At 44.1% G+C, this 115,343-nt stretch carries 96 protein-coding genes, 2 tRNA genes and 1 pseudogene (2 of these 99 running past the window's edge); 62 read left to right on the top strand and 37 right to left on the bottom strand.

Features of this window, described 5'->3' with window-relative positions; translation table 11 throughout:
* The 8 genes from AB4249_RS13375 to AB4249_RS13410 form a co-directional block, all read right to left on the bottom strand.
* On the bottom strand, nucleotides 1-692 hold the 5' portion of the coding sequence (locus AB4249_RS13375) for an ABC transporter ATP-binding protein (RefSeq protein WP_017063264.1). It extends 304 nt beyond the left edge of the window; only the first 692 of its 996 coding nucleotides appear in the window; it begins with the start codon at nucleotides 690-692; its stop codon lies off the left edge, out of view.
* Nucleotides 693-766: 74 nt separating this feature from the next.
* Nucleotides 767-1,750 carry an ABC transporter ATP-binding protein gene (locus AB4249_RS13380; RefSeq protein ID WP_017063265.1) on the bottom strand — a complete coding sequence of 328 codons (984 nt, stop codon included), beginning with the start codon at nucleotides 1,748-1,750 and terminating at the stop codon, nucleotides 767-769.
* Nucleotides 1,751-1,752: 2 nt separating this feature from the next.
* Complete coding sequence (locus tag AB4249_RS13385) at nucleotides 1,753-2,778, bottom strand: ABC transporter permease (protein ID WP_017056648.1); 1,026 nt, start codon at nucleotides 2,776-2,778, stop codon at nucleotides 1,753-1,755.
* A 2-nt stretch (nucleotides 2,779-2,780) separates the two neighbouring features.
* Nucleotides 2,781-3,767: an ABC transporter permease gene (locus AB4249_RS13390; protein WP_017059409.1), complete on the bottom strand. Its 987-nt coding sequence runs from the start codon at nucleotides 3,765-3,767 to the stop codon at nucleotides 2,781-2,783.
* A 169-nt stretch (nucleotides 3,768-3,936) separates the two neighbouring features.
* Nucleotides 3,937-5,619, bottom strand: coding sequence for an ABC transporter substrate-binding protein (locus AB4249_RS13395; RefSeq protein WP_017056650.1), 1,683 nt, complete (start codon nucleotides 5,617-5,619; stop codon nucleotides 3,937-3,939).
* Nucleotides 5,620-6,330: 711 nt separating this feature from the next.
* Nucleotides 6,331-9,720: a response regulator gene (locus AB4249_RS13400; RefSeq protein WP_017063266.1), complete on the bottom strand. Its 3,390-nt coding sequence runs from the start codon at nucleotides 9,718-9,720 to the stop codon at nucleotides 6,331-6,333.
* A 216-nt stretch (nucleotides 9,721-9,936) separates the two neighbouring features.
* Nucleotides 9,937-10,959, bottom strand: a complete 1,023-nt coding sequence (gene rsmC, locus AB4249_RS13405) for a 16S rRNA (guanine(1207)-N(2))-methyltransferase RsmC (RefSeq protein WP_017066801.1) — start codon at nucleotides 10,957-10,959, stop codon at nucleotides 9,937-9,939.
* Nucleotides 10,960-11,069: 110 nt separating this feature from the next.
* Nucleotides 11,070-12,155, bottom strand: a complete 1,086-nt coding sequence (locus tag AB4249_RS13410; RefSeq protein ID WP_372103558.1) for an AI-2E family transporter — start codon at nucleotides 12,153-12,155, stop codon at nucleotides 11,070-11,072.
* A 76-nt stretch (nucleotides 12,156-12,231) separates the two neighbouring features.
* Here AB4249_RS13410 and AB4249_RS13415 point away from each other — a divergent pair, with 76 nt between their 5' ends.
* Entirely contained in the window at nucleotides 12,232-12,357 is a 126-nt protein-coding gene (locus AB4249_RS13415) for a hypothetical protein (protein WP_004734537.1), read from the top strand.
* 140 nt (nucleotides 12,358-12,497) lie between these two features.
* Here AB4249_RS13415 and hemL read toward each other — a convergent pair whose 3' ends face one another.
* Nucleotides 12,498-13,793, bottom strand: coding sequence for a glutamate-1-semialdehyde 2,1-aminomutase (gene hemL / locus AB4249_RS13420; RefSeq protein WP_010436060.1), 1,296 nt, complete (start codon nucleotides 13,791-13,793; stop codon nucleotides 12,498-12,500).
* 296 nt (nucleotides 13,794-14,089) lie between these two features.
* Between hemL and erpA the strand changes: the two genes are divergently transcribed.
* From erpA to AB4249_RS13435, 3 genes are all read left to right on the top strand, one after another.
* Nucleotides 14,090-14,431 carry an iron-sulfur cluster insertion protein ErpA gene (erpA, locus tag AB4249_RS13425; RefSeq protein WP_004734539.1) on the top strand — a complete coding sequence of 114 codons (342 nt, stop codon included), beginning with the start codon at nucleotides 14,090-14,092 and terminating at the stop codon, nucleotides 14,429-14,431.
* A gap of 271 nt (nucleotides 14,432-14,702) precedes the next feature.
* The gene (locus tag AB4249_RS13430; protein ID WP_017059405.1) at nucleotides 14,703-15,827 is read left to right on the top strand and encodes an efflux RND transporter periplasmic adaptor subunit; all 1,125 of its coding nucleotides are present in this window, start codon (nucleotides 14,703-14,705) and stop codon (nucleotides 15,825-15,827) included.
* A gap of 10 nt (nucleotides 15,828-15,837) precedes the next feature.
* Nucleotides 15,838-18,930, top strand: a complete 3,093-nt coding sequence (locus AB4249_RS13435) for an efflux RND transporter permease subunit (RefSeq protein WP_017063268.1) — start codon at nucleotides 15,838-15,840, stop codon at nucleotides 18,928-18,930.
* Nucleotides 18,931-19,014: 84 nt separating this feature from the next.
* Here the strand turns inward: AB4249_RS13435 and AB4249_RS13440 are convergent, their stop codons facing one another.
* The gene (locus AB4249_RS13440) at nucleotides 19,015-20,304 is read right to left on the bottom strand and encodes a peptidoglycan DD-metalloendopeptidase family protein (protein ID WP_372103561.1); all 1,290 of its coding nucleotides are present in this window, start codon (nucleotides 20,302-20,304) and stop codon (nucleotides 19,015-19,017) included.
* Between the two features lie 129 nt (nucleotides 20,305-20,433).
* On the opposite strand from AB4249_RS13440, the gene tyrS reads away from it, so the two are divergent.
* Both tyrS and AB4249_RS13450 read left to right on the top strand, forming a co-directional pair.
* Nucleotides 20,434-21,621, top strand: coding sequence for a tyrosine--tRNA ligase (gene tyrS / locus AB4249_RS13445; RefSeq protein ID WP_372103564.1), 1,188 nt, complete (start codon nucleotides 20,434-20,436; stop codon nucleotides 21,619-21,621).
* A 381-nt stretch (nucleotides 21,622-22,002) separates the two neighbouring features.
* Complete coding sequence (locus tag AB4249_RS13450; protein WP_102331940.1) at nucleotides 22,003-22,848, top strand: magnesium transporter; 846 nt, start codon at nucleotides 22,003-22,005, stop codon at nucleotides 22,846-22,848.
* 125 nt (nucleotides 22,849-22,973) lie between these two features.
* Here AB4249_RS13450 and dacB read toward each other — a convergent pair whose 3' ends face one another.
* Both dacB and AB4249_RS13460 read right to left on the bottom strand, forming a co-directional pair.
* Nucleotides 22,974-24,407 (bottom strand): serine-type D-Ala-D-Ala carboxypeptidase, encoded by a 1,434-nt coding sequence (gene dacB / locus AB4249_RS13455; protein ID WP_372103567.1) that lies wholly within the window; start codon nucleotides 24,405-24,407, stop codon nucleotides 22,974-22,976.
* A gap of 112 nt (nucleotides 24,408-24,519) precedes the next feature.
* Nucleotides 24,520-25,557 (bottom strand): porin, encoded by a 1,038-nt coding sequence (locus tag AB4249_RS13460; RefSeq protein WP_102331942.1) that lies wholly within the window; start codon nucleotides 25,555-25,557, stop codon nucleotides 24,520-24,522.
* A 513-nt stretch (nucleotides 25,558-26,070) separates the two neighbouring features.
* Here AB4249_RS13460 and greA point away from each other — a divergent pair.
* Nucleotides 26,071-26,544, top strand: a complete 474-nt coding sequence (greA, locus tag AB4249_RS13465; RefSeq protein ID WP_008222155.1) for a transcription elongation factor GreA — start codon at nucleotides 26,071-26,073, stop codon at nucleotides 26,542-26,544.
* A gap of 125 nt (nucleotides 26,545-26,669) precedes the next feature.
* Here the strand turns inward: greA and yhbY are convergent, their stop codons facing one another.
* Complete coding sequence (gene yhbY / locus AB4249_RS13470) at nucleotides 26,670-26,966, bottom strand: ribosome assembly RNA-binding protein YhbY (protein ID WP_004738252.1); 297 nt, start codon at nucleotides 26,964-26,966, stop codon at nucleotides 26,670-26,672.
* Between the two features lie 114 nt (nucleotides 26,967-27,080).
* Here yhbY and rlmE point away from each other — a divergent pair, with 114 nt between their 5' ends.
* The 17 genes from rlmE to AB4249_RS13555 all read left to right on the top strand — a co-directional run bounded on the left by rlmE (nucleotide 27,081) and on the right by AB4249_RS13555 (nucleotide 45,374).
* On the top strand, nucleotides 27,081-27,710 hold the full coding sequence (gene rlmE / locus AB4249_RS13475) for a 23S rRNA (uridine(2552)-2'-O)-methyltransferase RlmE (RefSeq protein WP_017059396.1): 630 nt from the start codon (nucleotides 27,081-27,083) through the stop codon (nucleotides 27,708-27,710).
* Between the two features lie 107 nt (nucleotides 27,711-27,817).
* A complete protein-coding gene (gene ftsH, locus AB4249_RS13480) occupies nucleotides 27,818-29,785 on the top strand; it encodes an ATP-dependent zinc metalloprotease FtsH (protein ID WP_017068905.1) in 1,968 nt (655 codons plus the stop codon).
* An 88-nt stretch (nucleotides 29,786-29,873) separates the two neighbouring features.
* Nucleotides 29,874-30,704, top strand: a complete 831-nt coding sequence (folP, locus tag AB4249_RS13485) for a dihydropteroate synthase (RefSeq protein ID WP_102393175.1) — start codon at nucleotides 29,874-29,876, stop codon at nucleotides 30,702-30,704.
* A gap of 21 nt (nucleotides 30,705-30,725) precedes the next feature.
* Nucleotides 30,726-32,066, top strand: coding sequence for a phosphoglucosamine mutase (glmM, locus tag AB4249_RS13490; protein ID WP_017059393.1), 1,341 nt, complete (start codon nucleotides 30,726-30,728; stop codon nucleotides 32,064-32,066).
* 294 nt (nucleotides 32,067-32,360) lie between these two features.
* Nucleotides 32,361-32,693, top strand: a complete 333-nt coding sequence (gene secG, locus AB4249_RS13495; RefSeq protein WP_017059392.1) for a preprotein translocase subunit SecG — start codon at nucleotides 32,361-32,363, stop codon at nucleotides 32,691-32,693.
* A 16-nt stretch (nucleotides 32,694-32,709) separates the two neighbouring features.
* A tRNA-Leu gene (locus AB4249_RS13500) sits at nucleotides 32,710-32,794 on the top strand.
* Between the two features lie 53 nt (nucleotides 32,795-32,847).
* Nucleotides 32,848-32,924: transfer RNA gene (locus AB4249_RS13505), tRNA-Met, on the top strand.
* Between the two features lie 234 nt (nucleotides 32,925-33,158).
* Nucleotides 33,159-33,614 (top strand): ribosome maturation factor RimP, encoded by a 456-nt coding sequence (rimP, locus tag AB4249_RS13510; RefSeq protein WP_004738265.1) that lies wholly within the window; start codon nucleotides 33,159-33,161, stop codon nucleotides 33,612-33,614.
* A 35-nt stretch (nucleotides 33,615-33,649) separates the two neighbouring features.
* The gene (nusA, locus tag AB4249_RS13515) at nucleotides 33,650-35,137 is read left to right on the top strand and encodes a transcription termination factor NusA (protein WP_017059230.1); all 1,488 of its coding nucleotides are present in this window, start codon (nucleotides 33,650-33,652) and stop codon (nucleotides 35,135-35,137) included.
* Between the two features lie 22 nt (nucleotides 35,138-35,159).
* Nucleotides 35,160-37,850, top strand: a complete 2,691-nt coding sequence (infB, locus tag AB4249_RS13520) for a translation initiation factor IF-2 (protein WP_017059231.1) — start codon at nucleotides 35,160-35,162, stop codon at nucleotides 37,848-37,850.
* 134 nt (nucleotides 37,851-37,984) lie between these two features.
* On the top strand, nucleotides 37,985-38,398 hold the full coding sequence (gene rbfA / locus AB4249_RS13525) for a 30S ribosome-binding factor RbfA (RefSeq protein WP_017059232.1): 414 nt from the start codon (nucleotides 37,985-37,987) through the stop codon (nucleotides 38,396-38,398).
* Nucleotides 38,398-39,351, top strand: a complete 954-nt coding sequence (gene truB, locus AB4249_RS13530) for a tRNA pseudouridine(55) synthase TruB (RefSeq protein WP_017059233.1) — start codon at nucleotides 38,398-38,400, stop codon at nucleotides 39,349-39,351. Before rbfA ends, truB begins: the two co-directional genes overlap by 1 nt.
* 218 nt (nucleotides 39,352-39,569) lie before the next feature.
* Entirely contained in the window at nucleotides 39,570-39,839 is a 270-nt protein-coding gene (gene rpsO, locus AB4249_RS13535) for a 30S ribosomal protein S15 (RefSeq protein WP_010436144.1), read from the top strand.
* A gap of 378 nt (nucleotides 39,840-40,217) precedes the next feature.
* The gene (gene pnp, locus AB4249_RS13540; protein ID WP_017059234.1) at nucleotides 40,218-42,338 is read left to right on the top strand and encodes a polyribonucleotide nucleotidyltransferase; all 2,121 of its coding nucleotides are present in this window, start codon (nucleotides 40,218-40,220) and stop codon (nucleotides 42,336-42,338) included.
* Between the two features lie 124 nt (nucleotides 42,339-42,462).
* Complete coding sequence (gene nlpI / locus AB4249_RS13545; protein WP_372103570.1) at nucleotides 42,463-43,386, top strand: lipoprotein NlpI; 924 nt, start codon at nucleotides 42,463-42,465, stop codon at nucleotides 43,384-43,386.
* A gap of 153 nt (nucleotides 43,387-43,539) precedes the next feature.
* On the top strand, nucleotides 43,540-43,947 hold the full coding sequence (locus tag AB4249_RS13550) for a MarR family winged helix-turn-helix transcriptional regulator (RefSeq protein WP_017056675.1): 408 nt from the start codon (nucleotides 43,540-43,542) through the stop codon (nucleotides 43,945-43,947).
* A gap of 89 nt (nucleotides 43,948-44,036) precedes the next feature.
* The gene (locus tag AB4249_RS13555; protein ID WP_372103573.1) at nucleotides 44,037-45,374 is read left to right on the top strand and encodes an MATE family efflux transporter; all 1,338 of its coding nucleotides are present in this window, start codon (nucleotides 44,037-44,039) and stop codon (nucleotides 45,372-45,374) included.
* 85 nt (nucleotides 45,375-45,459) lie between these two features.
* On the opposite strand, the gene AB4249_RS13560 is transcribed toward AB4249_RS13555, so the two are convergent.
* The 3 genes from AB4249_RS13560 to AB4249_RS13575 all read right to left on the bottom strand — a co-directional run bounded on the left by AB4249_RS13560 (nucleotide 45,460) and on the right by AB4249_RS13575 (nucleotide 49,578).
* Nucleotides 45,460-46,338, bottom strand: a complete 879-nt coding sequence (locus AB4249_RS13560) for a U32 family peptidase (protein WP_372103576.1) — start codon at nucleotides 46,336-46,338, stop codon at nucleotides 45,460-45,462.
* Between the two features lie 18 nt (nucleotides 46,339-46,356).
* Nucleotides 46,357-47,370 carry a peptidase U32 family protein gene (locus AB4249_RS13565; protein WP_017068227.1) on the bottom strand — a complete coding sequence of 338 codons (1,014 nt, stop codon included), beginning with the start codon at nucleotides 47,368-47,370 and terminating at the stop codon, nucleotides 46,357-46,359.
* A 168-nt stretch (nucleotides 47,371-47,538) separates the two neighbouring features.
* Entirely contained in the window at nucleotides 47,539-49,578 is a 2,040-nt protein-coding gene (locus AB4249_RS13575; protein ID WP_017059239.1) for a bifunctional diguanylate cyclase/phosphodiesterase, read from the bottom strand.
* A gap of 258 nt (nucleotides 49,579-49,836) precedes the next feature.
* Between AB4249_RS13575 and AB4249_RS13580 the strand changes: the two genes are divergently transcribed.
* From AB4249_RS13580 to deoD, 12 genes are all read left to right on the top strand, one after another.
* The gene (locus AB4249_RS13580) at nucleotides 49,837-50,364 is read left to right on the top strand and encodes an SCP2 domain-containing protein (RefSeq protein WP_029235120.1); all 528 of its coding nucleotides are present in this window, start codon (nucleotides 49,837-49,839) and stop codon (nucleotides 50,362-50,364) included.
* Nucleotides 50,348-50,851: a GNAT family N-acetyltransferase gene (locus AB4249_RS13585; RefSeq protein WP_017059241.1), complete on the top strand. Its 504-nt coding sequence runs from the start codon at nucleotides 50,348-50,350 to the stop codon at nucleotides 50,849-50,851. The genes AB4249_RS13580 and AB4249_RS13585 overlap by 17 nt, the downstream gene beginning before the upstream one ends.
* A gap of 198 nt (nucleotides 50,852-51,049) precedes the next feature.
* Complete coding sequence (locus tag AB4249_RS13590) at nucleotides 51,050-51,448, top strand: DNA polymerase III subunit psi (RefSeq protein ID WP_017063280.1); 399 nt, start codon at nucleotides 51,050-51,052, stop codon at nucleotides 51,446-51,448.
* A complete protein-coding gene (rimI, locus tag AB4249_RS13595; RefSeq protein ID WP_017063281.1) occupies nucleotides 51,441-51,896 on the top strand; it encodes a ribosomal protein S18-alanine N-acetyltransferase in 456 nt (151 codons plus the stop codon). Before AB4249_RS13590 ends, rimI begins: the two co-directional genes overlap by 8 nt.
* A gap of 172 nt (nucleotides 51,897-52,068) precedes the next feature.
* A complete protein-coding gene (gene prfC / locus AB4249_RS13600; protein WP_137001813.1) occupies nucleotides 52,069-53,649 on the top strand; it encodes a peptide chain release factor 3 in 1,581 nt (526 codons plus the stop codon).
* A gap of 105 nt (nucleotides 53,650-53,754) precedes the next feature.
* Nucleotides 53,755-53,910 carry a DUF5363 family protein gene (locus AB4249_RS13605; RefSeq protein WP_017066983.1) on the top strand — a complete coding sequence of 52 codons (156 nt, stop codon included), beginning with the start codon at nucleotides 53,755-53,757 and terminating at the stop codon, nucleotides 53,908-53,910.
* On the top strand, nucleotides 53,891-54,703 hold the full coding sequence (locus AB4249_RS13610; protein WP_102319908.1) for a TatD family hydrolase: 813 nt from the start codon (nucleotides 53,891-53,893) through the stop codon (nucleotides 54,701-54,703). Before AB4249_RS13605 ends, AB4249_RS13610 begins: the two co-directional genes overlap by 20 nt.
* A gap of 204 nt (nucleotides 54,704-54,907) precedes the next feature.
* On the top strand, nucleotides 54,908-56,170 hold the full coding sequence (locus tag AB4249_RS13615) for a NupC/NupG family nucleoside CNT transporter (protein ID WP_017058833.1): 1,263 nt from the start codon (nucleotides 54,908-54,910) through the stop codon (nucleotides 56,168-56,170).
* 520 nt (nucleotides 56,171-56,690) lie between these two features.
* Nucleotides 56,691-57,467 carry a deoxyribose-phosphate aldolase gene (gene deoC, locus AB4249_RS13620; protein WP_010436196.1) on the top strand — a complete coding sequence of 259 codons (777 nt, stop codon included), beginning with the start codon at nucleotides 56,691-56,693 and terminating at the stop codon, nucleotides 57,465-57,467.
* Between the two features lie 223 nt (nucleotides 57,468-57,690).
* On the top strand, nucleotides 57,691-59,019 hold the full coding sequence (deoA, locus tag AB4249_RS13625) for a thymidine phosphorylase (RefSeq protein WP_017063283.1): 1,329 nt from the start codon (nucleotides 57,691-57,693) through the stop codon (nucleotides 59,017-59,019).
* A 76-nt stretch (nucleotides 59,020-59,095) separates the two neighbouring features.
* Nucleotides 59,096-60,316, top strand: a complete 1,221-nt coding sequence (locus tag AB4249_RS13630) for a phosphopentomutase (RefSeq protein WP_136977832.1) — start codon at nucleotides 59,096-59,098, stop codon at nucleotides 60,314-60,316.
* 65 nt (nucleotides 60,317-60,381) lie between these two features.
* Nucleotides 60,382-61,101: a purine-nucleoside phosphorylase gene (gene deoD, locus AB4249_RS13635; RefSeq protein ID WP_017063285.1), complete on the top strand. Its 720-nt coding sequence runs from the start codon at nucleotides 60,382-60,384 to the stop codon at nucleotides 61,099-61,101.
* A 127-nt stretch (nucleotides 61,102-61,228) separates the two neighbouring features.
* On the opposite strand, the gene AB4249_RS13640 is transcribed toward deoD, so the two are convergent.
* Nucleotides 61,229-61,840: a YtjB family periplasmic protein gene (locus AB4249_RS13640; protein ID WP_372103579.1), complete on the bottom strand. Its 612-nt coding sequence runs from the start codon at nucleotides 61,838-61,840 to the stop codon at nucleotides 61,229-61,231.
* Between the two features lie 109 nt (nucleotides 61,841-61,949).
* On the opposite strand from AB4249_RS13640, the gene serB reads away from it, so the two are divergent.
* On the top strand, nucleotides 61,950-62,930 hold the full coding sequence (serB, locus tag AB4249_RS13645; protein ID WP_017058828.1) for a phosphoserine phosphatase: 981 nt from the start codon (nucleotides 61,950-61,952) through the stop codon (nucleotides 62,928-62,930).
* A 122-nt stretch (nucleotides 62,931-63,052) separates the two neighbouring features.
* Here serB and AB4249_RS13650 read toward each other — a convergent pair whose 3' ends face one another.
* On the bottom strand, nucleotides 63,053-65,398 hold the full coding sequence (locus AB4249_RS13650) for a PilZ domain-containing protein (protein ID WP_372103582.1): 2,346 nt from the start codon (nucleotides 65,396-65,398) through the stop codon (nucleotides 63,053-63,055).
* 161 nt (nucleotides 65,399-65,559) lie between these two features.
* Here AB4249_RS13650 and radA point away from each other — a divergent pair, with 161 nt between their 5' ends.
* The gene (radA, locus tag AB4249_RS13655) at nucleotides 65,560-66,939 is read left to right on the top strand and encodes a DNA repair protein RadA (protein WP_017063288.1); all 1,380 of its coding nucleotides are present in this window, start codon (nucleotides 65,560-65,562) and stop codon (nucleotides 66,937-66,939) included.
* Nucleotides 66,940-67,173: 234 nt separating this feature from the next.
* Nucleotides 67,174-69,261 (top strand): elongation factor G, encoded by a 2,088-nt coding sequence (fusA, locus tag AB4249_RS13660; RefSeq protein WP_017058825.1) that lies wholly within the window; start codon nucleotides 67,174-67,176, stop codon nucleotides 69,259-69,261.
* A gap of 250 nt (nucleotides 69,262-69,511) precedes the next feature.
* Here the strand turns inward: fusA and AB4249_RS13665 are convergent, their stop codons facing one another.
* Nucleotides 69,512-69,724, bottom strand: coding sequence for a VF530 family DNA-binding protein (locus AB4249_RS13665; protein WP_012604684.1), 213 nt, complete (start codon nucleotides 69,722-69,724; stop codon nucleotides 69,512-69,514).
* A 45-nt stretch (nucleotides 69,725-69,769) separates the two neighbouring features.
* Nucleotides 69,770-70,720 carry a LysR substrate-binding domain-containing protein gene (locus tag AB4249_RS13670; RefSeq protein ID WP_372102527.1) on the bottom strand — a complete coding sequence of 317 codons (951 nt, stop codon included), beginning with the start codon at nucleotides 70,718-70,720 and terminating at the stop codon, nucleotides 69,770-69,772.
* Between the two features lie 103 nt (nucleotides 70,721-70,823).
* Here AB4249_RS13670 and AB4249_RS13675 point away from each other — a divergent pair, with 103 nt between their 5' ends.
* Nucleotides 70,824-71,030, top strand: a complete 207-nt coding sequence (locus AB4249_RS13675) for a DUF1127 domain-containing protein (RefSeq protein ID WP_372103585.1) — start codon at nucleotides 70,824-70,826, stop codon at nucleotides 71,028-71,030.
* Between the two features lie 130 nt (nucleotides 71,031-71,160).
* On the opposite strand, the gene AB4249_RS13680 is transcribed toward AB4249_RS13675, so the two are convergent.
* From AB4249_RS13680 to AB4249_RS13700, 5 genes and pseudogenes are all read right to left on the bottom strand, one after another.
* Nucleotides 71,161-72,066 carry a LysR substrate-binding domain-containing protein gene (locus tag AB4249_RS13680; RefSeq protein WP_017060828.1) on the bottom strand — a complete coding sequence of 302 codons (906 nt, stop codon included), beginning with the start codon at nucleotides 72,064-72,066 and terminating at the stop codon, nucleotides 71,161-71,163.
* Between the two features lie 338 nt (nucleotides 72,067-72,404).
* Complete coding sequence (locus tag AB4249_RS13685) at nucleotides 72,405-74,093, bottom strand: AMP-binding protein (RefSeq protein WP_372057921.1); 1,689 nt, start codon at nucleotides 74,091-74,093, stop codon at nucleotides 72,405-72,407.
* 93 nt (nucleotides 74,094-74,186) lie between these two features.
* Nucleotides 74,187-74,330: pseudogene (locus AB4249_RS13690) on the bottom strand (helix-turn-helix domain-containing protein); the annotation flags it as partial.
* Nucleotides 74,331-74,466: 136 nt separating this feature from the next.
* Nucleotides 74,467-75,153 (bottom strand): transglycosylase SLT domain-containing protein, encoded by a 687-nt coding sequence (locus AB4249_RS13695; protein ID WP_157939983.1) that lies wholly within the window; start codon nucleotides 75,151-75,153, stop codon nucleotides 74,467-74,469.
* A 101-nt stretch (nucleotides 75,154-75,254) separates the two neighbouring features.
* Nucleotides 75,255-76,121: a LysR family transcriptional regulator gene (locus AB4249_RS13700; RefSeq protein WP_372103588.1), complete on the bottom strand. Its 867-nt coding sequence runs from the start codon at nucleotides 76,119-76,121 to the stop codon at nucleotides 75,255-75,257.
* A gap of 321 nt (nucleotides 76,122-76,442) precedes the next feature.
* On the opposite strand from AB4249_RS13700, the gene AB4249_RS13705 reads away from it, so the two are divergent.
* The 14 genes from AB4249_RS13705 to AB4249_RS13770 all read left to right on the top strand — a co-directional run bounded on the left by AB4249_RS13705 (nucleotide 76,443) and on the right by AB4249_RS13770 (nucleotide 88,154).
* The gene (locus AB4249_RS13705) at nucleotides 76,443-76,652 is read left to right on the top strand and encodes a Flp family type IVb pilin (RefSeq protein WP_372103591.1); all 210 of its coding nucleotides are present in this window, start codon (nucleotides 76,443-76,445) and stop codon (nucleotides 76,650-76,652) included.
* A 103-nt stretch (nucleotides 76,653-76,755) separates the two neighbouring features.
* Nucleotides 76,756-77,238 (top strand): prepilin peptidase, encoded by a 483-nt coding sequence (locus tag AB4249_RS13710; RefSeq protein WP_102428930.1) that lies wholly within the window; start codon nucleotides 76,756-76,758, stop codon nucleotides 77,236-77,238.
* Complete coding sequence (locus tag AB4249_RS13715; protein WP_372103594.1) at nucleotides 77,235-78,065, top strand: pilus assembly protein CpaB; 831 nt, start codon at nucleotides 77,235-77,237, stop codon at nucleotides 78,063-78,065. Before AB4249_RS13710 ends, AB4249_RS13715 begins: the two co-directional genes overlap by 4 nt.
* A gap of 38 nt (nucleotides 78,066-78,103) precedes the next feature.
* Nucleotides 78,104-79,420 carry a type II and III secretion system protein family protein gene (locus AB4249_RS13720; RefSeq protein ID WP_372057959.1) on the top strand — a complete coding sequence of 439 codons (1,317 nt, stop codon included), beginning with the start codon at nucleotides 78,104-78,106 and terminating at the stop codon, nucleotides 79,418-79,420.
* Nucleotides 79,417-79,893: a hypothetical protein gene (locus AB4249_RS13725; RefSeq protein ID WP_017060819.1), complete on the top strand. Its 477-nt coding sequence runs from the start codon at nucleotides 79,417-79,419 to the stop codon at nucleotides 79,891-79,893. The genes AB4249_RS13720 and AB4249_RS13725 overlap by 4 nt, the downstream gene beginning before the upstream one ends.
* Complete coding sequence (locus AB4249_RS13730) at nucleotides 79,893-81,134, top strand: hypothetical protein (protein WP_017060818.1); 1,242 nt, start codon at nucleotides 79,893-79,895, stop codon at nucleotides 81,132-81,134. The genes AB4249_RS13725 and AB4249_RS13730 overlap by 1 nt, the downstream gene beginning before the upstream one ends.
* Nucleotides 81,131-82,408 (top strand): CpaF family protein, encoded by a 1,278-nt coding sequence (locus AB4249_RS13735; RefSeq protein ID WP_102428928.1) that lies wholly within the window; start codon nucleotides 81,131-81,133, stop codon nucleotides 82,406-82,408. Before AB4249_RS13730 ends, AB4249_RS13735 begins: the two co-directional genes overlap by 4 nt.
* Entirely contained in the window at nucleotides 82,408-83,316 is a 909-nt protein-coding gene (locus AB4249_RS13740; RefSeq protein ID WP_198599063.1) for a type II secretion system F family protein, read from the top strand. The genes AB4249_RS13735 and AB4249_RS13740 overlap by 1 nt, the downstream gene beginning before the upstream one ends.
* Nucleotides 83,313-84,152, top strand: a complete 840-nt coding sequence (locus tag AB4249_RS13745) for a type II secretion system F family protein (RefSeq protein WP_017060815.1) — start codon at nucleotides 83,313-83,315, stop codon at nucleotides 84,150-84,152. Before AB4249_RS13740 ends, AB4249_RS13745 begins: the two co-directional genes overlap by 4 nt.
* 9 nt (nucleotides 84,153-84,161) lie before the next feature.
* Nucleotides 84,162-84,887 (top strand): lipopolysaccharide assembly protein LapB, encoded by a 726-nt coding sequence (locus AB4249_RS13750; protein ID WP_102428926.1) that lies wholly within the window; start codon nucleotides 84,162-84,164, stop codon nucleotides 84,885-84,887.
* Nucleotides 84,884-85,375 (top strand): TadE/TadG family type IV pilus assembly protein, encoded by a 492-nt coding sequence (locus AB4249_RS13755; RefSeq protein ID WP_017060813.1) that lies wholly within the window; start codon nucleotides 84,884-84,886, stop codon nucleotides 85,373-85,375. The genes AB4249_RS13750 and AB4249_RS13755 overlap by 4 nt, the downstream gene beginning before the upstream one ends.
* Nucleotides 85,372-85,941 carry a tight adherence pilus pseudopilin TadF gene (tadF, locus tag AB4249_RS13760; RefSeq protein WP_017060812.1) on the top strand — a complete coding sequence of 190 codons (570 nt, stop codon included), beginning with the start codon at nucleotides 85,372-85,374 and terminating at the stop codon, nucleotides 85,939-85,941. Before AB4249_RS13755 ends, tadF begins: the two co-directional genes overlap by 4 nt.
* A 2-nt stretch (nucleotides 85,942-85,943) precedes the next feature.
* Nucleotides 85,944-87,464 carry a pilus assembly protein TadG-related protein gene (locus AB4249_RS13765; RefSeq protein ID WP_017060811.1) on the top strand — a complete coding sequence of 507 codons (1,521 nt, stop codon included), beginning with the start codon at nucleotides 85,944-85,946 and terminating at the stop codon, nucleotides 87,462-87,464.
* 6 nt (nucleotides 87,465-87,470) lie between these two features.
* Entirely contained in the window at nucleotides 87,471-88,154 is a 684-nt protein-coding gene (locus AB4249_RS13770) for an OmpA family protein (RefSeq protein WP_372103598.1), read from the top strand.
* 68 nt (nucleotides 88,155-88,222) lie between these two features.
* Here the strand turns inward: AB4249_RS13770 and chrA are convergent, their stop codons facing one another.
* On the bottom strand, nucleotides 88,223-89,368 hold the full coding sequence (gene chrA, locus AB4249_RS13775) for a chromate efflux transporter (RefSeq protein WP_372103601.1): 1,146 nt from the start codon (nucleotides 89,366-89,368) through the stop codon (nucleotides 88,223-88,225).
* 101 nt (nucleotides 89,369-89,469) lie between these two features.
* On the opposite strand from chrA, the gene AB4249_RS13780 reads away from it, so the two are divergent.
* A complete protein-coding gene (locus tag AB4249_RS13780) occupies nucleotides 89,470-90,396 on the top strand; it encodes a LysR family transcriptional regulator (protein WP_372103603.1) in 927 nt (308 codons plus the stop codon).
* A gap of 268 nt (nucleotides 90,397-90,664) precedes the next feature.
* Here AB4249_RS13780 and AB4249_RS13785 read toward each other — a convergent pair whose 3' ends face one another.
* The 8 genes from AB4249_RS13785 to ebgR form a co-directional block, all read right to left on the bottom strand.
* A complete protein-coding gene (locus AB4249_RS13785) occupies nucleotides 90,665-92,005 on the bottom strand; it encodes an MATE family efflux transporter (RefSeq protein ID WP_372103606.1) in 1,341 nt (446 codons plus the stop codon).
* Nucleotides 92,006-92,397: 392 nt separating this feature from the next.
* Nucleotides 92,398-94,803 carry an alpha-glucosidase gene (gene ygjK, locus AB4249_RS13790; RefSeq protein WP_372103609.1) on the bottom strand — a complete coding sequence of 802 codons (2,406 nt, stop codon included), beginning with the start codon at nucleotides 94,801-94,803 and terminating at the stop codon, nucleotides 92,398-92,400.
* A 15-nt stretch (nucleotides 94,804-94,818) separates the two neighbouring features.
* Nucleotides 94,819-95,883 carry a protein YgjJ gene (gene ygjJ, locus AB4249_RS13795; protein WP_372103611.1) on the bottom strand — a complete coding sequence of 355 codons (1,065 nt, stop codon included), beginning with the start codon at nucleotides 95,881-95,883 and terminating at the stop codon, nucleotides 94,819-94,821.
* A gap of 427 nt (nucleotides 95,884-96,310) precedes the next feature.
* Nucleotides 96,311-97,744, bottom strand: coding sequence for an amino acid permease (locus AB4249_RS13800; RefSeq protein ID WP_017066968.1), 1,434 nt, complete (start codon nucleotides 97,742-97,744; stop codon nucleotides 96,311-96,313).
* Between the two features lie 574 nt (nucleotides 97,745-98,318).
* Nucleotides 98,319-99,743, bottom strand: a complete 1,425-nt coding sequence (locus AB4249_RS13805) for an amino acid permease (RefSeq protein WP_372103614.1) — start codon at nucleotides 99,741-99,743, stop codon at nucleotides 98,319-98,321.
* Between the two features lie 142 nt (nucleotides 99,744-99,885).
* A complete protein-coding gene (locus AB4249_RS13810; RefSeq protein WP_017066026.1) occupies nucleotides 99,886-100,338 on the bottom strand; it encodes a beta-galactosidase subunit beta in 453 nt (150 codons plus the stop codon).
* 3 nt (nucleotides 100,339-100,341) lie between these two features.
* Entirely contained in the window at nucleotides 100,342-103,458 is a 3,117-nt protein-coding gene (gene ebgA / locus AB4249_RS13815) for a beta-galactosidase subunit alpha (RefSeq protein ID WP_372103617.1), read from the bottom strand.
* 324 nt (nucleotides 103,459-103,782) lie between these two features.
* Nucleotides 103,783-104,766: a transcriptional regulator EbgR gene (gene ebgR, locus AB4249_RS13820; RefSeq protein ID WP_017069515.1), complete on the bottom strand. Its 984-nt coding sequence runs from the start codon at nucleotides 104,764-104,766 to the stop codon at nucleotides 103,783-103,785.
* Nucleotides 104,767-105,159: 393 nt separating this feature from the next.
* Here ebgR and galE point away from each other — a divergent pair, with 393 nt between their 5' ends.
* From galE to galM, 4 genes are all read left to right on the top strand, one after another.
* Nucleotides 105,160-106,170, top strand: coding sequence for a UDP-glucose 4-epimerase GalE (galE, locus tag AB4249_RS13825; RefSeq protein WP_136978116.1), 1,011 nt, complete (start codon nucleotides 105,160-105,162; stop codon nucleotides 106,168-106,170).
* Between the two features lie 227 nt (nucleotides 106,171-106,397).
* Complete coding sequence (locus tag AB4249_RS13830; RefSeq protein ID WP_372103620.1) at nucleotides 106,398-107,450, top strand: UDP-glucose--hexose-1-phosphate uridylyltransferase; 1,053 nt, start codon at nucleotides 106,398-106,400, stop codon at nucleotides 107,448-107,450.
* A gap of 241 nt (nucleotides 107,451-107,691) precedes the next feature.
* Entirely contained in the window at nucleotides 107,692-108,852 is a 1,161-nt protein-coding gene (gene galK / locus AB4249_RS13835; RefSeq protein ID WP_048612261.1) for a galactokinase, read from the top strand.
* Nucleotides 108,853-108,963: 111 nt separating this feature from the next.
* Nucleotides 108,964-110,043, top strand: a complete 1,080-nt coding sequence (gene galM / locus AB4249_RS13840; protein WP_248366597.1) for a galactose-1-epimerase — start codon at nucleotides 108,964-108,966, stop codon at nucleotides 110,041-110,043.
* Between the two features lie 219 nt (nucleotides 110,044-110,262).
* Here the strand turns inward: galM and AB4249_RS13845 are convergent, their stop codons facing one another.
* Nucleotides 110,263-111,261, bottom strand: coding sequence for a substrate-binding domain-containing protein (locus AB4249_RS13845; protein WP_372099648.1), 999 nt, complete (start codon nucleotides 111,259-111,261; stop codon nucleotides 110,263-110,265).
* Nucleotides 111,262-111,458: 197 nt separating this feature from the next.
* Between AB4249_RS13845 and AB4249_RS13850 the strand changes: the two genes are divergently transcribed.
* Nucleotides 111,459-111,791, top strand: a complete 333-nt coding sequence (locus AB4249_RS13850) for a tRNA-binding protein (protein WP_017060796.1) — start codon at nucleotides 111,459-111,461, stop codon at nucleotides 111,789-111,791.
* Nucleotides 111,792-111,837: 46 nt separating this feature from the next.
* On the opposite strand, the gene AB4249_RS13855 is transcribed toward AB4249_RS13850, so the two are convergent.
* On the bottom strand, nucleotides 111,838-112,392 hold the full coding sequence (locus AB4249_RS13855; RefSeq protein ID WP_004734419.1) for a gamma-glutamylcyclotransferase family protein: 555 nt from the start codon (nucleotides 112,390-112,392) through the stop codon (nucleotides 111,838-111,840).
* Between the two features lie 308 nt (nucleotides 112,393-112,700).
* On the opposite strand from AB4249_RS13855, the gene AB4249_RS13860 reads away from it, so the two are divergent.
* Entirely contained in the window at nucleotides 112,701-113,885 is a 1,185-nt protein-coding gene (locus AB4249_RS13860; protein WP_372099651.1) for an NnrS family protein, read from the top strand.
* A gap of 67 nt (nucleotides 113,886-113,952) precedes the next feature.
* Here the strand turns inward: AB4249_RS13860 and AB4249_RS13865 are convergent, their stop codons facing one another.
* The gene (locus AB4249_RS13865; protein ID WP_372103624.1) at nucleotides 113,953-114,960 is read right to left on the bottom strand and encodes an adenosine deaminase; all 1,008 of its coding nucleotides are present in this window, start codon (nucleotides 114,958-114,960) and stop codon (nucleotides 113,953-113,955) included.
* 355 nt (nucleotides 114,961-115,315) lie between these two features.
* Between AB4249_RS13865 and AB4249_RS13870 the strand changes: the two genes are divergently transcribed.
* Nucleotides 115,316-115,343, top strand: partial view of a DUF3622 domain-containing protein gene (locus tag AB4249_RS13870; protein ID WP_372103627.1) — the beginning only. It continues 290 nt past the right edge of the window; the window shows 28 of its 318 coding nt (coding positions 1-28); the start codon lies at nucleotides 115,316-115,318; its stop codon lies beyond the right edge, outside the window.

The raw sequence follows: 115,343 nt of genomic DNA on the forward strand, positions 1-115,343 counted from the left end.
GCGATGTAACGAGCGGTTGCGATATCGTGAGTGATGTAAAGCAGAGACATTTGCTTCTCGAACTTCATCTCTTCCATCAGGTTCAAAACACCGGCACGAATCGATACATCAAGCATTGAAGTTGGCTCATCGGCTAGTACAACTTCGGCACCTACCGCGATGTTGCGGGCTAGGTTGACACGTTGACGTTGGCCGCCAGACAGTTGGTGAGGGTACTTCTTCGCCGTCTCTTTTGGTGGGATCAGGCCCACTTGCTCTAAAAGATCGTAAACACGTTCTTCTAGTTCTCTCTTATTGCCCGGGGTTACCTTCTTGTGGATCAACAGTGGTCGAGCAATGTGGTGGAAGATATTGTGTGTTGGGTTCAATGAACCAAACGGGTCTTGCCATACCATCTGCACGCCTTCACGGTAGTGCATAAGATCTTTTCTGCTTGAGATCTCTTGGATATCACGACCTTTGTATTCGATCGTGCCGCCTGAAGGTGCGTACATTTTTGCGATCATTTTTGCGGTTGTTGATTTGCCTGAACCAGACTCACCAACCACTGCTAGGCCACGGCTTTTGTACATCTTGAATGACACGTCGTTAATCGCACGCATCATTGGGGTTTGAATGGTGGTACTGCTTATTGGGAAGTCTTTTACGACATTCTTGCCTTCTACCAATAATTGACCGAAATCTTTGCTCATAATTGTCTCCAGAATCCTTATTCGCTTTGCTTGTTTTTAGGCGGTCGAGCCGCCTTGTTCGTTATTCACGCAAGCTATAGCTTCCTTTGTACTATTGGGTCACCGTACAGGTGGCAGTTAGACAAATGTCCCGGGTCGATAGAACGCAGCTTGGTTGGCACCTTGGTACACTTTTCATGTACACGGTCACAACGAGCTTGGAAACGACACCCTTCAGGGATCTCTAACAGGTTCAGAGGGTTACCCGGAATACCTGCTAACTTTGTCTTTGGCCCTGTCAGTGGAGGGAAAGAACTTCCCAGCCCTTTGGTGTAAGGGTGGTAAGGGTTTTCTAGAATATCTTGAGAGTTAGCCACTTCGATTAGCTCACCTGAGTACATGATGCCGATGCGGTCAGAGAACTCGACCATCAATGACAAGTCATGGGTGATGAACAGAATTGAGAAGCCAAATTCTTCTTTTAGTGCATAGATCTTTTGTAGGATTTCGCGTTGCACAACCACATCAAGTGCGGTTGTCGGCTCATCCATAATGATCAGCTTTGGATTCAGTGCTAACGCGATAGCAATAACCAAGCGCTGACGCATGCCGCCAGAGAATTGGTGAGGATAGTCACTCAATCGGCTCGGGTGAATATCGACGATTTCAAGTAGACCTTCAGCACGCTGCTTAGCTTGCTCGCGAGTCATGTTGGTGTGACGCATGATTACGTCACAGAACTGCTCTTCCATCGGTAGTACTGGGTTGAGTGCGTTCATCGCGCTCTGGAATACCATCGACATCTCACTCCAACGGAACGACTGCATACGGTCATCACTGTATTCAAGGATGTTCTCACCGTTGAAGATAACCTCACCACCACTGATGTAAGCGGGCGGCTTATGAAGACGCATAAGAGAGAAAGCGACCGTTGATTTACCACAGCCAGATTCACCAGCTAGGCCGAAGACTTCACCTGGAGCGATGTCGAAACTTACGTTGTTACACGCACGAACATCGCCAGACTCTGTGATGTAATCCACGCATAAGTTGCGGATAGAAATTAGTGGTTCAGACATGATTATTTATCTCCGCTCCAAAGTGCATTTTGTGGTGGTAGTTCTGGTTCACGTTCTTCTTTGTCTTGAGCTGCTAGTTTCTTCCAACGCTTCATGCCTTTGTGAGAACGCAGTTGCGGGTTAGCAATTTCATCGACCGCGAAGTTAAGTAGAGCAAGGCCAGTTACAAGTAGTGTCAGTGCGATACAAGGAGCCAGCAGTTCCCACCAAGCGCCAATCAGCATTGATGAAGAGGTTTGAACGTTGTAAAGCATGATGCCCCAGCTGATTGTGTTCGGGTCACCAAGACCTAGGAACGAGATGGTTGCTTCCATCATGATTGCGTACATCACCGAACCGATGAAGCTTGCGCCAACGATAGAGATAAGGTTTGGCAGAATCTCTACGAAGATGATGCGGAATGAAGATTCACCCAAAACTTCAGCGGCTTTTACAAACTCTTTTTCACGCAGTGCTAAGGTTTGGGAGCGAACAACACGGGCACCCCAAGCCCAAGACATAAAGCCGATAACCAAGGTTATGGTGAGTGGCCCTGCCTCACCGATAAAGGCTGCTACTACGAACAGTAATGGGTATTGAGGGATTACCAACATGATGTTCATTGCGGCTGTTAGAACGTCATCGACACGGCCACCGAAGTAACCTGCAGAAACACCAATAACAGTTGCGAGTAAACATACGGTTAGACCCGCACCAAAACCTACAGCAAGAGATACGCGTGCGCCGTATACCACTTGAGACCAAACGTCACGACCCATACGAGTTGTACCTAGTACGTGGTCTGCCTTTTTAGACATGATCAATGTACGACGGTCGTCTGCTAGATTTTGAGCAACCCAGCCATCAGGGTTAGTTTGTGCAGACTTCACCACGAAACCAGGATATTCGTGTGGGTTACCTGTACGCTTGTCTGGTACATGTTTGGTGATTAATGGAGCTGCAATCGCGCCAAGAATAAAAATACTTAGGATGATGACGCCTGTTAGGGCCATCGGGTTACGCCAAATGAGTTTTAGAAAGTCTTTCATGATTATTTACCACCCTTACGAAGACGAGGGTCAAGAACAACGTAAAGCATGTCTGCAACTAGGTTAAAGAACAGCATGAATAGCGTCATGATAAGCAGCTGACCTTGCAGTACTTGGTAGTCACGAGCGTTAATTGCGTTGAAAAGTACGCTGCCAAGACCCGGGTAGTTAAAGATGATTTCGATAATTAACTGACCACCGATTGCCATACCTAGCGACATTGAAAGGGCTGTCACACTAGGTAGCATCGCGTTACGAGCTGCGTAGTTGAATACCACTCGGTTTTCGCTCAGGCCTTTGCCTTTCGCCATGGTGATGTAGTCTTCGGCTAGTAGGTTGATCATGTTGTTACGCATGTTTACTAGGAAGCCACCAATTTGAACAACAGAAGCACAGAACAGTGGTAAGAAGGCGTGGTAAGCGACATCTTTAATGAATGCCCAGCTTGTCCAATCAGGTATAGTACCAGCGGTGTAGGCATACCCTGTTGGGAACCACTTCAAGCCAATTGCAAAGGTAAATAGTGCAATCATCGCGATAACAACTTGAGGAACGGCTTGTAGAATCAGCATCCCTGGCGTTACGAAGGCATCGTACTTACTGCCGCGTTTCCACGCTGCGAAAATACCTAGGATTGAACCAATCGAGAAAGAAAGAATAACTGCGGTGCCGGCTAAGAAAAGCGACCAACCGAATGCTCCACCCAACAGTGTGTTTACAGAAAGTGGGTAGAATTGAATTGATGTACCAAGTTCCCAGCTAAGAATGTTCTTCATGTACGCCACGTATTGAACTAAGTAGCCACCATCAACGAAGCCTAATAGTTCTTTCATTGCAGCAATACGCTCTGGAGTAACTTGTACAGAAGCGTTCGCAAACATCATGGTAACTGGGTCACCAGGCATTGCTCTTGGAATAATAAAGTTTAACGTCGCAGCAACTAATAGCGCGACAAAATAAAATGACAAACGTCTTAAAAAATAACCCATAACTCACACCTTACTCACCCAGATTGTTTCCCTGTTTCTGGATTCAGGTCGCTCCTAGCGAAATTTGGAACGAAAAATCCCCTGACGACTAGCGCCATACTTTCAATTGAGAGTGTGGGGATTTTTATAAGCGGCGTAAGAGGTTACGCCGCAAGGATTGAACGATTACTTATTTAACTGGTTTTAGGTCCAGTACATGAAGTAGACGCTCTGGAATACCAGCCCAAATGTTTGGACGGCCTTTTGGATTTTCTTCGTTCCACCAACCAGTGAAGCGAGTTGTGTTGTATTGGTACATGTAAGCACCAGACATCACAGGGATTGTCACTTGGTCTGCAGCGATGATTTGCTGGATACCGTGTGCAATGTCTAGCTGCTCGTTCTTATCAGCTGTTTTGTAGAAGCTGTTTAGAAGACCATCTAGCTTGTCGTTTTTGTAGAAGTGCATTGCGAAACGAGGCATACCATCACCAGATTGTAGTGATGAGTTGTAAGCACTGTTCCAGTACGTGTATGGATCCGCACCGTGGAAGTAGTTTGTGTATGCTACGTCGTATGTACCTTCAAGCATTGCTTGGTTGTAAACAGAGAAGTCAGGTGTACGAGCTTTTGCTTTAATACCGATTTCGTTTAGCTGTTCTACCGCTAGTTGAACTGTGTTGTTGAAGTCAGTCCAGCCGTTTGGCGATTGAATCATTAGTTCGAAAGACTTGCCTGATGGAGTGTCAACAAAACCATCTTTGTTTACATCTTTGAAGCCAGCGTCAGCAAGAAGCTTCTTCGCGCCTTCAGCGTTGTAAGTGTTGAAGCCTTTATACTTGTCATGAGTTTTTTCATCAGACCAAGCTTCAAACGCGTAGCCAAGACCCGATGCGAAATCGTTTACAGTACCGCCACCGTAGAATGCGATGTCGATGATAGTTTGACGGTCAAGAGCCATAGAGAAAGCACGACGGAAGTCAACGTTGCTCAATGCTTCATGCTTCGCAGCATCAGGGTGCTTGAAGTTAACGATGAATGCCTGTGTACCTGCTGGCGGGTACCAGTAGTGGTGTTTAGGGCTAGCTGCTGCGTATGTACGATCGATATCTGGAACGAAAGAAGACGTCCAGTCCATTTCACTGTTTACAACTTTACCTAGGAATTGGTCGTTGTTCGCAATTTGTGGAACACGTAGACAGTCAACATCTAGGTTGTCTGCATCCCAGTAGTTCGGGTTTGCACACTGGATGTATAGCTGCGCTGTAAACGTATCGATTTCTGTAAATGGACCAGAACCTACCGGGTTCTCATTGGTAAACGTTGATGGATCTTTAACGTCTTTCCAGATGTGCTTAGGTACTACAGGTACTTTAGCAATCTCGTAAGGTACGTTTGAGTTTGCTTCTGTTAGTGTGAACTTAACTTGGTTGTCGTTCAGTTTTTCTACAGAAGTTACCCAAGAGTTGATACCAGATTGGTCAAGCTCTGGCTTCTCTTTTACAAGGTTGAAAGAAAAAACAACATCATCAGCAGAGAAAGTTTCTCCGTCTGACCATTTAACACCCTTACGAATGTCGAAAACAACGCTCATCAGATCATCTGACATCTTGAAGTTTTCAGCTAGACGGAACACTGGAGTGTTACCGTGCATTTCGTTAAATACTACTAGCGGCTCATACATGAAGTCAGTTGTAGTATGTAGGTTAGTAGCACCAAGGTACGGGTTAAAGTTACGTACGAATGTAGTGTACTCTTTCGGGTGAACGGTCAGTTCACTGCGTTCTGCAGCGGTTGCTACTGATGCAAAACCTGTTGTAGCAGTTGCAATAATTGCTGTTGCTATTGCTGTTTTTTTTATATTGGCAAGCATAGCTGTTCCTTACTATTTGCTTTCATTTCACTAATGGATTGAATGTTATCTGTCGCTAAATTGTTTAGTAGATACACACTCTGGTTAAAGGCCTACCTCTTCTTCGTTGCTCCAGATTCATCGTTGATTCTGAGAAGTGGTAAGAGTGGCCTGTAGGCCTTTGGCAGGAGTAAGAAAACACCTTATCGATGAATTAATCAAACTCGTTTCCCGTCAAAAATGTTAAAAACACACAACCCCACGTCATTAACGTCAAAATAGGTTGCTTTGGTGGTTTTTCGTACGCAATTGTTAAAGTGATGTGACTCGCATTTGGTTTTGAGGTTCTTGCAGGTTGTAAGTGGCCACTAACTTTAAAGGCTTTTTATTATAATGCCTTACCCTACGTTGGTATAATTGTAGATCTCGGTCACTTGCCAGTTTTACGTTAAATTTCCCTAGAAAATTAAATCTGCCGTTCTGTTGTGACTCGCTTCTCAAACTGCAACAAAGAGTCAGATAACGGTCAGATATGATTGAGAATAGAACGAAAAGTACTGACGGTTACCAGCACGCACTGTGAGTAATTAGCGTGAATTTCCCCTTGTTTAAAGGCGTAAAAAAAGTGCGTTGCAAGCGTTGGGATTCTACTTTTTGTGATTATTAGGCGTACAAAAAAGCCCACGCTAGGTGGGCTCCATTATTCAAAGTATCGTGATGTTGGTTCAGGGATTAACTGGTCAGTAGTTTCTGAAGTTTATCTCTTAGCATCTCAATATGGGTTCTTTCTGGCGTCTGTTCTTTACAGTGTTCCAGTATGAATTCGATTGAGCTCAGTACCGTTCGCCAGCGAGGGGTTTTCGGTAGGGTTTCTACGCGTAGGTATTTGTCTAGCGTTCGAGTTTGCAGCGTACTGCGGTCTAAGTAGACGCGCCACAAGCCACTCTTCTCGGCGAAAGCGAACTTGGTTTCACCAGTCACCGATTCCCAGTAGATGATGGCATTAGTCATCGCATCGACCAGTACCTCGCGCATTAACTCTTGCTTGTTTTTACCTTCACCGGTTGCCTTGTCAGCAAGACGAGTAAATTCTCCGCCAAGCTCCTTCAACTGTTGCAACTTATCTTTGTCGCCTTCAAAGGCATAACTAGAGAGAGCTTCAACCGCCGTTTCAAGGTTATTGATTCGGTTTGAGTTAACACCACCACCTACATTGAAGATATACATGGTGTCGAGCCCTGAGCCTTCAGGCAGCTTAAGGATGTCACTTGGTATGCGCTGACGTGTATCGTCTATATAGATATCAATATCACCGCAGTAGTGGGCTTGTTCTACCTTAAGGTATTTAGGCGCAATGATCTCGTCGGCCATTGAGCGTTTAAGTTGTTCTTGTCCGCGTCTGAATAGCTTCGCCGCAGCTTCGTTAGCAAAGCGAATACGTTGGTCGTCACGAATACAGATGATGGCTTCAGGTGCCGATTCTAGTTGCTCTAATAAGCGGCCTTGAGTTTCTAACAAGTTAGCCTCAACCATCGCTCTATGTTTGAGCTCGAGTTGCAGTTGGTCGTTTTCAAGGCGTCTTTGTTCAGCTTTGCTTGCTGATAGATGTGCTGTAATTCGAGCCGCTAGTTCTTGTTTGTTGAACGGTTTAGACAAGTAGTCATTGGCGCCAGCTTCGAAACCTCGAACACGGTCTTCTGCTTGGTTGAGTGCCGTTAGCATGATGATTGGCAACTGAGCATGATCGTATTGCTTACGCAGTGCTTCACAAACCTGATAGCCGCTCATTCCTGGCATCATGATGTCGAGTAGAAGCAGCTCTGGCTTCTCTTTCTCAATCAGTTCAATGGTTTCAGGGCCATCACATGCAGTACGTACTCGATAACCTTCTAACTTCAAGAAGCTGTCTAATACTCGCAGGTTAACCGGCTCATCATCGGCGATAACCAATAACGGGCCATCTGGGTTTTCACTGATAACACTATTTTCTTGTTGGCTGTTATCAATTAAATCAGGCGCTTGGAAGTGCGAGTAGTGACCTGATTCGTTGTAACTGTCTAACTCATCTTGAGTAGCTAGGGGCAGGGTAAAGCTAAACGTAGTGCCGAGCATTGGTTGGCTACTAACGTACAGTGAACCGCCCATTAGCTCGATCAACTGACGACTGATCGATAATCCAAGCCCTGCACCTTGGCGGTAGTTACTCGCATCTTGGCCTGCTTGAATCAATGGCTCAAAGATGTGCTCAAGGTACTCGGCCGGTATACCTTGGCCAGTATCGACAACTTGTACACGAATGTTGTCATCGATAACGCTGGCAGAGATAACAATTTTACCTTCTGAGGTGTACTTGATGGCATTGCCGACCAAGTTATACATCACTTGCTCAAGTCGTTGAGGATCCGATGAAACCAGACCTAAATCACTTGGGACTTGGTTAATAATACGGATTGGCTTATTGCCCAATAGGTGATGAGACAACTCTAGGACCAAGCTGGTGGCTGCCGACAAATCAACGGCTGATTTCTTAATATCTAAGCTGCCATAGCGCATCTTGTGATAATCAAGCAGATCATCAACCAAGGTCGCCAATCTCTGACCGCTATTGATGATGATATCCAACTGATATTTCTGATTAGCAGGAATAGGGCCGTTAGCTCCAGATATCAACGCTTCAGCGATACCCACCATGCCATGCAGTGGTGTTCTCAATTCATGTGAAGTAGTCGCTAAGAACTCATCTTTGAGTTTATTTGCCAGTTGTAACTCTTCGTTTTGCTTTTGAATGGTCTTAAGGTTGTCCTCAAGCTCATCGTTTTGGCTTTTGATGAGCTGCATTTTTTCACGAATAGATCGCTGCATTCTTTCGAAGCTCACCGCGAGTCGGCCTATCTCATCTTTGCGCTCGGTATTGATCATGGTTTCATCGAGATCACCCGCCGATACTTTTTCGGCAGCCCACGTCAGTTTAAGCAGTGGGGATGTGATGAAGTTAGACAGATAGTGCGATGCAACGACTACCAGAATGATCGCCGTTAGCATCACGATCACGAAGATCTTTTCTAACTGATGAATACGGGCAAACGCCTCTTTCTCTGGCAGCTCTACGACAAGAGCCCATGTTGCGTATTTCAGTTCAATTGGCGTATATGCCGCGATGATCGCTTGATCTAGGGTGTTGTCGAAGGTGCCAACCGCTGTTTCGCCAGCCAATGCTTTATCGACAACATCAAGGCTCAAGTTGATAGATTCTTGTGAATGAGCAAGGCTACGCGGCAGGTGATCATCACCTACAAGCAGCGTTTGAATATTCGAACTCTTGTTGAGATCCGCAATCAACTTAGTAATGCCGTTGATTGGTAGCCTAAACATCGCGTAACTGTGTAGGTAGCCTTGTTGAACGATAGGTGCGCCTAGCCATGCGGTCTGTTTGCCATTCTCGTCTTTAAAGTCAGAAACGATAACCGGCGTGTAATCTTCGTTAGATTTGCGTCGGTCGGTTACGTCTTTGGCTAGTCGTTGAAAGGTAATACCTAGGTTGGAGTCCTTGTATTTTCCTGTCAGCAGATTGGTGCCGTAATCGTCATTTTTAAAGACGGAATAAGCGACGTTACCGTTGATATCAACTAAGAGAATATCGTCAAAATCAGAGCGTTTAAGCAGTTCTAGGTAAGCATTATGGTAGCGCTTGTGGAGCAGGCGATAACGCTCGCTGCCAATAAAGCTGCTGGATTCAGGGAGGATCGACGTTTTGATTTGATCGCCAGAGCCTTGAATATAGCGCTGCTGTGCATTACTGCGTGCCTCGTCAATATCTAACCCCAATCGTTGAAATGCATTGATCAAACCATAAAATCGCCCGCCACTGGCATTGGCCAATTCTGAGCGAACAAAGCCCATCACTTGGGATTCTTGAGCTTGTAGGTAATCGACAATTTGCTGCTGCTTAGTATCACGAACCGAAACAAGGTGTGAGGTGCTTTGTTCCTGGAGATCCTGACTGTGCGATTGGAGGAAAAATATCGCGATAAGTGTCACAGGGGTAATACTGAGGACAAGAAATGCCAGCATTAGGGTATTTTGAAGGCGCTTAAACTTCTGCTTACGATAGAATCTAAACATAAATTGGGTACTACTTTCCTTTGATGTACTGCTAAAAGGGGCGAAAACAAGTACAGAGAATAGAATTAACGGGTTCCAATTTAACGAAATTAACGAGTTTTTTTACTTTGACAAGTAAGTGGTATTTAAAGCGTGTGCAAAAGCTCATTTTTATAGAGTTTTGACAAAAATATGAACAGACAGCGCAGATCATGACCCTGCGCTGTGCTAGAGAGGTTATTTGTTTGCGTGATAGATCGCGAATTTAGTGGTCTTATTTAGAGTCGCGCATTTTCCAAACGCTTGTTCAATAATTGGAATGTATTTTAAGAAACTATTCGCAACAATAATCATCTCACCAGAACGCTTCAAATGCTTAGGAGCCTGAGAAAGTAAGGTCTCAGTCGCGCTGTAGCTAGTGTCTAAACCTGAATGGAATGGTGGGTTACTGATGATGAACTGATAGTCTTCTGCAGTATCAGAATAGACATCGGATGCGAAGACTTTACCCGTTAAACCATTCGCTTCTAGCGTTGCTTGGCTTGATGCCACGGCAAATGCACTGATGTCGCACATTTCTAGCTCGATATCTGGGTTACGAGATGCCATCACCGCGCCCAATACGCCTGCACCACAGCCAAAATCCAGTACCTTGCCTTTTAGTTTTGGCAGAGTATCTAACAGAAGTTGGCTACCGACATCGAATTGACCGTGACTGAAGACGCCAGGAAGGCTTTTTACCGTAAGTGATTGCTCACCAATGTTAACCGTGTAGGTCTTAAACCAGTCTTGCAGGTTGAACGCTTGTGGTTGCTCGAAGCATTGACCCCAGTAGAAAGAGCAACGACGCGCTGAATCGTATTTAACAACTTTGCCGTAAGGAGCAAACATCTTCTCGATGCTTTTCACGCCTGAACGGTTTTCACCAACCACGACGATCTCGGTATCTTTGCCTAGCTTGGCAAATAGCATCGCCAACAAAAATTCCGCTTCCGCTTTGGCTTTTGGCCAGTACAACATCACTAAGTCGGCTTTAGTCTCTTCGGTAAACTCCGCACCATAAAAACGTTGGATGGTGTTGTAGCCTTCTAATTGACGGTAGTAGCTGTAATTAGAAGTAAACACAGAGACAGATTCACAATGCTTCGCTAACTCAACAGGGAACAAGTCTTCTGCCTCACCGGCAACTAAAACATGTTTGCCTTCAAAGTAGGCGAGTTGGCGTTGAGCAATCTGGCTTGGTGCAATATAAGCTGACATAGGACACTCTGTTGAATCGTTAGCAAAAAATGAGGGCGGATTTTCGCATAATCCGCCCAAAGCTTGAAGTGTTTAATACGGGTTCGCCAATCAAGTTGACGTCAAGTTCGTTAACTCTTGTCTTGCTGGTTTAAAAAGTCCTTAAACTCTTCATCGTAGATGTTGAATAGGACAATGGTAATCGCAAAAATCAATGGTCCGTAGATAAGACCAATTAGGCCAAACAGTTGAATACCACCCAATAGTGAGAAGAAGATCATCAGGGTATTCATGCCTGCACTGCCTTGCATTAGCAGCGGACGCAGAAGGTTATCAATTGAACCAACAATCGCTACACAGTAAACCGTTAGGAAAATCGCCCACGTGGTATCACCAGTTAGGAACAAGTAGGTTGCTGCTGGAATCCAGATTAATGCGGTACCCACAACTGGGATGAAAGAGGCAAAGCCCATCATAGTACCCCAAAATAGACCTGGGAAACCGGCAATCCACATACCTAAACCGCCGGCAAAACCTTGCGCTATTGCGGTTAAGAATGAGCCCATTACTGCTGATTTAGATACTTGTTCTATCTCTGTTAGAAGTTTGTCTTCTTGGCTACGAGACAGCGGCAGAATATGACGAACCGCACTGATGATTTTGTCATGATCTCTTAATAAGAAGAACAAAACGAACAGCATCAAGAAGAAATCCATCAAGAAATTGGTTGCGTCACCTAAGATTTTGGCACTGATACCAACTAGCTTAGAACCAAAGCTGGTCGCAAACTCACCGACTTTTTGTGCGATGGCTTGGGGCTCAATGTTGTCGAAAGGCAGGTAGTTATTCACAAATGACAGCGCTTTGACCACTAACGGATGAGCAAACAGAGTCTGAATGCCACCGTGGGTCACCCATTGGTAAGTATTCTGAGAGAACAGAGAACCTTGCTGAACAATTGCTGCGAATACTGCCAATAAAGGGATAACAATAATGAAGGTCAGTATGATACAAGACAGCAGAGAGACGATGTTTTCTTTATTCGGGAGCTTTTTTTCAAGCCACTCATGGATTGGGAACATCAATAGTGAAATGATAAAGGCCATCACGATAGAGTTAACGTATGGCTCGATAAGCAAGTAACAAGCATAAGCCGCCGCGAGTAGGGCAATGATGATCACCCAGTGGCTGGAATTGATTTTGAGTTTTTCTGACACGGTAATGGTCTCTATATTTGCGTTCTGAGTTTATAATGGCTGCAAAACAGAGAGTTAGCAATGAGGAGTTTTGATAATGGGATGCTGTAATAAAGATAAGAAATGCCAAGACGAAGAACAGCAAACAAAAAAAGAGATCCCTTGGTTCAGAATGTTCCTTGGTACCTTGATGTTGTTGGTTTTCCTTTTCTGGGAACGTTAATGCTTTTGGTTCAGCTTTAGCCTTAGTCGACGGCTAAATAAGCTGTCATATTTGTGGCTGGTGAGCGCGATATATAAAAAAGGGCTGCATTTAATGCAGCCCTAAATTCAATCGGTTAGCGACTTATAAAGTGCTTTCGATTATTTGCTTTCAGCAGCAATGATCGCAAGAGAGCGGTCAGCAGCTTCTAGTGTTGCATCAAGTTCTTTTGAACCATGAGCAAGAGAAGTAAAGCTTGCTTCGAATGCTGAAGGTGCAAGGTAAACACCGTGATCTAACATTAGGTGGAAGAAGCGCTTGAAGCGTTCTACATCACACTTAGTTACATCTTCGTAGCACGTCACAGTTTCTTGGTCAGTGAAGAAGAAACCAAACATACCGCCAACTTGATGAACTAGCATCGGGATGCCGTGCTTGTCAGCAAGTTGCTTGAAGCCTTTTGCCAACTGCTTAGTTTTTGAAGCTAGACGCTTTTCGTTGCCTTCTTCTCGTAGAAGGTTCAAACATGCGTAGCCAGCAGCCATTGCAACAGGGTTACCTGAAAGCGTACCCGCTTGGTAAACAGGGCCAGTTGGTGCGATGTATTGCATCACGTCTTTACGACCACCGAAAGCACCGACAGGCATGCCGCCGCCAATCACTTTACCAAGACACGTTAGGTCTGGCTTGATGTTGTAGTAAGCCTGAGCACAACCTTCAGCAACGCGGAAACCTGTCATTACTTCATCAAAGATTAGCAATGCACCTTCTTGATCACAGATTTCACGTAGACCTTCGTGGAAGCCTTCTACAGGAGGGATACAGTTCATGTTACCCGCTACTGGCTCAACGATGATACAAGCGATCTCGCCTTTGTTTGCTGCGAAGATTTCACGTACTGAATCTAGATTGTTGAAGGTTGCTGTTAGCGTTAGTTTCGCAAAATCAGCCGGTACGCCTGGAGAGCTTGGTTGACCTAAAGTCAGTGCGCCAGAACCAGCTTTTACAAGTAGGCTGTCTGCGTGGCCGTGGTAGCAGCCTTCAAACTTAAGAATTTTGTCACGACCAGTGAAGCCACGAGCTAGACGAATCGCGCTCATTGTTGCTTCTGTACCTGAGCTCACCATACGTAGCTGTTCCATTGATGGAACCATCTCAGATACAAGTTCAGCCATTTTGATTTCAGTTTCGGTTGGAGCACCGAAGCTAAGGCCGCGTTGAGCTGCTGCAATCACAGCATCACGAATAACAGCGTGGTTGTGACCAAGGATCATTGGCCCCCAAGAGCCAACGTAATCGATATACGCTTTACCATCAGCATCAAAAATAAGTGGGCCATCAGCGCGTTCAACGAAGATTGGAGAACCACCTACGCCATTGAATGCACGAACTGGAGAGTTTACGCCACCAGGAATAGTTTGCTGTGCTTTTTCGTACAGCTCTGCTGATTTGGTCATTGATATATCCTCTTTTGACTGTCGGACCAATTGGCACGCATTGTACCTATCCCTAATCCAACTAGGAATGCTTTCGCCCAGATAATCACCCGAATCTGGTTGTTTTGTGTGGTTACACGTTTTAATTGTTAGATATTGGTGAGTTTACAGCAGTAAAAGGACCGATCCTGTGGTGAATACTTGAACGTTTCAGTCAGGTATTAGATAATCACCGGAATATAAGAAAATACTCAACAACTATGGTCTCGAATTAGATTTGTATCATGTTGTTTTTGACACAGGTAAGAGAGGTTGTCGTGAGCGAAGTAAATATCCCATTGTCTTTTTCTGATGCAGCAGCTACCCGCGTACAAACGCTAATTGCTGAAGAAGAAAACCCAGAACTAAAACTGCGTGTATACATTACAGGTGGTGGTTGTAGCGGTTTCCAATACGGCTTCACATTTGATGAAAAAGTAAATGATGGCGACACTACAATTGTAAACAGCGGTGTAACGCTGGTTGTTGATCCAATGAGCCTACAATACCTAATGGGCGGCATGGTTGATTACACTGAAGGCCTAGAAGGCGCACGCTTCTTTGTGAACAACCCGAACGCTACAACAACATGTGGTTGTGGCGCATCATTCAGCGTATAGCATGAGTTGAAAATAGCTTGAGCTCAAAGCTGTATTAGATACATTTCAAACGCCGAACTTATGTTCGGCGTTTTTGTTTTTACTTAGTAACTTATTACTTTTCAAAGCATTCCTCTCATTTTTAGTACACGGCATATTTTTTAAACTGTCGATAGCGTCCAACTTCGTTGAGGATTGGTCTGTTAAGGTTACCTTTGTGCATAAGGAAGTTGCACATCACGCTATTAAGCCAACTAGCGCGCCTGAATGACATCGGACAAAAGGATTTGTTATGCCCACTCTATTTTCTAACTCACCACTTTTTCAGAAATTGAAGCAGCCGTGGCTGGTTTCTCTGACTCTAGTCGTGTTGTTGTCGATCTGGCTTGGTTTAGGCGTAGGGCAAGCAGAAGAGTCGCCTGAGAAAAAAGCAACAGAAATTCCGCTGGCTAAGGTTTCCTTTCAAACCTTCACCTCATCACCGACCTTCAAAACGATTGATCTCTATGGAAGAACGGCGCCCGATAGGCATGCTCGTCTAGGTGCAGAAGTCGCGGGTAAGATTGTCAGATTGAATGTTGTTAAGGGGGGGATGGTTAAAGCAGGACAAGCCATTGCCCAGATAGATAAGGGTGATTTAGAGATTCAACTAGAGCGAGCATCTGCGTTATATCGCTTGAAGCAGAAAGAGTTCAAAGCGGCGCAGTCACTGAAGAAAAGAGGACTGCAAGGTGAAATCGCCTACACCACAGCTGAGGCTTCATTAACAGAAGCAAAAGCCATGATGCGCAATGCGGAATTGGCTTTAAAGAATACTGTGATTACTTCGCCTTTTTCGGGTGTGGTTCAAGATTTGATGGTGGAGCTCGGTGATTTCGTTAGTGTTGGCGATCCTGTTGCTGGCGTGATTGACCTCGATCCTTTGGTTATTGAGGCGGATGTCAGTGAGCGTCATATCCAACATTTGCTAGTCAATCAATCTGCTTTGGTTCGTTTGTTAGGGCGAGAAGAAGCGGAAGGCCGTTTACGCTATGTTTCTCGTATCTCTTCTGTTGCTACTAATACCTTCCCAATCGAGATAGAAATCGATAACTCTAAAGGCCTATTACCAGCAGGTGTCAGTGCCGAAGTTAAACTCAACCTAGAAACAAGAGATGCAATAAAGATAACACCGGCGATGCTAGCATTGGATGAGGCGGGTAACCTAGGGGTCAAAACCTTGGTTTCAGTCGATGACTCACCAACGGTGAAGTTTGTAGGCATTCAGCTAGTAAAGGCCGAACAAGATGGAGTTTGGCTCACAGGACTTGGACAACGCGTCGATATCATCACAGTAGGCCAAGGGTTTGTGCGTGATGGTGATTCGGTGATTGCTGTTGAGCAAGTCGCTGAACTCTCTAACGTAACCGCAGAGTAGGAGATAACCGATGTATTCAATTATTGATGCAGCCTTGTCTCGTGCTCGAACAATGCTCTCCCTTTTAGCGTTAATCCTTGTAGCCGGTGTCGTCACCTATATCACGATACCTAAGGAATCGAGCCCAGACATTACCATCCCAATTATCTATGTTTCGGTCGGGCACCAAGGGATCTCGCCAACGGATGCAGAACGTTTATTGGTTCGACCTATTGAGCAAGAGCTGAGGTCGATTGAAGGCGTAAAAGAGATGACAGCAACCGCAGCAGAAGGGCATGCCTCTGTTGTGTTGGAGTTTAATGTTGGCGTCGATCTCACCAAAGCAATGGCCGATGTGCGTGACGCGGTTGATCTGGCTAAACCAAAACTACCAGAAGACAGTGACGAACCGACCGTAAATGAGGTGACGCTGGCTTCTGAGCAACCTGTTTTGTCTGTTGTGCTATTCGGTACCGTTCCTGAGCGCACCATAGTGCAAATTGCCCGAGAGCTTGGAGACAAATTAGAAAGCTATCGCCAAATCCTTGAAGTCGATATTGCGGGCGATCGCGCTGACATCGTCGAGATCATTGTCGATCCGTTATTGATGGAGAGCTACAGCTTAGATCAAGCGGATATCTATAATCTGATCGCTCTGAACAATCGAGTGGTGGCCGCAGGTTTTGTTGATACTGGCTACGGACGTTTTTCTGTCAAAGTCCCTTCGGTATTTAACTCCTTAAAAGACGTGCTTGAGTTGCCTATTAAAGTGGATGGCAAGCAGGTGGTCACTTTTGGCGATGTCGCTACGGTTCGTCGAGCGTTTCGAGATCCTGAAAGTTTTGCTCGTTTAGATGGCAAATCTGCGGTGGTGTTGGATATCAAGAAGCGTGCAGGTGAGAACATCATCGAAACCGTTGAGCTAGTCAAAGCGGTAATGGCTGGTGCTCAGCAGCAAGCGGAATGGCCAAATAACCTGTTGGTCAAATACACCTGGGATGAATCTAAAGATGTGAAGATCATGCTTAATGATCTGCAAAACAATATCTTATCCGCCATTATTCTGGTGGTGATCGTTATCATCGCGATTCTTGGTGTGCGTACCGCTTTGTTAGTGGGTATTTCCATTCCAGGCTCATTCCTAACCGGGTTATTGGTTCTTTCGGTGTTTGGCTTAACCGTCAACATCGTAGTGCTGTTCTCTCTGATTATGGCGGTGGGGATGCTAGTAGACGGTGCGATTGTGGTGACCGAATTTGCAGACAGGCGAATGCAAGAGGGTGAAGGGCGCAAAGCCGCTTACCGAGATGCAGCGAAACGGATGGCGTGGCCGATAACCGCATCGACTGCCACAACCTTAGCCGCATTTGCTCCGTTACTGTTTTGGCCTGATGTGACGGGCGAATTTATGAAGTTCTTACCACTAACTCTGATCGCGACTTTAACTGCATCATTGATCATGGCGTTGTTGTTTGTGCCCGTGCTGGGCGGTTTGATTGGCAAACCTCAATACGTATCGTCTAAAAGCCAAGCTCGAATGGTCGCACTGCATAATGGTGACTTTTCACAGGCTACTGGTTTAACCAAGGCTTACTACCACACGCTTTCTTTAGCGATTAAACACCCCTTTAAGATTTTGTTCAGTGCGGCACTGCTCGCGGTTGCAGTTGGTTTTACTTATTCAAAAGCGGGTCTAGGTGCAGAGTTCTTCCCAGAAGTTGATCCGCCATTCTTTAATGTCAAAGTTCGCTCGCATGGGGATCTGTCTATCCAAGAAAAGGATGACATCATGCGTGATATTGAACTGATGATGCTCAATCATGATGAGTTCGATACCGTTTACACGCGTACTGGTGGTGACGACCAGATTGGTTTGATCTCAATTACGCCTGTTGACTGGCAATATCGACGCAGCGTTAAGGCGATTATTGATGAGTTGAAGGTACAAACCGATCAATACGCTGGTGTTGAGATTGAATATAAGTTCCCTGATGCTGGGCCTCCGGTTGAAAATGACTTAGTGATTGAGCTGTCGGCAAGAACTCCAGAGCAGCTCAATCAGGCTGCAAAAATTGTGAGAGGTTGGGCTGATGGAAATAAAGCACTGACCAATATCAGCGATACTGCGAGTAAAGATGGCATCGATTGGAAGGTGGATATTCGCCGCGACGATGCTGCGCGCTTTGCAGCTGATGCGACCTTAGTGGGTAATACCGTTCAATTCGTGACTAATGGTCTCAAGATTGGTGATTATCTGCCCGATGACTCTTCAGAAGAGGTCGATATCTTGGTGCGCTACCCTAATGATAAGCGTGATATCGGGCGCTTCGACCAGCTTAGGGTGAAAACGCCAGCAGGTTTAGTACCTATTACTAATTTCGCTCAGATCGTTCCCGACCATAAGCAAGACACCATTAAACGCCTTGATGGCAAGCGTGTGGTGAACATCATGGCGGATATGGAAGAAGGGTATAACCTTGCTCTCGAACTACCAAAGATCGAACAAGCATTGAGTGAGCTAGGGCTGCCGAGTAGCGTGGAATTTCGCATCCGTGGTCAAAACGAAGAACAAGAAAACTCGTCAGCCTTTTTACAAAGTGCTTTCTTGGTTGCTTTGGCGGTAATGGCTTTGATTCTGATTACTCAGTTCAATAGCTTCTATCAAGCGTTTTTGATTCTGAGTGCTGTATTGTTTTCGACCGTTGGCGTGTTCGTTGGCTTACTGATCTTCCAACGTCCGTTTGGCATTGTGATGTCGGGAATTGGGGTAATAGCGCTCGCCGGCATAGTCGTGAACAACAACATCGTGTTGATTGATACTTATAATCAGCTCATCAAAAGAGGCTTGGACAAGCGAGATGCGATTCTAAGAACCGGTGTTCAGCGTTTAAGGCCAGTAATGCTCACGACGGTTACGACTATCTTAGGTTTAATGCCGATGGTGTTAGAGATGAACATCGACCTGATTAATCAAAAGATAGAGTTTGGCGCGCCAAGTACACAATGGTGGTCACAGCTTGCGACCGCTATTGCTGGTGGTTTGGCGTTTGCCACGGTGCTGACTTTAGTATTAACCCCTTGTTTGTTAATGCTTGGACGGAACAACAAACCTGAAAAACAGTAGCTAGTTGTGGTATGTGAGCATAAAAAAGAGCGCCTTGATGGGCGCTCTTTGCATTTTTCTATTTTGCAGTGAAGCTACAAACGCCTAGTTAGTCGCTAGTAACTGACCGTATCGCTCAAGGTTTCTTAATCGAATCTCTGAGTTGGCAATAAAGGTTGCTTTTGCTTTACCAGTTAACGACTTGGATTGAGGCAATTTCACGGTACGCGCATTTTTATGTACGCCATTAACCAAGAATTCATAATGTAAGTGCGGGCCAGTCACACGGCCTGTACCGCCCAAAGTACCAATGGTTTGGCCTTGTTTTACGCGCTGACCGGTTTTCACCATACGTCGCTTCATGTGCAGGTACTTGGTGATGTAGGTGTTGCTGTGGCGGATGAACACGTAGTTACCATTGAATTGGTTGTAACCTGACTTCTGAACAATACCGTCACCGGCTGCCCAGATAGACGTGCCAACAGGGGCTGCGTAGTCAGTACCGCGGTGAGCTCGAATCTTACCGGTTACTGGGTGTCTCCTGGTAGGGTTAAAGTTCGATGTTACGCGACGAAAATCAATTGGTGAGCGCAAGAACGCCTTCTTCATCGCACGACCATTTTCATCGAAGTAGTTGCCGCTTTTATCATCCAATACCGCGGTAAATGAATCGCCTTGGTTTTTGAACACGGCTGCCATGATCTTACCGCGACCAACTACTTCACCTTCAACCACTTTCTCTTGGTATAAGATTTTGAAGCTGTCGTTCTTACGAATATCTAACGCAAAGTCGATATCCCAACCGAAGATGCCGGCCAGTTCCATAATTTGGTTTGCGGTTAAACCTGCGCTGACGCCAGCGTTCCAGAAGTTAGAGGTGATGTTGGCTTCGGCATAATTGTATTGGTATACCACTTCTTTTTTGTCGAAACTTGATGAGAAAGAATCGCCAGATTTAGTGATCTTGAAGCTTTCAAACGCACTAAGTTGTCGTTTTAACTGAATAAGGTCGTTGTTTTCATCAAAGCCGAACTGCAAGACATCACCAGGTCTTAGGTTAGACAGCTGCTTCTTAATATCATTATTGGTATTGAGTAGCGTGATCAGCAGACGGTATGAGAGGCCAATACGTTCAAATAAAACAGAGGTGCTTTCGCCAGAGCGAACGGTGTATTTCTCCCAATTGAGCACTGCCGTCGGTGGAGCGTCACTTGAGCTAATAAGTGCAGAGGCATTGATAGTCAGTGGGTAATGTTTTCCCACAACTAAAGCGCCCGAATCGTCACGCAAACTGTTGACGTCGGGGAGTAAGAAAATCGCGACGAAAATTATGGCACTAAAAAATGCGATAAAAGCCCGGTGCAAAATAGGAAGGCGTGCAAAAATAGACAACATGTTCCGGTTCGTTCTGTAAATATTATGAAAATCGACGACGGAATAGTGTAACTGGTTTCAAAATACATCGCTATTCAAGTAAGATGTCTAATTAATGTATTTTTGCCAAATCTGTGGGAGTGAACAAGAATGGCGAGTATTGAAGCTGCACTAGCCGAGATCAAACGTGGCGTAGAAGAACTAATTCCAGAAGACGAGCTGATTGCTAAATTAAAAGAAGGTCGTCCTTTACGCATTAAACTGGGTGCCGATCCAACGGCTCCAGATATTCACCTAGGCCATACGGTTATCTTTAACAAGCTTCGTGCTTTCCAAGAGCTTGGTCATGAAGTGACATTCCTGATTGGTGATTTCACTGCAATGGTTGGTGACCCATCAGGTAAAAACTCAACACGTCCACCGCTAAGCCGCGAAGACGTATTGAAGAATGCTGAAACTTACAAAGAGCAAGTATTCAAAATTCTAGATCCTGCGAAAACACAAATTCGTTTCAACTCTGAGTGGCTATCTGACCTTGGCGCAGAAGGTATGATTCGTCTTGCTTCTAACCAAACTGTTGCTCGTATGCTTGAGCGTGATGACTTTAAAAAGCGTTACGCTGGTGGTCAACCAATCGCTATCCACGAATTCATGTACCCACTTCTACAAGGTCACGACTCTGTTGCACTAGAGAGCGACGTTGAGCTTGGCGGTACTGACCAGAAGTTCAACCTGCTAATGGGCCGTGAACTGCAAAAAGCAGCAGGTCAAAAACCACAAGCGGTACTGATGATGCCACTACTTGTTGGTCTAGACGGCGTTAAGAAGATGTCTAAGTCTGCACATAACTACATCGGTATTAGCGAAGCACCAAGCGAAATGTTTGGTAAGATCATGTCTATCTCTGACGATCTAATGTGGAGCTACTACGAGCTACTTTCTTTCCGTCCACTTGAAGAAGTGGCAGAGCTGAAAGCTGGTGTTGAAGCGGGTAAAAACCCACGTGACGTTAAAGTACTTCTGGCTAAAGAGATCATTGCTCGTTTCCACAGTGAAGCAGATGCTGATGCAGCAGAGCAAGAGTTCGTTAACCGCTTTGCTAAAAACCAAGTTCCTGATGAAATGCCGGAGTTTGAATTCGAAGCAGGCCTGCCAATTGCGAACGTTCTAAAAGAAGCGGGTCTTGTAAACTCGACTTCTGATGCGATGCGTATGATCAAGCAAGGCGCTGCTAAGCTTGAAGGCGAGAAGATTGAAGACAGCAAATTCGTGCCTGAAGCAGGTACTGCCGTTTACCAAGTAGGTAAGCGTAAGTTTGCTCGTATTACTATTAAGTAATAATGCACATCAATAATTGAACCAAAGGCATCCACGGATGCCTTTTTTATTGACTTAAAATTGACGAAACTTTGAAACGCCTATTGCTACACTATGCGCGCTGTCAAATTGACAGTAATTCTGGAGATTTTTATGAACAATACCGACCATCCTCCTAGTTTGAATGGAGAAGAATAACCTGTCTCGGTATTGATCTATTGTCCTGCCGTTCAGGTAGGGTATCTTTGTTTCCCCCCGCATTCTTTTCCACACACTAGATTCTAACAAGTAGACACATCAGTAGCTTTCAGCTCTTGGTGCGCTTAGCTGTACGCTCTTGGTGTATTAGCTATAGGCTATTTGTTTTGATGGTCGTTACCTTTGCCAATCGGGAGATTCGCCATGACGGTAATGAACAACACTTTTTTATCTATTGAAGCTCTGTACTCAGAGCAAGACATCCAAGCTGTATCGAATGCATTTCAACAGTACGGACGTGAACAACAAATTAATCTTTTGAATCGAATGCCGCTCGAAGATGCGGTGCTAGTGCTGGGGCAATGCTCTTTGAGTACGATTCAGACTTTACTTAGTGAGCTAGAAGAGCAGGGCTTTGAGAAGCGCTCTCGACATCTAGCTCACCAACTAGGGCTGATCTACTCTGAGGTAGAACCTCAACAGGGTTACCTTTCGACTGGCGTCATGAGCCACGTCAGGCAGCGTATCGGTTGGATTATTTCGTTAGCACTATTGGGAATCGTCTCAGGGCTTATCATTGCTCAGTATGAAGACATTCTCAGTCAGTTGGTACTTTTGGCAATCTACATGCCGGTAATTGCTGCTGCTGGTGGTAACACCGGAACACAAGCAGCGACTTTGGTGATCCGAGCCTTAGCCACAGGTGAGTTGAAAAAACGCCAATGGGCTAACGTTCTATGGAAAGAGTTTAGAGTTGCTATTTGTTTAGCTTTAGCGATTGCTGTAGTGATGATTGGACGTATTTTGCTCTTTAGTGAAAACCAAGCGACAGGTGGTTATGATATCAACATGATTGCGTTAGCTATTGCGGTAGCGCTGTTTATTCAGGTGACCATATCAACCGTGCTGGGTGGCGGATTGCCGATAGTTGCTAGGCTATTTAAGCTTGATCCAGCGGTGTTAGTGAGCCCAGTGCTTGCTTCCATAGTTGATATCTCAGGAATGTGGATCTACTTCACTGTGGTTAACTCATTCCTCGGTATCGCTTAGCTCCTATAAAAATAGGCACCTATAAAAATAGCTAAATACATCTGAGAAACAAAAATGGCGCTGAAGATTTAAGGTCTTCAGCGCCATTTTTATTGTTTGAGTAGAAGTTTACACAGAGCTAAGCATTACTTAGATTTGCTTTGTGTTTGACTGAACTCGACCACATCTTTGTAGAAAGCACGCTCAAACTGGGTGATAGGTGCTTCCACTGGTTTGTCTGGATCTTGTTCTTCAGGGAAGTAATCACGGACAAATTGTACAAACAGAGAGTTTGGTTTTCCCGCTTTATCTAATCCGTATCCCGCCATGTTGTAACTGCCGTATAGAGAACCACTCTTGGCGATAATGTTGCCTTGAATCGGTGCTTTTCTCATGCTCTGACGGTATTTGAGCGTTCCATCAGTGCCAGATGTAGGCATAGCCTCAATCAGGCTGAGCTGTTGATCGTTTTCCCAGATATAACGAAGCACTTGAGCCATGGTCTGTGACCTCATTCGGTTATTTCTGGATAACCCTGAACCATCGACGAGCTGCGCTTTACTGAGGTCAATATTAGCCTTGGTCAGCAGTATCTGTTTTATTGCTTCAGTGCCGTTATTGAAGCTGCCCGGTTGAACATAAAATGTTGCTCCTAGCGTTTTAGTTAGATTATCTGCGATAAGGTTATCTGACTTCTTGAGCATGATATCGAGCAGTTCAGGAAGCTTTTCTGAGTTGTGACTAGCGACTAACGTGGTTTTGTCTGCTTGCGCTTTTTTACCAATAATCACATCACCTTTTACTTCTATTTTCAGTTCTTTGAGAAGCGATGTAACGACTTGATAGGTGTAAAGTTCTGGATTTTGAATCGCGAACTTGAGTGGCAGTGGCTTTTTACGCTCAACCAAGCAACCAGAGAGCTTGTAAGCGTTATCTGGTGTGGTGATGAGCTCCAAGTCGCATTGTGTTGCCTTCTGCCCAGAGCGAGTTACCGTGGCAGCGGTGGTTGTCACGTCTATCGGATAATGGGATGGAATATAGACGCGAGTGCTACCGTTATCTTTTGTATAAATAGAGGCTTGTGCACAGTTGCTGTCTAAGGTCATCGCACTAGAAGGCGCGCTGTAACAAACGCCTAGAATGTCCCAAGGCCACCCCACCGCTCGTTGATAGCCTGTATAAGCCGTGTTATCGAGGTATAAGTTGCCTTTGATGGTTCTGGATTGCGACTTAGCGTACTGAGCTAACAGGCTTTTTAGCTGTTCACGTTGTAGAGTTGGATCTCCGCTAAATGAAATGATTGAATCATTGCCAGAACGAAGAATGCTAGTCGTGTAATGAAAGTCATCTCCCAACTCTAGCTTGGCCGCTAAAGCCGTCACCAGTTTTAACGTGCTGGCTGGTGGATAAAAGTCATCGCTATTGGTATTAAGCTCGCTTGAATCATTGCTTAACGATTTGATGATCAAACTCGTACTACTACCATCGGGCAGTGTTTTTAGAGGGGCGTATGCGAAAGCGTTAATCGAGAAAACGCTAATGGAAAAACTACATAGAAGTAGAGTTGGTAGAAGGCGCATAGAAGATTTTCTTGGATGGCTGATTTTTTCAGTATACAGATATAAAAAACGCCCGCTAGAGAGCGGGCGTTTTGATTCTCAATTAACTAATTAATCAATTAGATAATCAGAATTAGAAGTCGTAACGTAGACCAATAGCTAGCTCGTCTTCAGCTTGTGCTTTAGTTGCACCACGGTTAACTAAAGTATCAGCCGTACCGAACTTGTCGCCTTCAGAGATAAGGTTGAAGTTGTACGAGATGTACGTACGGAAGTTAGGCTTGAAGTAGTAAGTCGCATCTACAGCAACGTTATCAGCAGATGTATCACCATTTGTTTCTGCGTTGTTGTACGTTAGAGTGAATGCAGCTTTGTCTAGCGTGTAAGCAGTTGCGAATTCGTAGCCAGTGTAGTCGCCGTTATCTTTAGATAATTCACCGTCAGTGAATACACCAGCAAAGTATAGAGCTTCAGTGCGGAAAGATGCCGCTAGCATGTACTCGTTTTGCTCGTCTTGGTCAGCGTAACCTGCACCTAGCTTAAAGCCAGAGTCGCCGATTGCGTAGATACCAGATAGAGAGTAGCCGTCTGCTTCGTTCTCAACGAATTCGCCACCTTGTTCAGCGCGGTCAGCAAAGCGGTAGCTTGCTTTAACCGCTAGGTCTTGGAACTCACCTTTGTAAGAAAGCATGTTGTCTGTACGGTCTGCTGCTGCAATTTTGTATGCCGCTGAGTTACCGTGGTAAGACATGATATCGGTAAAGTCTGTGATAACGCCTAGCGCACCGTCGTTTTTACCGTATGTCACTTCACCGAATGTACCGCCGATACCAGCGTATGTGTAACGGTGGTCGATATCAGAACCATTGTCGGTAGCTGTCGCGTCAGAGTCTGCAGTAGTGTATTCACCTTCGTAGAAACCAACACCGTATAGGCCGTCTTGGATTTCAACTTTACCTAGGAAGTTTAGACGTACACGAGAGTTGTCTTGTGCTTTGCCATCTTTTAGAGATAGACGAGCTTCCGCACGACCACCGATTTCTAGAGAAGTGCCGTTTGAGCTGTATACAGATGTACCTTCGATACCACCAGCTTGTTTACCGTCCGCTGCCACTGCGTTAGTAGCAAGAGCTGCAGCAGATACAGCAAGCGCGATCATAGTCTTGTTCATGTTATTATTTCCTAATTACTGTCCATAGAAGTTTTATCAAGGATTTGAACCCTTTTGTGTATTGCCTGTATTAATCAGGCTTCATAATCATGATTAGAACAGAAGTCTGAAAAATGCCAGTGCAATCCATGGGTTACTTTTTACCTCTAAAGTTCCATGGTCAGTTAGTAAAATGATATAAAACTAAAAAATGAACACTGTTTTATTATATCTCTTGTTGATTAAGTGTTTGTTTTAAATTGATTTTTATAAAAGTGTGATCTGTGTTTATTTTGTTTGTTTTTTGTTTTTTTAGGTATTTAATTCTCAACTTATTGATGGGGAGGTTATTATTCATTTTTGTGATGTCTGTAATTTAGACCTAGATAAAGCTTTTATAACGCAAAGTGGAATAAAGGTGATTTAGCCATAAAGTTTGTTTACACTAAGCCAAATCGTTTTGTTTCTATCACCCAATAAATACGTTGGGTGTATTTATGTTGGCCAAAGAAAGCTTTGGCATAGAGGTAAAAAATGGAAAAGGTTCCAATGACAGTACGTGGCGCTCAGCAGCTACGTGATGAATTAGATCGCCTACTTAAGCTACGCCCTGTTATCTCAGCAGCTATTGGTGAAGCACGTGAACTAGGTGACTTAAAAGAGAATGCTGAATACCACGCCGCTCGTGAAGAGCAAGGTATCTGTGAAGCTCAAATCCGTGATATCGAATACAAGCTATCTCTAGCTCAGATCATCGATGTAACCCAAATGGAAAACACGGGTAAGATTATCTTTGGTACAACAGTCACTCTGATTGATGTTGATACAGACGAAGAGTACCGTTACCAAATCGTTTCTGAAGACGAAGCCGATATCAAAACTGGCCGTATCTCAGTGAAGTCACCAATTGCTCGTGGTCTTATCGGCAAGATGGAAGGCGACGAAGTGATGATTTCGACTCCTGGCGGTGATAAAGATTACGAAATTGACAAAGTAGAATATATCTAATTGAATTTTCTTTGTTTCTGATAAGTAAAAAGGTCGCTAAATGCGACCTTTTTCGTTTCTCACGCTACACTAAAAGATAAGCGCTGTGGCTTCCTATTAGTGAAGTTAGCTTATATCAAACTCGCTTATTTACGTGGAATCTCGATTTTACGTGCTTCTGACTGACGGAACAGTACTAGAACTTTACCGATAGTCTGTACTTTCTCAGCTTTAGTTTCACGTACAATTGCATCGATAATCAGCTGCTTAGTTTCACGGTCTTCTGATGCAACTTTAATTTTGATCAGTTCGTGGTGATCTAGAGCTAATTCGATTTCCGCTAGAACAGCTTCAGTAAGTCCATTTGCGCCCATTAGCACTACAGGTTTTAAACTGTGAGCTAGGCCCTTTAGATGCTGCTTTTGTTTGGTACTTAGGTTCATTACGCGGCCAATTTTCTTTACTATTAGGGTTGAAAAAACCTATTTTAACGCCATCTAATGCTGAAGACTATAATTTATTCGGCAATTAGTACTTTCCTCCACTTTAGGTATCCAATGAGCAAACAGAAACACTCGGCCAGTTCAGGCCGTTGGTTGAAGGAACACTTCGACGACAAGTACGCAAACGAAGCAAGAAAGAAAGGCTATCGCTCACGTGCTTATTTCAAAATGGAAGAGATTCAAACGAAAGATAAATTGCTGTCTCCTGGGATGACCATTGTGGATTTGGGTGCAGCACCTGGCGGTTGGTCTCAATATGCTGCTAAGATTGTTGGAGACAACGGACAAATCATTGCGTGTGACTTGTTACCAATGGATCCGATTGCTGGTGTTAGCTTTTTACAAGGCGATTTCCGCGAAGAAGCTGTGCTAGATGCCTTATTGGAACGTATACAACCAAACATGGTTGATGTCGTGATGTCAGATATGGCACCTAATATAGCAGGCAACAATTCTGTGGATCAGCCAAGAGCTATGTATTTAGTTGAATTAGCTTTGGATATGTGTCGACAAGTTCTAGCTACCAATGGTAGTTTTGTTGTAAAAGTATTCCAAGGCGAAGGGTTTGACCAATACGTTAAGGACGTCCGCGAGATGTTTAAAACAGTAAAAGTTAGAAAACCCGACTCTTCTCGAGCTCGATCTCGTGAAGTGTTTATCGTAGCCACTGGTTACAAAGGTTAACGATTCTCTTCCAAGAGTGAGAGTTAACAACATGGCTACAGGTTACAAACTGTAGTACCCTACCTTTAATTACAATTAGTTATCGAGAGGCTTACACCTTGAGTGACATGGCAAAAAATTTAATTCTGTGGCTTGTTATCGCGGTAGTGTTGATGTCGGTATTCCAGAGCTTCGGCCCTGGGGAAAGTAACGGCAGAGCAGTAGATTACACCACGTTTGTACAGGAAGTTGGCCAAGGCCAGATTCAAGACGCACAGTTCAATAACAGCGAAATCACTTTCACACGTCGTGGTGGTGGTTCTAAGTATGTAACTTACATGCCTGTTTATGATCAAAAGCTACTTGATGACTTAATTAATCAAAACGTAAAAGTTCAGGGTACACCACCTGAAGAGCAGAGCCTGCTTGGCACTATCTTCATCTCATGGTTCCCAATGATCTTACTGATTGGTGTATGGATTTTCTTTATGCGTCAAATGCAAGGCGGCGGCGGCGGTAAAGGCGCGATGTCTTTCGGTAAGAGTAAAGCTCGAATGATGAGCGAAGAACAAATCAAAACCATGTTTGCTGATGTTGCTGGTTGTGACGAAGCAAAAGAAGACGTGAAAGAGCTTGTGGACTACCTTCGTGACCCAAGCCGCTTCCAAAAGCTAGGTGGTAAGATCCCGACAGGTATCCTGTTGGTTGGTCCTCCTGGTACGGGTAAAACATTGCTTGCAAAAGCGATTGCCGGTGAAGCGAAAGTACCGTTCTTTACTATCTCTGGTTCTGACTTCGTTGAAATGTTTGTTGGTGTTGGTGCATCTCGTGTGCGTGACATGTTCGAACAAGCGAAGAAAGCGGCACCTTGTATCATCTTTATCGATGAAATTGATGCTGTAGGTCGTCAACGTGGCGCTGGTGTTGGTGGTGGTCACGATGAACGTGAACAAACACTGAACCAAATGTTGGTTGAGATGGATGGTTTCGAAGGTAACGAAGGTATTATCGTTATCGCTGCGACTAACCGTCCAGACGTACTAGACCCTGCATTACTTCGTCCTGGTCGTTTTGACCGTCAAGTTGTGGTTGGTCTACCGGATGTACGTGGTCGTGAACAGATTCTTAAAGTACACATGCGTAAAGTGCCACTATCAGGTGATGTTGAACCGTCGCTGATCGCTCGTGGTACTCCAGGCTTCTCTGGTGCAGATCTTGCGAACCTTGTGAACGAAGCGGCGCTATTTGCTGCTCGTGGTAACAAGCGCAATGTATCTATGGTTGAGTTTGAACTTGCGAAAGACAAAATTATGATGGGTGCAGAGCGCCGTTCAATGGTTATGTCTGAAGAAGTGAAAGAGTCAACGGCTTACCACGAAGCGGGTCACGCAATTGTTGGTCGTTTGGTACCTGAACACGATCCAGTGTACAAGGTGTCAATCATTCCACGTGGTCGTGCGCTTGGTGTAACCATGTACTTGCCAGAGCAAGATCGTGTGAGCATGTCTCGCCAACATCTAGAGTCTATGATTTCTAGCCTGTACGGTGGTCGTCTTGCTGAAGAACTTATTTACGGTAAAGACAAAGTGTCAACTGGTGCGTCTAACGATATCGAACGTGCAACTGATATTGCTCGTAAGATGGTTACGCAGTGGGGCTTCTCTGAGAAATTGGGTCCTCTTCTTTACGCAGAAGAAGAAGGTGAAGTTTTCCTAGGTCGCGGCATGAGCCAAGCTAAGCACGTTTCTGATGACACGACTAAGCTTATCGATGAAGAGATTCGTATCCTTATCGACCGTAACTACGATAGAGCTAAGAAGATTCTTGAAGATAACATGGATATCATGCATTCGATGAAAGACGCTCTAATGAAGTTCGAAACGATCGATGCAGGTCAAATTGATGACTTGATGGAGCGTAAGCAAGAGATTCGTGATCCAGCTGGTTGGGGTGATCAGGTAAAAGCTGAACCTACAAAGGAAGAAGCAAAACCTGAAGCTAAGGCAGAAGAAGCTAAAGCGGAACCAAAAGCTGAAGAGTCGAAAGTTGAAGAAGTTAAATCTGAAACAGATGATGCTCAAAACAAAGATTCTTAATCGCTAAGTTATAAATTAAAACCCTGAGTACGCTCAGGGTTTTTCTGTTTCTAGCCCTAGATGTTTTTACCTTTAAGACCCACCTTCCATGATATTAAAAGCACATAATAAAACGCTCGTTTTAGACCGCCCACATGTGATGGGTATCCTCAATGTTACGCCTGACTCTTTCTCTGATGGCGGAAAATTCAATTCATTAGATAATGCTTTACTGCAAGCAGAGCGAATGATTCAAGCTGGTGTTAGCATTATTGACATTGGTGGTGAATCAACTCGCCCGGGAGCGCCTGACGTTCCTTTAGAAGAAGAGCTCGCTCGCGTTATTCCTGCCATTAAAGCAATTCGCGCTAAGTTTGATGTGTGGATCTCCATTGATACCAGTAAAGCTGAAGTGATGCGCCAAGCCGTTGAAGCGGGGGCTGATTTGATCAATGATGTGCGCGCACTGCAAGAGCCCGGAGCTTTAGAAGCGGCCGCCGATGCTAATGTGCCCGTTTGCCTGATGCACATGAAAGGTCAGCCAAGAACCATGCAAGCTAACCCTAATTACGATGATGTCCTAATGGATGTTGAAGCGTTCTTAAAAGAAAGGGTGGAGGCTTGTGAGGCTGTTGGTATATCAAAAGATCAGCTGATTCTGGATCCTGGTTTTGGTTTTGGTAAAACCATTGAGCATAATTACCACCTATTAGCGCACCTTGAAAAGTTTCATTCGTTAGGCTTACCTGTTTTAGCGGGGATGTCGAGAAAATCGATGATCTTTAAATTGCTAGACAAGGTTCCGGCCGACTGCATGGTCGCAAGCGTCACTTGCGCGACGATTGCCGCGATGAAAGGCGCACAAATTATTCGCGTTCATGATGTCGAGGAGACACTGGAAGCGATGAAAATAATCGAAGTGATGAACAACAATCACTAAATATAATTAAGGAAAATCACTATGTCTGATAAAAGACGTTATTTCGGCACAGATGGTGTGCGTGGCAAAGTAGGCCAGTACCCGATTACACCTGATTTTGTTCTGAAGCTTGGCTGGGCTGCGGGTCGTGTTCTTGCGAAGCAAGGCACAAAGAAAGTCATCATTGGTAAAGATACTCGTATCTCTGGTTACATGCTTGAGTCAGCGCTAGAAGCTGGCCTTGCTGCTGCTGGTCTTCAGGCTACGTTTACTGGCCCAATGCCAACACCTGCTGTGGCTTACCTAACTCAAACCTTCCGCGCTGAAGCCGGTATTGTTATCTCTGCATCACACAACCCATACTACGATAACGGTATCAAGTTCTTCTCTTCTGAGGGAACAAAACTGCCGGACGATATCGAGTTGGCAATTGAAGCAGAGTTGGATAAAGACATCGAATGTGTTGATTCTTCAGAGCTAGGTAAAGCAGTACGTTTGAACGATGCGGCTGGCCGTTACATCGAGTTCTGTAAAAGTACGTTCCCACATAAAATGACATTAGCTGGCATGAAGATCGTTATCGATTGTGCACATGGTGCGACTTACCACATTGCGCCTGCTGTATTTAAAGAACTGGGTGCTGAGGTCGTTGCGATTGGTGTTGAGCCAAACGGTACTAACATCAACCACGAAGTCGGTGCGACGGATGTACGTGCTCTGCAAGCAAAAGTGCTTGAAGAAAAAGCGGCATTAGGTCTTGGCTTTGATGGTGATGGTGACCGTATCATCATGGTTGACGAGCTAGGCAACAAAGTTGATGGCGACCAAATCGCTTACATTATTGCTCGTGATGCACTGCGTCGCGGTGAGTTGAAAGGCGGCGTTGTTGGTACACTAATGACCAACCTGGGTATGGAAAACGGCCTTAAGCAGTTAGGTATTCCGTTTGTACGTGCTGCTGTTGGTGACCGTTACGTAATGGAACAGCTTCTTGCTAAAGGCTGGAAGATCGGCGCTGAAAACTCGGGGCACGTTATCCTACTAGATAAAGTGACGACGGGTGATGCTATCGTTGCTGCTCTGCAAGTTTTGGCTTCAGTTGTTGATAGCGAAATGACACTGAATGAGTTGTCTCAGGGCATGACGTTGTACCCTCAAGTTCTAGAAAACGTTCGTTTCAGCGGAGATTCAAACCCACTAGAAGCCGAAGCGGTAAAAGCAGCGGTTGTTGAAGTAGAAGCAGAGCTTGGCGAGAAAGGCCGTGTACTATTACGCAAGTCTGGTACCGAGCCACTACTGCGTGTCATGGTTGAAGGCGAAGATGCAGAGCTTGTTCAAGCATCAGCGCTTAAGATTGCAGATGCAGTAAAAGCAAACTGCTAATTTAACCTTTTACTTAGCTGGCGCAGCGAATAGCGCTTGTGATTAGAAGTGGTTGACTTATATCACGGTCAAAAGATATAACGGTCAAAAGAGACATAAATGAGTTTTGTGTCGCTTTTGACCTTTTTTTGACCATTCACTTGGTAAAGGCTTATTTTTTAGCAAATTCTCCTTGTCAGCCATCGTCGCATTCGCTAGTATTGCTCGGCCTTCAGTTAGGAGGTCGCTAGCCTTGTTCTTAAAAATAGTTTTTTGAACGGCGCTGGCTCAACAATTAGGAACATAGGTGGAAAAATGTTTACAGTTCTACTTGTGATTTACCTGTTGGCAGCGCTTGGTGTAATTGGCCTAGTGTTGATTCAACAAGGTAAAGGCGCAGATATGGGAGCCTCTTTCGGTGCTGGCGCTTCAAACACTGTGTTTGGTGCTGGTGGCTCAGGAAATTTCCTTACCCGAATGACTGCAATTTTTGCAACTACATTTTTTATCCTTAGCTTAGTGCTTGGTAATATGTCTACACATAAAACTGAGTCACAATGGATTGACCCGACCCAAGGTCAGGTGATTCAACAAGCTGATGATGCAGTGAGTGAAGTTCCGGCGCAAGGCGACGAAATTCCACAATAATCTGTAAAGATTTGATGCCGAGATGGTGAAATTGGTAGACACGCTAGCATGAGGTGCTAGTGCCTTAGGGTGTGAGGGTTCGAGTCCCTCTCTCGGCACCATGTTTACAAACTTGTAAAACATCTTGTTGGGCGTATAATGCTCGCAAGTCGGACGCGGGATGGAGCAGTTTGGTAGCTCGTCGGGCTCATAACCCGAAGGTCGTCGGTTCAAATCCGGCTCCCGCAACCAATTTCAATGCTATTATATAGCTTGTATTGGTAGCAAGTTTGCACAGTGTGAACCTCACTGTGAGTTAGGTGCGATATCGAATGTGATGGCACTTAACATATAAGGGTCCAGCAACAAAAACCCCGGCTTATACGGGGTTTTTTGTTATCTAAGCATTTGTAAATGTATTTAGATAATGTTTGCTTGGAATTTAAATTGGGCTTTGAGCCCTTTTTTTGTTTCTGGAGTGGTTAAATGACTGGTTTAGAAAGACAACTTACTGAAATGCTTGACGCTCCAGTAGCAGCATCAGGTTATGAGTTAGTTGGATTAGAATTTATTCGTGCTGGTGAGCACTCAACGCTACGTATTTACATCGATTCACCAAACGGTATCAATGTAGATGATTGCGCTGAAGTTAGCCACCAAGTAAGTGCCGTAATGGACGTTGAAGATCCAATTTCAGTGGCTTATAACCTTGAAGTGTCTTCACCAGGTTTAGAGAGACCACTGTTCAAAGCAGAGCATTACCAACAATTTATTGGTCACGAGGTAAGCATCGTTTTGAAAATGGCTGTCGGCAACCGTCGTAAATGGAAAGGTGATATCCAATCTATCGAAGGCGAGACAGTGAAAGTATTGGTTGAAGGACAAGAAGAAGAATTCGTCCTGAGCAATATTGCGAAAGCTAACCTGATCCCTAAATTTTAGTTCTCCTAGAGAGAAGAGCTTAAGAGGCTAGATTAATGAACAAAGAAATTTTGGCGGTAGTAGAAGCTGTTTCAAATGAGAAAGCAGTTCCTCGTGAGCGTATTTTTGAAGCGCTTGAAATCGCGCTTGCAACGGCAACAAAAAAGAAAAGCGAACTAGAAATTGAAGTTCGTGTTGAAATTGACCGTAAAACGGGTGATTTCGAAACTTTCCGTCGTTGGGAAGCTGTTGAGGAAGTTGAATTCCCAACAAAAGAAATCTCTATTGAAGCTGCAAAGTACGATGACCCAGAGATCGAACTTGGCGGTTTCATTGAAGATGATATCGAATCAGTAACGTTTGACCGTATTACGACTCAAACGGCTAAGCAAGTTATCGTACAGAAAGTACGTGAAGCTGAACGCGCTCAAATCGTTGAGCAGTTCATCGATAACGAAGGCGAGCTAGTAACTGGCGCAGTTAAGAAAGTTAACCGTGACACTATTATTCTAGACCTAGGTAACAACGCTGAAGCGGTAATCCTTCGTGATGACCAACTTCCTCGTGAAAACTTCCGTCCAGGTGACCGTGTTCGTGGTCTTCTTTACGCAGTTAAACCAGAAGCTCGTGGTTTCCAGCTTTTCGTTACTCGTTCGAAGCCAGAAATGCTAGCTGAACTATTCCGTGTTGAAGTGCCTGAGATTGGTGAAGAGCTAATTGAACTTAAAGGTGCTGCACGTGACGCTGGTTCTCGTGCTAAAATCGCTGTGAAAACAAACGACAAACGTATTGACCCAGTTGGTGCGTGTGTTGGTATGCGTGGCGCACGTGTACAAGCTGTTTCTAACGATCTTGGTGGTGAACGTATCGATATCGTTCTTTGGGATGATAACCCGGCTCAATTCGTAATCAACGCAATGGCTCCTGCTGATGTTGCTTCAATCATCGTTGATGAAGACGCACACTCTATGGATATCGCTGTTGAAGCGGATAACCTAGCACAAGCGATTGGCCGTAGCGGTCAAAACGTACGTCTAGCGTCTCAACTTACTGGTTGGGAACTGAACGTAATGACTGTTGCTGATCTTGAGAAGAAGCACCAAGAAGAAGCAGTTGCCTCTATTGAAAACTTCATGAAGCACCTAGACATTGAAGAAGACTTTGCTCAAATGCTTGTTGAAGAAGGCTTCTCTACGCTTGAAGAAGTAGCATACGTTCCTGTGAACGAGCTTCTTGAAGTAGACGGTCTAGACGAAGGTATCGTTGAAGAACTACGTAACCGCGCAAAAGACGCACTGACTACTCTAGCGCTAGCGAAAGAAGAAACTTTCGACGGTGTTGAGCCTGCTGAAGACTTACTTGCACTTGAAGGTCTTGAGCGTGAAATGGCTTACAAGCTAGCAGCAAAAGGCGTTGCGACACTGGAAGACCTAGCTGACCAAGGCGTTGATGAACTAGAAGGCATCGAAGACCTAACTGCAGAGCGTGCAGGCGAGCTAATTATGGCTGCGCGTAACATCTGTTGGTTCGGCGACGAAGAATAATTCAGCAAGGAGAGAAAGCGGTATGACACAATTAACAGTTAAAGCACTGAGTGAAGAGATTGGTACGCCAGTTGACCGCTTAATTGAACAACTTGCTGATGCAGGCATGAAGAAAGCAGGGTCGGATCAAGTGACTGATTCAGAGAAGCAAACATTGCTAACGCACCTTAAAAAGGAGCACGGCGATACTTCAGGCGAAACAGAACCGACTCGTTTAACTCTTCAACGCAAGACCCGCAGCACGCTAAGTGTTGCCGCTGGAGGCGGTAAGAGTAAGGATGTTCAAGTAGAGGTACGTAAAAAGCGTACTTACGTGAAGCGCAGCACTATTGAAGATGAAGCGAAACGTGAAGCTGAGGAAGTAGCTAATCGTGAAGCGGAAGAGAAAGCACAACGCGATGCTGAAGAGCAAGCGAAACGTGATGCTGCAGAGAAAGCACAGCGCGAAGCTGAAGAAAAAGTAACACGTGAAGCGGATGCAAAACGTGAAGCTGAAGAGAAGGCTCAACGCGCACAAGCTGAAAAGGCTAAAAAAGACATGAATTCAAAAAATGCAGACGCTAACGCACAAGCGAAAAAAGAAGCGGATGAACTTAAAGCTCGTCAAGAGCTAGAAGCAACTCGTAAAGCAGAAGCTGAAGCAGCTAAGCTTGTTGAAGAAGCTCGTAAGTTAGCAGAAGAGAACCAAGAACGTTGGTCTGAAGAAGAGAAGAAGAAGAAAGAGCAAGAGAAATCTGCGGATTACCATGTGACTACTTCTACTTACGCTCGTGAAGCTGAAGATGCGGCAGATAAGAAAGATGAGAAAGCACCTCGTCGTCGCAAGAAGAAAGCAGCTCCTGCTAACCAACCTGCAAACAACCGTGGTGGTCGTAACCAACGTGGTCGTGGCGGTAAAGGTAAGCTTGCTAAACCAACTTCAATGCAGCAAGGCTTCGATAAGTCAGCAACTGTTGCTAAATCTGACGTTGCTATCGGCGAAACTATCGTTGTTTCTGAACTGGCTAGCAAAATGTCAGTTAAAGCAACTGAAGTTATCAAAGTAATGATGAAGATGGGCGCTATGGCGACTATCAACCAAGTGATCGACCAAGAAACAGCACAACTTGTTGCTGAAGAAATGGGTCACAAGGTAATCCTACGTAAAGAAAACGAACTTGAAGAAGCAGTACTAGCTGACCGTGATAGCGATGCTATCGCTGAAGGTCGTGCTCCTGTTGTTACTATCATGGGTCACGTTGACCACGGTAAAACTTCAACACTTGACTACATTCGTAAAGCACACGTTGCTTCTGGGGAAGCTGGCGGTATCACGCAGCACATTGGTGCTTACCACGTAGATACTGACAACGGCATGATCACTTTCCTTGATACTCCTGGACACGCGGCGTTTACCGCTATGCGTGCTCGTGGTGCTCAAGCGACAGATATCGTTGTACTTGTAGTTGCAGCAGACGATGGCGTAATGCCACAAACAATCGAAGCAATCCAGCACGCGAAAGCGGCAGGCGTTCCTCTGATTGTTGCTGTGAACAAGATCGATAAAGAGGGTGCAAACCCAGACAACGTTAAGAATGAGCTAGCTCAATACGACGTTATCCCTGAAGAATGGGGCGGTGAGAACATCTTCGTTCACATCTCTGCAAAACAGGGTACAAACATCGATGGTCTTCTAGAAGCAATCCTTCTTCAGTCTGAAGTTCTTGAACTTACAGCGGTTAAAGAAGGTATGGCGTCTGGTGTTGTTGTTGAATCTCGTCTTGATAAAGGTCGCGGTCCAGTTGCAACAGTATTAGTACAGTCTGGTACTCTAAACAAAGGCGATATCGTTCTTTGTGGTCAAGAGTACGGCCGTGTTCGTGCAATGCGTGATGAAAACGGTAAAGACATCGAAACTGCAGGTCCATCTATTCCTGTAGAAATTCTAGGTCTTTCTGGTGTTCCTTCGTCAGGCGATGAAGCGACTGTTGTACGTGATGAGCGTAAAGCACGTGAAGTTGCGAACTACCGTCAAGGTAAATTCCGTGATGTTAAACTAGCTCGCCAACAAAAAGCGAAACTAGAGAACATGTTCGCGAACATGACGGCTGGCGAAGTTGCTGAGCTTAACGTGGTACTTAAAGCCGACGTTCAAGGTTCTGTAGAAGCGATTGCTGACTCTCTACTGAAACTGTCAACTGACGAAGTGAAAGTGAACATCGTAGGTTCTGGTGTTGGTGGTATTACTGAAACTGATGCAACGCTTGCTGCAGCTTCTAACGCTATCATCCTTGGTTTCAACGTTCGTGCTGACGCAACTGCGCGTAACACGGTTCAGAACGAAAACCTAGATCTACGTTACTACTCAATCATTTACCAACTAATTGACGAAGTTAAACAGGCGATGGGCGGTATGCTTGCTCCTGAATTCCGTCAAGAGATCATTGGTCTTGCACAAGTTCGTGACGTATTTAAGTCGCCTAAACTTGGTGCAATCGCTGGTTGTATCGTGACTGAAGGTACGATTAAGCGTAGCAACCCAATCCGCGTACTTCGTGAAAACGTTGTTATCTACGAAGGTGAACTAGAGTCACTTCGTCGCTTTAAAGATGACGTACAAGAAGTTAAGAACGGTTACGAGTGTGGTGTCGGCGTTAAGAACTACAACGACGTTCGCGTTGGTGACCAGATCGAAGTATTCGAAATCGTTGAGGTTAAACGTACTCTAGACTAATCAGTCTGTACGACTCGACATATTGACTAAGGTTACTAACATTACTAGTAAAGGTAATAAGTAATCGGTTGTTGAATACACCATGGGGGGCTGGTAATTACCAAGCCCCCCATCTTTCTAAGTGAGAAAAGAAAATGTCAAAAGAATTTAGCCGCACACAACGTGTGTCTCAGCAGCTTCAAAAAGAGCTTGCTCTTATCCTACAACGTGAAGTTCGTGACTCACGTATTGGTATGGTAACTATCTCAGACGTAGAAGTGTCTCGTGACCTTGCTTACGCAAAAGTGTTCGTGACTTTCCTGTGTGTTGGTGAGCAAACTCCTGAATCATGCCTTAAAGCTCTTAAAGAGCATGAAGTGCCAGTTCGTATGGCTCTTGGTAAGCGTATTCGCCACCGTCTAACGCCTGAAGTTCGTTTTACTTACGACAACACACTAGTAGAAGGCATGCGTATGTCTAACCTAGTAAGTGAAGTTCTGAACGATGATAAGCGTAAGCAAGAAGAAGCTGGCCGCACTGACGAAGCTCAGTCTAAGGGCGAAGAGTAATGGCTCGCCGTCGTAAAGGTCGCCCTATCAACGGGGTAATTCTATTAGATAAGCCGACTGGCATTTCGTCTAATGATGCACTGCAAAAAGTAAAGCGTATTTACTTTGCAGAGAAGGCAGGGCACACCGGTGCTCTGGATCCTCTTGCGACTGGCATGCTGCCAATTTGTCTTGGTGAAGCAACGAAGTTCTCTCAGTTTCTTCTAGATTCTGATAAGCGCTACGTTGTTATCGCTAAGCTTGGTGAGCGTACCAATACCTCTGACTCTGATGGTGAAGTGGTAGAGACACGTGATGTTAACGTGACTCAAGAACAGCTTGAGCGTTGCATTGCGAGCTTCAAGGGTGAAACCGATCAGATACCATCAATGTTTTCGGCATTGAAGTATCAAGGTAAGCCTTTGTACGAATACGCACGTGCAGGTATTGAGGTTCCTCGTGAGTCTCGTAAGATCACTGTGTACTCTATTGAACTGCTTCGCTTTGAAGGTGATGAAGTTGAAATGGAAGTGCATTGTTCGAAAGGCACATACATCCGCACAATTACCGACGATCTTGGTGAGATGCTAGGTTGTGGTGCTCACGTGACCATGCTTCGTCGTACAGGTGTCGCGAAGTACCCATACGAGCGTATGGTGACTTTGGAGCAGTTAAACGAGATCTTAGAGCAAGCACAGGCGCAAGAAATTGCACCGAAAGAGCTGCTTGATCCACTGCTGATGCCAATGGACACTGCCGTTGAAGACTTACCAGAAGTAAACCTGAACGCGGAACTGACTGACCTAGTTCAGCACGGTATGCCAGTTCAGGTTGCTGGTGCGCCAACTGAAGGCACGGTTCGTATGACAAGTGGCGAAGAGAAGCTGTTTGTCGGCGTAGCTCAGATTGCTGAAGATGGCCGAGTTGCACCGAAGCGTTTGGTTGTTTTCAGAGATGAAGAGCCACAAGCTTAGCGCTTATATCGAGTCAGATCTTAGCGGTTTGCCTTGAAATGCGAGCAAATAAGACAGAAAGCGAACGCCTAATTTAGGTGGTTCGCTTTTTTTGTTTTTAATGGGTTCGATTGTTATTGCACCAACTGACAAACTTCCCTATAATCCTCGGCTCGCGTAGCGGCTGAATCAGAGATTGGCTGCTACAAATATAAACTTACTCTTATCAGGAGAGAATTATGTCTCTGAATGCAGAAACTAAAGCAGCAATCGTTGCAGAATACGCACAATCTGAAGGCGACACAGGTTCACCAGAAGTACAAGTAGCACTACTTACTGCTTCTATCAACCACCTACAAGGTCACTTCAAAGCGCACAAACACGATCACCACAGCCGTCGTGGTCTACTACGTATGGTTTCTAGCCGTCGTAAGCTTCTTGATTACTTGAAAGGCAAAAACCTTGCTCGTTACCAAGACCTAATCAAGCGTCTAGGCCTACGTCGCTAATAGCGATGTCTGCAAAGACAGTTTGAAGAAAAGGAGCATTTATGCTCCTTTTTTTGTGCCTGTAAGAAAATGCTAGGCTGGATGCTCAGAATATCATCTGGCTTTTTCTGATAGGAAATATATCTCCTAATAAAAATAGTTTATACTACGCCCGCCTATAGCGTTTTCAGCGTTTGGCAATCAACCTCTCAAGAGATTACAGTCACAGATGTCGGCCAATAGGTCGCGACTATTCAAAGGCGGATTTGGTCTTAATTCGGCGTATGAACACATACAAAGAGTCACCATCCTAAGTCCCTTTTCACTAGTCGCGATTGGTAATGTCTTGAGTCATTATTCACTTAATCTAAAGTCTGACTTTAGAGCTAAGGATATACAATGTTTGAAAAACCAGTTGTAAAATCGTTCCAGTACGGTAACCACACCGTTACTCTAGAAACGGGCGTAATTGCACGTCAAGCTACTGCTGCTGTAATGGCGACTATGGACGATACTTCAGTATTCGTTTCTGTTGTTGCTAAGAAAGAAGCAGTTGCAGGTCAAGACTTCTTCCCACTAACAGTAAACTACCAAGAGCGTACATACGCTGCGGGTAAAATCCCTGGTGGTTTCTTCAAGCGTGAAGGTCGTCCTTCTGAAGGCGAAACACTAACAGCTCGTCTGATTGACCGTCCAATTCGTCCACTTTTCCCAAGTGCGTTTAAAAACGAAGTTCAAGTTATCGCTACGGTTGTTTCTATCAACCCTGACGTAAACCCAGACATGATCACTATGATCGCAACATCTGCTGCGCTTGCTATCTCTGGTGCTCCATTCAATGGTCCTATCGGTGCTGCACGTGTTGGTCACATCGACGGCGAACTTGTTCTTAACCCATCAAATACTGAGCTTGAAAACTCTAAACTAGACCTAGTAGTGTCTGGTACAGAAGGCGCAGTACTTATGGTTGAATCTGAAGCAGATAACCTATCTGAAGAAGAAATGCTTTCAGCTGTTGTTTACGGTCACGACCAACAACAAGTTGTAATCAAAGCAATCAACGAGTTTGCTGCTGAAGTTGCAACTCCATCTTGGAACTGGGAAGCACCAGCAGTTAACACTGAGCTTAAAGCTCAAGTTGCTGAACTTGCTGAAACTCGTCTATCTGACGCGTACCAGATCACTGAGAAAATGGCTCGTTACGAGCAAGTTGGCGTAATCAAGAACGACGTTGTTGAAGCTCTAATTGCACAAGACGAAAACCTAGATGAGCGCGAAATCCGCGGCATGCTTGGTTCTCTAGAGAAAAACGTAGTACGTAGCCGCATCATCGCTGGCAACCCACGTATCGATGGCCGTGAAAAAGACATGGTTCGTGCGCTAGACGTACGTACTGGTGTTCTTCCACGTACACACGGTTCTTCTCTATTCACTCGTGGTGAAACTCAAGCACTTGTTACTGCAACGCTTGGCACACAACGTGATGCTCAAATCATCGACAGCCTGATGGGTGAGAAGAAAGACAACTTCCTTCTACACTACAACTTCCCTCCATACTGTGTAGGTGAAACTGGTTTCGTTGGTTCTCCTAAGCGTCGTGAAATTGGTCACGGTAAGCTTGCTAAACGTGGTATCCAAGCAGTAATGCCTTCTGTTGAAGAATTCCCATACACAGTTCGTGTTGTATCGGAAATCACAGAATCTAACGGTTCTTCTTCAATGGCTTCTGTATGTGGTACATCTCTAGCTCTTATGGATGCTGGTGTTCCAATCAAAGCTTCTGTTGCGGGTATCGCAATGGGTCTTGTTAAAGAAGGCGACGATTTCGTTGTTCTTTCTGACATCCTTGGCGACGAAGATCACCTAGGTGACATGGACTTTAAAGTAGCAGGTACTAACGCTGGTATCACTGCACTTCAAATGGACATCAAGATCGAAGGTATCACTAAAGAGATCATGCAAATTGCACTTAACCAAGCGCAAGGTGCACGTAAGCACATCCTTTCTGTAATGGATGAAGCTATCTCTGGTGCTCGTGAAGATATCTCTGAATTCGCTCCACGTATCCACACAATGAAAATCAGCTCTGATAAGATCAAAGATGTTATCGGTAAAGGCGGCGCAGTTATCCGTGCTCTTTGTGAAGAAACTGGTACTACAATCGAAATCGAAGACGATGGCACAATCAAGATTGCTGCTACTGAAGGCGCAGCTGCTAAAGAAGCTATCCGTCGTATCGAAGAGATCACAGCTGAAGTTGAAGTTGGCCGCATTTACCAAGGTAAAGTTGCTCGTCTAGCTGACTTCGGTGCATTCGTTACTATCCTTCCAGGTAAAGATGGTCTAGTACACATCTCTCAAATCGCTGACAAGCGCGTTGAGAAAGTGTCTGACTACCTAACTGAAGGTCAAGAAGTTCCTGTTAAGGTTCTTGAAATTGACCGTCAAGGCCGTGTACGTCTAAGCATGAAAGAAGCAGTTGAAACGCCAGCTGAAGGCGAAGCACCTGCTGCTGAGTAATTCTCAGTGTGTCGATGGTGATATCGCTTTTTAGTGATTTCTAACCTATCGTCAACAAAGCATGTTATAAAGGGGAGCATATCGCTCCCCTTTTTTATTGCGGTCATAACAGGAGTAATTATTTGTGAAATGGTTTCAAACCGCGAGTATGTGTTTACTGCTTGTACTAACAGGTTGTGCGACAACATCAGATAACACCTCAAGTTGGGTTTATCCACCGATGGCTGTGCCACTGCAACCAAGCGTTCAGCAAGAAGTTCAAATTGCACGTCTTAGTCAGTTATTACAGCGCCCAGATTTGAACGATGAAGTTCGAGCTAAGATGCTGTTTGAACGTGGTAACTACTACGACAGTGTTGGCCTGCGTGATCTCGCGCGTCTCGACTTCAACCAATCTCTTTCATTGAACCCTGCTCAACCTGATATCTTCAATCTTTTGGGTGTTTACTTTACGCAGGTAGGGGAGTTTGATGCGGCTTATGAATCTTTTGATTCTACGTTAGAGCTTGATCCTGCAAACTCTTACGCAGAAAGGAACCGCTCTATCGCGCTTTACTATGGCGAGCGTTACGACTTAGCCAATGAAGAGATGATCAAGCACTATGCCGACGATCCTAGCGATCCGTTTCGCGCTCTGTGGTTGTACATCATTCAGCATGAGCTGACGCCAGAGCAGGCTAAGCTTGATTTGCAAAAACGTTACGAGAGCCGTGATGAGCAGTGGGGTTGGGTATTAGTCGCGATTATGCTTGATGACATTACTGAAGAGCAGGCTTTCAAGGCGATCTTAACCGGTACTCGTGACAACACGTTACTTGCGCAGCGTCTAACAGAGACGTACTTCTACCTTGCTAAGCGTTACCATATGAATGGTGATTACGCGAATGCTATCTCTTTGTACAAGTTAGCGGTTTCTTTTAACGTGTATGAATACGTAGAACATCGTTACTCTTTCTTAGAGTTAAGCCGTATCTTCACCACACTTAAAGCTGAGCACTTAGCGCAAGTTAAGCTGGCTGAGGCCGAAGAAGAAGCCAACGCTAAGTAAGCAACACATTTTGATTCCGAAAAGCCGCTGTCTGTCAGCGGTTTTTTTATGCTCCTTTTTTATGATCTTCATCTCGTTTTGATTGCTTTTTATTTAAATAACACTAAAATAGTTAGCCTTGCTAACTAAATGCTATTCTTTGATTAGGTGAGTATGCTGAACCAGAATTTAGAAAAGATTGAGCGCTTCGCCTCTAAGATATGGCGCACTCAGGTAAATGAAGATCCTATTTGCCAATTGAGCTTCAATGAATATGACTATTTGAAGGTCATTCAAGCCTCTCCTGAACCGATCCGATTGACAGATCTGGCGATTGAAATGCAAGTAACCAAGCCTTCAGCAACTACTATGGTTCAAAGGTTAGAGAGAAAAGGTCTCGTTGAGCGTAAAGCTTCGCTCGAAGATGCGAGGTCTAAGTTGGTCGTACTGACCAGCAAAGCGGAAGTCGGCTTGGAAGAAGAAAGTAAGATCTATCAGGTCATGGCACAGATACTGGAAAGCCGTTTGTCTGAGCAAGAATCTCAGCAGTTAAACCTATTATTAAATAAAGCTTTAAAGTAAATAATTTAGATATTTAGTTAGCCTTGTTAACTAACTTTTCGAGTCATATCTTGTTGATATGCGACTCACAAATGAAAGTAGAGTAAGAAATGAGTAACTCAATTAGTCGTCAATTTTGGCGATACACAATCCCTACCGTGGCGGCCATGTTGGTTAATGGCCTGTACCAAGTGGTGGATGGCATCTTCATTGGCCGCTATGTGGGGGCTGATGGACTTGCAGGTATCAATGTTGCGTGGCCTGTGATTGGTTCGATTCTTGGTATTGGTATGTTGGTGGGTGTGGGCACAGGTGCGCTTGTCTCGATTCGCCAAGGTGAAAAAGATACTCAAGGCGCTAAGCAGATCTTAGCAACGGGCTTAACCTTGTTGTTAGCGATAACGCCTATTGTCTCTGCATTGCTGTTCTTGTTTGCTGATAACTTCTTGCTTTGGCAGGGCGCTGAAGGGCGAGTGTATGAACTTGGTCTGCAGTACTTACACATTCTGATTGGTGCTAGTGTCTTCACGCTAGGTTCGATCGCGATGCCGTTTCTACTGCGTAACGATGACAGTCCGAACTTAGCGACGATACTGATGATCGTTGGTGCGGTGATTAATATCGTGCTCGATTACCTGTTTATCGCTCTCTATGGCTGGGAGTTGATGGGTGCAGCATTAGCAACAGCGATTGCCCAGTTTGTAGTAACGGCTCTCGGCTTGGCTTACTTCTTCTCGCGTCGAGCAAACCTACGTTTACGTTGGAATGAGTTGAGATTGAAGCTGGATGTGATTCCACAAATCTTCGCCATTGGTACATCAAGCTTCTTTATGTACGCTTATGGTTCGATGATGGTGGCGTTGCACAATGCGTTGTTCTCTCAATATGGCGACCAGTTGATGATCGGTGCTTACGCGATTTTGGGCTACATCGTGACGGTTTATTATCTCACGGCTGAAGGTATCGCCAACGGCATGCAACCATTGGTGAGCTACAACCATGGTGCGCGTAACCAAGCAAACATCCGCAAGCTACTTAAGATTGCGATGATGAGTTCGGTATTGATTGGTGTGGCGTTCGTGCTGCTTCTCAATGGGTTCCCACGTGAGTTTGTATCAGTATTTAACTCAGACGAACCTCAGTTAGTTGAGTACACGGTGTTGGGTATTCGACTACACATGTTTGCATTGGCGCTGGACGGTTTCTTAGTGGTAGCGGGTGCTTATTACCAAGCGGTAAACAAGGGCAGCAAGGCGATGTTTGTGACTATAGGTAATATGCTTATCCAACTACCGTTCTTGTACATTATGCCTAAGTTGTATGGTGTGCCGGGGATCTGGATTGCGTACCCACTGTCTAACATCGCACTAAGTGTGGTGGTGATGGTAATGCTCTACAAAGACTTAAAGAAGCTCGATGCCTCACCGATGGAAACAGCGACGGCATAGGCCGTGTTTCTTAAGTCGCATTAAAAAGGTCTAGCGAACGCTAGACCTTTTTTGTATCTGTTGCTGGTTAGTCCAATGCGAGGAACTAGATGTTCTTAACGTCTAAACCTGCAAGCTGATGCCAGTAACCATTACATTGGCGGCTTTCAACCTTCATCGGTTTTTGACCTTGCTCGTTCGCTCTGAAGTTATTGATTTCAGAGAAGGTATCGATACCGAGAGGGCTTAAACGAACCACATCAACCAGGTCGTGCATGTTCGGTAAATCATTGACTAGGTTGTAGCAGTAGCCTGATTGCGTCTGAATACCGTTAAGGTTGAAGACTGATTGGCCTTCTTGGCTTTCTACTTGTAGCCCTGTTGGGTACTTGATACAGCAGGTTTCGCAATCGTCTTTAGCTTTGTTTTCAGCGCGAGCGGTAAAGCAGCGTGCTGAGTAAGCAAGCGGCAGGTAGCCGTGGCTAAACACTTCAACTTCGAACTTGTTACGAATATTTAGCTCTTCGCACTGGGTCATTACGTTGCTTAGCCATTCGCGAGAAAGCTCAACCGGCATACACCAACGCGTCATGCCTTGTTTCAAGAATAGGTTCAGGGTGCGTGCGTTGTAGGTGTTTACTGCCGGGCCAACCACGAAAGGTACTTTGCTTTCGCTGGCCAGTTGAATTGCAGACACATCATTGGCTTCGATCGCAAAGTCACCGTTATCGATGTACTTCTTCATGATGTTGACTTCGCTTGGTGCTTCTAGCAATGCCATGGTGGAAAGTACGACTTGCTTACCTGAAGCCGACAGCTCTTTAGCAATGTCCATCCAGTGTTTCGCTTTAATCTCACGACGCTTTGAACACACCGCTTCACCTAGGTAGATGATATCGGCAGAGCTTGATTTCGCTTGCTCATAGAAGCTTTCAACGTCTTGTTTTGGCCAAAAATAAAGTAGAGGGCCTAATGCGTATTTCATTGAGTTCTCCATTTGGCTCTATTGCCATTTACGGTGATAAGCGCCAAGCGTGGTTTGTGTACCTTCAGATACATTCGCCAGTGTCGCATTCCAAGCTTGTTCCACTTGGTATTGTTCTGGGTTCGCTAAGTAGCGATCGATAGCTGCGCGCCAAGTGCGAGTGACTTGTTCAACATAAGCCGGGCTGCGTTGGCGACCTTCAATCTTCACTGAGGCAACGTTTGCCGCGAAAAGCTCAGGCAACATGGATAGCGTGTTGAGGCTGGTGGGCTCTTCAAGTGCGTGATAGCGCTTACGTTCACCATCGATCTCGGCTTCAAAGCGGCCTTTACACAGCGTTGGGTAACCTGCGTTCTCACCTGCTTCATACTTATCGATAAGGATTTCGTTCAAGCGAGACTCGAGGCCAGTTTCTGTTTCTTGCCAGCGAACGTATTTTGCGGGAGAACAAGCACCAACGGTATTTGGTGATTCGCCTGTCATGTATGAAGAGAGGTAGCAACGGCCTTCTGCCATGATGCACAAGCTACCAAAAGCGAATACTTCAAGGTCAACGTCAGAAGTGATGTTACGAGAAAGCTGTTTGACCTGATGAATCGACAACACACGCGGTAGTACGACACGCTTAACGTTGAAGTTTTTATGGTAGAAGTCGATAGCCGCCGCATTGGTCGCAGATGCTTGCACTGATAGGTGCAGTTCGAGATCTGGATACTTATTTGCTGCGTACTCAAGCACCGCGATGTCTGCGATGATCAGCGCATCAACACCCAGAGCAGCGGCGTTGTCTACGGCATTAGTCCAACGGTCGAAGCCATTTGGGTGAGCAAACGTATTTAGGGCAACATGAATTTTCTTGTTGTGGTCATGCACATACTGCACAGCACGATCGAGCTTTTTACCCGCAAAGTTTAGGCCTGCAAAGTGTCGGGCATTGGTATCGTCTTTGAATCCGATATAGACAGCATCCGCACCACAATCAATAGCGGTTTTCAAAGCAGGTAAGTTACCCGCTGGGCATAAGAGTTCCATTTGCTCACTACCAGTAGAATTAAGTTGAAGCGAGCATTTTATGAAGAATTGTGAATGACGGAATTGATGTAAGGCAGGTTTAGATGGATAAATCTGCTTTTACTCCGTTTGAGGTACTGACGAGTGACCGTTTTACATGTTGGCTTGGTTTAAATATGAGGTACTTGATTAGTTCTTATGACGGCGGTTTTGGGCAAACAACTCTTCGACATCTTGTTTTGGTTGCGGACGGTAGAAGTGGAAGCCTTGAATCGAACTACAGTTGAGGTTCGATAGCAGAGTTGCTTGCTCACTGGTTTCGACACCTTCAGCAACCACGGTCAAATCGAGAGATTTACCTAGGTTGATGATGTTTTCAATTACGGTGATTTGCTTTGGTAGGGTATCGATATCAGAGATGAAAGCACGGTCTATCTTAAGCTCATCAATTGGGAAGCGAGCAAGGTAAGACAGTGAAGAGTAACCTGTACCAAAATCATCAATGGAGAGAGCAAAGCCAAGTTTCTTGATGGCGTTAAGCATTTGGAGTGTGTGTTCACTATCACTCATCACCGCACTTTCCGTTAGCTCGAACGTAATCGCACTTGGATCAAGCTCGGTCGAACGCAGTAGCTTTTCCATGTAATCAATCAGTTTCGGGTTACCAAACTGTTCTGGTGAAAGGTTGATAGCCACTCGACCTGGAAGGATACCTTGCATCTTCCAGCGCTTAACCGTAGCAAATACTTCACGCATTACCACTCGGCCAAGTTGTTCAATAAGCCCTGCTCGTTCCGCCACAGGAATGAACGCGGCCGGACTGATATAACCTTCGACAGGATGCTTCCAACGTACCAGAGCTTCAGCGCCGTTGATGGTGAAATCACGGGCATTCACTTTCGGTTGATACCAAACCTCAAGTCCATTTTGTTGCAGTGCTTTTTGGAGCTCTATCTCAAGCCACAGTCGCATACGCGCTTCTTTATTCATCTGTTCGTTGAACTTGATCAGACGATTACGACCACGATCTTTCGCTTCATACATTGCTGTGTCTGCATTTTGCAGCAAGATACGAGCATCAGTACCATCTTGAGGAAAGCTCACACTACCAATAGAGCAGGCTAAGCGCTTGCTAAAGTGGTGAAGATCGAAGGGTTGATTGATCAGGGAAATGATCTTTTCAGCGAGCATTTCAGGTGTTCGCTGATGTTCAGGTTCTGGAAGGATAATACCAAACTCATCCCCGCCTAAATGTCCAATCACGGCCTTACGAGGCAGTAAGCGTTTAAGACGCGAAGCGACCTCTTTAATCACCTTGTCACCGATGTGATGACCAAGTGAGTCATTGATATTTTTAAAGTTATCAATGTCTAAGTAGAGCATCACCACCGGCGTATCGTTGTGAATGAACTGCTCAAGACGCTTAGTAAACCCAACTCGATTGTAGAGTTTGGTCAGTGCATCTATGTAGGCATCTTCACTGTTTGCTGGTGTGTATTGTTTTGCGGTTTCTTGTGCGTCTTGAATAAGCACCAGCTGAGTGTTGCTTCCAAGAACGGTGGTGGAGTCGATGTTGAGCTGGACCTTACGTTCAAAGCCGCATCGCGCACCCGTTAAGCAAACCAAACCAGACTCAGAAATAATAGAGCTGAGGTTATTATTGAAGACTGTTTTGGTTTGTTCATCGATAAATAGGCGTCCCAGCTGTTCGCCAATTAACTCTGTGGTTGAGTTAAAGCCAAGCAGGCGCGCTGCCGCTGGGTTGGATGACAAGATATAGTCACTTTCAACGAGCAGTAATCCGTCAGGGAGTAGTTGAGATAGTTTGTGGAATTTGGCTTCGGATTCTTCTAAAGAACGGACAAGTACTTGGTTTTCTGATGTGTCGAAGGCGTGAAAGACGATGTAGTCGGTTTTGTTGCCATTGGTAAGCGGAGATAGGCTGAAATGAAGGCTGGTATCGAGGTCTGTTTCGTTGAGGGTGACTTCGGCCTCAATCGTTTCGCCACTGAATGCACGCTCATAGTAAGGCTTGAGATGTTGGTAGAACTGTTCGCCCAATGTTTGGCGATCATTCATGCCTGCAAGCTCTGTTTGACTCAAACCAGCAATATCGCAGTAACGCTCATTCACCATAAAATAGTTATGTTGAGCATCAAGTACTGCAAAAAAGAACGGACTATTTGCAGTTAGCTGGGTAAACCAATGTTGTAGTTGTTGGGGAGGCATCAAAGTACTACCAATTCTCCAAGAGCTTGAATATTCACTATCGATAAATATTTATTACTTTTTGTGTGGCTATCGATATTTACCTGTGAGTGCAGCGATCCGCTGTAATTCTCATTACCTGAGTTACTATAACTGTGATTTTCAGGATATTAAAGGTCGAGTATCAAACAGAAGTTAATTTGATACATAACAGTAACTGAGATCTCAACATCATCTATGATGCATTCCATATTATTGACAAAGTTACGGATAAGTCACGTGATAAACAAGATTCGCACTCAACTAGTTCAAAATGCCGCATCAATTTTGCGATCTCCAGTCCAGTTATTGCCTAAAACAGTACAAAAAAGAGCCTTATTGGAGGCGCTTAAGAATGTATTCAAGGAAGCTTTAGAGGACGGTGACTTTGAGTTTTTAGAAGACAAATGGCTGAAAGTCTCAATAAAAGACATGGGGTTAAGTTGGTGTATTAGCTACAAAAATGAGCAACTGGTTGTAGCTGATAAAGAGGTGGTTGAAGATGTAAGCTTTAGCGGCAATCTTAACGATCTTGTGTTGATTGCGGGGCGTAAAGAAGACCCAGATACGCTTTTCTTCCAACGTAGACTGTCTATTGAAGGCGATACCGAGCTCGGTTTAGAAGTTAAAAACTTGATGGATAGCGTAGATTTGGACTTATTGCCGACTCCTATGAAAACTTTGTTAAATCAATTAGCTGATTTTGTGCAGAAGGGAGTACAATCCCCAGATACACAAAGTGAGGTAATGAATGCTTATTCGAACTGAAGCACCGGCAGATATACTTGTCATTGATCGTTTATTGAAATCTGTTTTTGAAACAGATGCAGAAGCTAACTTGGTTATGAGCTTGCGTGAGAATAGCCATTTAACGCTATCGCTGGTGGCTTGTTCTGATGAAGGCGAGGTGGTTGGTCACCTGATGTTTAGCCCAATTACCCTTAAAGGTGACGATCACAACTGGCAGGGGCTTGCACCACTTGCTGTGAAAGAAGAGTTCCGCAACCAAGGCATTGCTAAATCACTGGTTGAAGATGCTTTCTCTACTTTGGTTGATTTTGGTTACCCAGCCTGTGTCGTGCTTGGTGATCCTGCCTATTACGGTCGCTTTGGTTTCAAGGCTGCGAGTGAATTTGGTTTGAGCTGCACTTGGGATGTACCTGAAGGAGCTTTCCAAGCTATCGAGTTAGTTGAAGGTGCGCTTGCAGGGCATTCTGGTGAGATTGCTTACAGTCCTGAGTTCAACGACTTATAAGCTGATTTATCACGCAACAAGATACAAACTGATTTAGTCTAAATAAAGGAGCTTGATGCTCCTTTATTTTTTGTTAGTATCAGCCCTGCTCTAATAAGCGCTCTTTCAATAGAGGCAGCTTTCACAAAACTAGTTCTAACAAACTTCTGGTTTCAATAAACTTTGGCTCCAATAAACTTAAGGTTACTACCGCTAGATATGTCACAAACACACGCGCAATACCTACATGAGATGGGCATTAGCCAATGGGAACTAAGTCACCCAGAGCGTTTAGCAGGTTATGAATCTGAATTGACTCCGCTCTCGAGCGATTGCAAGTTACTGTTGGTTTCGCCTGAAAAACCTCAGGAAGATCTCGCCGTGATGTTTGAGCGAGTACTCAAAAGTATCAAGCTCGACTTATCTCAGGCTTTACACCTTCAACCGCAACACTTGTCTACTGTGGATTTAGGTTCGGTTGAGTGGATATGGTTTGCTGGTTGTGAGTCGGCTCAAGAGCTGAAGGCTAAAACACTTCAATCGCCATTACTGTCTGACATTAACGGTAACAACCAACACCGCCGCGACTTATGGCAACAAATTTGTGCTTATGACTAATCAATTTTTACCGACTTCACAACAACACCTAGACGCCATTTGGAAGATAGAGCAGGCCGCGCATTCTCACCCTTGGTCTGAAAATATGATCCGAGATCTTGATAGCCGAGGCGCTTGTCATCATGTCCTTGAAGTTGATGGACAAGTGGTGGGCTATTTCTTCGCGCAAAACATCGTTGGCGAAGTCACATTGCTTAATATCGCGGTAGACCCAAGCCAGCAAGGCAAAGGGTATGGAAAAGCGTTAACGGAACATTTCCTTGATATGTGTGAACAAGCTGATGCTGAAAGCGCTTGGCTGGAAGTTCGCGAAAGTAATGTGAACGCGTTTAATCTTTACGAAAAGGCAGGCTTCAACGAAGTTGATCGCCGTCGTAATTACTATCCAACTAAACAAGGCAACGAAGATGCCATCATTATGAGCTATCTTTTTATGTCTTTTAGCTAGTCATGTTACGTCTTTTCGCTAACTAGATAGCTAATCACAAAATTAGCCAAAAAATAGGGTGTAAACTGACCCTTTAGAAAGTGATACGCTTTCTGTATAATCCGCACACAGAATTCAAGGGCAAGTATTATCTACTTGCCCTTTTTACGCTTTAGATCAGCAAAGGGCGACTATGTCTTTCCAACAAGAAGTGAGCAAACGTAGAACGTTTGCGATTATCTCTCACCCGGATGCGGGTAAAACCACGATTACTGAAAAAGTTCTTTTATTCGGAAACGCGATTCAAAAAGCGGGTACCGTAAAAGGCCGTGGCTCTAACCAGCACGCTAAATCTGACTGGATGGAGATGGAAAAAGAACGTGGTATCTCGGTAACTACGTCGGTAATGCAATTCCCATACAATGATTGCCTAGTAAACCTACTCGATACTCCAGGACACGAAGATTTCTCGGAAGATACGTACCGTACGCTAACAGCGGTTGATTCTTGTTTGATGGTTATCGATGCTGCTAAAGGTGTCGAAGACCGTACTCGTAAGCTGATGGAAGTAACACGTCTTCGTGATACTCCAATCGTAACGTTTATGAACAAACTTGACCGTGATGTTCGTGACCCGATGGAAGTGCTTGATGAAGTGGAAAGCGAGCTAGGTATGGCCTGTGCTCCAATCTCATGGCCAATCGGTTGTGGTAAAGAGTTTAAAGGTGTTTACCATATTCACCGTGACGAAACGATCTTGTACGAATCTGGCCACGGTCATGAGATTCAAGAAGTTCGCATCATTAAAGGTTTGGACAACCCTGAGCTAGATGAAGCGGTAGGTGCTGATCTTGCGGAAAGCGTACGTGAAGAACTAGAGCTTGTTATCGGTGCTTGCCCTGAATTTGATCACGAACTGTTTCTTGCGGGTGAATTAACGCCGGTTTACTTCGGTACTGCATTAGGTAACTTTGGTGTTGACCACATGCTTGATGGTCTAACGAAATGGGCTCCAGCTCCTCAAACGCGTCAAGCGAACGAGCGTGATGTTGAAGCGACAGAAGAGAAGTTTTCTGGTTTCGTCTTTAAGATCCAAGCAAACATGGACCCTAAACACCGTGACCGTATCGCATTCATGCGTATCGTGTCGGGTACTTACAACCAAGGTATGAAGATGAACCATGTTCGTACTGGTAAGAACGTAAGTATTTCGGATGCGGTAACCTTCATGGCGGGCGACCGTGCGCGTGCTGAAAAAGCATACGCTGGTGACATTATTGGTCTGCATAACCATGGCACAATCCAGATTGGCGATACCTTTACTCAAGGTGAGAGCCTTAAGTTCGCTGGTATTCCTAACTTCGCACCTGAGCTATTCCGTCGTATTCGCCTACGCGATCCACTTAAGCAGAAGCAACTTCTAAAAGGCTTAGTTCAGCTTTCAGAAGAGGGCGCAGTACAAGTATTCCGTCCTATGCAGAACAACGATCTGATCGTTGGTGCGGTTGGTGTACTTCAGTTCGACGTGGTTGTAGCGCGCTTGAAAGCGGAATACAACGTAGAAGCTATCTACGAAGGTGTTAACGTTGCAACAGCTCGTTGGGTTGAATGTGATGACGCTAAGAAACTAGAAGAATTCAAACGTAAGAACCAATCTAACCTAGCGCTAGATGGCGGTGACAACCTGTCTTACATCGCACCAACTATGGTGAACTTGAACCTAGCTTCTGAACGCTTCCCTGAAGTTCAATTCCGAGCGACGCGCGAGCACTAATTTCTCCGCGATCTATTCGAGTTAAACAAAAACGTCTATTGTTCTGCAATAGGCGTTTTTTAATGCGTTTTATTTAAGGTTTAAAGGCTGAGGTTAGAGGCAGTTATGTTGGGTTGGATAAAAACTTGGGTTAAAAGATATGATAAGTGGTGTGAAGAGCTTGGGCTAACGCCTGAAAACAAGCGCAGTTGTGTTGCTTATCGTCGTGATCCTCAAGGGAAACAAATGGAGAGTAGGGAAAATGACACAGCAAATAAGTGACTTTCCGCTGTTTGATACTCATTGCCACGCGGATTTTGAGGCGTTTGAGCAAGGTTTTACACCTGATCAAACTATTGATGGCTATCTTAAAGAAGCGAAACAAGCGCAAGTCGAGAAGTTAATCATCCCTTCTATCGGCCAACGTAACTGGAGGAAGCTCGATGAAATCGCTCAATCTCACCCCAATATTTACTATGCATTAGGCTTCCATCCTTACTTTTTAGAACCGGCCAATGACGAACAATTTTCGGAACTTCGCCAATTACTCGCTTCAAAAAACAGCCAATGTGTCGCGATAGGTGAGTGCGGGCTCGACTTTTTTGTGGACGTTGAACGAGAGAAACAAGAGCGCTTTTTCATCCAACAAATGGAGCTTGCGAAGGAGTTTGACCTGCCTTTAATCATCCATGAGAGGAAGTCTTACAACCGACTTATCGAGCTAATAAAGCAGCATAAGTTCACCTTAGGTGGTGTGATTCACGGTTTTTCTGGGAGTGAACAGCAAGCTTTGGCGTGGATCAAGCTAGGTTTCTATATTGGCGTCGGTGGAACGATAACTTACCCAAGAGCGCAAAAAACACGCACAACCATCGCAAAGTTGCCCCTTGAATGTCTGGTATTGGAAACGGATGCTCCGGACATGCCCATGTATGGAAACCAAGGAAATGTTAATCATTCCAAATATTTAGTTACGATCTTAAATGAACTTTTTTTGCTTAGAAAAGAGCCAAAGCAATCGATTGCAGCGCAAATTTGGCAAAATAGCCATCGCGCATTCGGTATATGTGAATAAAATCGAAGGTTTTTGTTTATCGTTTGCGTAAATTGCACTGAGCTTGTGATTTGGGTCACATTTGTGTGTGAATGGTACATGAATCTTCTACGAAAGTGTGAGGACGGCATTACTTTATTAGTGGTCGCATGAGTATAATTGCCTCCGCTTTATAGCCCCATTTTGTAACACGCCAATAAATAACTAATAAGGAAGTCATAAACTATGAGCCTGTTTATGAGCCTAGTCGGAATGGTTGCACTGATCGCAATCGCAGTACTACTATCTGACAACCGCAAAGCTATTAATCTAAGAACAGTGGGTGGCGCTTTCGCTATCCAATTCGCACTTGGTGCATTCGTACTTTACATCCCTTGGGGTCGTGATCTACTTGCAGGTTTCTCTGCTGGTGTAGCAAACGTGATCGACTACGGTAAAGACGGTACTGGTTTCCTATTCGGCAGCCTAGTTAACTTCTCAGTTGACGGTATCGGTTTCATCTTTGCTTTCCAAGTACTACCAACTCTGATTTTCTTCTCTGCACTTATCTCTGTACTTTACTACATTGGTGTTATGCAAATTGTAATCAAAGTTCTTGGTGGTGGTCTTCAGAAAGCTCTAGGTACTTCTCGCGCCGAGTCTATGTCTGCAGCAGCAAACATCTTCGTTGGTCAAACTGAAGCACCTCTAGTTGTTCGTCCATTTGTTCCTAAAATGACTAACTCTGAACTATTCGCAGTAATGTGTGGTGGTTTGGCTTCTGTAGCTGGTGGTGTACTAGCGGGTTACGCATCTATGGGTGTACCTCTAGAGTACCTTGTAGCAGCATCATTCATGGCAGCACCAGGTGGTCTACTATTCGCTAAAATCATCAAGCCTGAAACAGATACGCCAGACGACAACATCGCTGACGAAATGGACGGTGGCGATGACAAACCAGCTAACGTTATCGACGCAGCAGCAGGCGGCGCATCAGTTGGTCTACAACTAGCACTTAACGTTGGTGCAATGCTACTAGCATTCATCGGTCTAATTGCTCTAATCAACGGTATCCTAGGTGGCATCGGTGGTTGGTTCGGTATGGAAAACCTAACTCTAGAACTTCTTCTAGGTTGGATCTTCGCACCGCTAGCATTCATCATTGGTGTTCCATGGGAAGAAGCAACTATCGCTGGTTCTTTCATTGGTCAGAAGACAGTTGTTAACGAATTCGTTGCATACCTAAACTTCGTACCATACGTTGGTGAAAACGCTCAAGTTGTTGCAGCAACTGGTCAAGTGATGTCTGAGAAGACTCAAGCTATCATCGCATTCGCACTATGTGGTTTCGCAAACCTTTCTTCAATTGCGATTCTTCTAGGTGGTCTAGGTGGTATTGCACCAAGCCGTCGCCACGACATCGCACGTATGGGTGTTAAAGCGGTAATTGCTGGTACTCTATCTAACCTGATGGCAGCAACAATTGCTGGCTTCTTCCTGTCTTTCTAATTAGTTAGAAATCGATATATAGACGCCATAATAATATCGCCCCGTAGCAAGAAATTGCTGCGGGGCTTTTTTGTTTTTAGGCCTGCCGTTTTTAGTATATGCACGCGCTTATGCTTAGATTCGATGTAGGGTCTAGAATGTTTTTTTGAGATACAAACCGTTTGCGTTCTAAGGAGCACTACAATTTATTGATGGATACCTATAATGTATAAGCTAAAGGGATAGGATGTCTCTGTTGGCAAGAAAGTAACCTCGAAATCAACTCGAACGTTATTCTTCTGGGATTAAGCCAAAATTAGCGATACGCTATAGATGTTAGACACAACATGACTGATTTGTTGTGCCATAGACCAAACTGGTACTGTGCGGTGACAAGGATTGCAATTGGTAGCGAAAGTTATCAAGTCTTCAGGGAACCAAGTCCGTTCATTTGTGGCTACTGAGCATTACTAAAATATCCATCTATACTGGATGGAGGGCGAAGTAGTTAACTATTTGAATATATTGATCGGAGATAGAAATGAGCGATTTAAAAGCAGCAGCTCTACGTGCACTTAAACTTATGGACCTAACTACGCTAAATGACGATGACACTACAGAAAAAGTAGTGGCGCTTTGTCATGACGCGAAGACTGCAGTAGGCAACACCGCTGCAATCTGTATTTACCCTCGCTTTATCCCAGCAGCTAAGAAAGCGTTGCGTGAGCAAGGTACTCCAGAAGTACGCATTGCGACTGTAACTAACTTCCCTCATGGTAATGACGACATCGAAATTGCTGTTGCAGAAACAAAAGCAGCGGTAGCGTACGGCGCAGACGAAGTTGACGTAGTATTCCCATACCGTGCTCTTATTGCTGGCAACGAAGAAGTTGGCTTTGAGCTAGTTAAACAGTGTAAAGCAGCTTGTGGTGACATCACGCTTAAAGTGATCATCGAAACAGGTGAACTGAAAGAAGAAGCACTAATCAAGAAAGCTTCTCAAATCTGTATCGAAGCAGGTGCAGACTTCATCAAAACTTCAACAGGTAAAGTGCCAGTAAACGCGACTCCAGAGTACGCGCGCATGATGCTTGAAGTTATTCGTGACATGGGTGTTGCTAAAACAGTTGGTTTCAAACCAGCTGGTGGCGTACGTACTGCTGAAGATGCAGCACTATACCTAGCAATGGCTGATGAGCTACTAGGCGCTGAGTGGGCAGACAACATGCACTACCGTTTTGGTGCTTCAAGCCTACTAACTAACCTTCTTAATACATTAGAAGTGACAGACCAGACTGCTGATCCAGCAGCATACTAATTTACTCGTCATATTTGACACCGCAGCGTTGTTGACTGCGTAAGTTCCTCCTAATCACATAGAGCCTCTATGCTCATAGGAATGAACTCACTGGTCGCCTAACTGCAACGCCAAATATTTAGAGTATTGAACATAATAAGTCTGTTTGATGGAGTGGCGTCAAGCCACTCCATATTACCTCTTTTCCCTACAAACCATACTCACTAGAGTTTGGGAGGCACTAATGTATCTACCTCAAGAAATTATTCGCAGAAAACGTGACGGTGAAGTCCTAACAGCTGAAGAAATTAACTTCTTCATTCAAGGTGTGGCTAAGAACACGGTTTCTGAAGGCCAAATTGCCGCATTCGCAATGGCTATCTTTTTTAATGAAATGACAATGCCAGAACGTATCGCACTAACGTGTGCAATGCGTGATTCAGGCATGGTGATTGACTGGAGCCACATGAACTTTGATGGCCCAATCGTTGATAAACACTCTACTGGTGGTGTTGGCGACGTTACTTCTCTGATGCTTGGCCCAATGGTGGCAGCATGTGGCGGTTTCGTTCCAATGATCTCTGGTCGTGGTTTAGGCCACACTGGCGGTACGCTAGACAAGCTGGAATCTATTCCGGGTTACAACATTACACCAACCAACGATGTGTTCGGTGAAGTAACGAAAGATGCTGGCGTGGCTATCATCGGTCAAACAGGCGATCTAGCTCCTGCTGACAAGCGTGTTTACGCAACTCGTGATATCACAGCAACAGTCGATAACATCTCGCTGATCACGGCTTCAATCCTATCTAAGAAACTGGCTGCGGGCCTTGATTCTCTAGTGATGGATGTAAAAGTAGGTTCAGGCGCATTCATGCCGACTTACGAAGCATCTGAAGAGCTAGCGAAATCTATCGTTGCAGTAGCAAACGGTGCGGGTACTAAAACAACAGCAATCCTAACGGACATGAACCAAGTGCTGGCTTCTTCAGCGGGTAACGCAGTAGAAGTTCGTGAAGCGGTTCAGTTCCTAACGGGTGAATACCGTAACCCTCGCTTGTTAGAGATCACTCTAGCATCGTGTGCTGAAATGCTGGTGCTCGGTAACCTAGCTAAAGACTCAGACGAAGCGCGCGAAAAACTGATGGCAGTACTGGATAACGGTAAGGCAGCAGAGTGCTTCGGTAAAATGGTAGCGGGCCTTGGTGGTCCAGTTGATTTCGTAATGAACTACGATAACTACCTAGAAAAAGCAGACATTATTAAGCCAGTGTACGCGTTAGAAAGCGGTGTGGTATCAGCAATGGATACTCGTGCAATTGGTATGGCTGTGGTTGGTATGGGCGGCGGTCGTCGTGTAGCAACTGACAGCATTGATTACGCAGTCGGTTTTGATCACTTCATTCGCCTAGGTGAAGTAGCAAGTGAAGATAAGCCATTAGCAATGATTCATGCTCGTAACGAACAACAGTGGCAAGAAGCTGCAACAGCATTACAAAATGCAATCACTGTGGGCGGAGAATATACAGCAACGCCAGACGTTTACCGTCAGATTCGTTCTGAAGACGTGTAAATAACAGGTATCGGTATACCTCGCGTATACCGATAAACAGAGTTCTGGTGCAAAGAGCAATAAGTTGGTGAAGAAAATGAAAAGAGCATTTATTTTAGTTTTAGATTCATTCGGTATCGGTGAAACAGCGGATGCAGACAAATTTGGTGATGTAGGTTCTGACACTATGGGCCACATCGCAGATCATTGTGACCAAGGTCTTGCAGACAATGCAGATCGTAAAGGTTCACTGGCACTGCCAAACCTGTCTAAGCTAGGTCTAGCGATGGCTCACAAAGAGTCTACAGGTCGTTTTGCTCCTGGTATGGATGCAGACGCTGAGATCATTGGCGCTTACGGTCACGCTGCTGAGCTGTCTTCTGGTAAAGACACGCCATCAGGTCACTGGGAAATCGCGGGTGTTCCTGTACTGTTTGACTGGGGCTACTTCACCGACAAAGAGAACAGCTTTCCAAAAGAACTGACTGACCGCATCCTTGAGCGTGCAGGCCTGTCTGGTTTCTTAGGTAACTGCCACTCATCTGGCACGGAAATCCTAGATAACCTAGGTGAAGAGCACATGAAGACTGGCTTGCCTATCTTCTATACCTCTGCAGACTCTGTTTTCCAGATCGCTTGTCACGAAGAGACATTCGGCCTGCAAAACCTATTAGATCTTTGTCAGATTGCTCGTGAAGAGCTAGAAGATTACAACATTGGTCGTGTTATCGCTCGTCCGTTCATTGGCCCTGGTAAAGGTCAATTCGAACGTACTGGTAACCGTCGTGACCTTTCTGTTGAGCCACCTGCAGCTACCATTCTTCAGAAGTTGGTTGATGAGAAGGGCGGTAACGTTCACTCAATCGGTAAGATCTCTGATATCTACGCGGGTTGTGGCATCACTCAGAAAACCAAAGCAACAGGTATCCCTGCGCTATTTGAAGCAACCAAAGATGCGATCAATGAAGCGGGCGACAACACTATCGTGTTCACTAACTTCGTTGATTTTGACTCAGCTTACGGCCACCGCCGTGATGTTGCTGGTTACGCAGCGGCACTTGAGTACTTCGATGGTCGCATCAATGAAATCATCGATATGATGAAAGAAGACGATGTGCTTATCTTAACTGCTGACCACGGTTGTGATCCGACATGGCCAGGTACAGACCATACTCGTGAGCACATCCCTGTGATTGTTTACGGTCAGAAGGTTCCAGCCGGTTCTTTAGGCCGTCGCGATACGTTCGCTGATATCGGTCAAAGCTTAGCGTCATACTTTGGTACATCGCCAATGGGACACGGTACAAGCTTTCTATAATAGTTAACGAAGAGAGAGGGAAACCTCTCTCTTCTTTTTTTGTTTTGAGATTAAGGATATTTTCAATGGCTACTCCACATATTAATGCTGAAATGGGTGATTTCGCTGACGTAGTTTTAATGCCAGGCGATCCGCTACGTGCTAAATACATCGCTGAAACCTTCTTAGAAGAAGTGGTTCAAGTGTGCGACGTTCGCAACATGTTTGGTTACACCGGTACTTACAAAGGTCGTAAGGTTTCGGTAATGGGACACGGTATGGGCATTCCATCTTGTTCTATTTACGCGACTGAGCTTATCAAAGACTTTGGTGTGAAGAAGATCATTCGTGTGGGCAGTTGTGGTGCAGTGAGCGAAGATATCAAAGTGCGTGATGTGGTGATCGGCATGGGCGCATGTACTGACTCTAAAGTGAACCGTATTCGCTTTAAAGATCATGACTTTGCGGCGATTGCGGATTACAAAATGGTGCGCGCGGCAGAAGATGCAGCCAAAGCTCTCGGTGTCGGCGTAAAAGTCGGTAACCTGTTCTCGGCTGAGCTGTTCTACACGCCAGATCCAGAGATGTTCGAAGTAATGGACAAATACGGCATTGTTGGCGTAGAGATGGAAGCGGCTGGCATCTATGGTGTATGTGCTGAATACGGCGCAAAAGCTCTAACGATCTGTACTGTTTCTGACCACATCAAGACTGGTGAGCAAACGACATCAGATGAACGTCAAACGACTTTCAACGACATGATGGTTATCGCACTAGACTCAGTGTTGCTTGGTGACCAAGAATAATCTTGATTTGTCTTAGCTTGATAAGTGAACAGATAACAAAAAGCCCCGTTGCTGCCTGAGCGTCGGGGCTTTTTATTGGATTGCTGTACTTATTCTGAGTCTAGTATTTATTGTCAGCCTAGTGTGTTTATGAGCTTACATTTTTCAATAGTAAGTTCTCACCAGACTTAGTTGGTCTTCTGCGAATCAGCATGATGAACAACAAGCCACTCACAAACCCCATCAACACCATACCGATCATGTAGCGATCACTTTTGCGGTAGTGGTGATCAGAAATCGCCGTCATCTTACCGGTTTCAAAAGTCACTCGAATAAAGCCGATGATCGTTTTCTCTGGAGAATAAATAGGTTCAACTAACTGTTGTCTGCCGATACTTGCTGTTGAAAGTGGTGTATCTAAGCCAAGAACCTCACGTACCGAGAGGGCTTTTTCGCTCGAAGCCAGTCGAATACCCTCTGCATCATAGATGGTGGTATCGAACACCAGTCGGTCTTGAGATAGCTGGTTAGTCAGATCAAGCAATCGCTCTTGGTCTTGTTGCGTGATCATCTTGCTGGCTGAAAGTGATGCCTGAGAGATAAGCAGCTTGGTAAGAGTTTCCAACTGTTTTGCTTGGATCTTCTCGTTACCTTTACTGATCACGACCGTATTTTTAATCGTTACAACGAACATGGTAGCCAACAAAATGAGGGCTAGCATTCGTAAAGCGTTACGTATTGAGAACAATGATTCATTCATGTTTCACGAAGCCTGAAATAAACAAATGTTATGATTAAGACATATTGAGACTTGCGTTTTCAAATTGCAATAGGTTAACGTTTAGCATAGTTAATTAGGAATCATACACATGGACGCTCAGAAATATCTGCCGATAAAAAGGCATACGACATTATTAACTCGACTCCCCGAGACTCGTTTCGCTTCTCAACTCGCTAAATCCAAGGCCAATTGGATTGTGTTTGGTGAGTACCTATCTCCACAATCTTTCGATGACATCGACTTTTTCACTGGCACTTACAACACCATCCTCGATACGTGGAAGGTTGGGCATTATGAAGTGGCTTTGATGTCAGGCAATCTAACGCCAGCACACGAAGAAATCCTCCAAGCGCTAAAGCTTGATTATGCTTGCCTTAGCGAGGTTCCAGACTTATCTAAGCCAGGTTTGATCGTGATGGATATGGATTCCACAGCGATTCAAATTGAATGCATCGATGAGATTGCCAAGCTAGCTGGAGTGGGAGAGTTAGTCTCTGAAATCACAGAACGAGCAATGCAAGGCGAGCTCGACTTTGAACAGAGCCTACGCCAGCGAGTAGGAGCACTGAAAGGTGCGGATGAATCGATATTAGAGCAAGTGCGTCAGTCATTGCCATTCATGCCAGACTTGGTCGGGCTGGTGAATACTCTAAATAAGCTTGGCTGGAAAACGGCGATTGCATCAGGCGGTTTTACTTACTTCTCTGACTACCTGAAAGATACCCTTGATCTAGACCATGCTCAATCAAACACGCTTGAGATCGTCAACGGTAAGTTGACGGGTGAAGTCTTAGGCGATGTTGTTTCGGCGCAGACCAAAGCGGATATCTTGGTAGAGTTGGCTGAAGAGTACGAATTGGAACTACATAATACCGTTGCCGTTGGTGATGGTGCCAATGACTTGGTGATGATGGGCTCTGCAGGTTTAGGCATTGCCTACCACGCAAAACCAAAAGTAGAGCAGCAAGCTCAAACTGCTGTTCGTTACGCAGGTTTAGGCGGTGTGCTGTGTATCTTGTCGGGTGTATTGGCTAAGCAACAGAAGATCAGCTGGCAAGCGAAACCTTAGGGGCTCTACCTAAGTGCTATTGGCGATGTATCTTATTTAGCAATAGTGGCTCAGACACAAAAAAAGCAGGCTATCAGCCTGCTTTTTCAATTTTCATGCTTAAGTTAATACGCCACTCGAGGCTAGCGTGTTAGCTCCAATCGAATCAGCACTTCATCGGTAATGTCCTCTATCTCGCCATAACCGATAAACGCCGTCACCTCATTCTCTAGCTTCTTAGCTTGATGCATACTGATGCGTGAAAGCTCTTCTAAATCCGACTGGAATAAACTCGTTAGCGGATTAAAGATAGGTGCCGTGGTGACTCGCAATACATACACATCACCTAAGTGCTGCGCTTTCTTGATGAATAAGATGCGTTCCTTTGCTGAGGTGAAGTCTTTGACCAACTTGGTGTGTACCGACTGGATTTTGTCGCCAAACTTCACTGCAGCAATGTACACGTCATGATGCTTAGGCTCCGCACCTTCAATTCTTTTTAGTGGCTCAGCCAACAGTGAGTTGGTGTGACCCTTGAAGATTGGCTCGAGTGAGAACTTTTGGTTGTGACCAAGTTTAGCAAGTAACGTTAGATGCTTATTCAGTGGGAAATTCACACCAATGATCTTACAGCGCAGCGTTGAACTTGGCTTATCAATGAATATTGGGTTACTGACCATCTTGCTCAACAAAATGTTGTGCAGTGATTCGAGTAGCGAATGTGTTGGCAGTATCTCTTGCTTCTTAATCAGCTTACTTTGGTTTTGATCGATAAGCCCATTAAGGAAAGCGATGGTACGCATTGTCTTGGCGTTCTCGGCAATAACCAACTGCACGTTGCGACCATTCGGACTCACTCGAATTACGTGGTAAGGCACTGTGCTCAGTGGCAGGTTCTTGTCATAGAGCTGCAGTTCATTGAAGTTCACTAATACCGGATCATTAATCTTGAGTACCATTGGGTGTTCAAGGCTAATGCTCAGTCCACGCTTCGAAATATCTAAGGTGTGTCCGTTCGCCGCTGCGCCATCTTGTGATGTAAGTTGCAACGGTGACTTAAATTGGTATCTCGGCTCTTTACGACGAGTCTGAGAGTCAAAGTAGATGCTTTGAATATTGCCGACGACAGTACGCGGGTGACGGAAGCGGTTCAATTCACTGCTTGGAATGCGTGGCTTTTCACTCAGAAGATAGTCCGCCGCACTTTCGTGATCGCCAATCTCTTGCAAGATTCCGCAATGCGTCAGTTGAGCTGAGCTTTGAGCCAGCGTATCCGAGTGTTTAGCTAATGCTTGTCGCTCAGTGTCTGAAAGTTCGAAAACCGAGAACTTGAACGCCTTCCAACTTTTACGTTTGCCACCGATGTGCCAGAACAGCTGTCTTTGTTCACGAGAGGCTTCAGGCAGCATCATTGAATAGAACAAGGTCTTGTTTTGGTGTTCATGGGTAAAAGAGTAGATAACGTTACTGGTTCCCTTCACTCCTGGTTTCGCCAACAGGTTCATACGTTGCTCGTTGAACAGGGTACCCAGCGCTTGTTGATTTCGTTCGTCGTGCCAATATTGCCATAATGGATGGTTGTTATCCGTCAGTAGGGCAAGCTTTAGTTCGCTGCCGCTGAAAAACAGGGGTAGGTTACAAGTATGCTTTAGATAGGTATGTTCGATTCCTCGAGTACGAGTTCGAATAATCCTATCTTGATTCTCATGGCTGGTTTTCTTACTGGTGCTATTTAAAGACTCATCGAGTAAGCGAGCCACAATATTGTTGTCGCTTACCTTGATGGTTCTTAGAAATTTGACCGCGTTGTTCTCATAAGATTCGTCGATACCCAAAACACGAAATTCAACCGCTTGGTTAACATCGTTTTCTTGGGACTTTTCGATAAGCTCTGAGAACTTAACGCTGATGATCTCGCCGAGGTTGTATCGAAAGGCGCTCGGTACTTTGAACTTTGCACCCGACGGGGAGATATCAACCGTTACACCATGTAGGCTTTGCCCTTTCGATGTGGTGATCTCGACCTGCGAGCTAATCTTGAGTCTGTTCTCTTGGCGTTTTAAGTCGTAACCTAGGTTAATAGCTTCCGCTTCGTACGGGCTATTGGCGCTAGTAATGTCGTGGTTACCTTGAGAAGATGTTTTAACAACGCTCAGAGGCTGAGTTCGCGGAGTCATTACTAACTCCCATGCGCCTTCTGTGTAACCTTTAAACTTTTTCGTACCACGTTGATATGCGTTTAAAGCGATATCATCGAGCCAGTGCTTACGGCCATCGAGAGTGAACTGACGACACTCATTATCAATACGCCCGCGTAAATCAATGCTCTTTGTACACGGAGCCATGATACGATTCAGTTCCATTTTAACGAGCAGCTTCAGAGACGGCGATTCCCCTTCTGTCATTTGAGAAAGAAGGAATTCGAAATCTTCGGCGTGGTAAGCCGGGATTAAACGTTCTGCTACAGATAGAATTTCAGATTGCTGCATACTTTTCTTGTTAGAATGGACGGTGCGTTTATGTTATCGACTAGTTTAAATCGATCTTTAAGTATAAGTGGTATGACTGCAACTTTTATTTTCATCCGTACGGTCAAATAAGTCACAAATTGACAACATCATTGTGTAATTGAGTAAATTATTGAGGTTTTATGGCGAAGGCAAAGCGAGCTTATGTGTGTAATGACTGTGGTGCCGATTTTCCACGTTGGCAGGGGCAGTGCAATGCATGTGGTGCTTGGAACACGATTACAGAAGTTAGGTTAGCCGCTTCACCTCAGGTCGCACGTAATGAACGATTGAGTGGTTATGCGGGCGGTGCAACTGAATCTTCGGTTCAAACGCTGTCAGAAATCGATCTGCAAGAAGTCCCACGTTTTAGCAGTGGCTTTAAAGAGCTAGACCGCGTACTTGGTGGTGGTGTCGTACCGGGTGCTGCGATCCTGATTGGTGGTAACCCGGGTGCCGGTAAATCAACGCTGCTATTACAAACCATGTGTCAGCTTTCTTCTCAATTACCGACTCTCTATGTAACCGGGGAAGAATCTCTGCAACAAGTCGCGATGCGTGCGTCTCGACTTGGATTGCCAAAAGAGCACCTAAAGATGCTCTCAGAAACGAACGTGGATAAGATTTGTCAGGTTGCAGAAAAAGAACAACCTAAGATCATGGTTATCGACTCGATCCAAGTTATGCACGTTGCGGATGTTCAATCTTCTCCGGGCAGTGTTGCACAGGTTCGTGAATCGGCAACCGCATTAACGCGCTACGCAAAACAGAATAACGTTGCTGTGTTCTTAGTTGGACACGTAACTAAAGACGGCACCTTAGCAGGGCCAAAAGTACTTGAGCACATTATTGACTGTTCTGTTTTATTAGATGGCGGAACCGATAGCCGTTTTAGAACGCTACGCAGCCACAAAAACCGTTTTGGTGCAGTGAATGAACTGGGTGTGTTTGCGATGACAGGCCAAGGGCTAAAAGAAGTCAGCAACCCATCCGCTATCTTCTTGTCTCGTGGTGAAGAAGAAACCTCGGGCAGTTCTGTCATGGTGGTGTGGGAAGGGACGCGTCCACTTCTTGTCGAAATCCAAGCGCTGGTGGATTATTCACAGCTGGCTAACCCACGTCGCGTCGCTGTCGGCCTAGAGCAAAACAGGCTTTCTTTGTTATTAGCGGTGCTGCATAAACACGGCGGCTTACAAATGGCTGACCAAGATGTGTTTGTGAATGTCGTCGGTGGTGTTAAAGTAACCGAAACCAGTGCTGATCTTGCGTTGGTGATGGCTCTACTTTCTAGTTTCAGAGACCGCGCATTACCAAAAGATGTGGTGGTATTTGGAGAAGTAGGCCTAGCGGGTGAGATTCGACCTGTACCGAGCGGACAAGAGCGTTTAAATGAAGCATTTAAACACGGCTTTAAGAAAGCGATTGTACCGGCGGCTAACATGCCTAAAGGTGGCATTCCAGGAATGCAGATCCACGGTGTGAAAAAATTATCGGAAGCAATTAATGCTTTTGATGAGTTGTAATTGAACTCACTTCAGCTACTCTATACTGCAGCAATTCAGCCTAACCTTAACGCCGATTAGGCTTTAGGTTAGCACTATAATTAACAATCATTTAGATTGTTACTACTGAGTGCCTTTTTCTATATGTTAGAAAAAGGCAAAGTTTTTTAGTCCCAAATGCATGCAAAGCTATCAGTCTTCACAGATTGTGATATACTCTGCGCGCATTTTATATCCTATTAACAGAGTAAGACAATGGCAGATTTATCGAAATACAGAAACATTGGTATTTTCGCGCACGTTGATGCGGGTAAAACAACTACCACTGAGCGTATCCTTAAGCTAACTGGTCAAATCCACAAGACTGGTGAAGTACATGATGGCGAATCAACGACTGACTTCATGGAACAGGAAGCTGAGCGCGGTATTACTATCCAATCAGCAGCTGTAAGCTGTTTTTGGAACGATCACCGTCTAAACGTTATCGATACTCCTGGACACGTTGACTTCACAGTTGAAGTATACCGTTCTCTTAAAGTTCTTGATGGCGGTATCGGTGTATTCTGTGGTTCTGGTGGTGTTGAACCTCAATCAGAAACTAACTGGCGCTACGCTAACGAATCAGAAGTATCTCGTCTGATCTTCGTTAACAAACTAGACCGTATGGGTGCAGACTTCTACAACGTTGTTGACCAAGTTAAAAACGTTCTAGGTGCAACTCCTCTAGTAATGGTTCTACCAATCGGCCGTGAAGACGAGTTCGTTGGTGTTGTAGACCTACTAAGCCGTAAAGCATACGTTTGGGATGACACTGGTCTTCCTGAAAACTACGAAATCAAAGATGTTCCAGCGGACATGGTTGATGACGTTGAGCAATACCGTGAAGAGCTAATCGAAACTGCTGTAGAGCAAGACGATGACCTAATGGAAGCTTACATGGAAGGTGAAGAGCCTTCTATTGAAGACGTTAAGCGTTGTATCCGTAAAGGTACTCGTGATATCGCATTCTTCCCAACGTTCTGTGGTTCTGCGTTCAAGAACAAAGGTATGCAACTTATCCTTGATGCTGTAGTAGATTACCTACCAGCACCAACTGAAGTTGACCCTCAGCCTCTAATGGATGAGAACGGTGAAGAAACTGGCGAACACGCTATCGTTTCTACAGATGAGACTTTCAAAGCGCTTGCATTCAAAATCATGGATGACCGCTTCGGTGCTCTAACTTTCGTTCGTATTTACTCTGGTAAACTGAACAAAGGTGACACGATTCTTAACTCATTCACTGGCAAGACTGAACGTGTTGGCCGTATGGTTGAGATGCAAGCTGATGACCGTAACGAACTAACTAGCGCACAAGCTGGTGACATCATTGCGATCGTTGGTATGAAGAACGTGCAAACTGGTCACACTCTATGTGATCCTAAGCACCAAGTAACGCTTGAGCCAATGGTATTCCCAACTCCAGTAATCTCAATCGCTGTATCTCCAAAAGATAAAGGCGGTTCTGAGAAAATGGGTATCGCTATCGGTAAAATGGTTGCAGAAGATCCATCTTTCCAAGTTGAGACTGACGAAGAGACTGGCGAAACTATCCTGAAAGGTATGGGTGAACTTCACCTAGACATCAAGGTAGATATCCTTAAGCGTACATACGGCGTTGACCTAACTGTAGGTGCTCCTCAAGTTGCTTACCGTGAAACTATCACTCAAGCAATTGAAGATAGCTACACGCACAAGAAGCAATCTGGTGGTTCTGGTCAATTCGGTAAGATCGATTACCGTATCAAACCAGGCGAAGCAGGTTCTGGCTTCAAGTTCAACTCTGTAGTTGTGGGCGGTAACGTTCCTAAAGAATTCTGGCCTGCAGTTGAGAAAGGCTTCGCATCTATGATGGAAAACGGCGTACTAGCTGGCTTCCCAACTCTAGACGTTGAAGTTGAACTTTTCGATGGTGGTTTCCACGCAGTCGATTCATCTGCTATCGCATTTGAAATCGCAGCGAAAGGCGCATTCCGTCAATCTATGCCTAAAGCTGGCGCGCAACTTCTTGAGCCAATCATGAACGTTGACGTGTTCACTCCAGACGATCACGTTGGTGATGTTATCGGTGACCTTAACCGTCGTCGTGGCATGATCAAAGATCAACAAGCTGGCGTTACTGGTGTTCGTATTAAAGCTGACGTACCTCTTTCTGAGATGTTCGGCTACATCGGTCACCTACGTACTATCACTTCTGGTCGTGGCCAATTCTCTATGGAATTCGCACAATACGCACCATGTCCAACTAACGTTGCTGACGAAGTGATTGCAAAAGTTAAAGCAGAAAAAGAAGCTGGTAAGTAATTAGCCCTTTTCTCAATTAGCTAAAAAAGCCCCGCAAGTGAAAGCTTGCGGGGCTTTTTATTGCTTGTAACATACTGCGAGAGATGCGAGAGATGCGAGAGATGCGAGAGATGCGAGAGATGCGAGAGATGCGAGAGATGCGAGATGCGAGATGCGAGATGCGAGATGTGATATTGATATGGCCCCTAAAAAGTAGACACAGGGGTTGTCCCGTATTTAATCAACACGGGACAGATAAAGTAGGGAGAGATTAACGCTTTAAGTCGATGTAAATCTGCTCTACCTTGGTACGAGCCCAATCTGTTTTACGCAAAAACTTTAAGCTCGATTTAATGCTTGGGTCTTTTTTAAAGCAGTTGATGTTCACCATGTAACTCAACTCTTCCCAACCGTAATGTTCAACCAATTCAGTCAGTAGCTTCTGTAGCGTGATACCGTGAAGTGGATTATTGTCTTGTGTCATGAGATGTTCTCGCCATTTATTTGAGCTAAGTATACCAGTTTCGCCTTATGAATTATCCGACCATTTGAGTTCGTAGTCGGTGTGGATAATCGAAAGCTCTTCTCTACCTGTATTACCAAATAATTTAACCTGATTCTGCATCCATTCTTCGAAACGTTTTATCTTTTCTCGATGAAAGTAACCTGGAGGCGCACACAAAAAATAATTGTACTTAGGCTTCAGCGCGATGTTTCCGATTCGCACCAATTTCTTTTCTTGTAAATAGCGGTATACCAAGCTGTGCTTAACAAGCGCTACACCTTGAACGGATAGCGCACCTTCTAACACAAAATGAGAGCCATCAAATTGCAGTGATGTTCGGCCAGCTTTTACCCCTGCGACTTGTAACCAGAGATTCCAATCCATATCAGGCCAACGGTCTTCAATAAGTTCCGCTTTATGCAGATCGTCGATGTCATAGATACCATGTTTCTCTTGATAAATAGGGTGGCAAACCGGGTAAATGACCTCGTCCATCAACCAACGTGATTCGATGTTTGGGTAGTCTCCATGACCGTATCGAACGCAGATATCGACATTAGAATCTTCAAATGTGACTAGCTTATTGGTCGGCTCAATTAGCATGGATAGATCAGGGTGGCGATCGCGAAAGTCGCCAATTCTTGGTACGAGCCAATGCTGAGCAAAGGAAGGCACGGTAGAGATCGACAGTTGAGTGGGGTTAGGATCTTGGTTGATTCGTCTCACCCCATCTTGAATATGAGCAAAGCCTTTCTTCGCTTGCAGGTAAAGCACTTCACCTTCATGGGTTAATACTATTTTTCGGTGCTGGCGAATAAACAGATCTGCGCCTAACCACTCTTCAAGTTGGCGAATTTGTTGGCTGACTGCTGCAGCCGTGACAAATAGCTTTTGTGCGGCGAGTTTAAAACTGCCTGTTTCTGCCGCCGTGTAAAAATAGTAGATCCCTTGGAATGGTGGAGTGCGTTCTCTCACATTAGTTTTCCTTAACTGAATGCCAGTATCTATCGTTTGTCGATGTTGCTCTGTTGATTAATTATTGACCATAACAAAACAAAAGATCAACAGGAGAAAGGCTATGAATACGATCACAGCAACAGCAAACACCAACCATTCATTTTTTTCATCATTATCAATTAAGAAATTCTATTCTAAATTAGGCATGTACTTTCAAAATCGTAGAACTAGAAAGCAGCTGTCTGAGCTACCCGATTATTTACTGAGAGATGTCGGGATTACGTCGGAACAAGTCGAGAAAGAACTGAAGAAGTCATTTTGGGAGTGATTCGAGGCAACGTAGCTTTTAACTCGACGTTGCTTTAACTCAACATAGTTTTGTCGGTGTCGGGAGGTTTACGTTACCGTTCTATGTTGAGTTAGGTTTATAGTTTATATAAAGAAGTGGGAGATAAGATTTAACTCTCCAATAGCTCGTTTACTTCTTCGTGCAACCAATTGGTGAACGCGGTAATACGCTCTTCTCTCGGGGAGTTAGGATCAAAGCATAGGTTGACTTGAACCCCAGGTGTCATGCCTATATCAAAGGGCTTCACTAGCAAGCCGCGTTCGATGAAGTCACCAGCCAAGCTGTCGGTTGCCAAGCAAACCCCATGCCCTGCCATGACCGTGGTTAGCCCCATATCAAAGGTGCCTACTTCCATCCACTGAATGGTGCTGCTTTGAGTCGATATGTTTGCTTGCCTAAACCATTCCTCCCACGGGAAACAACCGCTATCAAACTGAATTAGCCAACATTTGAGGAGTTGTTCAGGTGATGTGAAGTTCAAAGAGTTTGCGAGTTCAGGAGAACAAAAAGGGTAAACCGGTTCGTTGATTAGCATCTCTAGAGTCAAGCCTTCTTCAACGCATAGATCTTCGCCCTGCAGAATAGCCACATCAATCTCGCCATGTTTTAAATTTGGGGTATCAGACCCTGTTAGCACCTTAATTGGGATTTCTGGGTGCTTTACCGAGAACTTCCACAGCCTAGGCAGTAACCAACGCGAAGCAAAAGAAGGGGGACTTCTAACAACAAGCAGCCCTTGAATAGGTTCTGATTGGATCTTGTTTAACCCCAGCAGAACCTCTTGAAATCCATCAGAGACATGTCTAAAAAGTGTGTGCCCTTCATGCGTCAAAGTCATTGCACGCCCCTTACGAATAAAAAGCTTACATCCAACCTGTTCTTCTAACTGTCGAATCTTCTGGCTGACGGCTGCTTGAGTGACGAACAGCTCTTCAGCAGCTTTGCTGTAGTTGCTCAAGCGAGCCGCAACTTCAAAGTAACGGAGACCTGAAAGGTGACGCAGTCTATTGTCCATAATCTCAGCTTATAGTTCTTGTTAATAATGGTTGTTCGATTATCGAACAGGTCGTTTTCATAATAGCGATAAATACAAAGGGAATACAAGAGAGAGAACATGAAAGCAATAACCTGTTGGGTCGGAATATTTGTTACTCAGGTACTTAAAATCAATGATAATACTAAGGTGAGGAAGGGGGCTAAATCTAGACAAGTTGTTTGCTCTAAATCGTTAAGTCATCGAATGAAAAAGGATGTCGGTTTAGATTGCGAGAGTAGTGATGCTGCGGATTATACTAAGTACTTATAATGTGAGCTTACAAAAAAGGAGCCATAATGGCTCCCTCTCGATTTTGATTATTCTTCCCAAACCACCAATTTATCTTTCGGCCAGTTATGACCAACTTCATGGTATTTCTGCTCAAGGATATGTCGCTTGATTTTGAGAGTCGGGGTCAACACACCATTCTCAATGCTCCATGGTTCCTTAATCATCAATACACCTTTGATCTTCTCATGTGAACCGAGCTGCTCGTTCATTTTCTCGATAACGCGCTTTGTCGTTTTCTCATAGCGAGCTCTATCGAAATTAGGGAAGTCATGCGGTACCACAAGTAGGATTGGTCCTGGTAGGCCTAGACCTATCAAACACATCATTTCTACGCGGCTGTACTCAAACAGTTTGTTTTCGATTGGTACAGGGGCAACAAACTTACCTTTAGCGGTTTTAAAGGTATCTTTCTTACGCCCACGAATCGTTAGGTAACCTTCACTATCGATATCACCGATATCACCGGTATGAAGCCAACCATCCGAGTTAAAAGATTCTTGGGTTGCAATATCATTCTTGTAGTAACCAGAGAATAAGCCTTTGCCTCGAACTAGAATCTCTTCATCTTCAGCTATTTTGAGTTCGATCCCTGGACCTGCATTACCAACCGTACCAATTTTATCGGCTCTGAATGGGTAATTGAGCGTGCTGTAGGCGAAAGACTCTGTCATGCCCCATGCCTCGGTAATGTGCAGGCCAACGCTCTCATACCATGCGAGTAGAGCTGGTGATACAGGGGCAGAACCACATCCAAGAACGCGAGCTTGGTCTAACCCTAAGCCATCAGCAAGTTTCTTCTTAATGATGTTGTTGATAAACGGAATCTTCAGTAAGAAGTTCAGTTTCTTCTGTGGCAATTTGTCTTGGATTCGCTGCTGGAACAGAGTCCATAAGCGAGGAACTGAAATAAACAGCGTAGGGCGATGCATTTTCACATCATCAATAAAGGTGTCTAAAGATTCAGGGAAAGCCGTAACCACGCCCCCCATTACTGAAGAACCAAAGATGTAAACGCGTTCTGTAATATGAGCAAGCGGTAGGTAAGAAAACAGGCGATCGCCAGGTTGGATCCCAATATGGTCAATCAACCTTTGAACAGACCAAGTAAACGCGCCGTAGGTGAGCATTGCGCCTTTTGGTAACCCTGATGTACCCGATGTGTAAACAAGTGACATCAGCTTATCGTCGTGATGCTGAGGACGTTTGGTTGATGGTTCATGTGTCTCAATGAGCTGCTCGAAAGTGTGTTGGCACTTCGCTGCGCTGTCGTATGGCAGTGAAATACTCACCAAGCTCGGATTGTCATCAAGTACTTTTTGAGTGGCTTTAGGATCGTCAAGCTTACCCGCAATCACAATTTTACTTTCACTATGCTCGATACAGTACTGAATGGTATCTGACCCCGCTGTTGGAAAGATTGGGACGCTGACAAAATCTCCTAACATCATGGCAAGATCGCAGATGAACCACTCTGCACAGTTTTTCGATACGAGAGCGACTCGATCGCCAGGTTGGGCTCCGAGTCCTTCTAATGCTGACGCCAGTTTCAGAGCTTTGTCGGCTACTTCTTTATAAGTAAACTCGACAAATTGGCGGTTAATAATCTGTTTCAAATAGACTTCATCTGGGCGTTCTTCTGCCCATTTTAAAATCATGTCATTGGGTGTAGGGAGAGCTGTTGCTTGTTCTTGGCTAAACTCGTTAGGCTGAATCATTGTCTAACTCCATGTTTTTCGCTAAGTTATTTTTGGTTATTTTTGTTAAAATCATGTTAAATGTACCATGATTTTTTCTTTTAGGGAGTAAAATTAGCGTTTTCTGTTATCTGTGCAGGCACGTCTGTAGCTTGCAGGGGTTACGCCCGTCCTTTTCTTAAAAATTCTTGAAAAATACGACACATCCTTGTAGCCACATTGATAAGAAATTACAGCTATTTTTGATTCGGTATCCGCTACGTGTAAGTCCACGGTTTATTATAAGATATTATCGAAACAACCCTGCCACTGTATTCAATTACCAGAGCTGTTATCAATTCAAATTTTAGGTTAGAAATTTAATGATCGCCATCGCCATATAAGAATATATGCATCAGTTGAGCAAGGCTTGGTATTGCTTGTTTAGTTTGTACACTTTTGCTACGTAAGTTCTTGTTTCTGCAATACGTAATTGTGTTGTTAGCATTGTATATAACTCATCAACTGATAACTTATTGATATTTTTGGAGAATGAACTGATGTCTTTATCACCGAAGGAGTATTTCATTAGATTAGATAAGCCACAGTTATAGGAAGCAATTGCTAGTAGTCTTCTCGCGCTAGAGGAGCGAATGTTGTTGAGATACTTCGTCTCCAAGAGATGCAAATAAGCGGTCCCTACATCAATATTGAATTCAGGGATAAAGAGATCTTGTGCTCTGATAGGTCTATTGTCATAAAGTTCGCGTGAAACTTCAGCAGCCCCACCATTAACAAGAATTTGCATTAATCCAATAGCAGAGGCGTGGGAAACAGCATTTGGGTCGAAGAAACTTTCGGCGTGTATCATAGCAACGATTAATGATGATGGAATTTCCCACTTTGTTGCAGAACGCTCAATGTGAGTTTGATATATTGTATATTTATTGCTGACGCTGTCAGTGATTTTATGGGATAGAAGTACGGGTGGATCGGTTTTGGAAGCTCGTATTTCGTGTATTCTTTTGCTTTTCGGAACCACAATTCGCTGCAATCTTTGATTTTCTTGCAGTTCTTCATAAGAGTTTATCGAGTCTCTCATATAAGTCACTTTCGCTGAGATCTCACTATTAAAACTAATTAATATCAATGAAGCTGAAAGACAGAGATACTTCATATTTTAATAGAGCTGTTGTTCATGTTTCATAGGTGATAGGTACTTCTTAGTCTGTTATGAATCCACTGATGATATTTTCCAAACTCACTGTGCAATGGCCAGATCATGGACGCATATATTTGCTTACCAAACAATTGAGTATCACTGGGTATTTTTATTAATTTGTTCATTACTGTTTTGGTTTCAATGATATGCTGTGGAAGAAGGGCTATCCCTTTCCCTGCGCTACAGAGTTCAAGGATAGTACTAATATCATCCAATACCCAAATGTTATGGCTTGAAATGATGGAATAATCAATAATATCTTTATATCCATCAAGCAATAACAATCGATTGTTTTTTGAATTGAATTTTGAGTTTTGAACGACTTCTTTACTCGCCACCCAAATGCAATTAACTAAAAATAATTCTTCTATATTAAAGTTATAGATGGTTTTGTGATAGGGGTTTCCTATCGCGATATCAATTTTCTTACGATTGATATAATCACCTAAAATATAGCTTGGTTTTGTTACAACGTTTATCTCAACTTCTGGAAACTCCTCAGAAAATTCAATAAGAGCATTTCTTACATTTGAATTTAGCATTAGTAGGTCAATACCTACTTTTATTTTTGTTAAATTTGAATTTGATAGATTTTTAGCAATGATACTTAACTCTTTGTGTTTGCTTATTATTGGTGTGGTTAGCGCATATATTTTTTTTCCTTTATCGGTTAATGATACGGTGTGACCACCTCTATCAAAAAGAAAATATCCTAAATCTTGTTCTAGATTTTTTATCGCTCCACTTATCGTTGATTGCGATTTACCTAGTTTCCTCGCAGCACAACTGAACGAACCTTCAGAGGCAACAGTATGAAATGAGATTAAATTGTCTAAAGTGAGCCTCATATCTCCCTCCTACAGGCTTTGCACCGTAAGTATTAGGCTAATACTAATAATCTGAATTGGCACTATTTGAAATTAAAGTGTGATGTAGATCACACTTTAACTTTGGGTGAAATGAACTTAATTTTCAAGAATAAATATTAATTTAGAAGCTAAATCCTTTAAAATTAATTAGATAGGTAATATGAAAAAATAACCACTTTTAAATCGCGTGTATTTTTGGTTTTGATATCGGGGAAACCGATAGTAACCGAATGTGAGAAAGTGATCTGATTACTAAGATCTAATTGCTTTGCACTAGAAGCATGAAAAAAGGATGGCATCATGATTATTAAACTTTACGTAAATATGCTCAATTATTTGAATAAACTTAAAAATGATGAAAAAGGCGTTACCGCGATTGAATATGGGTTAATCGCTGTTGCAATGGCAACCATGTTAATCGCAGTTTTTTATACAGATGCGACTAGTTTTGTAGACACTTTGGAAACGTCGTTTGCAACTATTAGAACAAATCTTAGCCTTGGCGACTAATTTTAGGTTTGATTAGCTACCTAATATTACCGAAATTTTACATTAGGTAGCTAATAACTTCATTTGATAAAGTGTTACTTGTAAATTTTTATGAGAGTAAATTATGTTATATATATCCGCATTTATTACTCTTATTTTCTTTAGTTTGATAATATGTTTTAAAGATATAACGGAGAGAGAAATACCTAATTTATATGTCGTAATTATTGCGATAGCTTCTTTTACTTTAGGGTTTACGACCTCAGATTTTAGTAAGATATTGATTGTTTTTGTTTTAGGTGTCGTTCTTATTAGTTTTTGGTTAGCAAATTTTATTGGTGGGGGCGATGTTAAGCTTATTTTGGCTTTCTCTTTAGCGATACCAGCGAACGATATGTTTGTAGCCACTATATTGGTGATTTTGATTGGTGGAGTTATTTCTGTTACTTATCTACTACTTCATTTTTGTGGGAAATATGGTTCCAATATTTGGGATGGATTAAGCACTTTAAAACCGACGAATGAAGGTATTCCATATGGCGTTGCGATCTGTAGTGGTTTTGCTCTGGTCATTTTCAAAAATGTTGTAACAGGAGGTTTTGTATGAAAAAAAGTCTCAGTCTGTTTGTTGCTGTAGCAGCTGTTGCAATCGGCGGTTATGGAATATATCAGAACCTAAATAAGACGAGTGAACCTACGGTTGAAAAAACTGAAGAATACGTTCAGGTCTGGCGAGCAAACATCCAACTCGTTAAGGGGAAACCGATCGATGCTTCTTTGGTTAAGAGAGAGCAAATTCTTAAGAGTTTGGCCATTGGGGAAGGGATTAAGGCTGATGTAAATTTAGATTTTTCTCCAGCCACATTACTTAATAGAAATTTATCCCAAGGTGATTTGGTTTTACCCGAATACCAAAATAAAAAAGGTTCTCCTGGATATATTGATTTGCTTATATCAGAAGGTAAAGAGCCTTACCCACTATTAGTCAGCAGTACTAACCTAATATTAGATTATATAAGACCTGGAATTTATGTTGATGTGTTATCAATAAGCTCGCCGGTGGAAAATCTGTCTGGTGACCTTGATAGACGTATTGGCTTTAATGGTGTTAATGCTAATTTGCTTCTTAAGCGAGCTAAGGTGCTCGGTACGTCGAGTGGCAGCAAAGGTGATGATGGTAATCTCGATTCTACGTTTCAGCCGGCGGCATCCGCTGGTGAGGAAACCGGGCAAGCTGTTGTCATTATTGAGATTGATCCGGTAGATATTGCAAGAGTGTCGCTTGCTGAAAAAACGATGCACTTGGAGGTGTATCGCAGTAATAGCTATGAAGTTCCGATTGATGCTGACGTTAGACATGTTATTGAAAATTATAGTGGAGTGTCGGAGTTAAGAGGTTCAAGACGTCAGACCGTTCAAGGGGGCGAACTGTAATGGGTATAACAGCAAAGATAACGAGATGGGTATTAGTGATGAATCTGCTGTTGATAAACTCAATGGTATTCGCTTCACAGCGATATATTACTCAATTTGAAGGACAGCATATCTCTCTCAATGAAACGATCACAACAGTGTTTATTAGCGCACCAGATATAGCCGATTATAATGTTATCGATGAAAAAACAATTGTCGTTTTTGCGAAAGAAGTGGGGCAAGCGCGACTCGAAATCTATGGCAAAAACAATAAATTACTATTGTCCGAGAAAATCATCGTCGATGTGGATCTGAGCCAAGTTCGTCGCCAGATTAAACTCCATTATCCAAAGCTAGACATTAAGCTAGAGTCCGTCGGAATGCAAGTTGCGGTAAGCGGTGTGGTTGATTCTAACCAGCAGCGTGATGATATATATCGGATGGTCGCAACCCTACTGGGGCGTGAGAAAGTCGCAAAGTATGAAGCGACTCGATTGCTTGAAATAGAAACCGATCTTATCGATATTCCAGAACCACAAGATATGGTTTTTGCTAGAAATATGACTTGGGATGGGATTTTAGAGCTACTTGAGGTCGCAACAGCGCAGCAGGTTAACGTCAAAATCTCGGTCGCTCAAGTAACTGAAAATTTTGCGCAGACAGTCGGTGTTGATTGGTCAAGCGTGGGGGCGGGTGTCGGAGAGTTTCTATTCCAACAGTTCGACGCTGCTGACCTTACAACTGTTATTACAGCATTGGGCAATGAAAATGTCGCGCAAATTTTAGCAGAACCAAATCTGACCGTTATTTCCGGTGAGTCCGCGAGCTTCTTAGTCGGTGGGGAAATTCCCGTAATCGTAACCACGAACAATAATATAAACATTACGTTTAAAGAGTTCGGTGTTCGTTTGAGTTTGACGGCCAATGTGATGAGCGAAGAGCGTATTCGTATGCAGTTGCTTCCCGAAGTGAGCGAAGTCGAGCGGTATATTCGAGCGGCAGGCATTGAGGTTCCACAATTGGCAACGCGTAGAGCCATGACGACGATCGAGTTGGGTGATGGTGACAGTTTCGTACTGGGCGGGCTAATGAGTAGCTCTGACTTGGAAGAGTTACAGAAAACCCCCCTACTAGGTGATATTCCAATTTTAGGCGCGGCATTTAGAAAATCTTCGACAGATAGAAGAAGAACCGAATTGTTAATTGTCGCGACAGTGAATTTGGTTCAACCAATAAAAAGTAAGAAGGTACAGCTGCCTCAAATGCATAAGACTTCTACATTTCATCGTTGGCTTAATATCGATTCTCCAGCTGAAGCAAACAGTGGTAGTGATCCTACAATTGAACTGTTATCTCAAGGAGGATTTATACAATGAAGAAATTAATTGTAATAGTGGTCATGATGTTTCTTATCTCGGGTTGCGCGGAGCGTTATCTTAATGGCAAAGGTAGTGAATACTTAGTCTACCCAGAGACTCATATCTATAAATTTAGTGTCAAATCTATTCCTGAAACCAAAGAGCAGTTAAGTAATCTTATCGCTAAAGTTAACGATATAGATCCCGGAGCCTCTTATAAGTTTGAGTATAGGAATAGAAATTCAAAAAATTTGATTGACAATGTTGTGAATGAATTTGAAAAGTTACCACTGTCTGCTGAGGCGTTCAGTGTGCATAAAAATATCGAATTAGACAAAGATCTTAAAATTACAGTGATCTACCACTCTCTATTACAGGAAAAATGTAAGTTTGCTTCTGTAGAAGGTGTTGATGTAAGCCAAAACTGTTTTGTGGAAGCGGCAAGAGTGGGGCAGGTTATTCACAAGGAAAGGCTCGTGGAGGGATTATAATGTTTGATTTAGTTAAAACAATGAAAGAGTCCGCAGCTTCGGAAGATTTGTCAGGCATTAATAATGGTCCATCTGATTGCGTATTAGTGTATCAATCGCAGGAGTGCGTTGATCTCGTAAAAGAAATGTTTCAATTTGAAGGTTGGGATGAACCACAATTTATTAAAAACACGGATGTAAATAAAAAGTTCTATGAAGAACAAAAATCAAACATTGTTTTACTGGAGTTATGTAACTCAGAAACAATGGCGGACGATGCTCAAAATTTCGCTAGTCATCTTCCTACCCGAAAAGGGCTGATCATTATAGGACAGCAGGACTCTATAGTTAAGCTTCGTGAATTAAAAGAAATGGGATTTTACTATCTATATTGGCCTATTAATAAGTTTGAGTTTTCTGACTTTATACTAAATGTTCAAGCAAATTTAGAATCTTTTTCTGGTGTGAGTGAAAAGCGTAAGGCAAAGCGCGTTGCTGTTGTGGGTAGTAAAGGTGGGGTAGGTACTTCTCTGATTTCCACTGAGTTGAGTTCAATGTTATCTACGCAAAGTATTGATACAATATTAGTCGATCACCAATACAGTGACTCAAATATCGATGTGTTAATTGGTTTGGAAAATTTTCAATCTAGATTGATTGATGAATATTCTGTCCCAATTCACGAATTAGATAATGATGGAGCGTTAAGTTATTTAACGCAAGTGAGGAAAAATTTTAGACTGCTGTCATTGCAAGGAGAGCAAGACCAAAAATTCATTTATGATTATAATCAAACATTATGTGAACTATTAAATAGAAGTGCTAATTTTATTATCGAGGATTTTTCTGGAAGTATCGATTTTAAAATTACCCCGCATGCATTAATAGAAATTTATGATGTAATCATCGTTGTCCTAGAACCTTCCGTTTCATCAGTAAGAAATGCACGTACATTGCTATCAGCACTCGAACAAAATCAAGTGTCACAAAGTCGTCGCACTCGAATTATAACTTTAGCCAACCATCATAGACCAGAGAGTACATTCGTTATTGGACAAGGTGATATAACAAAATACCTTGAATCAAAAGTTGATATTGATATGCCTTATTGTAAAAGGCTGTCTCATTTAATCGTAGAAGGTAAGCGAGCTCATAAACATGAGAAAAGCATTCGTAAAACAATTGAGGACCTATCAAACTTAATAAATGGTCAATCAGTGCAAAAACATCAGGGTTGGTTAAATAGACTGGTGGCACGATGAGCACAACTAAAGAGCTATATATATCTTTTCGCACTCAGATTTTTGAAGCGCTTGATGTCGAAGCGATTCAAACCATGAATCGCAATGATTTAGAGGGACAAGTTAGAAGTGCTGTTGATGTACTTTCTAGCAATAATGAGCGTCCAGTAACGGCAATGATGCGGTCAAGTATTGTTAAAAGTATGCTAGATGAGCTATTTGGATTAGGACCTATTCAACCGCTTGTTGAAGACTTTTCGATAACTGACATACTTGTTAATGGCCCAAATGAAGTATTTTATGAAAAGTACGGTAAATTGGAACGTTCAGATATTACTTTTGTCAATGAAGACCAACTTCTCAATATTGCTAAACAAATCGCTTCTCGAGTTGGTCGCCGAGTTGATGAGCTATCCCCTACAGTGGATGCCCGACTCGAAGATGGTAGCCGAGTAAATATCGTTATTCCTCCGATTGCTTTAGATGGTACGACGATTTCTATTCGTAAGTTCCGTGAGCAAAATATCACGATGGAATCTTTGGTCGAATTTAATTCTATGTCTTTAGATATGGCAAGGGCGCTATCGATTGCTTCTCGTTGTCGGTTAAATATTTTGATTTCTGGTGGTACAGGTTCAGGTAAAACAACGTTACTCAATGCTTTATCACATTATATTAGTGATGATGAGAGGGTGATAACAATAGAAGACGCTGCTGAACTTCGGCTTCAACAGCCTAATTTAGTTCGACTTGAAACGCGAACTAAGAGTATTGAAAGTACTGGCCTAGTGACACAGAGAGATTTGGTGATTAATGCGCTTCGTATGCGACCTGATCGCATTATTCTTGGTGAGTGTCGTGGTTCAGAAGCGTTTGAGATGCTGCAGGCGATGAACACCGGTCACGAAGGGTCTATGTCTACCCTACATGCTAATACACCAAGAGATGCTATCAGCCGAGTCGAATCTATGATTATGATGGCAAACTTAAACCAGCCATTGGATGCTATTCGTAAGGCTATCGTCAGCTCAATTGAACTGGTTGTGCAAGTGAACCGTTTACGAGATGGCTCTCGAAAAGTAACAAGCATCTCAGAAATTGTCGGAATTGAAGGGGATAGTGTTGTCATGGAAGAGATATTTTCCTTCCAATATGATGAAGTCAATTATGGTGAGAATGTAAAAGGCAAGTTTGTTACAGAAGGTATCATGCAGAGATCCCACTTGGTACGAAAAGCCCATTTTTTCGGTTTATATAATGAACTGATGGAATCCTTTAAAGGGGTAGGGACATGATCATTTGGATATCTTTTATTTTATTTGGGATTGCCATATTTTTACTTTTTGATGATGAAAAATCAAAAGTGGTTAATTTTTTTCCAAAATTGAAAAAGACGCAAAAAGAAGATGATATTTCGGTGATTGATATCAGTGGACTGCTGCCTAGAGCAAGTTGGAGAAGTATTAGAAGAGACCTACATCCAACTATAGGAATATTAGGTTCAAGAGCAAAACTAATTGTTTTATTTTATGTTATTTTCAGTGTTTTTATATCCTATTATTTGATTTATCATTTTTTCTATATTCGTTCAATGTTTATTATGATTGTTTCAATCTTGTGTTTATTATTCTTCGGTTACTTTAGGCTTAAAACGGTTAGAAGAAAAACATTTCAGCGGACATTTCCTGATGCTCTGAATATATTAATGAGTGCGGTGACTGCTGGTGAAAGCCTGATGCAGGCATTTATATTCGTTGGGGGGAATATGGATGGTGAAGTTGGGCGAGAATTTAAGTTAATGGGTGACCGACTTCGTCTAGGTGAAAATTCTGAGGATGTTTTAAAGCGATCTTGTGAGGTCTTTCCCTACCCTGAATACATTTTTTTTACGATTGCAATAAGAGCCAATCTGAATCGTGGAGGCCAACTTAAGGGAGTATTAGCTAGGTTGATTAGAGTGTTAGTCGATGCTCGTGCAATGGAAAGAAAAAAAATGGCGATGACATCTGAAGCGAGGATATCAGCAAAAATAGTGGCAGCCATACCATTGTGTTTTGCAATAATGCTAAATTTTTTGAACCCAGACAATATTAAATTTATTCTCCATGATCCAGAAGGTCAATGGATACTTTATTATGTGTTAGGTAGTGAATTGTTAGGTTTATTTATAGTGTGGCTTCTTGTTAAAAGGGTGAAATTATGAATACTATTATTATACTATTTGTTTTTGCTTTTGGTTTGTATATGGCAATTAATATGTTAGTTGATTTGAAGAGAGAAAAAAGAATAGAATTTCTGCTAAGCGCAACACAAAAAAAGCATAGATCATCTAGAATTAACTCATTTATTGTCAAGTTTGGTAAAGAATACCGAGGGGAGTTAGAGCAGAAAGTTAGGGATGCTGGTATTCACAGCCCTCAACTGGCTATTTATTATTTTCCAATTAAAGTTTTATTTTTCGCGGTTCTCTTATTCTTTGTTTGGATAGCGGACATTGCTATAGAAACTAAGTTTATATTAGTGGTTGTTAGTGTGATCACAGCTGTACTCCTCCCTGACCTTATCTTAAGTTTAAAGCAAAAGGCGGTTGTCAGAAAGATTTCGATAAATCTTCCCTATTTACTAGATATGATGTCTGTTTGTGTGCAGACCGGTATGACAATAGAGGCATCTTTTGCCTATTTGTCAAAGGAACTAGAAACCTTTGATCGTGATTTATGCTATCAGATAAAAAAAACGTCAGACTTTGGCAAGATTCAGGGTATCGATAAAGCTTTATACAACTTGTCTGAACGCGTTCCTTCCCCTGAAATGTCGAGCTTTGTTTTGACTATTATTCAAAATATTCAATACGGATCTTCTATTTCCATGATCTTATCTGATTTGGCTGAGGATATGCGTAAAATGCAGTTACTTACCGTTGAGGAAAAGATGGGGAAACTCTCCGCTAAAATGAGTATACCTTTGATTTTACTTATTATGATGCCTATTGTCATCTTAATTTTAGCACCTGGAGTCGTCCAGATGGGACTTGTTTAGGAGTGAATTATGAGAGCTAGATATTTTATTTTCACTCTTTTATTGGTGTCGTTAATTGGCTGCTCTTCAAGTCAATCTGAACTAAGTCTAGACAATGAAGTCGATAGCATGGAGCGAGTGGGTAATTATGATGGTTTAGTTAACTATTATAAAGGTAAGCTTGAAGAATCACCCAACGATACAGTTTCTATGCAGGAGCTAGCTAAAGTTTATTTTGATAAGGGTGATATCGAATCAGCAAGGTTTTATAGTGATTATCTTTTAGGCTTGAAAGTGGTTAATTGGGAGTTATCTCAATTACGAGGTCAAGTTTATAATGCAGATCATAACGATGCTTTGGCGGTAGAGTCTTATCTACGTTCTATTGAGTTGGGAAATAATACGGCAGAAGTAGATGTTCTATTGGGGATATCTCACTGCATGAATGGAGATTATGAGTTAGCCGAGAAATATTTTAATAATGCCAGAATCAAAGGTTACAATGATACTGCGATAAAGAATAATTTGGCATTGATTAAGTTTGCTGATGGAAGATATCAAGAAGTGATTGATTTATTACTTCCATTGTACTTGTCTGATCCTAAAAATAAAAAAGTTCAGGCAAATTTAGCTATTGCTTTGATTAAGTTAGGTCACGTTAAACAAGCCAGTGATGTTTTAGGTAGTAGTTATTCAATCAATGAAGTTACAACCATGTCTAGACGCCTATCTTCAGGCGCTGGGAGTTCAATATGAGAAGAATAGTCAAGTATGCTAAGGGGTCTCTAACCGTCGAGGTGGCTTTAGGCATCATCATTCTCATCACGGCGACGGTAATGATATTCGAAATGGCGTATCGGATTTACGTCTCAAATTTGGTTGAGTTTGCGCTCAGAGAATCGGTTAGGTCAACGACTGTTTTTCAGGGAGATAATTCATACACCAGTTATAATACCAGCTTTTTCAACGTGATGAATGATGAAAGTAAATTATGGTCTTCACTGACGCCTGTTGATAACTTTTCAATGGCAGGCAAATATTATGTGAGTTATGAGGATCTTTTATCTGATAATTATCTTAATGATGGCGATATGCTGATTGATGATTCGGGATATTCCTTCGCCGAAATATCATTGAGTTATCAATATGAACCTATTTTACCTTTGCTTGGTGGAAATTCTGAAATAATTTCATCTTCAGTGTTACTTACTCTCGAGCACGAGGGTTGGGAGAGTGTTAGATGAACATATCGGAATTAACAAATAATGGAGGCTTTCGAAAAAAACGCAACTCAACACTGCAGCGTGGCGCCTTTACCATTGAGTTAGCACTCATTTTATTTGTCGTTATAGCCATATTTTATTTTATGAGTGACGTGAGTCATAAGTTATTGGTTAGAGCAAAACTCGACCGAGTGAGTTTTGCTCTGGTTAACGTAATGAAAGAGCGCACTCGATATTATGATGAAAATGTCATCTTAACTGGTGATGATAGAGACGAAATGGTCATTATTGCCGCTCGTCTGCTAAACACAGCTCCAGAAAGCGTAGCGCTGAGAGTTGAAGCTATGCACGATGGCTCTGCTGCAAATATTGATTCATTCGAAAGTGACCAGTTCAACAACTTAGGTTGTAATGTACCATTAATTTCATCGAAAGAGGCTTTGGTTCCTGTAGAGAACGGAGTCTCTTTCCCTCTTTACCAAGTGTCATTATGTGAAAGTAATTCATCTTGGTTTGCACGTTTGTTGGGGATTGCTAATTTATCAGAAATAACCATTTCATCGAGTTCGGTGATGGTTGGGAGGTAGATATGATAAACCCAAATACATTTAATCGCGGTCCTCATCGTCAGAGAGGTATTGCCGCAATTTGGCTTGGACTGACGTTAATACCTTTGTTAGGCGTGTCAGTTTTTGCACTCGAGGGAACTCGATATATTCAAGAAACAAGTCGTTTGAGAGATGCTGCACAAGCTGCTGCCCTTGCAATAACAATTGATGATAAATCGAATGAAGCAGACGCTTTAGCGACTCGATATGTTGATGATTATGTGCGTAGTATCGAGCATATAGATATCACGACAGTAAGGACTTATGAGGAGCCAACTGCGGCGAATGATGATACCGAGAAAATTCAATATGAAGTTGCAGCAGTGACTACCCATAATTCGTGGTTTGCGAGTAATTTAATTCCCTCATTCGATAAAAATCAAAAGCTTGCAGGCTCAGCGCTCGCCGCGAAATATCCTTACTATCTAGGTGATAAATTAGTAGACATTGTGCTAGTCACTGACTTTTCAGGATCAATGAATCGGGATTGGAGTGGGGCAAGTGGTGATGTAAATACAAAGATTCAAACTCTCAAACTAGCTGTTTCAGATCTTGCTGATAATATTTTGGTTGTGCGTGAAGGTGATTCTACAGTGCTTAACCGTCTAGCGATTGTTCCTTTTAACCTCAGAGTTCAGGATAAAATTAATAACAATTTATTCTCAGGAAGTCAGTTGAGGTATAGAAGTGATTACCATTCTTCTGTTTCCTCTAAAACGTATGAAAAAGTCAATTGGCGTTTTTGGTCAAAAAGAACATTAAGTGAAGTCGAAGATTGTGCCGATGATATATTTGATTGCCCTAATATTGGGAGTAATAATCAACACAAACAAGCTAAGAGAGTGTTGGATGTTTTAAATATTAAATCTAGACGTCTTGAAATACCAGAGTATATAGATTATCAGAAATCTGTTGATGATATGTTTAACTATAAAAGAGATAATACAGATTTAAAATTTGACTTTAGAGCGGATACTAATGTTATTTACAATAGCTCAATGACGATGACTAATGGCATAGGTCACTATGTGATTCCTCTTACCAGTGATTCTGATTTGATTGAAGAAATGCAGGATATGAATTCAGGAGGCAATACGGCTTCATATCAAGGTATTTTAAGAGGGCTTCAAGTACTTAATGATGGTATGCCAAGTAATTCGGCTAGTCAGCAGGAGATTGATGAATACAGTCAAAGAGTCAAAATTATGATTATTTTGAGTGATGGTCAAGAATATCCATATACGAGTATTTTACCCGACTTAGTTGATGCCAATATGTGCAATGCTGCAAGAGAGCACTTTCAATCTGAGGATGGCAGCCTGTATATAGGTGTTATAGGTGTTGATTTTGATGCGACTAAACAAAATGGATTTCAGAAGTGTGTCTTAAATCCTGATGAAGATATTATCGATGTACGTAGTCGCGAAGAATTGATTGAACGTATTCAAAATTTAATTGAGAAAGGATCTCGAGGTACTGGTGTATCGAGACTATATGGGTGAGTAAAGATGAAAAATACAATGCTAGCAATAGGTATGCTTGTTTCTTTCTCTAGTTATGGGCAGGAGATTAGTGATCAGGTAGTAGAATATTGTGGGAATACTTTTTCAGAGTATTCTCACACCATCGAAATTGGTGAAGTTCAAGGGGTGGCTAGTCATCGTGATGGCTATTGGCAAATTCATGAGGGAAGTCATGATCCAGCTCTCAAGTGGGAGCTTCTTAAGCGCTCACAGTTGATCACTGATCCAAGTGATTGTCTCACTTATATATCAAACCTTGGTATTGCTAGCTTCGATAGTGACAAAGGGCAGCTCGTTGCTCGTGTTAACTTCGCCTTTGATCGTTATTATCTGACCCCTCTTGCTCGTGAAGTGCTTGCTGATGTGGCAAAACATCTCGCAGACAATGACTACCTAGTGACCATTGAAGGCCATACCGATTGGGTGGGCAGTGAAGCTTACAACCAAGGGTTGGGGCTAGAGAGAGCTCAAAGTACGTCTAAACAGCTTTTTACTTATGGGGTTTCAAAAGAGAAAATGACCCTGAAATCATTGGGTGAGTCTGAGCCAATCGCAAGTAACAAAACCTCTCAAGGTAGAGCTCAAAACAGACGTGCTGATGTGTATATTCCCCCAGAGTCTTTTAACCAAGACGATGCCAGTCCAGCCTCTACACAGATAGAAGAATAACCACTATCTCAACGGTCGCATAATCCGAAAATTATAATGCCCACTAATTAGAATTAGTGGGCATTATATTAAATGACTCCGAGTCCAAACCCTATTGCAATAAATAGAGCTACCATCCATACAATCGGCATCTTCATCGTTTTCAATAACCACACACCAACAATGATCAAAGCGAAGTCTAAACCACTACTCACTGCGCTTGTGAAAATCGGTTGATATAGCGCTGCCAATAACAAACCGACAACCGCCGCATTCACACCTGTAAGTGCACCAGCCACTAAAGGTTTGCTTGCAATCGCTTGCCAGTTCTTCAACACACCTAATAGTAATAAGAAGCCCGGTAAGAACACAGCAATCGTTGCGAGTAGTGCGCCTGTGATCGGTGCCGATGGCATCAATACATAACCTAAGTAAGTCGCAAGTGTAAACATAGGCCCTGGTACTGCCTGTGCGGCTGCATAACCTGTTAGAAAGGCATCTTGAGACAGTTGGTCACCAATACCATTTTGCAGCAAAGGAAGTACCACGTGGCCGCCACCGAATACTAAGCTACCTGCTTGGTAGAATAGGCCAAATACTTCAATACCTTGAGAGTAAGCACTGAATAGAGGCAAACCAACCAGCAAAGCAACAAAAATCACGAGAGGTGTTACCGATATTTTTTGCGTTGAAGGTATCGTTTTGAGCTCTTGAGACGTCAAGAACTTACTGCCAACCATCGCTGCAAATAGAAGCACTAAAACTTGAGGCCAGATGCCTGGAATCAGTAGTAGAACAATCGCGGTAATCACACATAAGGCGGTCGCTATCTTCGATTGGCAAAAGTTCTTGTACATACCAAAGGTTGCATCAGCGACAACCACTACTGCTAATAACTTAAGCCCGTGAATGATTGAATTGAAAAGTGGTGCTTCCAATAGCTGGTTGCTGACTAACGCTAATATCAGCATCAGAATCACAGATGGGGAAGTGAAGCCGACAAATGCAGCAATAGCACCTGTTAATCCACCTTTCTTGTAGCCAACCGCAAAGCCAACCTGACTTGAACCTGGGCCCGGTAGAAATTGACTAAGAGCGACAATCTGCCCGTACTCTTCGTCGGACAACCAATTCAGTTTCTCAACAAAGGTTTTGCGGAAGTAGCCAATGTGTGCTGCTGGTCCACCAAAGCTAATCCAGCCAAGCCAGAAAAAGGTTTTAAAAATTGAAAGCATGATCGATTCCAGATAAATGTTTAGCGTAATTTAGGTGGAGTTGAACTATGATTCAAATTAATTGTTTTAATTATAACTATGAATGAAACGGGTTAACTGGCATGGCTGATTTTAATTGGAAAGGGATCGACCTTAACTTGTTGATTGCACTGCAGGCTTTGTATAAAACGAATAGCGTGAGTAAGGCTGCTGAGCGTTGTTATGTCAGCCAATCTGCGATGAGCCATAGCTTACAAAGGCTACGAAAGTTGTTTGATGACCCTTTGTTTGAGCGGGTGGGTAGCAAGATGGAGGCAACCGACCGAGCCATTGAACTATCAAGTACCGTGGACGCGCTACTGAATACCATCCAGTCTGAAGTTCTGTTATCTAAATCGTTTGATGCAGAGACTTATAAAGGGACTTGGAAGATTGGTCTCACTGATTATGCCGAGCAGATGTTCGCTCCAATATTGTTTGACCTGATTAAGCAATCCTCTCCTTATTCCCAAGTAGCGTTGTTCAATGTAAACCGGAGTAACTACCAGCAAGTCTTTGACTATGCCAAGCTTGATATGACGATAGGCAGCTTTGGTGAGGTACCAAAGCAATATCGAACAAAGCATTTGTATACGGAGCGACATGTTTGTTTACTTGATCAATCGGTTCTATCCATTGAGGAGCCGATGTCGCTAGAACAATTTGTTGCTGTCGAGCATGCGCTTGTTTCCCCTGCAGGGGCTTTAAAGACGGGAGTGGACACTCGTTTAGGTGAACTCGGTTTAAGCCGGAAAGTCGCGATATCTTCCAGTAACTTTTTAACTGTTAAACGACTCATTCGTGGCAGAGAACTATTGTGTATTGTCCCCAAGCTAGTCGCGCGCAAGGATATGGATAGTGAAGAAACCTTACTAGCTGTGAAGCCACCAATTGATGTTCCAGATTTTGATATCCAGCTTGTTTATAGAAAGGCAAAGCATTTAGATGATAAAAATAAACTACTTAGAAAGCTGATTACTAATGCGATCTCATCTGTGATTTCCGAATAGTTTATTGTGTCGGTTAATCGTCAAATTCATATGAATTAATTTTAGAAAAATCCGGTTTATTATAAGAACCCGACTATACTTAATTTACGACTCAAGGCAGTCGTAAAGAATAGGCTTTTTGATTTACCTAAGTAAAAAATTGGTTATATCCTCATGATATAGCTTAAAAATCTACCAGGCTAAACGGACTTAGTTGGTCTTAAAAGCGCTAGCTCCCCCTAGCGCTTTTTCTTTTGGTCGAGATAAATTTCGACGTATCAACAACAACCTAAAAAGAGAATCGAGTCCATTTCTTAGCTCGCCAGCGATAGGCCATGATGATTCCACGGAACCACTCGTCCATCGCGATTGCCATCCAAGCACCCAATACGCCATAACCCCAATGCACGCCAAGCAAATAGCTCATGGCAACCCCAATGCCCCACATGCTGAGAATGCCCATTTTGATCGGGAATTTAATGTCACCAGCAGCCTTTAGACAAGAGATAAAGATAAGGTTAAATACTCGTCCAGCTTCAAGAATGATGGAACCTGCAATCAGTGCCGTCGTTAGCGCAATGATCTCTGGATCTTGCGTGAACAGATCGAGAATTTCGAAACGGAACACATACACCATGCAGGTGATCGCGGTTGACGCGATAAAGCCAACCACAAAGTAACGTTGCACGCGCTTGGTAATCTCGTCGATCCAACCCTTACCAATGTAATAGCCTGTTTGGATTTGGCTGCCTTGACCAATTGCCAGTGCAAACGCAAAAGAGAGGCGAGCGATGTTTTGTGCGTAAGTAAACGCAGCCAGTGAAGACGTACCCATCTGCACTACAAAGAAGGTAATGCTGATCTGAGCCATGTTATAAGAGAGCACTTCTCCAGCGTTCATCGAGCCGATCTTCATGATTTTTTGATAGATGGCTTTCGGCACAGATTTAAACTGCTTCACTGGTAGATAAATCCCTTTGCTTCTGACCACACCAATCAAGATCAACATTCCGATTACTTGGCTAATGACGGTCGCGGTCGCAACCCCTTGCACGCCGTATACAGGCAAACCAAAAGGTTGATATAAGGCACAGTAGTTACCGAATACGTTGATGACACCTGCAATCATATTGATCACCATCGGTGACTTTGAATAGCCATGACTGCGCAAAATAGTGGTGAGAACCACACCTATGGTTACATTGAAGGTGAGAGCACCACTGATGAACAGGTATTCTTGCGCGTACTGTTCGACTTGAGGTTCGAGTTGATAAAGCGGGATAAAATATTCAGCAACAAGAACGGCAATCACACTCAGTAGCACACCGGCAATAATGGCCAGAATGATACTTGCTACACCCACGTGAGCGCTCTCTTGAGTGCGGGAAGCACCATTGTATTGCGCGATTAGAATACCCGTACCACTGCTGACCATGGTCGAGACAATGATCAGGAAAAAGGATATCTGAGAAATAACACCAACGGCAGACACGGCTTTGTCCGAGTATCCCGATAACATGAATACATCACTGGTGTTGAGTGCGGTTCTTAAAAGAACTTCGATAAAAATTGGCCAGGTGAGCGCAACGATTCCCATACGTTTGTTTAGGGTGGAATCAGCATTAGGCATTTAGGTTTTCTCAAAAAAGGGGTAGGCGACACTATAGTTTAGCTATTATTTAGTAAACGACTATCAAATTAATGTCCGGAAGGCTAATAAGGATAAATAAAATTCGAATAAGTCTTCAGAATTCAATATTTCAGTGAGGGTGATGAAATTTTTGAATGGGATTTCATAGCAAGAGCACTCTTTGCTTTTTGTGAGTAAAAGCTTGCCTGTGTTAGCTGAGTACAACGAACAGAGTAAAAGGATCATGGTAGGCCAAATGGTCTAAGTGCTTGTTTTTCGCTTACGTTACTTCAGATATAAAAAAGGCACTCAGCGAGAAACTGAGTGCCAAAGTCTGAAATTTATGAGGTTAGATTTTCATTGAATTTCAGAAGACAGGTATAGGTTTTTACTTACTCTGCGTCAGTAAAGAAATCGTTGTATAACATGTATAGGTGGGCAGCACTCCAAGAGAAGTTTGGAGCACCTTGTTGTTCACCGTTTAGCGGGTTGTAGTTCTCACGGATAGGACCGTCTTGTACCAAGCCATCGGCGTGGTCGAAGAATGCGCCTGCCATTTCAATCGCATCGTCACGGTAGCCGTAGCTGTCCATACCTTTTAGGCCGAAGTAGAACTGGTCTACCCATACACGTCCACGCCAGTAAATATCTGGGCCAAATGCTGGGCTAGAAAGCGCTGCTGTGCCCAGTGGAACGTAGGTGTTGAACTCTGAGGTATCTTTCATCACAGAGACCACGGCATCAGCGTGAGCTTGTGTTGCTGCACCGTTGAACAGTGGTGACCAACCCTCAGGGCCTTTACCACGCTCGACAATCGGTTTGCCTGCGCAGCCATTGGCTAAAGGCTTGTCTTCAATACGAATGTCATAGAAGAAGTTAGTGCCTTCGTCGAACATACAGGTGTTGATGTAGTTCGATAGGTGCTCTGCTTTTTCACGGAACTCTTTCGCTTCTGCGTCTTTACCTAGAATGTCAGCCATTTCTGCTAGGTACTTGTTATCGCTGTACATGTAGCTTGCTTGGTCAACGGACTCTTGCAGCAATGAATAGCCAAGCAAAGTGCCGTCTTCAGCGCGGTTTTGAGCGAACTCAACATCCCAATCGCTGCGCTTACCACCGTTTGCAACGTATGCGTCTAGCTGGTCTTTATCAATGAAGCCAAATGCGGCTGCATCGTCACGGCCTGATTCCCAAGATGCAGCCGTTTGTGCGGGGCTCTCGATATAATCGTAGTTGCCTTCTGCTACCACTTTATCCAGTGCTGCTTGTCCTACGACTGTTTCGTGCTTATCGCCACGAACCACGGTGAAGTACATTTCACCTTCAGGTGTGTTGTGTGCTTTGTCACGAGCAGCGCCATACTCTGGAACGCCATTGCCGTTGTTGTCACGGTTGCGTAGCCACCAATCATGGTATGCCACTAGTTTTGGATACATCTCTTGTAGCCAAGCTTCGTCGCTGGTGGTTTTGTAGACTTCCATTACTGCCCATGCTGCTAGGCTTGGTTTGGTATTACGTTCATTCCAGTTACCGCCATCGCCGCCACGTTCTGGACTTAGGTTGTAAGCGAGTAGATCGGGCACGTAACCTTCATCCCAAGGACGAACGGCATCGTCAGCCTGAATTTGGTAAGCGAACATCGCGCGGATGTTATCTTTCGCTACATCTGGGTTGAAGTGAGCCATTGCGTAGGCTTGCTTCCATGTGTCCCAAGGCCAAGTTTGGTTACCCGAGAACCAACGCGCCGTCACGGATGGTGTCACAGAGTCAAACTCCATCGCACCTGCAGCGCCACGCCAGTTACCGTTTAGGGTTTCCATCGCTTTAACCGCAACACGCTCTTGTTCTGGTGTCGCGTTCGGGTTGGTTAAACCCATCTCAAGATAGCCTTCCCAACGTTCTGCTGATGCGGCTAAGAAGTCGGTAGGGTTTGCCATGATCTTTTTGATTTCAGGCTGTTCCGCTTGCGCTTCTTCTGCCGTTAGAACATGCGAGTATGTGGTGTAGATAGTCGTCGATGCTTCAATGTTTGCCGTTGAAGTAAACGCTAAACCATCAACCGTGGTTTTCGTTGGAATCGACTTGTGAACTTGGTATTCAGACTCACCAGAAGTCAGTAGATCCCATGTCGAACGAACCTTACCGAAGGTCACCTTTAGGCCATCGTCGGTTGCGACGATTTGACGGTCATACTCAGGGTAAGTTTCAGCGATTGTTTTGTCGGTTTGTGCCACGCCTTCTTTGGCGTGGGTCTTTTCTAGCAGTTCACCATCCCACACTAATTCAACCGGTGAGTCGGTAGTGATTTTTGTTTCTAGCAGAGAGGTACGGTTTGAAGCAAAACGCATCGTCATTTCTACGGTCACATCGTCAGATTTTAGCGTCTGAACCAATGCGCCCGGTAGGCTATAAGCTTCCATAGTGAAAGCCACTTTTTTGCCGTCTTTGAACACGCTTAGGCGGTCGAAGTTATCAGCCATGAAGTTGATATATTCTTCGGTAAGCAGTGCTGTACCTGGGAATCCGCCCATGCCTTCTGCACTGTCTGGCAGCAGATGACCGTGCCATGCACCTAGGTCGAAGAATGGGTTAAAGCGTTGGTGGTCATCGAAGTCGTAGTCACGCATGTATTCAGGTGAGCCAGTACGGTCGATAACGTTCTTAAATTCGTTGGCTTGCAGTTGCTCTGTGTCAGAGCCTGAGCCTGAGCCTGAGCCAGAGATTGAGTTTGAAGCACAACCAGTAACGACAAGGGCTGCACCGATAGCGAGAGCTGCGAATGATTTATTCAGTTTCATGATCAATTCCTGTTATTACCAGTAGAAGTATTGCATTGCGAACACCTGAGCGTCGCCGATTTCAGTGTCGCTGCCTACGCCAAAGCGGCTATCGAAAGCAGTCGCAAACGCGCCGTTGCCGTATTCATACCAAACGCCAGCATTGATGTAAGAGGTGATTTCTTTGTCGCCATTGTCACCGTCAAAGTTTGCGTAGTTGTAGGCTGCAGATAGGTAAACGCCTTGTGCCGCTTCGTACCATGCACTGGTTTGAATACCAGACTCGCTACCGAAAGACTCTTGGTTGCCTTTATCTGTATCGTGCCAAACACGAGTGGCGAAGTTTTTGTACTCAGCACCCAATAGCAATAGTTCACCACCATCGTTGTTACGAACTTCACCACCACCCATTAGGGTTAAGTCGTCGGTCAGATCGTATTGAAGGTAACCATTGACCATGGCGTTCTTATCTTTCCATTGGTCTGCGAAGCTGTCGTATTTACCGAAGTGAACAAGAGCATCGTCTTCCGAGAAGTCAGACTCTGGCGCGAAAGAAACGCTGTAGCGAAGCTTGCCTTCTAGGTTTTGAATCTTCACACCAAGGTGCACGTCTCGCGTGTTTGAGATCGCGTAGCCGTATTCAACCGTAGGGTCACCCCACCATTGAACGTCATCTAATGAAGAGTCCATACGACCAATCATGAATTCTGTTTTGTTATCTGTGCGGTAGCCAGCGTAAAAGCGGTTGAAACCACCTTCAAAACCGCCCCAGCCGTGGCCCGTTGCCCAAGCATTGCCTTCGTCATCGGCTTGTACTGTCCAGCCCTCCATATAAGCAAAACCAAACCAATTACCGTGCTCGATAGCCAAGCCAGCTTCAATGTAAGTACCGTCTGCGTAGCGGCCTTTATCATCACCTTCGAGTGCCACGTGACCACCAAGGCCAAGCTCACCATAAAAGTTAAATAGGGTTTCAGTTTCTGTCTGAGGAGGCTGAGTATCACTGTGGTTTGCTGCGGACTCTTCCGCGTGGGCAGTGGTACTTAAGGCAGCAAGAATACAGCTTGTAATAAGAGTGTTTTTAGTAAAACTACTTTTCATTTTAATCACTTCTGTGTCGGGGTTATAAATGAAGGTTCGCAAGCAGTTCTGACTTCTAATATGGGGTGCTCTTCAAGGCGTATTGGTCAGGTTACTTACGATCGCAAAACCAATATTAATGATAATTTTGATGTTTAAAATTAATCAAGTTTAAAAGTGTGATCTATTTTTAGTAAATATTTACTTTGTTTTTATTTTGACTTTCAGTTGAATTTGCAGAGGTATGGCTAGGGTTGTAAGTATTCGGAAGGTGAATTGTTTGATGGGTGGTTAGATTGTTGGTTCGAATGTTTTGATTCTTGAATGGCTTTGATTTAATCGAGATGGTTAGTGGAAATGTACCGACAAATAAAAAGGCACTCACCAAATGTGAGTGCCTGAAGTTTAAGTCAGAGTGCCCGAAGTTTAAATCAGAGTGCAGGGTAAACTAAGCGTTCGCCGGTTCAGGTTTTGCTTCTAGTTTTTTCTCTTCTGGAGATAAGCTTTTTTCATATTTTCCGTACTTCCACCACGCGTAGCCAAGGAAGATAACAATCCCGCCCACGTTGTAGAAGATGATGGTCATGATGTCAGCACCTGTTGGGAAGGTTGACGCAAAGAAGCCAACAGTGAAAATGCCGATCAGAATCGAGACCACGGTAATGCCTGTCATACGTGAGCCCATTCTGAAATCACGAGGTAAGTGATCCAACTTCAAACGTAAATTAAGGTACGCGATCATGATGAATAGCGGTGGCAACATCGATGCTGCAGCTGTCATGTTGATAATGGTACTCATCAGATCTTGAACCGTATCGGACGCCAGTGTCGGAATGAACATCAGTGGAATCACAATCAAGAACTGAATCCAAGCCGCACGCTCTGGAACGCCTTGCTTGTTAAGCGCGACGGTTTTCTCACCGAAGATACCTTTAGGGATTTCAGAGAAGAAAATCTTAACGGGTGTTGCTGTCCACATTAGTAGCGAGCCCAGCATCGCCGTGAATGAAACCACACCAACGAAACGGTTCATCAAGATTTCAGATAGGCCAAAGTGTCTTGCTAGCCCTTCAAATACCTGAACTGAACCACCAGTAAACTTCAACTCTTCACGAGCAACAAACACGTTAGCAAGTACAGACCCTACCGAGTAAAGTGCACCGATGAAGATACCCGCGATGATGATCACTTTAACGAAAGACTTGTGACCGCCTTTGATGTCGTTAACGTAAACCGCGACCGATTCTGCACCGCCTGCCGCCATGAAGATCCAAGTGATTACGCCAAGGAATGCCCAGTTGAAGCTTGGTGTCATGGCTTCAATGGTGATTGGGTCAGCTGGCTCGATACCGCCTACCAAAGCACCGCCAGATAGCAAGATGTAAGACATCGTTAGCAGCAGCATCAGTGATGATGTTAGTGAGGTGATAGGGCCCAGTAATTTCGCACCGTTATTCGAGATATGAGTCGCGACCGCAAACAAAATAGTACTTAGAATTGCGGTGGTCATTGGCGTGAATATGTACTCAAAACCTAAGAACGCATACGACGCGTAAGCGATGATTCTAGGGAGCAGAGAGGTGAAGAAGAACAGGTTAACAAACCAGTAGGTGTAAGCTGAAATAAACGCCCAGCGGCCGCCTAGAGAGCTTTTAACCCAAGAGTAAACACCCGCTTCAGAGTCTTTATTCAGTGACACAAACTCTGCAACGATCAAACAAAATGGCACAAAGTAAAAGATGGTTGCTAGAAAGAACATCGGAGCCGAGGAAAGGCCGATCTCGATGTTGTTATTAATGATGTTATTGAAGCTGTATACCGCCGCGAAGGTCATAGACAGTAGGGCAAATTTGCCTATCGTACTGCGTTTATTTTCGGACATGATGTTCTCCGGTGAATCACGTTGATGATCGTTATAACTTGGTCCTAGAGAGGGAAGCTCTAGGCCGCACTTTTATTGTTATGTTGGTTTGGCAAACACCCGCTTTGTTTTGTCAGGGTTGGCTCATTGTGGTTTTTATAGATTTACGATCGGACTTCTTTGGGATTTTTTTCTTTGGTATTTCAGTAAACTTATTACCAAAACAAAGAGTTAAAGATTAAGAAGTTCATTGAAGAGATTGCTTGTTTCATGAGCGACGATTTATAAGGCGTGTAGGGGCTTTTTTGTCGCTTTCTTTATATGAATCAGTTTGTCTCTTCAGCAAGAAGATTAAAGATTAAGCGGCGGGAAGTTAATCGAAATTGATCAAATATGTGACCTTGAGTAAATAAATTTAGTTAATGTTTTACCTTGGTTTTTATTTGAGTTTTATTACCTATTAATTGGTGTTTTTCGTGAACTGAAACCTTGACGGAACGCCGTTTTTATTTTTGGGGTTTTTATTTTAATTATCTGATTTAAAACAAAAAAAGCGCCAATTAAGGCGCTTTTAACTAGATGTATAGATTCTGGATTACGACTGCTTAGCCGTTTCTAGCTTTGCTTCTTTACCTGCTTGCTTCTTTTCAAAGCGAGAGATCCACCACCATGCGATACCAGAGAATACCGCTGTCATGAAGACGTTGATGAAGAAGGCTTGAACAAGGTCAACACCTGTCGGGAATGCCGATGCTGTCATGCTTACAACAAAGATACCAATCAGTACCGATACTACTGCCATACCTTGAACTCGAGTACCCATGCGGAAATCACGCGGTGTGTCGTCGTGTTTCAAGCGGAATACAAAGTAGGCCACCATGATGAAGATTGGCGGTAGCATTGCGGTACCTGCTGTTAGATTGATTGCTGTATTCATCATGTCTTGTACAGATTCAGAGCCGAAGCCGTTCACCACAAGCATCACGAATACAAACGCGAACTGCCACCAAGCTGCACGTACTGGCACGCCGTGTTCGTTAAGCTCTGTTGTCTTCTCGCCGTAAACACCTTTAGGGATTTCAGAGAAGTGAATTTTTACTGGAGCTGCTGTCCACATCATCATCGAACCGAACATAGCAACGAATAGGATAATACCGACGAAGCGACCCGTTAGAGATTGTGAAATGTCGAAGTAGTTCGCCATACCTGTGAAGATTTCAACCATGCCGCCAGCGTAGGTCAGTGCATCACGAGCAACGAATACGTTTACTAGAAGAGAGCCCACTGCGTACATTGCGCCGATTGCGATACCTGCACCAATGATAACCTTGATGAAAGACTTGTGACCGCCCTTAACATCGTTTAGGTAAGCGGCTGCGGTTTCTGCACCACCGGCTGCTTGGAAGATCCAACACATGATACCTAGCGTTGCCCAGTTGATGGTCGGTGTCATTGCTTCAAGCGTGATTGGTTCTACTGGCTCATGGTTGCCGCCCAGTGCCATTAGTGCACCGATAACGTAGATTGCAAACAGAGCGAATACACCGTAGGCCACGATCTCGGCAATCTTACCTAGCCAGCTCGCGCCTTTGGTTGAGATGTGAGTTGCTGCAGCAAACAGAGCAATCGAGATAGCCGATGTGACGACTGGCGAGAAGGCGTATTCATAGCCCAACATCGCGTAAGACGCATAGGCGATTACGTTTGGTAGCAGGGATACAAACCAGAAAAGGTTTACGAACCAGTATAGGAAGGAACCTAGGTAGGCTGCTTTTGAGCCTAGTGGTTTTTTTAGCCAGTCATACATGCCTGACTCAGAATTTTTATTTGCTGATACGAATTCAGCAATGATGAACACGAACGGAATGAAGTAAATAAGGGTCGCGAGCAAAAAGATAGGGGCTGAACTCAATCCCAATTCGATGTTGTTGTTTACAATGTTGCGAACGTTAAATACCGCTGCAAATGTCATGGAGAGTAGGGCAAATTTGCCTAACTTACCGCGTACAGATTCAGACATAGTGTCCTCCGAGGAATCACGTAATTATAGTCGTTATTTCTCAATGCTTCCTTGTAGGGAGGAAGCATTGAGGCTTTGTTCAGCATGTTGGAGCCTTGAACGGCAAGGCTCGATACATACTGTGAATAGATAGCGTTATTGTTTATTTATTGAGGAAGTAACCGTCTTCAATGGTCACTTTCAGTACCACTTTTCGAACTCGGTTATCACCGTGGAAACGGTAAGCCTGATTGTTGTCAAAGATCGCCACTTGGCCTTCAGCTAGCTCACGAGTTTCACCGTTCCCCATTAGGTGTTCGCGGTCGGTTTCATCGCTATAAGCTTGGATCTGCTCTAGCTCTGATTTCGCTGCGAATTCAACCGTTTCACGGCCTTCTAGGTAGTAGTGCACGTCGAAGTAACGACGATTACCGGTGAAGTTTTCTGTGTTACGAGCCACACCGTCTTCAATCATGTAAGCCAGTGAATCACCAATTGAATACATCACGCCATCTTTGATGTTTCCGATGTTTTCAATCGCTTCTACACAGCGTTGCCATTTACGACCATCGCGGTAGACGACTTTAAATTGTTCTAAGTTCTCTAAAACGATCATCGCTTATGCCTCGTTCAGTTGTGGTTGAGCTTTTGGTGCATTCACCGTAAAAAACTCATCGCCAAAGTTGTGATTGATTAGGTGCTGCGCATCGCAATCGCCTGCTTGGAATGGAATCAGAGTTAAACCGTAGCGGAACTCGTCCATGTAAACGCGGTAAGAATCCAATACTTCGCTGCCCCAAGAGTTTGAACCTAGGCCCATCACTTGGTGGTCTAGATTTAGGGTGATGTAACCGCTCTTCTCTAGTTCAATCGTATGCTGTGCTTGATGCAGGTTTTGGTTGGTGTAGAACCATGCGCTGAAGTTGATTTCTTGCTGTGGTTTCACCGCAATACCATTGCCAGCACGGCTTGAAAGCGCAGCCCAACGAACGTGTTGGCGGTTGCCGTTGTTTTGTGGGAACGGGTAGTTCTCGAACATGTCAGCCACGGTTGATTGGTAAACATCAATCATGTTGGCTTGCTTGCTGTCCTGGTAGTTCTCTTCAGGGCCGCGGCCGTAGTATTGAACTTGGTCGAAGTCGCCGTTGATACCCATATCTAAACCAATCACTGGAATCACGTGAGGGTAATCACCGTAACGCTCGCCGCTCAGTTCAACGTTTAGCTGACCTTCAGCACTGATCTGGTAGCGATATTCACAGCGCATGCCGAAATCGAATACCGGTGGAGCAATGATGCTGGTGGTCGTGATCTCTACCTTGCCGTTTACCTGTTCAACGTTCACGCATTCAAGGTCAATGCTACGGAAATGTTCCTGCATGATCTGCAGGTGTGCAGGTTCCCAGTAACCATCGTGCTCTTGCTTATGGTTATCGATCATTGGCTTGAAGAAGTTCAGCTTAGGCTCAGACTTAATCAGCTCCTCGCCATTCACTAACCATGACGTCAGCTTGCCGTTCACTTTTGAGAAATTCAGAGCAAAGTTGTGGCCTTTGATTAGGTAAGCTAAGCGAGACTCTTCAACATTCAGTGCCGTCGCATTGTTGTTAGTGAAGGCTTCAAGTTGTGCTGTGTTCTCTTTCACTTGGAACTGGTAAACCGCGATGTCGTGGTTCGCCTCGCTGTATGAAGTACGAGAATCTTTGCGCACCGTAAAGTTGACAAACACTTCGCGCTCATCAAGCTGTGGCAAGTTAAGCGTTAGTTCACGGCTAGAGTTCTCAGCCAGTTCTTCAACCTTGATGTGTTGTACGGCAATGGTTTCACCCTCAGCGCGGATTTCCGCAGTGATGGTGTAGTCATCGATATTTGAGAACCAAAGCTTGTTGTCTACTGTGAAGGTGCCCGTTTGTGCATCGAAATCGCGAAGCTTCACAGGGGCAATCACTTGCTTGTACTCTTTCAAGCCTGGGCCTGGCGTTTGATCCGGGTAGATCAAACCGTCCATGCAGAAGTTGTAGTTGTTCGGGTAGTCACCGTAGTCACCGCCGTATTTGTAGAACTCTGTGCCTGCTTCATCACGCGCTAGAATGCCGTGGTCACACCATTCCCAAACATAGTGACCTTGAATCGCATCGTGCTTGTAGAACACGTTTTGGTACTCGGTTAAACCGCCCGGGCCGTTACCCATCGCGTGTGCGTATTCACAGATGATGCGTGGCTTTTCGTGTGGGAATTCACCGAAGGCATTCATCAATTGAGCGCGTGAGTACATGGTTGAAATGATGTCGACCACTTCAGCGTCACGGTCTTCTTCGTAGTGAACCAAACGCGTGTCATCAATTGCTTTTGCTGCATCGTACATAGAACGGATGTTGCAGCCGTAACCAGACTCGTTACCCAGTGACCACATGATGATAGAAGGGTGGTTCTTTTGAGCGTGAATATGACGCTCGATACGCTCAACAAACACAGCTTCCCATGCTGCATCGTTAGTGATGCGGCTTAAGTCGCCAACGTTAGCAAAACCGTGTGTTTCAACATCGGTTTCGCCCATCACGAACAGACCGTAGATATCACACAGTTCGTAGAAACGTGGGTCGTTCGGGTAGTGCGCTGTACGTACTGAGTTGATGTTGTGTTGCTTCATCAACACTAAGTCTTTCTCTACGCGATCCATCCCAACAGCACGACCTTTTAGGTGGTCGTTGTCGTGGCGGTTCACGCCGTGAAGCATCACGTATTTGTTGTTGATGTAGAACAGACCATCGCGAACTTTAATGTCGCGGAAACCAACGCGTTGTGGGATCACTTCTAACACTTTGCCGTCAGCGTCTTTCAACGTAAGCAGCAGTTGGTAAAGGTATGGGTTTTCAGCGTTCCATTGAACTGGGTTCACCACATCGATAGAGAATTGAGTATTCGCATTGCCATCGACATTTAAGTTATCTAGTGAGCCTTGCGAGATAACTTGGCTGCCATCAAGCAATGCGTACTCAAGGGTTGCTTTTGCCGCTGCTGCTAGGTTTTCTAGTTTCACTTTGCACGAAAGGGTAGCGCTTTGGTAAGCGTCGTCGAAATCAGTGCGAACGGTAACGTCTTGAACGTGCAGCTGTTCTTTACCTACGAGGTAAACGTCACGGAAGATACCGCCCGTCCACCACATGTCTTGGTCTTCAATGTAGGTTGAATCGGCCCACTGCATCACACGAATCGAAAGTAGGTTGTTGCCTGCTTTTACCTGGCTAGAGATATCGAACTCAGCGGTTAGGCGGCTGCCTTTGCTGAAGCCAACATATTCACCGTTTACGTACACTTCGAAGTAAGTTTCAACGCCATCAAATTTGATGATGGTTTGTTTCTCGTCCCAGCTTTCGCCAAGGAAGAAAGAGCGTTGGTATGCGCCGGTTGGGTTGTCTGATGGTACGAAAGGCACATCAATTGGGAATGGGAAACCTTCATCTGTGTATTGAAGATCGCCGTGGCCTTCCATTTGCCACATGTTTGGAACCGTGATGTTGCCCCAGTCGCTCATTTCCTGAGAATAAAACTCTTCAGGAACCAATAGCGGATTGGTGAAGTAGCTGAAATTCCATTGGCCACTCAATAGTTGGAAGTGGCTGCTCAGTTCACGCTGAAACGTTTTTGCATTTTTTTCTGATGCGTATGAGAAGAAGTATGCACGCGGTGCCATACGGTTCTCATGTAAGTTCAGGAAGTTTTCCCAGTTGTTCACGTTGCCTCTCTCTCGGTCTGAATGCAGTTTGCTGACCGACGTTTTTATGCGTAATTGGGTCGTAGTGAATACGAGTATTTTTGGACTGAGGTAATTATTAGTAAAAGTTTTACTAAATGAAATTGGTGAAAACGTTTTACTTTAACTTCATCACGTTTTTTATGGTCTTTTTACGGTGCTGTGTGATCCACTTAAAAGAATGCTATTAGCTGTTTTATGCAGCAGGTTAAAGAGGGGGATATGTGTCGATTGATGTATGTGATGGGCACAAAAAAGGCCACCTTCAACAAAGGCAGCCTTAATTTATCTATTTGATATATTTAATTATTTTGTTGTGTCACGCAGCTTAAGTTTGCTTGGTACATAGACGCGTAATGGGATGGTTCGGCCGTCGCGTACTTTCTCAATTAGCAGGTTAACGCCTTGAATTCCCATTAGTTCAGAGTGAATACGAACAGTCGATAAAGATGGGAAGGTAAATTTAGCTGTTGGGATGTCGTTTACACTGATCAGCGCAATATCTTCAGGAATGTTTAATCCGTGCTCATGAACTGCTCGTAAAACGCCAATTGCGATGGAATCTGACGCAATAAACATGGCTTTAGGGTAGTCGCCCGTCGCGAGCATCTGTTTTGCAAGCTTGTAACCTGATGAGCTAGAGAAGTCACCACGGTAGATGTCTTGCTCACTGACAACGTTCTTGAGGCCACCATATTCAGCAAAAGCGACTTCACGAATATCAGGGGTATTGACGTCGTCTTGGCCACCAATAAAGCCGATGCGCTCATAGCCTTGGTTGATAAAGAAGTTGGTGATCTCTTTGCTGATCAAAGCCAGGTCGATATCGACAGAGTCATAAGGTTCTGAGTGATCGGTAAAATCGACATAACAGATATTATCGCTCAGCTTTTTAGCTTGCTCGATAACCTCTGGTGTCATTCTACCCACCAACAAAACACCTGTGATTGGTGCTGAATTGATCTGTATTTTACTTTCATAACAGTTGGTTAGCTTAACTTCCATCTTTTCACATTGGGTTTCAATCCCGTGGCGAATCGATAGATAGTAAGGGTCGTTAACTTCCGCTTCTTGCTTGTAGTTATACAGTGCTAGGAAGTGATGGTTTTGTTTTTTACTGCTAACGGTTTTTCGTGAGCTGCTGGTTTTGTATTCCAACTTCTCTGCAATTTCAAAGATACGCCTTTTGGTCTCTTCCTTGACGCTTAATGTTGGATCTTCATTGAGAACCCTTGAAACTGTAGCCAATGATACATTCGCTTCAGTCGCGATATCTTTTAACGTTGCCATACTCACTTCCTGTTATTGGAACATTGCGCTGCTTTGAAATTGGTATTTAGTAAAAAAGCAATGCACCTCTTTATTCTACAGACCTATTGTAATCAAACTGGACGTCATTGCATTAACTTTTAGTAAAATAAATGCTCAACTCATCTGTGATGTCTCAAATCTAACTGTCTATAATTATCTTATTAAAATTCAATGAATTAGAGGTTAACAGCTATACGTTCTCTCTATGTCATGATCAGTTCCAATGATGAAAGTTAGTGTAAACGTTTACACTTCGTGGTTTTGATCACAGAATTATAGTCAAAATGGCTGCTACTATTTCTGACATACGGTGCTACTGAGCTGAATGTCAGTTCGAGTTAGCCCACGAATGACGACAAAGAGAGGTTGATTGTGAAAGTACTGGTTACGGGCGGCATGGGTTACATCGGAAGTCATACATGCATTCAAATGATACAGGCAGGTATGGAGCCGATCATTGTTGATAACCTTTGCAACAGCAAAGAGCTAGTGCTGAAACGAATCGAATCGTTAACTGGCAAGCGACCAACGTTTTATCTTGGCGACATTCGTGACCAATCTTTTCTAGATGGCGTGTTTTCAGAAAACGATATCCAAGCGGTGATTCACTTTGCTGGCCTGAAAGCGGTAGGGGAGTCGGTGGCTAAGCCTTTGGAGTACTACGATAACAACGTTAATGGTTCACTAGTGTTAGCTCGAAGCATGAAGAAAGCGGGCGTGAAAAGCATCGTATTTAGTTCTTCGGCTACCGTTTACGGTGATCCAGAAGTAGTGCCGATTACTGAAACTTCACCAACTGGCGCGACAACTAACCCTTATGGTCGCAGCAAATATATGGTGGAAGAGTGCTTGAGCGATCTGTTCAACGCTGAAAACGACTGGAGCGTGACTTTACTGCGCTACTTTAACCCTGTTGGTGCACACCCATCAGGCACCATGGGAGAAGACCCACAAGGCATTCCAAACAACCTAATGCCGTTCATCGCACAGGTTGCTGTAGGCCGTAGAGAGAAGCTTTCTATCTTTGGAAACGATTACCCAACACCGGATGGAACTGGTGTTAGAGACTACATCCACGTAATGGATTTGGCTGATGGCCACGTAGCAGCATTAAAAGCCGTGGGCGAGAAAGCGGGCTTACACATTTACAACCTAGGTACGGGCAAAGGCTCAAGTGTACTCGAGATGGTTGAAGCCTTCGCACAAGCATCGGGCAAACCGGTTCCTTATGAACTTTGCCCACGCCGCGCAGGTGACATTGCCGAATGTTGGGCAAGTACTGAAAAAGCAGAGCGCGAGCTTGGCTGGAAGGCGACGCGTAGCGTGATGGAGATGACGGCGGATACATGGAATTGGCAGTCGAATAACCCACAAGGTTACTAAAGAACTTTTAAGCTATTGAAAAAATAGAGATTCCAGATATCTCGTGCCTTTATTCTGGAATGACGGATGAGCATAAGGATATGAAGCGATAGCCGTTGTATCACTAGCACATGAGATTACACGTCATTCCCTACAGCGAGGCACGAGCGTGATAGGGAATCTCCTTGTAGAAGAATTATTCGTTTTGGTTAATGAACCAGAGCACACAATTTAAGAGCAATGTAAGTATGTCAAAAGTTGAATTTAACCCAGTAGACCACCCGCACCGTCGTTATAACCCATTAACTGGTCAGTGGATCTTAGTATCACCGCACCGAGCAAAACGTCCTTGGAGTGGCCAAGATGAAAAACCATCGACCGCGCAGCTTCCTGCGTACGACAAAGAGTGTTTCTTGTGCCCAACCAATACGCGTATCTCGGGCGACGAAAACCCAGATTACGACGGCACTTACGTATTCAGTAATGATTTCGCGGCCTTGATGCCCGATTCGCCTGACGCTCCAGAGTCTGAAAACCCTCTATTCAAGACTCAAGGTGTTCGCGGGTTGAGCCGCGTGATCTGTTTTTCTCCGGACCACAGCAAAACGCTGCCAGAGTTACCAGTAAACAAGATTCGCGGTGTTATCGACACATGGAATGAACAGATTGAAGAGCTAGGTAAAGACTACCTATGGGTTCAAGCGTTTGAAAACAAAGGCGAGACCATGGGCTGTTCTCAGCCACACCCACACGGTCAGATCTGGGCAAACAGCTTTTTGCCCAACGAGATTGAACGCAAAGAGAAACTGTTAAAAGAGTACTTTGAACAACAAGGTTCGAATCTTTTAGTGGATTACGTTGAATCTGAAATGAAAGACGGTTCTCGCACTGTGGTTGAAACTGAACATTGGATCGCTGTGGTGCCTTATTGGGCGGCGTGGCCATTTGAAACCATGTTGCTACCAAAAACACACATCCGCCGTATGAGCGAACTGACTGACGAACAACGTGATGATCTAGCGCTTGCGATTAAGAAGCTGACTAGTCGTTACGACAACTTGTTCCAGTGCTCATTCCCTTACTCAATGGGCTGGCACTATGCGCCGTTCTTCGAAGAAGGTACGGACATCGATCACTGGCAACTGCATGCGTTGTTCTACCCGCCATTGCTACGTAGTGCTTCGGTTCGCAAGTTCATGGTCGGCTACGAAATGTTGGCTGAGTCTCAGCGTGATTTAACCGCAGAACAAGCAGCGCAGCGTCTGCGTGATTTGAGTGACGTTCACTATAAAGAGCAGTAATACGTTGCTTCGTAGATAACGAGTGAGATTCCTGATATCTCGTCCCTCGATTCTGGAATGACGACAGGTGAGAAGCCCATAAGTTTAAGAGCTTAGAAGTATAGAAGTATAGAAGTTTAGTCGCTGATGTTGTCATTCCCTACCGTGAGAGACGAACGATATAGGGAATCTAAAAGAATTAAAGTGGTGCCGTGAAGGGCCATAACCAATTGAACAAAGAGTTTAACCAGAGAGTTTACTTATGTCTGACCTAATCCAAAACGTGAAAGCATCTTTTGAGCAAGTCCTTGGTTACCAAGCGACCCATATTATCCAAGCGCCTGGTCGTGTGAACCTGATCGGCGAGCACACCGACTACAACGATGGTTTTGTTCTACCGTGTGCCATTAACTATCAAACGGTAGTCGCAGCGGCTAAACGTGACGACAACATTGTACGCGTAGTATCAGTGGACTACGGTAATGCAGTCGATGAGTTCGATTTAACTCAAGAGATCACATTCCAACAAGACAAGATGTGGGCTAACTACATTCGTGGTGTGGTGAAGTGCTTAAAAGGTCGCGGCTTTGAATTTACAGGTGCAGACATCTCTGTAACGGGTAACGTGCCTCAAGGTGCAGGTTTAAGTTCTTCTGCGGCACTGGAAGTGGTGATTGGTCAAACATTCAAGGTGCTTTATAACCTAGAGATCAGCCAAGCCGAAGTGGCGCTAAATGGTCAGCAGGCCGAAAACGAATTTGTGGGCTGTAACTGCGGCATCATGGACCAAATGATCTCTGCAGAAGGTCGTGCAAACCACGCGATGCTTTTGGATTGTCGTAGCTTAGAAACTCAAGCGGTTTCAATGCCAGAAGATATGGCTGTGGTTATCATCAACTCAAACAAGAAACGCGGCTTAGTCGACAGCGAATACAACACACGTCGTGAACAGTGTGAAGAAGCGGCGCGCATCTTTGGTGTTCCGGCACTTCGTGATGTGACCATTGAGCAGTTCAAAGCGAAAGAGTCTGAGTTAGATGAAATGGTCGCGAAACGTGCTCGTCACGTGATTACTGAAAATGACCGTACTGTTGAAGCGGCTCAAGCTCTGCGCACTCATGATATGAAACGCATGGGTGAGTTGATGGCTGAATCGCATGCATCAATGCGTGATGATTTTGAAATCACGGTGAAAGAAATCGATACGCTGGTTGATATGGTCAAAGAAGTGATCGGTGAGCAAGGTGGCGTGCGTATGACTGGCGGTGGTTTCGGTGGTTGTATTGTGGCATTGGTTCCACCTGCATTGGTTGATGAAATCAAAACAACCGTTGAGCAGAAATATCAAGCGGCGACGGGTCTAAAAGAATCTATTTATGTGTGCCAAGCGAAAGACGGAGCAGGCTTAGTTGAAGTAATCTAACGGCTTCGAGATTTAATATAGAGCTTACCAAGTAAAAAGATCATGGTAGGCCAAATGCTAAAGCCTTTACTTCAGGTAGAGGCTTTTTACTGGCACTAGAAGGAATTTAGAATGACACAAGAGCAAAACCTGCATCAATCCATGACGCAGACTCCTGCCTATGATGGCCAACCCGCTCAGTTAGTGACGCTATCAAATACGCATGGCATGCAAGTGACATTCATGGATATTGGTGCAACATGGTTGAGCTGTATCCTGCCAGTAAAGGGAAACAAAAGAGAAGTGTTGTTGGGTGTTAACTCAATGGAGAACTTCGATAAACAAGCCAGCTATATGGGCACAACCGTTGGCCGTTATGCTAACCGCATTGCTAATGGTCGTTTCAAAATTGATGGTCAGAATTACAAGCTGGAAACCAACCAAGCGGGCAATACCTTACATGGTGGCCCGAACGGATTTGATAAACGCCGTTGGAATATTGCCGAGCAAACCGAAACGTCAGTGGTGTTCAGTCTAGAGTCTGCTGATGGCGACCAAGGATTCCCGGGGAATTTGAATGTGTCGGTACGTTATGACATCACCGAAGACAATCGAGTGTCCATTAATTACTCTGCAACCACAGACAAGCCGACTGTAGTCAACCTAACGAATCATGCGTACTTCAATCTACTTGGCGCTGAAGCTGGACACGATTGTTTGTCACACATTGTCAGTATCAATGCTAATCAGTTCTTACCGACCAATTCGGTGGGTATTCCGTTAGGTAACCTTAAATCAGTGAAATCGACCAGCTTTGACTTCAATCAGCCTATGATGATCTCAGAGCGTTTGTTGGGCGATGAACAGCAGAAAGCAGCAAAGGGTTACGACCACTCTTTCTTATTGGCTGATGGCTGCAAACGCACTCAATGCGCCGCGACCGTAACCTCACCGGATGCGCTCGTCACACTAAAAGTATTTTCAACCAAACCTGCGATGCAGCTATACACCGGAAACTGGCTTGGTGGCACACCAAACCGAAGTGGTGGCAGCTATGAAGACTACGCTGGTTTGGCGCTAGAAACCCAGTTCTTACCTGACTCTCCTAACCACCCAGAGTGGAAGCAGGACAGTTGTATTCTCAAGCCTGAACAAGAATATAACTACAGTACCTGTTACCAGTTTGAATTTTCGGGGGATTCTTCAAACTAGTACGCTCTAGCTCAAAGCGGTTACGTCAATATCTTTTGTTTGTGAATAGGACGATGTGAATTATCGCGTTGTTCTTGGGGGATGAGCAAAAGTGGCGCTCAACAAGAGTGCGGTTTATTAAGCGCGATTGTTGAGTATCTGAGTAAGGTAGGAAAGCCCTAACAGAAGCGATTCTGTTAGGGCTTTTTTTTGTTTATTGCTTGATGAGTCGACCAGAACCTAGACTTTCTCTACCGAATTACGGCGTACCAGAGTTGGAGAGAACATCATTGGTTCAGTTGAGGTGTTTTCACCTTTGGCTAAGTGCAACGCGAGTCGTGTCGCTTTCTCTGCCATCATCTGAATCGGGTAGCGAATAGTGGTGAGCTTTGGATGAACATAGCGGGCAATCAAACCATCATCGAAACCGATGATCGACATTTTGTCTGGCGCTTGAATACCGTTTTCATCAAGGACAGACAAAGCACCAGCTGCCATGTAATCGTTGTACGCCACAATGCCTGTGATCGGCAGAGACTTGGTTAATAGGTTAGTCATGGCGTATTCACCCCCTTCACTGGTCGGCGCTGAGTACTCAATATAGCTGTCAGATAACGCTATTTTGTAATCCGAGAGTGCTGACAAGTAACCTTGTACACGCTCATCGGCATCTTCAATGCTATGCGATGAGGCGATACAGGCAATGTTCTTATGGCCATGGCGGATCAGATATTCCGTCGCAAGATACGCACCTTTTTTGTTGTCTAAGAAAATACAGTGGTTGGCAATCTCAGCAATATAACGGTTGATCAGTACTAAGCCTTTGACCTCTTTTGCATAGGCAATCAGTTCTTCGTCGGTGAGGCCTTTAGAGTGGATCACCAGGGCGTCACAACGGCTGTTAATCAGCAATTCAATCGCTTGTCTCTCTTCTTCACGATCGTGCGAGCCATTACCGACAAGGATATGTTTTCCGTTCTCACGAGCGACATTGTCGACAGCCTTAACCAGCGTGCCAAAAAAGGGATCGGAGATGTCACCGACCAATACACCAACAGTGTTCGTGCTTTGGCTTACCAGCGCTCGAGCATTGGCATTCGGTCGATAGCCAAGTTTAGACATCGCTTTAGTTACAGACTCTACCGAGCTTGCACTCGCCTTGGGAGACTTGTTGATCACTCGAGATACGGTTGCAACAGAAACACCAGCTTCCTTTGCTACATCTTTAATTGTTGCCATTTTTAACCTCTATACATTGCTTCATCTATTTAACACCGACAATGATAGTAAGGCAACGAAACTCTCATTTTACTTCCAGTAATGAGATCTTTACCGCTTGTAATTATTAGGCTTAATGCTAGTGTAAACATTTACATTTTACTTAATTTTAGTAAATGATTTAATGAGTGAAAATAAACCAATATAGGAAGTGAGAAATGGATACTGTCTCTTATGGTGACTTTGCTAAGTTAGAAATGCGTGTGGGTAAGATCATTGAGGTTGTGCGTCATGAAAACGCCGACAAGCTTTACATAGTGCAAGTGGATGTTGGTGACAAGACACTGCAAACGGTGACCAGCCTAGTCCCTTACTACACAGAAGAAGAGTTGATGGGTAAGCAGGTTGTTGTTTTGTGCAATCTAGCGAAGGCGAAGATGAGAGGCCACACTTCTGAGTGCATGTTGCTTTGTGCAGAAACGGAAGATGAATCTGAAAGTGTATTGCTAACACCTGAACGTGCGATGCCAGCAGGTATTCGTGTCGTTTAAGCTCACTTTAGGTTGGTGAGTCAATGTGTTCACCAACCTAAATCAACTAGCTGCGTACAGTTAGTATCAAGCCATCAATCACACTGTGATGGTGATCGGAAACCCCAGCAAGGTTGCCGTATTTAGGCTGGTGGCGATCATTTTCTAATGGGTGATGCCAACCTTGTGTGTGTTGAACAAAGTGCGCCGCAAAGCTTTCAGACACTTCTAAACATCCTGCTAATACCGTATCGACATAGGTTTGAACGATAGGGCTGTTTTCGCAAGGTGCTTGAATCTCGTCTTTGATGTAAACCCAGATCGATTGATCCTGTTTAAACTCATTTTGGCTTTCTATCTGAGAGGCCTTTAATTCGATTCGGTGATAACCACGCTCACGGCGATCAAACTCAGTCAGCGCAATATCATCCACTTCAAGTAAAACTCCATTCACTTGTCCCTCACCGAGATTTACGATCAAAGGTGACAACACATAGCTGTCATCGATCTTACTCCAGTGACGAACTAGGCCATGCACTATCGCAGGAATCGCTTGTCCTGTTTGACCTGTGAGTTGACGAGAAGAGGAGTTGATCAAGCTACCATAACCAAAAATATACATCGCGTTCCCTGTCTGTTCTTTTGTATTTGAGACTAGTCTTACTATATGTTTGGCTTCATCAAATGTCAGTAGTTTTTTATTTTACACACTCATGAGTCTAAATGACTTTTGTGGGGTGTGTTTTATTGACACTTTTTTGAAGCCTAAAGACTCCTTGTTGCTTGTTTTTATTGGCTTTATATCTTTGGCGCGTTTCATGCATTACGTTAGGAAATATTGCAGTGATGATTACTGCATCATGAATTTGACTATGAAATAGCAATTCCCAGAAGCCACTCTTGGCTTGTTATCTGAAATGAGGAACGAGTTTGTTAAATATCACAGATAAAAGTGTAGAAGATGCGATTCCTGCATATCTTCGATTAGGTTTTAGACCTTTCTTCTTTTTAGGCAGTCTCCATGCTGTGATCGCGATTGTAGCTTGGGTCATCATGTTCCAAAACGGCCAGCCAGAAATGCTAAAAGTACCGGCGCTTTGGTGGCACGTACATGAAATGCTGTTTGGCTTTGCCATGGCGATTGTGGTCGGTTTTGTGTTAACTGCGGTGCAAACGTGGACGGGCGTCAATGGAACCAAACACTATCGATTAGCTGGACTGGTTGGTTTGTGGTTGGCACCTCGTATTCTGTTTTGGACCCCCGCACCGTTATGGCTGATCTCATCTGTTGAGGCGTTGTTCTTAATCTTCGCCGCTTACGAAATTGGTTTCCGAGTTGTTAAATCGAAAGGCTGGAAGAATCTATTCTTTGTGCCGCTGTTTATATTGGCTATCGTGGCGAACTTTGCTAGTTACGCAACCATTAAGGGGATGCCTCCATTCCCGTCGTCTGCGGTATGGCACGCAATGTTATGGTGGTTTACCTTGCTGCTATCAGTGATGGGTGGGCGAGTTATTCCATTCTTCACTGCGCGTCGCTTTGATTTTGAAAAAGCACAACCACTAGTTTGGTTAGAATGGTTAGCGAATCTACCTTTGGTTGGCTTATTTGTATTGAGCTTCTTCCCATTGACCTTTGCTCAAGTCGGCAATGAGTTGATTGTATTTGCAGGTGTGACTCAGTTGGTGCGCTTTATCCGCTGGAAGCCTTGGACTACGTTATCTGAGCCCTTGGTGTGGTCGCTGCATGCGGCTTACCTATGCATCCCTTTAAGCTTGCTGCTACGAGGTTTATTAGACAACCCGTTCGCAAGCCACAACATGCTGCACTTGTTTGCGATTGGCGGTTTGAGTGGATTAATTCTTGCGATGATTACGCGCGTGACAATGGGGCACACGGGTCGTGCAATCTATAAAGGGCCAAGTATGGCGTTAGCGTTCTCGGCTATTTTTATCGCGGCTTTGGTTCGCAGCGTAGGTGTGACTTTCTTCCCTGCGTATTTATTTGAGATGGTGAACATCAGCGCGGGTTTATGGACGTTAGCGTTCGGTCTATTTATCTGGAAATTTGGGATGATGCTGTTAACGCCAAGAGTGGATGGTCACCCGGGCTAAGCCAATTAGTTATCTATTGATATAGATAGGGAAGCTCAGAGCTTCCCTTTTTGATCTTGATAACTCATTAAGTACTCGCAGCAAGGTATTGGCGTACCTGTGTGATGAGATCTTCCTTGGCGTGAGGCGAGATAAAACTGGCTTCGATGGCATTAATACTGAACTGCGCCAATTCGTTTTTGGTCACTGGGTGAGCATTGGCGACGGCGAGGAAGTTATCATTCATATAGCCGCCGAAGTAAGCCGGATCATCGGAATTGATGGTGACGCACAGCCCTTTTCTCAGCAACTCGACGATGTTGTGCTCTTGCATGGTCTCAAACACCTTGAGCTTGGTATTCGACAGCGGGCAGACGGTCAGTGGTGTACGTTTTGCTATTAGCTGTTCCATCAACTCTTCATCTTCTACACAGCGAACGCCATGATCAATTCGGGTAATGCCTAGCAAGCTCAGTGCGTCGCTAATATTTTGTGCTGGGCCTTCTTCTCCGGCGTGCGCGACAGTCAGAAAGCCTTGGTTGATCGCTTCTTGGAATACATGTTTAAACTTCTCTGGTGGATTGCCCTGTTCTGATGAATCTAACCCAACGGCAATGATCTTATCTTTATAAGGAAGGGCTTGTTTGAGTGTTTCAAAAGCGCTGTCTTCATCGAGGTGACGCAGAAAACACATGATCAGTTGACTGCTGATACCAAGCTCTTGCTCCGCTTGATTCAAAGCTCGAGTGATCCCGCTTACGATGACTTCAAAGGCAATGCCGCGTTCAGTGTGAGTTTGAGGGTCAAAAAAGATCTCAGTATGAACCACATTATCTTGCTGGCACTGGAGTAGATAAGCCCACGTCAGGTCGTAGAAATCCTGTTCATGAATCAGTACGTTAGCACCTTGATAATAGATATCGAGAAAGGATTGAAGATTGTGGAACTGGTACGCGTCTCGAACTTGGTCAGGGGTCTCAAAGGGAATCAAAACGTCATTACGCTTGGCGAGTTGGAACATCAGCTCTGGTTCTAGTGTGCCTTCTATATGTAAGTGCAGCTCAACTTTAGGTAAATTTTTGATGAAGCTATCCATAGCAACTCCTTAGCTATTTTAATTATGAGCGGAGTAGGTGAGACAGTAGAGTCTATAAACCTGAGCAAGCAGGTATCTCTTTCATTTATCTCTGTTTGAGCATAGTTCATTTCATTGTTGTCGATAAAATAGGACAGAAGGTTGATGGTGAACCGAGAGTTATGAACCTATTGAAATCAGTCGCAAACGATTTGCAGCATTGGAGTGTGATCCGCTGCAAATATTTGCAGCAATATTCATTGATTTGTGCTCTAATACCGCGCTTACCAAGGGATGGTGTTAAAAGATGCTCACTTAGATGGAGTTATCAAAGTTGACCGATCCCTTAATGATCTCCCTTAGGAAAAAATAGAACATGTCTAAGAACAAAAAATTTGATATCC

The sequence above is a fragment of the Vibrio sp. 10N.261.55.F4 genome (genome assembly GCF_041470465.1).
Taxonomy (GTDB): Bacteria; Pseudomonadota; Gammaproteobacteria; order Enterobacterales; family Vibrionaceae; genus Vibrio; species Vibrio crassostreae_C.

What these genes read in the sequence shown, in the direction of transcription:
- radA (WP_017063288.1), top strand. Translation starts at nt 65,560, where the DNA reads ATGGCGAAGGCAAAGCGAGCTTATGTGTGTAATGACTGTGGTGCCGAT.
- AB4249_RS13610 (WP_102319908.1), top strand. Translation starts at nt 53,891, where the DNA reads ATGACACAGCAAATAAGTGACTTTCCGCTGTTTGATACTCATTGCCAC.
- ebgR (WP_017069515.1), bottom strand. Translation starts at nt 104,766, where the DNA reads ATGGCAACGTTAAAAGATATCGCGACTGAAGCGAATGTATCATTGGCT.
- AB4249_RS13830 (WP_372103620.1), top strand. Translation starts at nt 106,398, where the DNA reads ATGTCAAAAGTTGAATTTAACCCAGTAGACCACCCGCACCGTCGTTAT.
- AB4249_RS13755 (WP_017060813.1), top strand. Translation starts at nt 84,884, where the DNA reads ATGAGAAGAATAGTCAAGTATGCTAAGGGGTCTCTAACCGTCGAGGTG.
- glmM (WP_017059393.1), top strand. Translation starts at nt 30,726, where the DNA reads ATGTCTGATAAAAGACGTTATTTCGGCACAGATGGTGTGCGTGGCAAA.
- AB4249_RS13805 (WP_372103614.1), bottom strand. Translation starts at nt 99,743, where the DNA reads ATGTCTGAATCTGTACGCGGTAAGTTAGGCAAATTTGCCCTACTCTCC.
- AB4249_RS13605 (WP_017066983.1), top strand. Translation starts at nt 53,755, where the DNA reads ATGTTGGGTTGGATAAAAACTTGGGTTAAAAGATATGATAAGTGGTGT.
- AB4249_RS13850 (WP_017060796.1), top strand. Translation starts at nt 111,459, where the DNA reads ATGGATACTGTCTCTTATGGTGACTTTGCTAAGTTAGAAATGCGTGTG.
- tadF (WP_017060812.1), top strand. Translation starts at nt 85,372, where the DNA reads ATGAACATATCGGAATTAACAAATAATGGAGGCTTTCGAAAAAAACGC.
- AB4249_RS13565 (WP_017068227.1), bottom strand. Translation starts at nt 47,370, where the DNA reads ATGGAACTCTTATGCCCAGCGGGTAACTTACCTGCTTTGAAAACCGCT.
- deoA (WP_017063283.1), top strand. Translation starts at nt 57,691, where the DNA reads ATGTATCTACCTCAAGAAATTATTCGCAGAAAACGTGACGGTGAAGTC.
- greA (WP_008222155.1), top strand. Translation starts at nt 26,071, where the DNA reads ATGGAAAAGGTTCCAATGACAGTACGTGGCGCTCAGCAGCTACGTGAT.
- AB4249_RS13720 (WP_372057959.1), top strand. Translation starts at nt 78,104, where the DNA reads ATGAATCTGCTGTTGATAAACTCAATGGTATTCGCTTCACAGCGATAT.
- AB4249_RS13845 (WP_372099648.1), bottom strand. Translation starts at nt 111,261, where the DNA reads ATGGCAACAATTAAAGATGTAGCAAAGGAAGCTGGTGTTTCTGTTGCA.
- folP (WP_102393175.1), top strand. Translation starts at nt 29,874, where the DNA reads ATGATATTAAAAGCACATAATAAAACGCTCGTTTTAGACCGCCCACAT.
- AB4249_RS13695 (WP_157939983.1), bottom strand. Translation starts at nt 75,153, where the DNA reads ATGAGAGACTCGATAAACTCTTATGAAGAACTGCAAGAAAATCAAAGA.
- AB4249_RS13460 (WP_102331942.1), bottom strand. Translation starts at nt 25,557, where the DNA reads ATGAACAAGACTATGATCGCGCTTGCTGTATCTGCTGCAGCTCTTGCT.
- AB4249_RS13415 (WP_004734537.1), top strand. Translation starts at nt 12,232, where the DNA reads ATGGGATGCTGTAATAAAGATAAGAAATGCCAAGACGAAGAACAGCAA.
- AB4249_RS13865 (WP_372103624.1), bottom strand. Translation starts at nt 114,960, where the DNA reads ATGGATAGCTTCATCAAAAATTTACCTAAAGTTGAGCTGCACTTACAT.
- AB4249_RS13615 (WP_017058833.1), top strand. Translation starts at nt 54,908, where the DNA reads ATGAGCCTGTTTATGAGCCTAGTCGGAATGGTTGCACTGATCGCAATC.
- pnp (WP_017059234.1), top strand. Translation starts at nt 40,218, where the DNA reads ATGTTTGAAAAACCAGTTGTAAAATCGTTCCAGTACGGTAACCACACC.
- AB4249_RS13400 (WP_017063266.1), bottom strand. Translation starts at nt 9,720, where the DNA reads ATGTTTAGATTCTATCGTAAGCAGAAGTTTAAGCGCCTTCAAAATACC.
- AB4249_RS13800 (WP_017066968.1), bottom strand. Translation starts at nt 97,744, where the DNA reads ATGTCCGAAAATAAACGCAGTACGATAGGCAAATTTGCCCTACTGTCT.
- yhbY (WP_004738252.1), bottom strand. Translation starts at nt 26,966, where the DNA reads ATGAACCTAAGTACCAAACAAAAGCAGCATCTAAAGGGCCTAGCTCAC.
- AB4249_RS13650 (WP_372103582.1), bottom strand. Translation starts at nt 65,398, where the DNA reads ATGCAGCAATCTGAAATTCTATCTGTAGCAGAACGTTTAATCCCGGCT.
- AB4249_RS13560 (WP_372103576.1), bottom strand. Translation starts at nt 46,338, where the DNA reads ATGAAATACGCATTAGGCCCTCTACTTTATTTTTGGCCAAAACAAGAC.
- AB4249_RS13700 (WP_372103588.1), bottom strand. Translation starts at nt 76,121, where the DNA reads ATGAGGCTCACTTTAGACAATTTAATCTCATTTCATACTGTTGCCTCT.
- deoD (WP_017063285.1), top strand. Translation starts at nt 60,382, where the DNA reads ATGGCTACTCCACATATTAATGCTGAAATGGGTGATTTCGCTGACGTA.
- AB4249_RS13770 (WP_372103598.1), top strand. Translation starts at nt 87,471, where the DNA reads ATGAAAAATACAATGCTAGCAATAGGTATGCTTGTTTCTTTCTCTAGT.
- rbfA (WP_017059232.1), top strand. Translation starts at nt 37,985, where the DNA reads ATGTCAAAAGAATTTAGCCGCACACAACGTGTGTCTCAGCAGCTTCAA.
- rimP (WP_004738265.1), top strand. Translation starts at nt 33,159, where the DNA reads ATGACTGGTTTAGAAAGACAACTTACTGAAATGCTTGACGCTCCAGTA.
- truB (WP_017059233.1), top strand. Translation starts at nt 38,398, where the DNA reads ATGGCTCGCCGTCGTAAAGGTCGCCCTATCAACGGGGTAATTCTATTA.
- AB4249_RS13730 (WP_017060818.1), top strand. Translation starts at nt 79,893, where the DNA reads ATGTTTGATTTAGTTAAAACAATGAAAGAGTCCGCAGCTTCGGAAGAT.
- AB4249_RS13855 (WP_004734419.1), bottom strand. Translation starts at nt 112,392, where the DNA reads ATGTATATTTTTGGTTATGGTAGCTTGATCAACTCCTCTTCTCGTCAA.
- AB4249_RS13590 (WP_017063280.1), top strand. Translation starts at nt 51,050, where the DNA reads ATGTCACAAACACACGCGCAATACCTACATGAGATGGGCATTAGCCAA.
- AB4249_RS13390 (WP_017059409.1), bottom strand. Translation starts at nt 3,767, where the DNA reads ATGGGTTATTTTTTAAGACGTTTGTCATTTTATTTTGTCGCGCTATTA.
- AB4249_RS13450 (WP_102331940.1), top strand. Translation starts at nt 22,003, where the DNA reads ATGACGGTAATGAACAACACTTTTTTATCTATTGAAGCTCTGTACTCA.
- AB4249_RS13380 (WP_017063265.1), bottom strand. Translation starts at nt 1,750, where the DNA reads ATGTCTGAACCACTAATTTCTATCCGCAACTTATGCGTGGATTACATC.
- AB4249_RS13395 (WP_017056650.1), bottom strand. Translation starts at nt 5,619, where the DNA reads ATGCTTGCCAATATAAAAAAAACAGCAATAGCAACAGCAATTATTGCA.
- AB4249_RS13575 (WP_017059239.1), bottom strand. Translation starts at nt 49,578, where the DNA reads ATGCCTCCCCAACAACTACAACATTGGTTTACCCAGCTAACTGCAAAT.
- AB4249_RS13555 (WP_372103573.1), top strand. Translation starts at nt 44,037, where the DNA reads ATGAGTAACTCAATTAGTCGTCAATTTTGGCGATACACAATCCCTACC.
- AB4249_RS13780 (WP_372103603.1), top strand. Translation starts at nt 89,470, where the DNA reads ATGGCTGATTTTAATTGGAAAGGGATCGACCTTAACTTGTTGATTGCA.
- galM (WP_248366597.1), top strand. Translation starts at nt 108,964, where the DNA reads ATGACACAAGAGCAAAACCTGCATCAATCCATGACGCAGACTCCTGCC.
- AB4249_RS13710 (WP_102428930.1), top strand. Translation starts at nt 76,756, where the DNA reads ATGTTATATATATCCGCATTTATTACTCTTATTTTCTTTAGTTTGATA.
- chrA (WP_372103601.1), bottom strand. Translation starts at nt 89,368, where the DNA reads ATGCTTTCAATTTTTAAAACCTTTTTCTGGCTTGGCTGGATTAGCTTT.
- AB4249_RS13685 (WP_372057921.1), bottom strand. Translation starts at nt 74,093, where the DNA reads ATGATTCAGCCTAACGAGTTTAGCCAAGAACAAGCAACAGCTCTCCCT.
- AB4249_RS13810 (WP_017066026.1), bottom strand. Translation starts at nt 100,338, where the DNA reads ATGATCGTTTTAGAGAACTTAGAACAATTTAAAGTCGTCTACCGCGAT.
- AB4249_RS13550 (WP_017056675.1), top strand. Translation starts at nt 43,540, where the DNA reads ATGCTGAACCAGAATTTAGAAAAGATTGAGCGCTTCGCCTCTAAGATA.
- rpsO (WP_010436144.1), top strand. Translation starts at nt 39,570, where the DNA reads ATGTCTCTGAATGCAGAAACTAAAGCAGCAATCGTTGCAGAATACGCA.
- AB4249_RS13385 (WP_017056648.1), bottom strand. Translation starts at nt 2,778, where the DNA reads ATGAAAGACTTTCTAAAACTCATTTGGCGTAACCCGATGGCCCTAACA.
- rimI (WP_017063281.1), top strand. Translation starts at nt 51,441, where the DNA reads ATGACTAATCAATTTTTACCGACTTCACAACAACACCTAGACGCCATT.
- AB4249_RS13630 (WP_136977832.1), top strand. Translation starts at nt 59,096, where the DNA reads ATGAAAAGAGCATTTATTTTAGTTTTAGATTCATTCGGTATCGGTGAA.
- AB4249_RS13750 (WP_102428926.1), top strand. Translation starts at nt 84,162, where the DNA reads ATGAGAGCTAGATATTTTATTTTCACTCTTTTATTGGTGTCGTTAATT.
- hemL (WP_010436060.1), bottom strand. Translation starts at nt 13,793, where the DNA reads ATGACCAAATCAGCAGAGCTGTACGAAAAAGCACAGCAAACTATTCCT.
- galK (WP_048612261.1), top strand. Translation starts at nt 107,692, where the DNA reads ATGTCTGACCTAATCCAAAACGTGAAAGCATCTTTTGAGCAAGTCCTT.
- AB4249_RS13675 (WP_372103585.1), top strand. Translation starts at nt 70,824, where the DNA reads ATGAATACGATCACAGCAACAGCAAACACCAACCATTCATTTTTTTCA.
- rsmC (WP_017066801.1), bottom strand. Translation starts at nt 10,959, where the DNA reads ATGTCAGCTTATATTGCACCAAGCCAGATTGCTCAACGCCAACTCGCC.
- AB4249_RS13785 (WP_372103606.1), bottom strand. Translation starts at nt 92,005, where the DNA reads ATGCCTAATGCTGATTCCACCCTAAACAAACGTATGGGAATCGTTGCG.
- AB4249_RS13430 (WP_017059405.1), top strand. Translation starts at nt 14,703, where the DNA reads ATGCCCACTCTATTTTCTAACTCACCACTTTTTCAGAAATTGAAGCAG.
- secG (WP_017059392.1), top strand. Translation starts at nt 32,361, where the DNA reads ATGTTTACAGTTCTACTTGTGATTTACCTGTTGGCAGCGCTTGGTGTA.
- AB4249_RS13745 (WP_017060815.1), top strand. Translation starts at nt 83,313, where the DNA reads ATGAATACTATTATTATACTATTTGTTTTTGCTTTTGGTTTGTATATG.
- AB4249_RS13705 (WP_372103591.1), top strand. Translation starts at nt 76,443, where the DNA reads ATGATTATTAAACTTTACGTAAATATGCTCAATTATTTGAATAAACTT.
- AB4249_RS13765 (WP_017060811.1), top strand. Translation starts at nt 85,944, where the DNA reads ATGATAAACCCAAATACATTTAATCGCGGTCCTCATCGTCAGAGAGGT.
- AB4249_RS13735 (WP_102428928.1), top strand. Translation starts at nt 81,131, where the DNA reads ATGAGCACAACTAAAGAGCTATATATATCTTTTCGCACTCAGATTTTT.
- prfC (WP_137001813.1), top strand. Translation starts at nt 52,069, where the DNA reads ATGTCTTTCCAACAAGAAGTGAGCAAACGTAGAACGTTTGCGATTATC.
- serB (WP_017058828.1), top strand. Translation starts at nt 61,950, where the DNA reads ATGGACGCTCAGAAATATCTGCCGATAAAAAGGCATACGACATTATTA.
- nusA (WP_017059230.1), top strand. Translation starts at nt 33,650, where the DNA reads ATGAACAAAGAAATTTTGGCGGTAGTAGAAGCTGTTTCAAATGAGAAA.
- AB4249_RS13725 (WP_017060819.1), top strand. Translation starts at nt 79,417, where the DNA reads ATGAAGAAATTAATTGTAATAGTGGTCATGATGTTTCTTATCTCGGGT.
- deoC (WP_010436196.1), top strand. Translation starts at nt 56,691, where the DNA reads ATGAGCGATTTAAAAGCAGCAGCTCTACGTGCACTTAAACTTATGGAC.
- AB4249_RS13715 (WP_372103594.1), top strand. Translation starts at nt 77,235, where the DNA reads ATGAAAAAAAGTCTCAGTCTGTTTGTTGCTGTAGCAGCTGTTGCAATC.
- AB4249_RS13435 (WP_017063268.1), top strand. Translation starts at nt 15,838, where the DNA reads ATGTATTCAATTATTGATGCAGCCTTGTCTCGTGCTCGAACAATGCTC.
- AB4249_RS13665 (WP_012604684.1), bottom strand. Translation starts at nt 69,724, where the DNA reads ATGACACAAGACAATAATCCACTTCACGGTATCACGCTACAGAAGCTA.
- ygjK (WP_372103609.1), bottom strand. Translation starts at nt 94,803, where the DNA reads ATGAAACTGAATAAATCATTCGCAGCTCTCGCTATCGGTGCAGCCCTT.
- AB4249_RS13640 (WP_372103579.1), bottom strand. Translation starts at nt 61,840, where the DNA reads ATGAATGAATCATTGTTCTCAATACGTAACGCTTTACGAATGCTAGCC.
- ftsH (WP_017068905.1), top strand. Translation starts at nt 27,818, where the DNA reads ATGGCAAAAAATTTAATTCTGTGGCTTGTTATCGCGGTAGTGTTGATG.
- rlmE (WP_017059396.1), top strand. Translation starts at nt 27,081, where the DNA reads ATGAGCAAACAGAAACACTCGGCCAGTTCAGGCCGTTGGTTGAAGGAA.
- AB4249_RS13440 (WP_372103561.1), bottom strand. Translation starts at nt 20,304, where the DNA reads ATGTTGTCTATTTTTGCACGCCTTCCTATTTTGCACCGGGCTTTTATC.
- AB4249_RS13680 (WP_017060828.1), bottom strand. Translation starts at nt 72,066, where the DNA reads ATGGACAATAGACTGCGTCACCTTTCAGGTCTCCGTTACTTTGAAGTT.
- dacB (WP_372103567.1), bottom strand. Translation starts at nt 24,407, where the DNA reads ATGCGCCTTCTACCAACTCTACTTCTATGTAGTTTTTCCATTAGCGTT.
- tyrS (WP_372103564.1), top strand. Translation starts at nt 20,434, where the DNA reads ATGGCGAGTATTGAAGCTGCACTAGCCGAGATCAAACGTGGCGTAGAA.
- fusA (WP_017058825.1), top strand. Translation starts at nt 67,174, where the DNA reads ATGGCAGATTTATCGAAATACAGAAACATTGGTATTTTCGCGCACGTT.
- AB4249_RS13585 (WP_017059241.1), top strand. Translation starts at nt 50,348, where the DNA reads ATGCTTATTCGAACTGAAGCACCGGCAGATATACTTGTCATTGATCGT.
- ygjJ (WP_372103611.1), bottom strand. Translation starts at nt 95,883, where the DNA reads ATGAAAAGTAGTTTTACTAAAAACACTCTTATTACAAGCTGTATTCTT.
- infB (WP_017059231.1), top strand. Translation starts at nt 35,160, where the DNA reads ATGACACAATTAACAGTTAAAGCACTGAGTGAAGAGATTGGTACGCCA.